This is a genomic window from Flammeovirga pacifica (genome assembly GCF_000807855.2).
In the GTDB taxonomy this organism is placed as follows: Bacteria; Bacteroidota; Bacteroidia; order Cytophagales; family Flammeovirgaceae; genus Flammeovirga; species Flammeovirga pacifica.
Genome location: NZ_JRYR02000001.1, coordinates 580462 through 695804 on the forward strand (window position 1 = coordinate 580462; position 115343 = coordinate 695804).

Consider the following 115343-nt stretch of genomic DNA (forward strand, 5'->3'; position numbering starts at 1 on the left):
GACCAGGGGGGGTTCGAATCCTGCCATCCCGACACGAAGAACCTTAAAGGATGGTCCGATAGCTCAACTGGATAGAGCAACTGCCTTCTAAGCAGTAGGTTCCAGGTTCGAGTCCTGGTCGGATCACAGTGATCTGATTAAACCGATAGCATTTATTTGTTATCGGTTTTTTTTATCTAAATATATTTTCATTGTAGTATTTATTTGGTTCAGTTTTTTCTATTGATGTGTTGAATATCAATTACAATTATGAAAAAGCTTAACTTTATTTTATTTTTATTATTTATCTCTTCAGTACTTCATGCACAGGATAAGAAATTTTCTTTTGGTTTAGGGCCTGGAGTTTCTATGACTAATTTTAAAAGTGGGTCTGATAAATCTTATGGGACTGGTTTTGATTATTTTGTCAACTTTTTTTATCATCTAACTCCTAATATTTCTGGTGGAATAGAATATCAAAAAGTTAATGTGGGTTTAAAGTTTGATTATGCCCCATATAACTTAGCTGATATAGAAAATACAGGTATAACCAATATATCCTTAAAGGGATTGTATCACTTTGGAAATAATGCTTTTAGACCTTATGTAGGTATTGGAGGTGGTTATTACCATGTTAATCCTGGATCTGCTTCCATAGATAACCCCTTACCGATTGGCCCTGAAAAGATAGTATTTGATTTTGAACCAAAGTCAGCAGGTGGATTTGCTCCAGAAGTTGGGGCTTCTTATAAAGGGTTTCAATTGTCAGCTTTATATCATGTTGTAGCTGGTGTCGATACAGAGTTTTCTTCTGATCCTATTGTATATACAAACTTAGAATTTAGAGCCTCTTACAATATTTATTTTGGCAATAGATAGTGGTTCATTCATTTATAAAAAAGGCCTGTTTATTAAAAGTAACAGGCCTTTTTTTTGTGATTTAACAAATATTTATGTGCTATTTTGATAGTGTGAGGGTATTTTATATAAATGTTAAAATTCATTAAACAACTCAGCGGGGATACTTTTTCGTTTTTAAAAAATACTTAACAACAAATTTTATTATCTCACAAAAATCATATCATGAAAAAGTTAATATTCATCTTATTTCTATCCTTGATGGGAATTACAACTTACGCTCAAGATAAATTATTTACAATTGGATTTGGTGGAGGTATCTCCAATGTTTCTGAAAAAGGTACAGATTTAGATATGTACGGGTTAGGTGGTAATTATCATGCACTAGCATTATTTAATATTACTCCAAAATTATCAATTGGAGCAGAATATAGTGGAACATATGCGGTATTAGCTCCTGAAAGTTTAGATAAATCAAATTTTGAAGCCACAAAATTCAAACACTTTTCTGGTAAGGTATTGTACAACTTTGGTGAAAGTAGATTAAGACCATATATTGGTTTTGGAGTTGGTTCTTACAGTGTAACACCTGGTAAAATGAATATCGAAGATAGCAATAACCCTGTAGTATTGACTTTTAATAAATCAACCACGGTGGGTTATGCACCAGAATTTGGTGTTAATTTTGGTTGGTTTAGTCTAGCTGCTATTTATCATATTGTTCCAGATGTTGAAGTATACAATGCTGATTATAAAGCAGTAAATGTTAATTATAATAGCCTAGAATTTAGAACTACATTCAATATCAACTTTGCACAAAGATAACAGTAGATATATTGAGAATAAAAAGATCACTTTGTAATAACAGAGTGATCTTTTTTTTAAAAAATACCTAAAAAGGGGGATGAAATTTCACTATTAAAAATTTATTTTGCAATTGACTTTATATTAAATAATTGCTTTATAAATTTACCCAATTACCCAAACTATGATTAAGCAAATTGCTCTTTTTCTGTTATTTACATTCATTTTTATAGGTTGTGAGAATCCTATAGAAGGAGTTGATGTAAGTGTTTCTCCTGATCTGTTTCAACAGACTGCCCAAGTTCAATTTTTTGATCCATCGGGTCAAGATCAATTAGAAGGAGAAAATGTATTATCAGTTGAGATATTAGGTGATGATGCCGCAAAATTATTAAATGATGGAGGAGAACCGAATCATTTAATTACTGATGGTATATTATCTTTAGCTGTACGACCTGGTTTGTCACAAGAAGAACCAATCAGTGTAGTTATAAAAGTAACTGGTGAGAATTATTTGACAACAACTTTGCCTCTTACTATTTATGCAGAAGACACAACAGTATTAATTACGGCTAATTTAGTCAATCTCAATAATGCTCCTGAAGGTGTGAATGTAGAGAAAATAACAGCACCACTCACAGGAAATACTTTAACAAGCAACTTAGAAGTGATCACTAACCCTTCATCTGAAGGAGGAGTATCTTCTAAAGTAATCATTCCTGCAGGAACAACATTTATGGATGCTGATGGTAATCCTATCACGGGAACTAACCTGTCTGCCACTTTAGTTAATTTTGATGCTTCTTCCCAATCAGCTTTGTCGTCTTTTCCAGGTGGATTTTCTCCTGTAGGTGTTTTAAATGAAAATGGAGAAATGGAAGGAGATATAAGTTTTATTACGGCAGGTTTTGCTTCAATAGATATGTATATTGATGGGACAGAAATAAAAGAGTTTTCTCAACCCATCCAAATTACTACACAAATTAATCAGGATGTTTTGAATCCCGATACTGAAGAAAATATAAAAGTGGGGGATGAGGTTCCTATTTGGTCTTATAGTAGAGATGATGGTACTTGGGAGTATCATAGTACAGAAACAGTGAGCAGTTCTAATGGATCATTAGAAGTGAATTATACTACTGATCATTTAAGTTGGTATAATTTGGATTATTATGGACGTCGTTGTAGTAAGTATATTAGAGTTTATACTCCTCAGCGAGGAAGATGGTGGTGGCCATATACTTGGACACAAAACCCCTCTTATCAACCGACAACAATTTCCTTTAGTGCTAATAACATTACTCAAAGTAATTCTAGAAGAGTATTGATGTCATTTGTTTGGGCAGGCACAAATCAACCTATATCATATTCAGCTACAAAGCAACATAATATTTACGATGGAAAGAATTTGAATTTATTAAATGCTCCATTGGGAAGACCTTTAGAATTAGTAATATACTCAGGGTTAAGTAGGTACCGACCAGGTGAGATTATCTATAGATCACCTTCTTTTACTAGCTGTTCAAATGCTTTTGTAAATGTTGATGTAAATTCAATAATTAGTAAGTTTCCTGAAAAGGTTAATGTAACTGTGAATTATAAAGGTTTTTGCGGAGAAAGGGAAGTAAGAAGATCACAGTATCTTTATATGTACGATGATGATTATGGATATTATAGATATGTAGGTTACGTTTATAGAGGTAGAATAACCATAAGAAATATTGAATTAAATAAATCGTATACATTTAGAATGTATTATAAAGGAAGAAGATATGAATACCCTATGAGCTTTACGTCTACTTCTGTAAGTGGAGAAGTTCAAGTGCCACAAGAAATTTGTGAAAGATTTTTCTAAGACGAACTAAATATTTTTAAAATCATTGATTAAAAAAAGCTTTTGGGTTTTATATGACCCAAAAGCTTTTTATATAAATTGTGTTTTGTTACATTTTTTAAAACGCATACCCAACCTGAATCACAAACCGGAGACCACCAGACCAGGTACCAAAATCTCCATTGGTCGATATCTCTTTGCCTTCTAAAGCTCCATCTAAAACCGGAAATTTAGCAACAAGGCTGTCTCTTATTTTGGATAGTACTTCGTCTTCATCATCAATTTCTACATTGGAATCTATTTTTAGTTTTCCTCCATAAAATCCATAACCAGGGCCAATCATGATTAAATCAACCGCAATTCTCTTTTTAATAATAAATTGATAGCCTAATTCTACACCTATATTTATGATGTTGACTGAGCCGTTGAATTCAGCATAGGAGCTAGTAACTGGAGCACCTAAAGAATCAATGAAATTTAAACTGTTTTTAAAGTTATAGCGGTAATAAGCAACATAAGGTCCCCAATACAACCCATCAGGGGCAAATCCTCTATTTCTTTTTTTGAAATAGCGTCTATAATCGGCCGCAATAGAGAATCCTGAATTATTATGGTCGCGAGCTACAAGAGAGTCAGCAATAGCCAAATCACCTAATTTGGGAAAGGTTAATAATCCAACATTAAGAGAGACAGATTCGAAATCACTTATTCTTCGCTCATATCCTAAAACAAAATTATTACTACCCCATAATAATTGAGGTGTTAGATTATATCGAATAATGTTCTTCCTCATCATTGTAATAGATGAATCATAAGAAAACATTAATTCTTTGGAGTTATTTTGACTGAATAGAGGTATTGAAAAATAAAGTAATACGATCGTCAGGCATAATAGTATTTTTTTCATATAGAGAGAATTAAAGAGAACAATTGTAGATAAGGTAATCACTTTTCTATTCTAAGTTAGTCACTTAATAGAAAATTTACCAATTGAATTAGCCCAAAATCTAACATAGCTCCAATCGGTAATCCTAGAAAAAATCCATAAATAATTAAGCGATTAAAATAGACCCCAGCAAAGCCGTAAAAGAGCTCTTCAATTTTTTGAGGATCCATCATATTAATTTCATTGACAACAATTCCTTTAAAATCAATTTTTCGAATTAATTTACTTGAATGAGGGATGGCTGACTTCATTAACCCTTCAAGCATCTTATCGAGTAAATAATCTTTTGTTTCTCTTTTTAAAGAATGATTGAAGTTATCTAAGATGATATGTGATAATCCTCCGCTGATATCTCTAATTTGTTCTTGAACTTTATGATTTTCAATAGAGCGATATATTCCTCTTTCTAAATCATGTAGCATTTGTTGCTTATCAAATAAATGGTGTAATCCTTTGTTTCCAATCTCTTTTGATAGAGAAGAAGCAAGGTGTTTGATCAACTTTTGGAATGACCTCGATCCTAATAATATAGAAAAAGTATTCTGTATACCTTTTTCTAATTCTTTATCGTCTACACCCTCAAATATATCTTTTACCTTCTTAGAGAGTATGATTTTATTGAAAATGTCAATAATCATTACAAGCAGATCATTTACAATTAAGGCAGATTTTTGCTTGTCATTTAACTGAATGTCGATATGTGATCGAATAATTTCTATTTCAGGAGCTAAGTTTCGACTTAGAGAATCGTATAACTCTCCTTCTGTGACGTCTCCTACGTTTAATATATCTTCAATTTTAGTATTGAAGACTTCATCAACAATCCGATTTAGAACAAATTGAATAGATTTTGTGAGTCTTTGATTTGTTAATAGACTTTTTACAGTGTCTCTTAAAACATCATTTTGTATACTTATTTCCAATTCTTTTACCTTTGTTTCTTTAGCGATAATGGAAATTTTATGCTGAATTTTCTGAGTGATTTCTGGTAACCCCCTCAACAATAAATCAGGTACTTTGTTGTTGACCAGGTCTTTGGTTGTTTTTTTGATAATACCCTCATAAAGTACAGATAAACGGTTTTTGGATTTAGCCGTTTCATAAATTCTCTGAGCAAATTCTTCATCACTCTGATTCATTCTTTTGATGATCATATGCATTAATTGCTCGATCATCCCAATACTCTGTTCTTGAAGTAGCTGATAAGGTCTTCCGCCAAATAAATCTCTGATAGGTAAATCTTTTTCAGAATATTTTAATATCTGACGTTCAATTACCTTAAATATCTTGTCTTGGAAATTAGAATCATTCATCGATTCATCGATGAAACCCCATACTTTTTCTTTTATCTTATTTTTATTGTCATGAAAAAGGGGAACTTCATTTAATGTTTTTGATCGATATTGAATTAATTTATCTCTAAAGATCATCTTTAATTCATCAAATAAAGTGTCATCCTGAATCCAATTATTAGTTTTGGTAATTTGTCTCTTCAGTATTTCTCTTACTCCTTCAAATATTTGCTCTACAAATTTTTCAGGTAGTGCATCTTCAAGCATTAGATCATCTTGCAATAATAAAATGACTCTTTTTGTGAAATATGCCGAGAGTGTTGTATAAACAATTTCTTTTTGAGAAAGATTAGCAAAAGTATTTTCAAGGGTTTGAGCATCAATATCAGTGAGTTGATCTAACTCACTTTCCAATGCTTTAATGCTTTTTGATGCATAATCATATCTATGTGTGAATAAATCATTTGCAATTACCTTACTTACTTTTTTACTGATGTTCTTCTTCTCAGTATCGAGTAACGTATCGATAGTTTTATAATCGCTTTCTACAAAAGTGTTGAAAATTGTAGATTTTAAAGATCCAAGTTTATCTTCAATGTCAGAGCCAATTGATTCCTCATTAAGTAGTTGTTGTCCAACGAAATCGCCCATGTTTTGTGCGAAATTGGATTGATTACTTGAGATAACACTAGGAGTAAAAGGTAATTTTAAGCCAAATAAATATTTAGGTCTATAAGGTCTAAATATCATTTTAATAGCAATCCAATTGGTTCCTAATCCGGTTACACCATAAACACAAGCAATAGTAATAAGTAGGGCAGTGGTACTATCGCCAAAATGTATAAAAGATGTTATTCCTCCTGCAATTGCTCCCAAAATAGCACCAAAATAAGTAATTGGCTTCATGTTGTTGCCCATAAAACCTTTCACCATTTCAGGTAATTGCTGATGCTTATTATGTAGATTTTGTTCTACAATCCTACTCACTTGCCCTTGCATCAATCGATTTATATTTCTATCGATATACCCAATGATAGCATTAGTGAGTTTAAGAGGTAATGATGATATTTTTTCTACCACACCAATTAGATCGTGGATCGGCCTTTGCTTGGTATCATCACTAATTTTTCTAATTAATTTTGAAGCTAACTTTTTTAATTTTGGCGTTATCTTTTGAATGGATGAAGGACCAAAATAGTTTGCAAAGTGTTTATTTTTGATCTCCTTCCAAATAGATTTCTCTAAATTAGGAAGAAGAGTTTTCTTTTCGTCGTGAAGCGTTTTATAGGAATATAATTGGACTTTTTTTCCAAATTTCTCAATGGTTTGATCATTGAATATAGAGTATAGTGGTTGATTCTTGATTCTGTTGATTCTTTCAACTACTATTTCTTTTCCTTTATCAGTTGATTTTCTTTGATATAAAAAATCTCTTACTAATTTTTCATCAATTAGATAATGAGTCAGCTGTAGGAGGTCATTTTTTTGACGTTCAGCTGGCCATAGTTGACCTACTTTTCTTTCTAAAACCACAGACATAGAGTCTGCTCCTTTTCCTAAAAGTTTTTCATCCACTAAAGAAATCACTAACTGATGTAAAACCTCAGTTAATTTATCTTGATTAAATTTTTGAAGAAGACTACCTAAACTATGTTCTTTTAGATAGTTAATGATAAAGTCGGTAGCTTCTTGTGCTAGTTCTTGAGTTTTTTCATCTGTTTTCTGGTTATTGGCAATTTCTATTATTTTATCTACTACCCCGAATTGTTCAGAGACAGAACTATATAAAATATTGACAAGCCATTTACCTATGGTTGATGAATTTTCTTCAAAAGATTGGTTGACAAGAGCATTAATTTCAATTCTATTCTCTTGAATCCATTCAATAACAGCGTCTAGAAGAATAGGAATATTTTTACGAATGAATTTTTCGAAGTTATCACCTATTGCAGGAGGTAAGATTTGAAAAATACTTGTTTCTTCCTGTTTTAGAACATCAATAAAAATATAAATCAATCTTCTAAACGGAGCATTTTCACTTGTATTACTTAGCTCTTTAGAAAGCACTTGATGTACTTCGTTAGCAATCTTTTGATGATCACCACTACCTAAAATCTCCGAAATCTTCTTTTTAGAAATACTTTCGCTTAACTGAAATATTAATTTCGAGGCTTCTATGTTTTCTAAAAAGCGATGAATAAATGCATCAATAGGTAACTCTCCATCTTTTAAGGTCTCATGTAACTCATCAAAAAAATGAGTAGTATACGAACTAACACTATCAAAAATAATAGGAGAGAAGACATCCGATACTTTTTCTCTTTTGAATTCATGCCAAATATCATTGGATAGAATTTCTAGAAAGTGCTCATCTTTTAGTGTTTCAACAGATAAATCATATATAGACTCACTAATGACACTTACTTGCTGTTGAGAAGTGAAATCAGCTATTCTTAATTCTGAAAGTGTGCCGTTAAGTGTTTTTCGAATAATATCATCTAGCTTATCTTCGATGATTAAAATCAAACGTTCAATTGATTCATCAATTCCGGGTATATCACTAAGTTTTTCGTCTTTAGCAAATTCTGTTCGTAATTGATTTTCGATAAATTCAGTTAGCATAATTAAAAATGCTTCTCTAAATTTTTCTTTTTTTACTTCTTCACTGATATTATCATGACGGATAATTTCTGATTCTACCAGCTGAGAAATATTTTTTATAAAAGTATCTTTTGTTTGTTCAACAATACTAGGTATGCCTAATACTTTTTCAAATAGCATTCGTAATGCTAAATCGTTGGTTGTGTATCCTACTACAGCACCTGAGATAATTTTCAGAAATAATTCACTGATCATAGTATAAATTTGCAATAATCGTTGAAAGAAGCAAAATAATAATCCTTAGAATGAAGAATAATGTACTTCAAATTTTATTTATTAACATAATTCCCTTATTCAATTGATACATACCGTCTTTATTTTCAATTTTAAAATCATTGTGTCTTTTTAATAATGAAATGGTTAAAAATACGACCTCTGAAAATATGTTAAATGTGTATTTGGCAAACATTCATTTGCACAAAACTGATAAGTGTCATTACTACTATCATTATTTCTTTTCTATATTGCAACCGGTTTATGCTAAATGTGACTTAGAAATTTTAATTTATTCGTTCTACTAAATTTTTTAACTATCATAATTAGCAGGGTTTTAGCAATCGCTAAAAAAGTATACAAACAATGAGTGAAACACTAGATAAAAACGTTTTGGAAAATTCGACAAAGCAAAAGAACCATACAGGTCCTTTCCTTATAATGGTAGGCCTTATGTTTATCGTTGGTTTTTTAACTGTAGTTAACCAACAATTCCAAGCACCACTTCAAGAAGCATTATTGTCTGAAGCAGGTGGAATTAAAAACACCCTAGCGACTTTTATTACTTTCGCATTTTTTATGGGGTATCCAACAATGGGTAATATTGCCTCAAGTTGGGTAGATAAAAAAGGACATAAAACTACCTTGATTTATGGTTTGATTATGTTAGTCGTTGCCTTAGGTATCGAAGCATTATCTGCTAAATTTGCACATCTTCCTAGTATTGAAGTTACAGGAGGAAGCCATGTACCTCAAGCATTCTTTATCTTTATTTTAGGATCATATGCTTTGGGTTGTGCTTTAGCGGTATTACAAACAGTAATTAACCCGTTTTTAGCAGTATGTCAAGTTCCAGGAACGTCATCTGTTACACGTTTAAGTATTGCTGGTGCTGCTAACTCTATTGGTACTACAATAGCACCAATCTTTGTAGCAAGTATCATTTTTGGTGGTATGGCCCCAAAAGTTGCTCAAATTTTATTGCCTCTTGCAATTTTGATGGTTGTAGTAGGATCAGTAGCTGTAGTACTAGGTAAGTTAGAATTACCTAACCCAATGGCATCAGACGATGAAGAAGAGTCTAATGTAACAACAGATTTAACTAAATCTGTGTGGAGCTTCAAACACTTAACACTAGGTGTTGTTGCCATTTTTGTTTACGTTGGTGCTGAGGTAGCAGTAGGTTCAAATATTGTACTTCACGCAAAACAAATTGGTATTGAGAAAGAAACATATGCTTTAATGGCAATGTTATACTGGGGATCAATGTTAGTGGGTCGTTTATTCGGTTCAGTTTTAGCAAAAGTTCCAGGTCAAACTCAATTATTGGTAACTTCAGTGGTTGCTTTAGTACTTACTATTGCAGGTATGGCAACTGAACAATTATGGTTATTAGTAGGAATTGGTTTAATGCACTCTATTATGTGGGGAGCCATTTTTGCTTTAGCTATCGATAAGTTAGGTCCATATACAGCAAAAGGTTCAGGAGCACTAATGATTGGTGTTGCTGGTGGTGCTATTCTTCCTTGGGTACAAGGTGTTAGTGCAGATGCTTTAGGATCATGGCAAGAAACTTGGTTTATTGTAGTTCTTTGTGAAGCATACTTAATCTATTATGCTTTAATTGGTTACAAACCACAAGAGTCTGCTGAATAGTACATTCTTGTTAGAAATATTGAAAACCACATTTATTTTTAAGTAAATGTGGTTTTTTTTGCTCAAAAAAAAAGTCTACGCCATTAGCTTAGACTTTTCCCTCATTCTGTAACTGTTGAACTATTGTGCTATCTATCTTTTAACTTTATCTTACTGTACTTGTAATCTAGGTTTAACAGGAAAACTATTTCCTTTACTGATATTACAAATTTAGAGATAAGTAAATGATTGTAAATGAGTATTATGCCTATTTCATATGGGTGAAATACCTATTTATGTAATCAATCAACAGTTTACACATTAATATCATCAAATAATTTGTGCTTGATGGCATACATTACTAATCCTGCTACATTACGCTGACCAGTCTTTTCTAACAGATTACGTTTATGTGCATCGACAGTTCTGAGGGAAATAAATAATTTTTCTGAAATCTCTTTATTGGATTGTTGATCTATTATTAATCTTAAAACTTCTTTTTCTCTTGGTGTTAAAATGAAGTGTGGATCATTGATACTAGCTTCATTTGATTGATGATCTTTGTAACTTTTGATAATATTCTTGGTTGCAGAGGAACAATAATAGCTGTCTCCATCCATCACGGCTCTAGCAGCTTTTAGTATTTCTTCTTCTTTGCAATCCTTGAATAAATAGCCATCAGCACCAGCATCTATCATATTTCTAATATAACTGCTATCCATCATCATACTTAAAGCAATCACTTTTATATGAGGAAATAGCTCTTTTATTTTTTTTGTAGCAGAGATACCGTCCATACCCTTCATACTTATATCCATAAATATTAAATCAACATCCATGGCATTTAATGCATTGAAAGCTCTTTCACCACAATCTGCTTCTGCAATTACATTAAAATCATCAAGGTTTTTAAAATAAGATCTAATGCCATGTCGAATGACACTATGGTCGTCTACTAATAATACTCTATGTTTTTCCATCGTCAAATAAATAGTTAGCTTGTAAAGATGGGGATCTCTACAATAATACATGTACCGAAAGTGGGAGAGGACTCCCATAAAATAGAGCCACCAATAGAGTTTACTCTATTTTTCATACTGACAAGTCCTAAGCCTTTAGCATTACTTTTTGATAATGCTTCATCTACATCAAACCCTTTTCCATTATCCTCAATCGTTAACTGTAATAAATCAATATCCTGAATCATTGAGATATTAATGGTTTTGGCCTGTCCATGTTTAAAGGCATTAGTAACTGCTTCTTGAACTACTCTTAATAATAATAGTTGTTTTGATACAGATAAAGCATTTTCATCGTACTTGTGGAAAAAGTGCAAACTTTTATCACTTATATCCTTGTAATAATTGACCATTTTATCAACCGAACCACTAAATCCCCTTTCCTCAATGGAAGTGGGCATAATGTTATGTGCTATATTCCGACCTTCTTTGATGGCCTCTCTAACTTTTTCCCTTATACTACATAATTGTTCATTTTCTTGATTATTGATGGTTTTAGAATTTTTAATGAACTCATCTAAAAGATATAAGGAGGCAGTTAAAGTTTGACCCAAACCATCATGAATCTCTTCTGCGAATCGTTCTCTTTCTTTATCTTCTGTTTCTATTACAGCTTTTTGTAAACTTTCTGATTGAATTTTGAAATCTGTAATATCTGCATGTTTACCGATTACCCTTGTTACTTTTCCGTTAATATCTTTTTGAACGGCTGTTTTTAATAGAGTCCAAATAGTATCACCATTTTTATGAAGCATTCTGAAAGTGATCTGAAATCCATCTTTGATAAGAATATCCCTTTGTAAGGCTTTCATTACAGTAATCCTATCTTTTTGATGAATCATGGAGAGAAGAGTAGTAATGTCTTTTTCTTCAGCAGGCTGATCATAACCCATCATTTTGAAGAAATCAATAGAATAAAAGACTTTACGAGTTAAATGATTCCAATCCCATAAACCCTCTCTAGAAGCTTCAATAGACAACCTTTGTCTTTCTTCATTGTCATAAATTGCTTGAGTGTCTTGATTGGAAAAATCCTGTTCTAAAGGTAAATCAGAAAGAAGAGAAGTGTCATTAATCAACTCACTAGGTAGTGATTTAGCTTGGATTAGGGCCAGTAGTTTTTTTTCTTTTATAGAATGTTTAATGATTTGAGAACGTAAAGCTAAGATTTCTTTATGGTAATTTATTTCTTTTTTACTTTTGGTTGGGAAAGAAATCCAAACAAAGATATTGTCAATTTTAGTAATTAATACAGCGTGTTTCTTATGAGTGATCTTACAAGTGATTTGTCCCACCCAGTCCTCTTTATTCTTTAATAAAGCATTGGGTGTTTTGTTACTTTCCTTACTGAAATCAAAAAATGAGTGAATACTATTTTTATTTTTTTTGATATCGAAATGTAAATTATAATCCAATAAAGTTCCAATACCATCGATGATCGCAAAATGAAGTAGATTATCTAAAATTAGCTTTTCTAAAGCAGGGTTTTTTAAGGATAATGTGATAGTATTTTTATTATTTGAAGTAGTCATAATGAGAATTGAGTATACAGTAGGTTTATACTCAATTTACTACATTTTTTAAAGAAAGGGGTAAAGATGTAGGCTATTTTAATTTATTGAAAATTTTGGTTGTAAAGTAAATTCTGGGATTTCTACTTCGAAAATACTGTTTTCATTAATTTTTTCCATTACATAGCTTCCACTCATTTTACCAACGGGGGAAATAAAGTGACAGCCTGAAACATATTCAAAACTGTTTCCAGGTGTTATTGTTGGTGTTTTTCCAATGACACCTTCACCATTTACGACTTCTCTTTTATCACCTGCAATATCAGTGATGATCCAGTTTCGTCTTAAAAGTTTTACTGTATTAGCACTTAGATTAACGATTTTGATTTTATAACCAAAAACATAATGCCTTTTATCAGGCACAGAATACTCAGGCAAGTAATAATTATCGACTATTACTTTTATACCTTCTGTGATAGCAATTTCCATAATTTACATTTATTACAATAAATGAATTTTTTTTCGCTAAATAAAGTAATCCGATCAATAATTTTGTAGTAAGATCGAGTAGCTCCTGTATCATTATCACTATTTGAGTAAATATTAATACTATAATTATATAAGCGCTTATATAAAATATCATCAAAATGTTGTAAATGTATAAGTACTTATATATTTTTGTTCTATCATCAACACATAAGTTATGGATTATTATCAATCTGCAGGAAGTTTAGTATTAGGTAGTCGCTTGAAAAGAATTAGTGATAAATTTTTACTCGAAGTTGGTAAAGTATACCAACAAAGAAATATTGACTTTGATCCGTCGTGGTTTCCATTTTTTTTCTTACTAGATCAAAATAAGACTCTTTCATTAAGGGAAATTTCTAATCAATTAAATGTAAGTCATTCAGCAGTATCTCAACTTGCAACGGCACTTATTAAGAAAGAACTTTTAGAAATGAATCGCTGTGAAACGGACGGGAGAAGAAGAATTATTCAACTTACAGAAAAAGGAGAAGCATTACTAAGTCAATCTAAGCCAATTTGGAAAGCACTGCAAGACACCATGATTGAAATGACAAATAAAGGCGATAGCCAATTGTTGAAAGAGCTTTCAGATTTAGAAAATTATTTAAAGGAAGAAAAGTTATCTGATCGAGTTTTAAAAAAAATAGAACTCTAATTCATCCTGATTTATAGGAGACATTTATCCTAACAGAGAAATACTACATACTAAGCATATAAACACTATCATGAAAAAATTTAATTACGGTATTGATCGTCTGACGGTAAATATTGCTTTGGATATTGCAAGAGGTAATATTCAGGGTGTATTAAATACAAAAGCAAAAGAGTCAGTTTTAAAGTCACAAGCTTATGTACAAGAAATTGTAGCCAAAGGTGATGTGGTTTATGGTGTAAACACAGGGTTTGGTCCATTGTGTACTACAACAATTTCTGAAGAAGATACTTCAACATTACAACATAAAATACTTCAATCTCATAGTGTTGGTGTTGGCGAAGTTATTCCCAAAGAGGTTTCTAAGTTAATGTTAATTACTAAAGCCCATGCTTTAGCACAAGGCTTTTCTGGTATAGCATTAACCACTTTGGAAAGAATAATATGGCATATCGATAAAGATATTATTCCTACTGTACCTGAAAAAGGTTCTGTAGGAGCATCTGGAGATTTAGCACCATTATCTCATTTATTTTTACCATTAATTGGTTTAGGGGAAGTATATCAAGAAGATGGATCGAAGGCATTAGCTTTGGATGCTTTAAAGAGATTAGGTGTTCAATCACTTACTCTAGGACCAAAAGAGGGCTTAGCATTAATCAATGGTACTCAATTTATCCTTTCACATGCGGTAAAAGTAATCGAGAAATTAGCGAATGCGCTTGATACTGCTGATGTTATTGGAGCCATGTCTTTAGAAGGTTTAATGGGATCTTCAAGACCTTTTGAGCCAGAATTACATGCGATTAGAGCTTATAAAGGAACACAATTGGTAGCCTCTCGATTAAGAGAAATGTTAGCGGGTTCTGAGATTTTGACATCTCATTTAGATTGTGATCGTGTACAAGATCCTTATTCATTAAGATGTATGCCTCAGGTACATGGAGCTTCTAGAAATGCATGGTTACATCTCAAGGAAATAGTAGAAGTTGAATTGAACTCTGTAACTGATAATCCAATTATTTTAGATGCGGATAATGCTATATCAGGTGGTAATTTTCATGGTCAACCATTAGCTATTCCTTTGGATTATGCAGGTGTAGCCGCTTCTGAATTGGGTAATATTGCCGATAGGAGATGTTATATGATGATAGAAGGGAGGTTTGGTTTGCCTAAGCTATTGATGAAAGATGTAGGTCTTAATTCTGGTTTTATGATCCCTCAATATACATCAGCAGCATTAGTTACAGAGAATAAAACGCTTTGTTTCCCTGCTTCAGCAGATAGTGTGCCTACTTCTTTAGGGCAGGAAGATCACGTTTCAATGGGATCAATTTCAGGAAGAAAGACCTTAAAAATAATAGAAAACTTAGAGCAGATTTTGGCAGTAGAATTACTTTATGCGGCACAAGCTCTAGATTTCCGTCGTCCTTTAAAATCATCTCCAATTATAGAAGCTACACATTCATTTGTAAGAGAAAGAGTGTCTCATGCGGATCAGGATAGAGTTTTAGCTTATGATATAGCTGCAATGCACAGTATCGTAAAAAGTGGTGCTTTAGTAGAGATTGCGAATAAAGTAGCAAAAGACCACAAGATCAATTTGAATGGAGAATTTAAAGAAGAATTTAACTATTAATCTTCTTAAATTCATTTATCCATAATTGAAAATTAAATTTTAAAACACATAGATAAATACATATAAACATGGAAGCGTCACAATCAGCACAAAAGAAATTTGAAGCATTTTTAGAAAAATATGCTAAACATCCACACTACATTCCACCCACAGGATCTGAATTGAATGCCAAATCATGGCAAACAGAAGCTCCTCTACGTATGTTTTTAAATAACCTTACGGATGAAGTAGCAGAAGATCCAAATAATTTAGTGGTTTATGGAGGTACAGGGCAAGCAGCTAGAAACAGAGAATCACTAGAGAAAATTATCAAAATATTATTAGAACTTGATAATGAACATTCTTTATTAGTACAATCTGGGAAACCTGTTGGCGTGGTTAGAACTCATGCTGAAGCTCCAAGAGTATTAATTGCTAACTCTAACTTAGTACCTGCTTGGGCTTCTTGGGAGCACTTTCAAGAATTAAAAGAAAGAGGTTTAATGATGTATGGACAAATGACGGCAGGGTCATGGATTTACATCGGAACTCAAGGTATTTTACAAGGAACTTACGAAACGTTTGCTTCATGTGCTCGCCAACATTTTGGAGGAGATCTAAAAGGTCGTCTACTTGTTACAGGTGGTATGGGCGGTATGGGTGGAGCTCAACCTCTTGCAGCAACAATGTGTGGTGCAGCAATGCTCGGAGTTGATATCGATCCAGCTCGTATTCAAAAACGTATCGATACAAAATATATAGATAAAATGACTCATTCTTATGAAGAAGCGATTGAATGGGTAACGGAAGCAAAAGAAAAAGGAGAGGCTTTATCTGTAGGTTTGGTTGGTGATATAGGTGATGTACTAGAACGTTTAATTAAAGATGGAATTACTCCAGACGTTCTTACTGATCAAACATCAGCACATGATCCTGTATATGGTTATATTCCAAATGGTTTATCTCTTGATGAGGCGGCAGATCTTCGTGAGAATAACCCTGAATTATATAAAGAAAAATCTTTGAAATCTATGGCTAGACATGTACAATTCATGCTAGATTTAGAAGAGAAAGGTGCAATTACATTCGATTACGGTAATAATCTTAGAGAATTTGCCAAACAAGGTGGTTGTGAAAATGCGTACAATTTCCCTGGTTTTACTCCAGCTTATATTAGACCTTTATTCTGTGAAGGAAAAGGCCCTTTCCGTTGGGCAGCTTTATCGGGTGATCCACAAGATATTAAAGTAACTGATCAAGCATTAAAAGAAGCTTTTCCTGAAAATACTCATTTGATTAAATGGTTAGAAGAGGCAGATGAAAAAGTAGCTTTCCAAGGACTTCCTTCAAGAATTTGCTGGTTAGGTATGGGGGAAAGAGAAAAAGCAGGAGTTATTTTCAACAACCTAGTGAAAGAAGGTAAGCTAAAAGCGCCTATCGTGATTGGTAGAGATCACCTAGATTGTGGTTCTGTAGCTTCACCAAATAGAGAGACAGAAGCAATGAAAGACGGATCTGATGCAGTTTCTGATTGGCCGTTATTGAATTTAATGTCTAATGCTACAGGTGGAGCAACTTGGATCTCATTCCACCATGGTGGAGGTGTAGGTATTGGTTATTCTCAACATGCTGGTATGGTAGTATTAGCAGATGGAACGGAGAGAGCAGAGAACTGTATCAAAAGAGTTCTTCATAACGATCCAGCAATGGGTATTTTCCGTCATCATGATGCAGGATATGATATTGCCACTAAAGTGGGAGAAGATCATAATTTGATCATTAAGTAAATAATCAAAAAATAATAGAGGTTACTTCAAACCTATTTTCCAAATAATAATATAAAATTGGGAGATAGTGTTTAAATGAAATGACCTCTATTTTTAATTCATAGATATGAAAAAATTAATTGGGCCATTTTCTCAAGTACTAACTCTTTCTGGACTTTCTCTTAAAGGAAGTATTGAAGACGAAGAGCTTGAAATTATTGAAAATGCAGGGGTTAGTATTGATAAAGAGGGGTTCATTGTTGCCATTGATCTTTTTAATAATTTTAATCAAAGTGATTTTGATGAAGTTGAAGAAGTGACTCAAGCAGCAGTATTAATACCTGGATTTGTAGATTGCCATACTCATATTTGTTGGGGAGGAAATCGATCTAGAGATTATGCTATGAGAGTGGCAGGTAAGCCCTATTTGGAAATAGCAAAAGCTGGCGGCGGTATTCAAGATTCGATGAGAAAAACTCGAGGAGCTTCTGAAGAAGAATTGATTGAGGTTACTGTCGCACGTGCAAATCGTCATTTTTCTAGAGGAGTAACAACAATCGAAGTAAAAAGCGGTTATGCTTTAGATATTGAGAATGAATTGAAAATGCTTCGTGCTATAAAAAAAGCAGATCAAAAGACTTCACCTCAATTAATATCAACATGTTTGGCAGCTCATATGAAGCCCAAGGATTTTGATGGAAGTGCGATAGAATATCTCGATAGAATATTAGAAGAGTTACTACCTAAAATAAAAAAGGAAAACTTAAGTAACAGAGTAGATATCTTTACAGAAGAAACTGCATTTAATGTAGAGGAATCCACATATTATCTTCAGAGAGCAAAAGAAATGGGCTTTGATATTACGGTACATGCGGATCAATTTTCTACTGGAGGAGCTGAAATGGCTGTAAAGTTAGACGCATTATCTGCGGAACATTTAGAATCGAGTACAGATAAAGAAGTAGCATTGTTGGCTAATTCAGAAACCGTAGCTACTGTATTGCCAGGAGCTTCGCTTGGCTTAGGAATGCAATATCCACCGACAAGAAAATTATTAGATGCAGGCGCTTGTGTAGCCATTGCATCTGATTGGAACCCAGGTTCTGCTCCAATGGGAGATATGTTAACTCAAGGTGCGTTATTAGGTGCAATGGAAAAATTGTCGACTGCAGAAGTTTTTGCAGGTATGACTTTCAGATCTGCAAAAGCGTTGGGGTTAGAAGATAGAGGTAAATTAGAGGCAGGGAAATTGGCTGATATGCAAGCTTATCCATGTGATGATTATCGTGAAATTCTTTATAACCAAGGAATGTTACCTGCTTTTAAAGTTTGGAAATTGGGTAAGTAAAATAGTTTATTCTTAATTGAAATACCTATCACCTGAGTTGGTTGAAAACACATTTTTGACGAACTCAGGTGATTTTTGATTAAGAGAAATGTTCATTTTATTTGAAAACTTTTTTAATTAATGTAATTCTATAACAATCTGCGAATTATGTGATTTGAAATTCAATTTGTAATTTTATTTCAGTTATCTTGTCATTAATTTTGATGCTATTTCTTAATTTATATTCAGACATAATCACTATTTTTTTGCTATAACTATGAATTACTCGTCAACTTTCAAAGATTTAAAGGGCCCTAAGGGGAAACTATTGGTTGGAAACGTCTTAGATTTAGATAAAGATCGATTGCATCTTCAATACGAAGATTGGGGCAATGAATTTGGAAAACTCTATAGATTGAAATTTCTGACCACTCCAGTTACGGTTTCAACTGACCCTGATTTTAATGCTTATATATTAAAAAATCGCCCAAAAAAATTTAGAAGGTTATCTAAATTAGCCGAAGTTATTAATGATGTTGGAGTAGAAGGAGTATTCTCTGCTGAAGGGGATGATTGGAAAAAACAAAGAAGAGTGACACAAAAAGCTTTAGACAAAAGGCATGTGGAAGCATTTTTTCCTAAAATAATTCAAGTGGCTAATAGGTTAGATAATTATTGGTCTAATTCACTAAAATCAGATCCAAATCACCCACATTTAACACAAGATTTTATTCGTGCAACCATTGATGTGACAACTAATTTGGCTTTTGGTTATGATATGAATACCGTAGAGAATAGTGAAAATACCACTCAGCAACATGTAGAGAAGATTTTCCCGAAAATAAATCAGCGAATTAATAGTCCATTTCCATTTCATAAATATTTTAAATCTAAAAGCGATAAAGATTTTGAAGTTTCAATGTCTTATCTAAAAGAGGTATTAGGAGAAATTATTAGTGAGACTCAAAAATTATTGGACGAAAATCCTGAATTAAAAGAGAAGCCAACTAATTTCTTAGAAGCGATGCTAGCTTCCCAAGAAAAGGATAATCCATTTACTTGGGATGAAATTTTTGGAAACCTTTATACAATGCTTTTAGCGGGAGAGGATACTACTTCAAATACTTTGACTTGGACTACTTATTTCTTAGCAAAGTACCCTGAAGTTCAAGATAAAATTAGAGCGGAGTTAAAGGATGTCATAGGTGAGGATGGATTTCAATCTTTAGATCAGCTAAAAGAGCTGAAATACATTAATGCAGTAATGAAAGAAGTGTCAAGGTTAAAGCCTGTAACACCTAATTTATATATGCAAGCTAATGAAGACGTTGTGATCAATGATATATTCTTTCCAAAAGATCATTTCTTTATATTACAATTAAGTGCTGCAGCACGATCTGAAGAATTTTTTGAAGAAGCCTTAGATTTTATTCCTGAAAGGTGGATTACTGAACCTTCTGTTAACAATACTTGTCCTTACAGTGGACACATTAAAAAAGAAGATGCAGCCAAACCATTTGGAGGAGGTCCGAGATTATGCCCAGGAAAGTATTTAGCTGAAGTGGAATTTGCAGTGTTTTTATCAACTTTAGTCAATAAATACCAAATAAGGTTTAGCTCAGAAAAAGATGAAGTTGAAGAATTATTTGCATTTACAATGCAAGCCAAAAACTTAAACGTTATTATGAGTGTATTACCCATAAATGATAAACAGGAAGTAGATAATTATAATTTATCTAATGCGTAATATAACTATAATTATTTTTTCTACATTAATACAAGAAACTTGTTAATGACTGAAATTAAGGTCAATATAAAAATCAGTAAGAATTGTTAATACTTCTTCTCATTTTTTTTTGATTTTTATTAGAAAGATTGTAGTTTGAATTGTTAATATTGCGGTCGGATAGTTTAATCGACCATTGAAGATCAGTCTTCATTATAAAAATTTATGAGCAAAATAAAATCGTTCGACTTGTCAAATGTCAAGTTATCTCAATTAGTAATTCACAAGGTTGGGAATAAGACACAAGAAGAACCAATAGAACTTTCGGAATTTGAAATAGAACTTGAGAATTTTACGCCTCTGTATAAATCAGTGATGGATTATTTTTTAAGATCTTTCAAACCAGGTCCAATGTATCATTTTGCAGTACCTGAAGGAAAACAGGCAATTTCTGAAAATGAAATGTTTAATGCTGCTGATGCTTTATTTGTAAATCCTTTCGAACAATTTATGGTTCGTTCTAGAGAAATGTCTGAACTTCTTTATGAAGCTTCAACTCATCCTAGAATTAAAGGAGGAGAATTATTCGTTGCTTATTTGAAAGACTGTGTTGTAGATGGAGATTTAGTCGATGCTATCGGATTGTTCAAAGCAGAGCATAAAGAATTGTTTTTACAAGTAGGAGATAAAACAGATGTCGGTAATTTTGAACTACAACAAAATGAAGGCGTAAGTGTTAAGAAACTTGATAAGGGCTGTTTGATATTCCAAACAGAACAAGAGAAAGGTTTTAAAGTAATGCTTAAAGATAGTCCTACGAAATCTGTTGAAGCCCTGTATTGGAAAGAAACTTTTCTACAGTTAAAACCTAGAGAAGATAATTATTTCCATACTCAAAACTATATGGAGTTAACAAAAGGATTTGTGGAAGAAATTTTTAACGAAGAACACGCCGTTGAAAAGCCTGCACAAATCGACTTGTTAAACAGAAGTGTCAAGTTTTTCTCAGAAAAAGAAGATTTTAATGTTGTTGATTTTGAAAACAATGTTATTGAAGAGCCAGAGGTAATCGAAGCTTTTCAAGAATATAAAGTCGACTTTCAAGAGAAGAAAGAGGTGCCAATTTTTGATGAATTCAAAGTTTCTAAAGAAGCAGTGAAAAAATCTAAGAAGGAATTTAAAAGCCTTATAAAATTGGATAAGAAAATTACGATCACAGTATCAGGGAATGAGCAAAACATCGAAAAAGGTTTTGATACTGAAAGAAATATGAATTATTATATGGTATATTTTAACGAAGAAGAATAACCCTCTTTCTTTTAATAAAATCGCATTTAATAATATTAAGAGGATTAACTAATGTTATACTTCATTATATAAAACCCTTAAATTTTAATTGCGTATATCATATAGGTAATACAAAGTACATCATTTAATAACACAAAAAATCATTAAAAATAATACTATGGATGCAGTAAAGATTCTTCTTGTTGAGGATGATAGAATTATCGCCTCACTTGTTAAAAAATATTTAGACATCAGAGGATATGCCGTAAACCACGCTGAAGATGGAGTGGAAGGTATGAAAGAATACGACAAAGCTGATTATGATTTAATCATCATGGACGTAATGATGCCTCATAAAGATGGGTATACTTTAGCAGAAGAAATCAGAGCGAAAGATCCTTATATTCCGATTTTATTTATGTCTTCAAATAATCTTCCAAAAGATAAAATTAAGGCATTTAGAATTGGAGCCGATGACTACGTTACAAAACCTGTAAATGTAGAAGAACTTTTATTACGTATTGAAGTAATTTTAAAACGTCAAAAGTCGGAGCCTAAAGTAGAAGTTGGAACTGATGATGATCCACATGAGATCAAAATTGGTAACTATATTTTAGATTTCCCTTATCAAAAGCTTTCAATCGGAGACGATACACGTAAGTTAACTACTCGTGAAGCTGAACTTTTAAGATTCTTACATCGTCACAGAAATTCATTAATCAAACGTGAGTATATCTTACAAGAAGTTTGGGGTGATGACGACTACTATAAAGGTCGTTCACTAGATGTATTTATGTCTCGTCTAAGAAAATATTTAAAAGACGATTCAACAATCGAAATCTTGAACGTTCACGGTATCGGATTTAAATTCTTAGTTCAAGACTAATAATTTAAAATAAAAAAATTTTAAGCCTGATTACTTAAAAGTAGTCAGGCTTTTTTATTTTGCATTATGAAATTAATTGAACTTATTATTTCTGGGATTCAGTTAGAATTAATCATGATTGAGGAACGTTCTAAAATTGCTACTGAGCGATTTGAGGCTTTGGTTAATTCTAATATTTTTGATAATTGGCAGGTGAAATATATCATTGAAGATAGATTGATAAAAATTACACCAAATCAAAGTGATGTACCATATAATGAACGACCGGTGACAAGAGTAGATTATGATGCACCTGAACATAAAAGTGGCATGTTGTCATTTATTGGTCAATCTTCTAATCATGTGTCTGATCATTTAATGTTTGTATTGAATAATAATGATGCAGTAAATTATAATGGTATTTGTGCACCAATCGCTGCACTGACAATAGATCATCAAAAAAAAGTGAGTTTATTAAAAGAAGGGATGTTTATTGAAGAAATAAGAATAAAAGAGATAGAAAAAAGCGAATTATTAGGACGAATCCCCACTTTTATTTGAAATCTCATTTTATATCGACCATATTTGTTAATTGAAACAAGACAAACTTTATGGTTACTTTTTTACATTATATGTTAGCCTCCGCTTTTTTATTTAGTATCGGTTTGGCTATTGCACTAACTAAGAGAAGTGCCATTGTAGCTTTAATGGGAGTAGAGTTAATGTTGAATGCCGCAAATATCAATTTAGTAGCATTTAATCTTAAAAACCCAGCTTTAGCAGATGGTCATGCTTTTGCTATTTTTGTAATTGTTATAGCTGCTGCTGAAGTCTGTGTAGCTCTAGCACTTATCATAAAGCTGTTTCAATATTTTAAGTCAGTGGATTTACATCAACTTAATCAGTTGAAAGAAAAATAAAATTATAAAACTGAGCTAACTGAATATCGAATTGAATAGTATAGTTTTCATATCTTTATTGGCTGTTATCTCTCCATTAATAGGAGTGTTTCTCATTCAGCTAATTGGAAAATCAGCTTTAGTGGATAAAATAGGTACTACTTCTATAGGGATTAGTATTCTTTGTAACCTCTTTATGTTTTCGCATGTGTGGGGAGGGTCACCTATTTCATTAACTTTTGATTGGCTACAATTAGGTGAACACCAATTTGAATTGACTTTTCAGTGGAATGTACTTTCGGCGGTTATACTTACTATGGTAAGTATCATATCTATGTTTGTACATATTTTTTCTTCTGCATATATGCAAGGAGACCCTGACTTAAAAAGGTATTACTCTTTATTAGGGTTGTTTACTTTTGCCATGTTTGGAGTCCTCATCTCAGATCACTTAATTTTTCTTTATCTTTTTTGGGAATTAGTAGGGTTCTGTTCTTATATGCTGATTGGATTTTGGCGAAAGAAAGAAGCTGCAGTTTCTGCTGCTAAGAAAGCGTTTGTAATCAATAGAATTGGAGATGCGGGTTTTATGGTCGCATTAATGGCGTTATACTTACAATTTAATACTTTAAGCCTTTCTGAAATACAAGTTTCATTTCAAAGTATAGATCTTGATTCCAGCCTTTTAGTATTGGCAGGTATTGGAGTAATGTTGGCCGCTATGGGTAAATCAGCTCAGATACCATTTGCAGTATGGTTACCAGATGCAATGCAAGGTCCAACGCCAGTCTCAGCTTTAATACATGCTGCAACAATGGTTGCTGCTGGTATATATTTATTAGTGAAATGCTATTTCTTTTTACCAGATTCTGTTTTGCTATGCATAGCATTAGTGGGAGGAATAACAGCATTTATTGGTGCTTTTTCAGCACTAACACAATATGATATTAAAAGAATACTAGCGTTTTCTACTATTTCTCAATTAGGCTATATGATGTTGTCAATTGGAGTAAGTGATCCTTCTTCATCCATTTATCACCTTATCACACATGCATTTTTTAAAGCAGGTTTATTTTTAGGAGCAGGTGCTGTTATACATAGTATGCATCAAGTTTCTTGTGATATATGTAAAGGATTTGACCCTCAAGATATACGTTGGATGGGTAACTTAAGGAAACACATGCCTAAGACATTAATAGGTTTTTCTTTATGTCTAGCTGGTTTAGCAGGTGTACCATTTACTACAGGTTTTTTATCAAAAGATGCTATTCTGACATCAGTTTTGGCTAAAGGGTTAAACGATGGAGGTATATGGATTTTTATTATGATTTTAGGTTTTCTAGCAGCAGCATTAACCGCGTTCTATTGTTTGAGAATGTTCTATCATATCTTTTTGAAAGACCTAGGAATAGCAAACCATAAAGTATGTCAAGAGTGTTTGGTATTACCAAAAGAGGTCGGGACTAGAATGTACCTTCCTGTAATGATTCTTGGTTTTTGTTCATTATGGATTTCTATGACATTGAATCCATTCAATACTTCAGGTTCTTGGTTGCAACAGGGAATAGGTATTCCAACTTTAGATCATCATGAATATCATATTTTAGCCATTGTTTTATCAGTGGGTATGCTTCTTTTAGGGCTTTTTATCGGATATATGATATTTATTCAGAATAAAGCTCAGGCATTAAAAAAGTCATTAAAAGTATCTTTTTTATATAAATTATCTTTCCATTTTTTCTACTTAGACCATCTTTATAAGTTTGGTGCTAAAGCAATAATTACTACAGGTGAACGATTAGATAAAATACCTCATGCAGATGAGTATTTTGTAAAAGCTGCTGTAGTTACTTCTGAGTTTATCAGAGGTTTTGATGATAAAGTAATTGACTTTTTTGTCAAATGTTTTGCCGTAGGAAATGTAGTTATTGGTCATGTTTTAGCCTGGTTTGATAAAGAAATTATTGATGGTTTTGTAAAATTATTCACTCGTTTTATGAAACTACTCGGTGACATTTTTAGAAAACCACAAGGAGAAAGATCACAAAGCATGATTGCATGGTCGATGGTATTGATCGCTATTGTAATAGGTATTTTGATATAGTTATAAACGAACTAAACGTTTTTTTTTGAATAGATTATGAGTCAACTTTTGCTCACTTTATTAGTTTTTGTTCCCATTTTAGGGACATTCGTAATTCTTCTTCTACCAGACAGTATGAAAAACATGTTTGGGAAGATTACCATAGGCATAAACAGTTTTCAATTGATAATTGCCACTTATATTATATCAAAGTATGAAGGACTTCATGAGACAATGAATGGAGTGCTTTCTTTGGATAATTATCAGTTTCTAGAAAAGTATGATTGGATACAATTGAATCTAGGAAGTTTCGGAAAACTAACAGCAGAATATTTACTTGGAGTTGATGGTTTAAGTAATTCAATGATTTTGTTGGCTGCAATTGTTTTATTGATAGGAGCCATATCATCATTAGAAATAAAAAGAAAAAGAAGAGGGTTTTATGCACTTTATCTCTTATTAAGTGGTACAATCATGGGCTGTTTCTTAGCCTTAGACTTCTTCTTATTTTACTTATTCTTTGAATTTATGCTTTTACCAATGTATTTCTTAATTGGTATTTGGGGAGGAAAGAATAGTGAATATGCTTCTATAAAATTCTTTATTTATACGTTAGTAGGATCAATTTTTATCTTAGTGATCATGATTGCTCTTGCTGCTTCTGTTATTGATCCTTCTGCAACAGCGGTTCAGTTAGGATTAGTTAATCATCTTGATCAGATAACTCCTGATATCATCAGTAAGGTACAAACTATGTTGATTTCTGGAGAAATTGGTCAGTCTGATTATGTGAGAACATTTACTTTGGTCCATATGATGGACGCAAAAAATTATATACCAGATTCAATTTTATCTTTAGATTATGGTGCTACACTTTTTGGGACGAATGTTCGTTTCGTAGCCTTCTTGATGGTATTTATTGGATTTGCAATTAAGTTACCAGTGGTTCCTTTACATACTTGGTTACCGGATGCCCATGTTGAAGCACCTACTTCAATCTCTGTAGTATTAGCAGGTATTTTATTGAAAATTGGTGGGTATGGTATGTTGAGAATTGCCTATTCAGTTTTCCCTGATGGAGCACAGCATTTTGCTTGGTGGATTGCTTTTGGGGGAGTAGTGTCTATTCTATATGGTGCTTTTGTAGCTTTAGGAACGCACAATTTGAAGAGGCTTATCGCTTATTCTTCTGTTTCTCATATGGGATTTGTAATGTTAGGTATTGCTTCTCTAACAGCTGAGGGTGTTTCTGGTGCTATATTTCAAATGTTCTCACATGGAGTTATCTCCTCTGCTTTATTCTTAATAGCAGGTGTGTTATACTACAGAACAGGCGATTTAGAAATAGAAAGTTATAGTGGGTTATCTTCAAAGATGCCTAAATATACTATGCTTGCTACCATTGCCTTTTTTGCGTCACTAGGTCTGCCAGGATTCTCTGGTTTTATGGCTGAATTATTTGTATTCCTTGGTGCATTCAATTCTTCTGCTGTAAATCATTTAATACCTAGATGGATGACTGTTACTGCAGTGTTAGGTTTAGTATTAAGTGCAGCTTATTATTTATGGGCTATGCAAAGAATATTCTTAGGAAAATACTTCTTGAAAAAAGAATCTTGGGAGTCATTACTAAAAGACTTAACACCAAGAGAACTCTTAATGCTAGCACCATTAGCAATCATGACATTAGCATTAGGTATATATCCGAAATTATTAATTAATTTAATAGAAGGATCAGTAACTGAATTAGTAGAGTTTGCCAACTATGTTGGTGCTGATTATATCAAAACAATTATTGGGGGGTAAGGTAATGAAGGAGTTAGATATAGCAAGTAAACTAGACATAATTACAAGTAGTCTTCCATTTCTTAAATCAGAAATATGGATTACTGTTCTTCTACTAATGGTAATCATCATTGATTTGTTACCATTAAAAATGAATAGGAGACATTTATACCTTATTGCTCTTTTGGGGGTTGTATTGGATATTTTTGTCTTACAATTTCTTGTTGAAGCTAATCATCAAACTTTTACCTCTTTTACTATTGTTAATACGGAGTGGACAGTTAAATCAAGAATTTTACTTGATGTTTGTGCTCTTTTATTTTATTACTTTTTATGGAGTAATAAAACAAGATATGGTGACAATGATAAAAAACTATCAGGGGAGTCAGAGTGGATTACACTTAGTTTAGGGATGTTATTGGGAGGACATACTTTGGTTATTTCTAATGATTTTATTTTTGCCATTTTATCCCTAGAGTTAATATCACTTCCGTCTTATATTCTTACTGCATTTAAGCATAATAAAGTAAGTACTGAAGCTGCAATAAAATACTTTCTATTTGGTGCTGTTTCTACAGCAATTACCATTTATGGGGTGTCATTAATCTATGGTATAACATCAGGAATCGATTTACCTTCTTTACAAACACCTCCACAAACACATTCTTCACTATATGTAATAGGTTTAATATTTATTACAATTGGATTCTTATTTAAATTATCAGGTTTTCCAATGCATATTTGGGTACCTGATGTATATGAATCTGCCCCTATAGAAGCTGTCGCTTATTTTTCTACTTTACCTAAAGTAGCAGCAGCAGTTTTTTTATTTCATTTTTTCGAAAATGTAGATATTATCAATAACCATTATTTAGGTCTTTTTATATTAATTGCCGCAGTGGCTTCAATGTTTATCGGTAATCTTTCTGCTTTGTATCAGAAAAGTTTAAGAAGACTGATGGGTTATAGTTCTATTGCACATGCCGGTTTCATATTAATAGCGTGTTTAAATACCGCAGAGATATCAGCTAATGCGTTATTCTATTATTTATGCACATATGTGATTGCTAATTTTGCTTTCTTTATTTTTATTAGTGAAGTAGAAAAAGAGAAAGGGAATGATTTATTGGAATCAATTAAAGGTACTGGTTGGAATAATGCTTCTTTGGTTTGGGGACCGGCTATTGTATTGGTAGTAATTTCTTTAATAGGTTTACCTCCAGTGGCTGGTTTTACAGCAAAAGTGTTGATATTTACCTCTTTATGGGATGTTTATCAAATTAATAATGATCAGTTCTACATGTTAGCAATGATCTTAGGATTATTAAACACAGCTATATCAATAGCCTATTATATTAAAATTCCATTTCAAATTTACGATCGTAATACCAAAGCAGGATTACAAATATCTGCTCTAAATAAGTCAATAATTTTTATTTTAGGATTAGGTTTATTTATATTGTTCCTAGTTCCAGCTATTCTGTTATAAAAGGAACATTTGAGCTCATTGGCTTTATTTGTTTAAAAATTATTTATTATGAATACTGATATATGGCTTTCCATATTTTTAGTTGTTTCTTTTTTATTTCTAGCTATTCTTATATTCAAACAATATAAGGTGGTAAGAAAGATCAAGTTTGAATCTGATAAATCTAGTATTAGAGATTTTAAGATGCTACGATTACTTATGGAGCATTCTCCTGATGTAATTTATTCTGTAGATCAAAACTATAATTATCTGACTTTCAATAATGCCCATTCCAAAGCCATGAAATCAAATTATGGCTGTAATATTAAAATTGGTGGAAATATTTTAGAATATATGAATATCAAGGATGATAATACATATACTAAAATTGATCTAAAAAGAGCATTAGAAGGTGAGTCATTTACTACAATAAGAGCTTTCGGAGGGAATGATAAATATAAGCAGAATCATTATGAATCAACTTATTCTCCTATTCATGTAGATGATGAAATTAATGGTGCAGCAGTCTTTGTAAGAGATATCACAGAACAGTATAATGCCAATCTAAATTTAATCCGATCGGAGAGAAAATATAAATTACTTTTCCATTATAACTTTTTGGGCACTCTTATCATGATAGATGGAGTGATAAATGATGCTAATGATACAGCTGTAAGTTTTCTAGGACTCGAAACTCATGAATTAGTAGGATCTACTCTAAATGATTTATTTAAAGTTGAGGAAAGCTTGAATTTAGATGAGCAAATTAAAGAGTTTTTCACGACTTATGAACATCCTAATGGAGATAAATTGTATTTTATTATCCGTGAGCAAACAGTTTCGGATTTAAAAGAAAATCATCAGACAGTATTTATCGAAGATGTTTCCTCAAAATATAAAGCAGAACAACAATTAATCAAGGTCAATACTCAAAGACAAGTATTGTTAGAAAGTGCCAAGAGTTATATTTTCTCGATCAATAAAAACTATGAAATAGAAACCTTCAACACAAAGTTTAAAGATCTATTTGAAGATAAAATTGATTTTGAGTTACAGCCTAATCTAAGTATTAAATCACCAAAGTTAAAAAGGGAGTTGTCCTTTTTTATTCCTCATATAGAACAAGTGATGCGATCAAAAGAATTGGTCGAAGTTGAATTTGAAATTTCACAAGATATTATTTTTCAATCTACAATTTCACCATTGTTAGATGAGAATAATAACTTATTTGGTGTGGCAGTTTATAGTATTGATATCACCAAAGAAAAACAAAGAGGAAGAGAGATTGAGCAATTAAATGCATCTTTAGAACAAAAAGTAGAGGAGAGGACATCAGAATTGGGGCAACAGAAATTAAAGCTAAATTTAGCCATGGATGCAGCACAAATTGGTGCATGGTCTTATATTAAAAATGATGGATTTGAGTGGGATCAAAAATTCAGTGAGATTTTCGGAATTAAGTATGATCAAAATATTGAAGCTGTTAAAAAGATAAGGTCTTTGATAAAAGACTCTGATCTTGAAAAAGTAATTGATTTAATCCAGAAAATTAAAGCGGAAGAATTAGATGAAATTGATTTATTAGTTAAAATTAATCACAAGAAATTAGGCTTACAGTATATACAAGTTTATGGAAGGTCTTTGAGAGACAATGGCCGTTATGAAATGTATGGAATGATTTGGAATATAACCAATCAAAAAAATATTGAACATGAACTTGAACAAGCAAAAGAACTAGCGGAGAAATCGAATAGAGCAAAATCGATGTTTTTGGCCAATATTTCTCATGAAATACGATCACCCCTTAATGCAATTATTGGTTTTAGTAATATTTTATCTAAAAAATCTGAAGCACTTAATTTACCAGAAGAATATATCGATCAGTTAAAGTATATCTATTTAAATGGGGAATACTTATCTGAACTTATCAATAACTTATTAGACATGTCAAAAATTGATGCAGGTAAATTAAGTGTCTTTTGGGAAGAGATTGATATTCGAGATTTGATCAATATGGTGGTGAAAATTCATGAGGTAATCTCTTCTGAAAGATCTATTCAAATCAAATTATTTATTGATGATGCTATCCCTAATAGGGTAGTTTTAGATGCCACTAAATTAAGACAAATACTTACTAATTTATTGTCAAATGCCATCAAGTTTTCTCAAAAGGGAACATCAATTATGGTCGAATTACAAAAAGTAAATGAGGAAATTATTATCAGCGTTAAAGATAAAGGTATTGGTATTCCTCAATCTAAATTAGATGTAATTTTTGATTCTTTTGAACAAGCAGATAAATCAGTAACTAGAAAATTTGGAGGTACCGGCTTAGGTTTAGCAATTACTAAAAAATTAGTCAAATTATTAAAAGGAGATGTTCGAGTTTTTAGTGAAGAAAATGTTGGGACCACATTTACCGTTTCCCTTCCTTTAAAGGTAAACCCATCTAAAGGTGAAGAGGTTGTTAACCAGGAGGTTATTGAAAGAGATTTTAATTTTGAATACCACGTTTTAGTAGTTGAAGATAATAAAATGAATCAGATCATGATGTCAGCTTTATTAAAACAACTAAAAATTAATATCGAAATAGCCAATAATGGGGAAGAAGCAATTGATAAAATTGAGGGAAACCATTTTGATCTGATTTTAATGGATTTACATATGCCTATTATGGGTGGGATTGATGCCACTAAAATCATCAGATTCGAAAAGAAAATATTGGATATTCCTATTGTAGCTTTAACAGCAGACACATATTGGGATAAACGATTTGAAGCATTTTCTGTAGGAATGAATAATTATCTTACTAAACCTCTAAGTCGACATTCGTTATTACAGGTTTTAGAACAGTATCTCATCAATTTTGATCAGACAAGAATTAATTATTTAGACCCTATAAAGCATAAAGCCATTATCGAAGAATTGAAAGAAATTCCGAATTCTACGATAATGACTGATCATGATAAATTGGATCGCCTAAAATCTTTAAGACATGTTCTTCAAGATTATGATACAGGCTTTATTGAATATATTGATTTTCTAACGAACGCAATCGCTAATAAGAAAGAAATTGAAATCTTTTAGACTAACTAAAAAAGATGGAATTAGTAGTCACTTTGGCTTCCAATTGATGTAATATAGAATATAAACCAAAATAGGTTCTGTTTAAATATAATCCATCACGTATTCCTCTTGGCTTCTTTGAATTTCTTAATATTTTTTGATTTTCTTCGTTTTCAGCCAAAGCGGTAATTTCTTCAAAGTAGCTAGGATCACCAAAGTCAAAAGTTTCTGTATGAAATGGTCTCGCTAGTATACTAATCATAGATTTGAACAATTGATCTAGGAATATTTTGTCCTGATCAGAGTCTTCATCATAGATAAAGCGCATGCTTTTGAATACATCTTTTCGCTTCTCCTCATTTTCCATATTTTCAGGTATCATCAAATCAAAATAGTTTTGATAGAAATCTTGAGGAATTACCTTTACACAGCCAAAATCTATAATACCCAATAGACCATCTTCAGAAATAATGAAATTCCCTGGGTGTGGATCAGCATGTACTTCTTTTAACTGATGAACTTGAAAATCATAAAACTCCCATAAAGCCTGACCAACCTTATTTCTTATTTCTTGACTTGGATTCTTCGCTAAAAATTCATTAAGGTGATCACCATCCAACCAATCCATTGTAAGGATTTTCTTTGATGATAAATCTTTATAGTAATTGGGGAAATAAATATTATTGATATGAGCACAAGCTTCAGTAATCTTTTGAGAGCGCTCTAATTCTAATTCATAATCTGTTTCTGATAAGAGCATGACTTCAACTTCCTGCATGTAATGATTTACATCCTGTTCGTTGAGTCCCATCATTCTTACAGCAATAGGCTTTACTAGTTTTAAATCTGAGCTTACACTTTCAGCAACCCCTGGATATTGAACTTTTACCGCGTACTTCTTTCCATCTTTCTCCGCTAAATGTACTTGACCAATACTTGCAGCATTTACTGCTTCTTTAGAAAAAGTATCAAAAAGTTGATAAGGAGCTTTGCCGAATGATTTAATGAAAGTCTTGTTCACAAGAGGCAAAGATAGAGGAGGAGCAGAATATTGTGACATCTGGAACTTCTCTATGTAAGCTTGTGGAAGCATGTTTTTATCCATACTCATCATTTGAGCCACTTTAAGTGCACTACCTTTTAATTCACTTAACGCTTCGTATACATCAGAAGCATTTTCTTTATGCAATTCTTCTTTACCTGTATATTCATTATCTAAAACTGATTTAGCATAATGTTTAATGTAATTGGTACTAACTTTTGCACCTACCTTAACAAAACGAGATACTCTCTGTACTTTGGAAGATGGAATTGTTTTTTGGGATTTATTATCTATCGTAGCCATAATTATTTTTGGAATATAAATTTCGCAAATGAAAACGCAGAATCTGTAAAATTAGGTCCAATGAGATCCATTATAAGATGAACACTTTTTTCAACTGCTTCATCCGTATTCTCTTTCTCATTTGAAGTGTCTTCTGCCCAATATTTTATGATTAAAAATAATTGAGTCAACATCACATTGATGTAATAGTCTTGAATAAACATTCGTTCCTCTACTTCACCAGTAGAAATACCTTCTTGAATTAACTGAGTTAAAAAAGGAGTGATTGTTTCTACAATTTTTTCTCTTCTATCGTTCACCTCTTTTAACTCAAACGGGGAATGAATGTTTGAGGAATAGGTAAAGAAATCTTGATGTTGTTGTAAACCGACAGATAAATTGAAAAAAAATGAAAGCAGTTTTTCCCTTACACTATATTCTTGAAAATTAGGATCACTACTAGCATTTTTTATTGAGGTTAAAATCGTATTCGACCAAATATTATTTTCAATAGTATTATTTGTTAAGGATGATATTGTGTTGGGGTCAATGTCATCAGAATCATCATTGATAAATATCTCTTTTAATGTATTCGGCCTCTTATTATTAGACGAAATATAGTTGATATAAGATATTTCAATTTTTTTTTCAAATTTCTTCATAAGAGTTTAGGTATTTTAATTAATAGATGTTAATTTCATTCTTGAAGTTTGTTTGTTAGTTTAGTTTATTAAAGTGGAAGGAACCTCTGATTTTCGGGGGTTTCTTTTTTTTTGCTATCAGAGCGATACTTTATGTATCAAATGTATATATATGAGAACTTTAAAGTATTAGAAAAGTTGCAGATATTTCATCGATTATAATTAACTATCAGAAAAACAAAAGTTTATAGTTGTTGATAAATACTACATAGATTACAACTACAATTATATCAACTTCATTCTTAATAGAATTTTATTTTTAATAATACCTTTTAGATTGATGTACTAATACAATTTCCTCCTTTTATTATCCAATCAAGTTACCATTCTATAACACATGTTTGTTTTTTATTTCTTCCTATTATTTAACTTTGTGAGTTATATTTGATGAAGTATAAAAATCTCAATTTCAAAATTCAATAAATCGTGAATAACAAGCAAAGTGTCGCTTTATTCGATAAGGCTCAGCATACTATTCCAGGAGGTGTGAATTCACCAGTTAGAGCATTCAAATCAGTAGGAGGAACACCACTTTTTATTAAAAGTGCAAAAGGTGCCTATATCATTGATGAAGATGACAATGAATATGTAGAATTAATTAATTCTTGGGGTCCAATGATTTTAGGTCATGCACACCCAGTAATTACATCAGCTGTACAAGAAGCTGTAAATAATTCATTATCATTTGGTGCTCCAACTTCTAAGGAAATTGATATCGCTGAGTTGATCTGTGATATGGTACCTTCTATTGAAAAAGTGAGAATGGTAAACTCAGGTACAGAGGCAACAATGTCTGCTGTTAGAGTAGCAAGAGGGTATACTGGTAGAAATAAAATGATAAAAATAGAAGGTTGTTACCATGGACATGGTGATTCTTTCTTAATCGCTGCAGGTAGTGGTGCTGTGACTATGGGTGTTCCAAATAGCCCAGGAGTGACTGAAGGTACTGCAAAAGATACTTTACTTGCACCTTATAATGATATTGAGAAAATTCAGCAATTAGTAAAAGAAAATAAGAACGAAATTGCTGCATTAATAATAGAGCCTGTTCCGGGTAATATGGGATTGGTGCTACCAAAAGATAATTACTTACAACAGTTAAGAGATATTTGTACTGAAGAAGGTATCGTCTTAATATTTGATGAGGTAATGACTGGCTTCCGTTTAGCTAAAGGCGGTGCTCAGGAAGTGTTTGGTGTTACTCCAGATATGACTACTCTTGGTAAAATTATTGGAGGAGGAATGCCTGTAGGTGCTTATGGTGGAAAGAAAGAAATCATGGATTTTGTAGCTCCAGCAGGGCCGGTATATCAAGCAGGAACCTTATCAGGAAACCCTGTAGCAATGGCAGCCGGAATGAATATGCTACTTCATTTAAATGAAAACCCTGATGTTTATACTGAGCTAGCAGCTAAAGGCGAAAAGCTTGCAAAAGGAATTCAATCTGTTTTAGATAAGCATAATTTACCATATAAAGTAACTTTATTAGGTTCTATGATTTGTATTTTCTTTACTGATCAAGAAGTGAATAATTTTGCTGATGCTCAAACAACTGATACAGAAAAATTCGGTAAATTCTTTCATCAAATGCTAGCAAATGGAGTGTACTTACCTCCATCACAATATGAAAGTTGGTTCTTATCAAACGCTTTGACTGAAGCTAATTTGGATCATATTATTGAAGCTGTTGATAAATCATTAGAAGCAATTAAATAAGCCTATGTCTCAGAGAAGAAAAGGTTTTCAAGATAAAAAGAAAAATGTTGTCACTTGTTCTAAATTCAAGTGGCAGCATTTAGTGCTTTATGGCTTTAGGTTAGAGAAATCTAAATGTCCACAATGTAAAAAACAACCCGAATATTCCGATCGAGAAAGGATGTTTATCGATTTAGGATTGGGTTTTATTTTCGCTAGCATTTTTGTTACCTTGCCAATTATATTTGAACGATTTGATCTAATATTAGGTAATTTGGGGTCCTTTCTCATTATTCTAGTATTAGTATTAGGCATTAGATCATATTTTATAAACTCCTTCCCTAAGACTAAGAAGTAGGGATTAATACACACATATGAAAAATACAATTTCAAAAATCTTATTGGGTGCTGCTATTTTTACCCATATAGGTTTTACTGCAAACGCACAAGAAGAACCTCGTAAAGAAGCTCCAAAGAATTGGTTTAACCTTAGCTATGAACAAGATGGTGTTTATGGAGTTGGAACCGAAAGAGCATACGACGAGATTTTAAAAAATAAAAAATCAAAAAAAGTTGTGGTTGCAGTGATTGATAGCGGAATCGATATCGATCATGAAGATCTTAAGGACGTTATCTGGAAAAATAAAAAGGAAGTTGCAGGTAACGGTAAAGATGATGATAACAACGGTTATGTTGATGACGTAAACGGTTGGAACTTTATTGGTGGTGCTGATGGATCAATGGTGAATGAAGAAAACCTTGAGGTAGCTCGTCTTTATGGAAAACTTAGTAAGAAGTTTGAAGGAGTAGCTGAAGGTGATGTAGCAAAAGCGGATAAAAAAGAATACACTTTGTGGTTAGAAGTGAAAAAAGCTTTCGAAGAAGGCTACACTAAAGCAGAAGAAAACTATACACGTTACTCTACATATTTACACCAATTTCAAAGAGGAAAAGCATTATTTATGGCTTATTTCGATTTAGAAGATGAAGGTGAAATTGTTGGTGCGTTAGAATCATTTGATTCTAGTGATGAAGTACTGATGGGAATGAAGGAGATGACATTAGGTCTTCTTTCACAAGGTGTTACAGATGATCAGCTTCAAGAAGGTGTTGACTACTTTGAAGGTCAGGTGAAATCCAATTATAATTATGAGTTAAATACTCGTGAAATTGTTGGTGATGATATCGACAATAAGTCTCAAAGAGATTATGGTAATAATAAAGTAACAGGTCCTGATGCTCTTCATGGTACTCATGTTGCTGGAATTATTGCTGCCTCAAGAGGAAATGAAATTGGTATGGATGGTGTTGCCGACAATGTAGAAATTATGGTTGTCAGAACTGTACCTAACGGTGATGAACGTGATAAAGATGTTGCAAATTCAATTATTTATGCTGTTGATAATGGTGCACAAATCATTAATATGAGCTTTGGTAAACCTTATTCGCCATACAAAGGAACAGTAGATAAAGCTGTTAAGTATGCTGAATCAAAAGGAGTACTTCTAGTACATGCCGCTGGTAATGACCATAAGAATACAGATAAAGGAAATAATTTCCCAAGAGATAAATATGATTCTGGCAAAACTGCAAAGAATTGGATAGAGGTTGGAGCATCAACTTGGATGACTGATGAGAAACTCCCTGCAACGTTTTCTAACTATGCTAAGAAAAGTGTAGACTTATTTGCTCCAGGTTTTGATATTTACTCAACAATTCCAGGTTCAGAATATACTAATTTAAATGGTACAAGTATGGCATGTCCTGTTGTTGCAGGTTGTGCAGCTGTATTAATGTCATATTATCCGAACTTGTCAGCAGTACAAGTGAAGAAGATTTTAATGAAAACAGTAACTCCATTGAAGAGTAAGGAAGTATTGTTACCTGGTTATAATAGTTTAGAAGAAGGTGAAGAGCCTCAAAAAGTTAAATTTGGATCATTATCAGTAAGTGGTGGTGTAGTTAACTTATATGAAGCTGTAAAATACGCTGAAAAGATCTCAAAATAGATTTGAGAATCCATAAAAAAACCTTGAAGAGAAATCTTCAAGGTTTTTTTTTATTCTATTAATAAGTTATCAATTAATCTAACTTTACCTAAATGAGAGGCTATGACGATAGCATAACTCTTAGGTAAATGCTGATCATCCACTCTTTCTAAAGTATCTGTTTTCACAATATCTAAATACTCTAGGTGGAATGATGGGTTTTTATTTATCTCATCAATACCCCATTCTAAGACATCTTTCGGAGAGTGATTACTTGAAAGCATATTTTTCATCTCCGTTATTGTTTGATATATATATGGGGCTATTGATAACTCTTCTTCAGTAAGTCTTTGATTTCGTGATGACATCGCCAACCCACTTTTTTCTCTTACTGTAGGGATGCCCTTAATATCAATTGGGAAAGAAAGGTCGTTGACCATTTTCCTGATAATTAAAAACTGTTGTAAGTCTTTAAGTCCAAAGTAGGCCTTGTTGGGTTCCACCATGTGAAAAAGTTTACTGACAACAATACCTACACCATTAAAGTGGCCTGGTCTAAAGGCACCTTCCAATCTTGTCTCTAAGGTTCCAAAATTAAAAGCAAGCATACTCTTTTGCGACACACCATTAGGGTACATTTCTTCTACACTAGGTAGGAAAACTGCAGAACAACCAGCATCCTTTAATAATTTAAAGTCTTGTTCATGTTGTATGGGGTAATGCTTTAAATCTATGGCATTATTAAATTGGGTAGGATTAACAAAAATACTACAAATAGTTACCTCATTTTCTTTAGTTGAATTTTTAATTAAAGTGAGGTGACCTTCGTGCAAAGCACCCATTGTAGGAACAAAACCGACTGATTTATTTGTTTTTCTACAATTATTTAAAAATTTTTTTAAAGTGCTAACTTGGTCAAAAACGTCCATTTTAAGGCTTGATTTTTAGGAAATAATTTATTAAGTAAAAAGACTATTTTATGTTAGTTTACTCGTAAAGGTTGAATTTAAGTAAGTTCTTCCGTACTTTTGCGTAGAAAAGGTGTAAATACGGTAAAATATGTCGAAATTAAAAATTCTTTACGTTTCAAGTGAGATAAATCCATTTTTGAAAACTTCTGAAGTTGCAGACTATGTTAGAAAGCTACCTCAACATATGCAAGAAAGAGGGATGGAAATCAGAATTATGGTTCCTAGATTTGGATTAATCAATGAGCGTAAGAACAGATTACATGAAGTGGTAAGACTTTCGGGGATGAATATCGCTGTTGGTGAAGACGAAAAACCACTTACCATTAAAGTTGCTTCGATACAAAGTGCTAAACTACAAGTATACTTTATAGATAACGAGGATTATTTCCACAGAAAATCAGTTTTCAGAGATAAGAAAAGCGATGAGTTTTTCTCTGATAATGATGATAGATCTGTATTCTTCTGTAAAGGCGTAATCGAAACTGTGAAGAAACTTGGTTGGGCTCCAGATGTTGTACACTGTAATGACTGGTTTACTAGTTTTATTCCATTGTACTTAAAAACTTCTTATAAAAATGATCCTATGTTCAAAAATGCTAAAACAGTATTTACTGTTTATGATACGCATTTTGATCATAAATTTGATCATGAGGAGTTAGCCAAAAAAGTAAAAATGTTAGACATTGATGACTCAATGCTTTCAGAACTTTCTACAGCTGATTACAATAGCTTCATTAAAATTGGATCTGAATATGCTGATAAAGTTACTAAAGGATCTAATTCTATTAATGGTGAAGTAGAAGAAGTACTTTCTACGTACGGTGAAAAGGTAACGGAAACGGAGCCAGAAGGAGAGGAATATGCTGATTCTTATTATGACATTTACACAGGCTTAACTGAATAGTTGGACTGTAAATCATATTTTCACAAAAAAAAAGGTTATTGAAAGTGTCAATAACCTTTTTTTATTTGTGATCGTCTTAATTATTTACAATTTTTGTCCCACCGTATTTATACTTTGCTTTCAACCTTTTTTAAAATACCATTGTCAACAATGTAGAGTAGGAAGCAATATATTTTGAGTAAAAAAATCAAATGAGCAATAAATTTTTATTAAGAGCATTTTCTCTATTATTAATCACTTTTTCATTTTCTTGTACAAGAACTGATTTACAGACAATCATAATTGGAGGAGACTTAATTGATGATCAAACGAAAATGTGTTATGTCGATACTTTAGAGATCGAAATTCTTAACATGCATATCGATTCTATCGCAACAAAAAATTCAAACTATTTATTAGCGGGTTATGTTGACGAAGGGACACAAATTGGTAAAACATCAACTTCATCATATACACAATTAAGTATAGGATCTGAAGAAGGTTTGAACTTTGAGGATAGAACATTAGATTCTATTTCATTTTCTATAGCTTTAGAAAAAGAATCTATATATGGAGATACTTCAAAATATATTACTTTAGAAGTTTACGAAATCACAGAAGATATTATCGGTGATTCTACATTGTATTTTGCAGAGGATACTGTTAAAACTGATGCAGTGGTATTGGGTTCAAGAACTTTTAAACCTTCTGATGTTACATCAGATACTGTAAAGATTCAACTTGATAATAAATTCGGTCAGAAAATTATTGAAAATGCAGAGTATGCAGATCAAGAAGATTTTGCTAGTAAGATTAAAGGTTTAGCTCTAAAAGTAAAAAGAGGAAATGAGTCTGCTTGGTGTGGTAAATATTCTCTTGAAAACTTTGGTACAGTAGTGACTATGAATATGCACTACCTTACTGATGATAGTGATCAAGATACTGTTAGAACGCAATATTACCTAGGTTTTTCTCAAAGATTTAACAACATCACTTATGAGCCAGGTACACTTACATCTGGTATTAATGTTGGTGATGTGATAGATTCTGAGCAAACGAATAATAAAGGATTTGTTTTTGAGGGAACAGGTTTAGTTGCAAGTTTGAAATTTCCGGAAGTTAGAAATCTATTTGTAAAAGCACCGGGTACATTTAGCGGAGATGATAGTTTAAGAGAAGTACATATTAATAAAGCAGATTTAATTATTACTCCAATTGGTGTTGAAGATGCAGAGGGTAAAATTTTCCCTGCTGATAATACACCACCGCCAGCACTTCTGAATTTTGGTTTTAAAGATGAGAATGGAGAAATAATCCGTCTGTCTGAGACCAATAGAAATTATAGATATTTACAATCACAATACCCTTCTTCTGGTGATCATAGTATCTCGTATAGTGGAAACACTCAAACATATACGAGTGCGAAATTAGCAACTTATTTGCAAGAACGATCAATAAATCAATATTATGGCTTACCTTTGCAAGATGACGGTTTAGTTATATTACCTTCACAGCAGAATCAAAATGTTCGTAAATTGATTTTTGCTGACGATAAAAGTCAAATGTTGCATCCGTTAAATGGACAAACTATGAGAATGCGTCTCGTAGTATATTATGCAGTATTTAATGACCCATTTTTTGATTGCAAATAATTATTATTCATCTTAAAATTTTTTAACTATGTGCGGAATTGTCGGATATGTCGGGCAAAGAGATGCCTTAAATATTCTGATCAAGGGTCTTGAGCGCTTGGAATACAGAGGTTATGATAGTGCTGGAATCTCTCTCATTGATGAAAATGAAGTAAAAGTATTTAAGTGCAAAGGGAAAGTTGCTGATTTGAAAAAACAAATTGATAATCAGGATACAAAAGGCTCTACAGGTATAGGTCATACCCGTTGGGCAACCCATGGTGCTCCTAACGATGTGAACGCACACCCTCATTATTCATCAGATAGTAATTTAGCAATGGTACATAATGGTATTATTGAGAATTATGAAGCTTTAAAAAGCCAACTGATTGAAAAGGGACATATTTTTCATAGTGACACAGATACAGAAGTATTTATTCATTTTATTGAACAAGTACAAAAAGATAACAATTGTAGTTTAGACGAAGCAGTAAGAATTGCACTGAAAGAAGTAATTGGTGCTTATGCTATCGTTATAACACAAAAGGACAACCCAGGTCAATTAGTAGCAGCAAGAAAAGGATCACCATTAGTGATTGGTGTAGGTGAAGGAGAATTTTTCCTTGCATCAGATGCTACTCCTATAATTGAATATACTAAAGATGTAGTTTATATTAAGGATGAGGAAGTGGTTTTACTTAAGGATGGAAATATGACCATTACTGATGTAAAGAACCAGGTTCAGACTCCTTACTTACAAACATTAGAGCTAGAGCTTGAAGCTATTGAAAAAGGAGGCTATGATCATTTTATGATGAAAGAGATCATGGAACAGCCAAAATCTGTAGCAGATTGTTTAAGAGGTAGAGTCATTGCTAAAAAGAATCATGTTAAACTTGGTGGTGTTTTTAACCACTTTGATGATTTATTAAGTGCTAAGCGTATTATTATTGTTGCATGTGGTACATCATGGCATGCTGGCTTAGTGGCGGAATATATTTTTGAAGAGTTAGTAAGAGTACCTGTTGAAGTTGAATATGCTTCTGAATTCAGATATAGAAATCCAATTATTGGTAAAGGCGATGTTCTAATTGCTATTTCTCAATCTGGTGAAACAGCAGATACTTTAGCTGCGATGAGTCTAGCTGAGTCTAAGGGGGCAATAGTATTAGGTGTTTGTAATGTGGTAGGTTCTTCAATTGCGAGAAACTCACATGAAGGTGCTTATACTCACGCTGGACCTGAGATTGGTGTAGCAAGTACTAAAGCATTTACTGCTCAGCTTACTGTATTAACTACAATGGCTTTGATGTTAGCCAAAGAAAAAGGCTCTTTAACAGAAGCTCAATTAAGTGATTTATTGACTGAAATAGAGAGTATTCCTTCTAAGATAGAGAAAGTATTAAAATCTAATGACTCGGTGAGAGAAATTTCATCTCTTTATAAAGATGCTAAGAACTTTTTATATTTAGGTCGTGGTTTTAACTTCCCAGTTGCATTAGAAGGCGCTTTAAAATTAAAAGAAATTTCTTATATTCATGCAGAGGGTTACCCTGCTGCTGAAATGAAACATGGACCTATTGCTTTAATCGATGAAGAAATGCCTGTAGTTGTTATTGCAACAAGAGATAGTTCTTATGATAAAGTAGTGTCTAATTTACAAGAAGTAAAAGCAAGAAGCGGTCGTGTGATTGCTGTAGTGACAGAAGGTGATGTGTTGATACCAGGTATGGTGGATCATGTTATTGAAGTTCCTGATACTCACGAGGTATTAATGCCAATGATTTCTTGTATCCCATTACAATTATTATCGTATCATATAGCTGTAATGAGGGGTTGTAATGTAGATCAGCCAAGAAACTTGGCCAAATCTGTTACAGTAGAATAAAAAATAATAGTAACCTTTCACAATGAAAGGTTACTTCTTACTATAATAATATGGAAGACGAATTTAGCTATAACACTGGACGGTCAGATATTGTCCTAAAGGAGTATGGTAGAAATATCGAAAAGTTAGTAAAGTACATCTCTTCATTAGACGATAAAGCTTTAAGAACACAATACTCTTACACTTTAATTGCTTTGATGAAACAATTACATCCAATACAAAAGCAATTAAGTGATAGCCAACAACGTATATGGGATCACCTTCAGGTGATGTCTGAGTTTAACTTAGACATTGATGCACCTTATCCGCTACCAACGGAAAATCAAATGCGTAAAAAGCCTAGAACTGTTCCTTATACTCAAAAAAGAATTCGTTTTAAGCATTTTGGTAAAAACTTAGAATCAATGGTTGAAAGCGCCTTACTTCAAGAAGGTGAGGAGAACCTTGAGGACGCTTTCGTTAAAATCATTAAGTTGATGAAGTCTTTTTATTCAATGCAAGTGAATGATAACATTGAAGATGAAGTAGTCATCAATACATTAAATACCTTATGTAAAGGAAGGTATGATGTTAGACCTTTGAAGAAAAAATTCCCTGATGCTTTTAGAAATATAAAACTTCCAGCATCAAATGTATTAACGCAAGGGAATTCTACTAATCCAGTACAAGGTGGAGGAGGAGCATCAAATAAAAAGAAAAGAAGAAGGAAAAGAAAATAATTATCCTCTTAGGTAAGTAGTGATATAATATAAAATACCTAGTGATAATAAAAACATAGAAGTTACTTTTGTTAGTTTTAAATATCGACTAGAAAGACTTAACATAGCACATAGCAAACATGCTAAAACAGAAAATGTTAGGTCATAATTAAGGGTGTAATCGTAATGGATTGGACCCTTTATTGTTAATATGGAAGAGGCTACTAGATAGTTTATAATATAAGAACCCATAATATTCCCAAAAGCAATATCTTGTCTCTTTCTTCTCATTACAGAAATTGTAGTGATAATTTCAGGCAAAGAAGTACAAATAGCCATAATACTGACACCAATAAAGCGAGCACTTAAAGAAGTATATTCACTCAATAATAATGCTTCTATAACAGATATATAGGCTCCAGCTCCAATGATTAGAAGACCTACAATAATATCTCTAGCAACATAATGATGATGTATTAAACCTTTTGGGATTTTTTTAATCAGATAGATTTCTTTTTTATTCTTACTACTCGCAAAAATAATGATGTAATATGTGATTAAATAACCTATCAGGTAGAAAGAGTCAAAAGGAGTGAGGTAGTTATCTTCAGTATTTAGAAACAGCTTCTTGTTTAATAAGAAAAACAATAAGCATCCACTTCCAAGTGCGAATATAGTATCTCTCCAAATATTTTTTGATAGAACTCTTACCTTGATGATAAATGCGGAAATACCTAAACCAAAAACGATGTTGAACGTATTACTCCCGATAATTGTCCCAAAGGCTAATTCTTCTGCATTCTTATATACTGAAATAGTTGAAACACAGATTTCAGGGATAGATGTACCTAATGCAACAATAGTAAGACCAATATGAACACCAGAGAAATTTGATTTGGAACTTAATGCTGTAGCACCCTTTGTTAGCATTAGTGCACCATATCGCATTAATGCAATGCCTGAGAGGCTGAGAAATATATGAAATAAGACAGAATCCAATGGAGAATTATAATTGTATAGTAAAATGATCTGCGTCTAAATGAGAAGGAAATTTCTCTCTTATATTTTGTACCTCTTTATAATTAAGGGTAATAATTTGAATTTCATCTGTATCAGATAAAGTATTGGCTACACGCCCTTTTGGTGAGTATACAGCAGATTGACCATTATAAGGTACCCCGTTGGCATCTTCTCCAATACGATTAACACCAATGGTATAAGATAGGTTTTCTATTGCTCTAGCCTTTAATAAAGTATTAAACGCATCAATTCTAGGTTGCGGCCAATTGGCAACACAAACTAAAATATCATAATCATTATTGGTATTTCTACACCACAGTGGAAACCTTAAGTCGTAACAGATGATTGGATTAATTCTCCAACCTCTAAATTCTTCGATCACCTGAAAATTTCCTGGAGTAAATGCCATATGTTCAGAAGCCATTCTAAAAAGATGCCTTTTATCATAATGAGAGATGTCTCCATTAGGTCTTGTAAATAATAAGCGGTTATAGACATTTCTATCTTGACGAACAGGAAAACTACCAATGATAGCAGCATTCATCCTTTTAGCTTGTTGCTTTAGCCATTTACTAGTTGTTAAACCAATGGGTTCAGCTTTTTTAGCTGCCTCATTATGAAAACCTGTTGTAAAGAGTTCTGGCAGTACCACAAGGTCAACTTCTTCAGTAATTTCCCAAAGTTTTTCTTCTAAAGTGGCTAAATTAGCTGTTGGACTCATCCATTCTGGAGAATACTGAATTAGTGCAACTTTGAAATTTTCTTGATGGTGTGACATATAACTATCTATTTATCTAATCTACCGACAAAAACCACATAAAAATAATCACCAGTATTTGAATTTTGAAATACTGCCCCACCAAATGTGTTGGCATTTCTATTTTCTAAAGTACTTCTGCAAGAATTGGCCATTACTTTCACAATATCAGGTATAGGATCTAAGATATTGTAAGCAGCATATGCAGTACAACCTCTCATATCAGTACTACCAGTTACACTTTGTATTCTTTTTTTGTGATAACCGTTTTCTTCTTCTTCTTTAGTAAGTTGTTCCCTGTTCATAGGGTTATTTGCTAATTCAGCGGCAAAACGTTTAGCTTCTTCAAAATAAGCATTGTTTTCCTCTAGAGTACTTAAATTATTCTTTTCTCGGTGTTTATTTATTTCAGTCATGAAATAACTATCCAGTGTGGTTGGTGTATTCCAGCTTACTTCATCGTTTTTGCATCCAAAGAATAATGATGCGATTAAAAGCAGTGTAAAAAGTCTCATTTATAAAATAAAGTCAATAAAAAAGCTCCTAATATTAGGAGCTTAAAGTTAATTATTTTTTCGGAAACCTCATTCTATATCCGTGAGGGACTTTCCCTTTTGTGATATTATTCAATTTTCCTTTAATTAATCTCTTTTTAATGGCTGATAAATGATCGGTGAAAAGAATACCTTCAATATGATCATATTCATGTTGAATAACACGAGCAGTCATGCCTGTAAATTCCTCTTCTCTTTCTTTCAATTCATCATCAAGATATTTAATGATGATACCTTCAGGTCTGATTACTTCACCATTTACACCTGGTATACTTAAGCAGCCTTCATCAAAACCAACATCTTCACCAAATTCTTCGATAATTTCAGCATTGATAAAAGCACCTTTGTAACCTTTTTCATCACTTTCTTCATCAATCATTAGGTTGGAGTCAATAACAAAAATTCTTTTATTGAAACCAATTTGAGGACCAGCTAGACCAACACCAGAAGCTCCTTCCATTGTTTCAAACATGCTATCAACAAGTTCCCCGACGTTTTCTAATTCCTCTTTTGTATAATCCTTTGCAACTCTTTTTAGAATTGGATCACCATAAGCGACAACTGGATAAATCATTTATATATTACTTTAATGGATTAATAACTATTTTGGTCTAAAAAAGATTGCAAGATAATTGCAGCACTTATTTTATCCACATTTCCTTTAACTTTTCTGTCTTTTTTCTTCATGCCACCTGCAATCATAGATTGTTCGGCCATTTTAGAAGTAAAACGTTCGTCAATATATGTTATCGGAATAGAAGGGAATTCAATAGCCAATTTTTTTCCAAAATTTTGAGTTGGTTTAGTATTGTCTGTCGCTTTTCCGTCTAACCCTTTAGGAAGTCCAATGACAAAATGCTCGACCTCTTCTTTTTGAAGATATTCTTTAATAAACTTCATGATGACATTTGTTTGAACAGTTTCTAAAGATGAGGCTATCATTTTTAAAGGGTCTGTTACAGCAAAACCAGTTCTTTTGGTCCCATAGTCAATGGCTAATATTCTTCCCATAATTTTTTAAAGAGCAGCTTTTGCTTTCTCTACTTCTTTTTTAGAGTTTCCGATAAATATTTGATCTTCTGCAATAATAACAGGTCTTTTTAAAAAACTATACTCTTGAAGTATTAACGATTTATAATCTTCTTCAGTTAATTCCTTTTCATGCAATCCCATAGGCCTAAATTGCCTAGATCTTCTGCTAAAAAGAGATTCGTAACTACCAGAAAGAGATTTCATTTCTTCAATTTGAACTTCTGTGATAGCTTCGTTTTTAATGTCCTGAAAAGTATCAAATTTATCTTCTCCAATTTCTTTGATAATTCTTTTACAAGTGGAGCAAGTAGATAGGTGAATTATTTTTATCATTATTTTGTAATGATTTCTTGTATATTTTTATAGATATTATTTGCGATATTATCCACAGGAAGATCATTAGGATCAAGACCAAATGGATCTTCAATTTCTTCAGAAATAGTAACAATACTCATGGCAACATAATAAATGATGATTACCGCAGGAATCGTCCACCACTCAAGATTTTCAATTAAACCCAAAGGCATAATGATAGCATAGATATAAATATACGCTCTCAAAAGGTAAGTATGTGATTGTGGCATTGGAGTTTTGTGAATACGCTCACATTTCCCCATAATATCTATTAATTCATCAGAATTCTCAATCAATTTTAATAATTGAAAGTCTGTGATCTCACCTCTGTCATATACTGATTTTAAGCGTACCTGAATTAATTGGTTGACAGCATTAGGAACATGGTCCCAATTTTTTAATTCTTTTATTATCTCTTCATCTAAGAAATCTAATTCTTGATAAATTACTCCAGATCTTAAATGTTCTTTTAATACAAAAGGGAAAGCAGATATTAAACCAAATAGTTCTGTCTTTTCTTTACTATCAGGTAAAAGTTGTTTTACCTGAAGTGCATAATTTCTAGAGGTGTTCACTAAACCTCCAAGTACTTTTCTTGCTTCCCACCAACGGTCGTAAGCTGTGTTGTTACGAAAAACCAATAAAATACCTAAAATAGCACCCATCAGGCCAGGTAAAGTAAAGTTAGTTTCGATGTCAACATGTCCTAGTTCATGAATAGCACATAAAATAGTAGTCGGGATTGCAATCCATAGAAGGTCTACAGCCAATCTCTTAACTAAATATCCTTTATAAGAGAATATCAAAAAGAAAGTAGATTGAGCGAAGTTCTTTTTAGGCATAAAAAATAAAGTTAAACCGTACAAAATAGACTAACTTAATAATATATTTTGTACTTGAGATTCTTAATCACTTTGTCAAAAATACAAATGTAAACAAATGTGACTAATCAATTAAAGTTTTGTGCATAATTTTGGCTTCACCTTTAACAGTTATCTTATTTTGTTCCGATTTTATAGTCGTTTTAATAATCGCGGTCTTTCTTCTAGAATCAATTTCAGTAATTTCAAATTCCGCTGAATAATTTTCATCAACAAACATAGGTCTTAAGAAATCCATATTTTGAGATAAATATACAGAGCCATTTCCAGGGAATTCTGTACCTAATACTCTTGAAAATATAGAAGCGGATAAAAAACCATGCATGATAGGTTTTTTAAATGGAGTATTTGCAGCAAATTCCTCATCAATATGGATAGGATTAGTATCTCCTGTTAGACGAGCAAATGCGTTTACGTCTTCCTGTGAAAACTTGAAATCTACTTGGTAGGATTGTCCAATCTGAAGCATTTTTATTATTTTTAGTGATAATCGACATCAAATAATATTCAAAAAGGTGATTAAAGTCTCCTTTTTTCAAATAATATTATTAGTTTTACATTGTGAATTCAAAACTTGTATAAAAAAATTAATTTATCAAGTAGTGTTTACACATTATTTTAGAGTTATCTTTTTTCATTTTCATATTTACTGAACTAAAGGTGTTGTCAATGACGAGACCTTTTTTTATGAAAAAAAGTAACAATTAGGAAACTATTAGTTGACAAAATAGTTCCTATTTAAAAAAATTCTAAATAACTTTGCAGACCGTAGTAATAGTATCTTAATGATACCGTACTTTTTGTAGTGTTACTAAGATTTTTTAATACGAATTTCTAACAATTAATCATAAAAAAAATGCTGAAGATCAACGATCTAAAAGCTTCAATTGAAGACAAAGAGATACTTAAAGGAATCAACCTTGACATTAAAGAGGGAGAAGTTCACGCTATTATGGGACCAAACGGTTCTGGTAAAAGTACTTTAGCTTCTGTATTAGCAGGTAGAGAAGACTACGAAGTAGATGGCGGGGATGTTGATTTCGATGGAGAAGACTTGTTAGAAATGTCACCAGAGGAAAGAGCACAAAAAGGTTTATTCCTTGCTTTCCAATATCCTGTTGAAATCCCAGGTGTTAGTAATACTAACTTCCTAAGAACAGCGGTAAACGAAGTTAGAAAAGCAAGAGGTGAGGAGCCTTATAATGCAGCTAATTTCATGAAAGAGATGAAAGAAAAAATGAAAATTGTTTCTATCGACAAATCTCTAATGAGCCGTTCTTTAAATGAAGGATTCTCAGGTGGTGAGAAAAAAAGAAACGAGATTTTCCACATGGCTATGTTGGATCCAAAGTTAGCTATTCTTGATGAGACAGATTCAGGTCTAGATATCGATGCTCTTCGTATCGTAGCAAATGGAGTTAACACATTGAGAGATGGTAATAGATCATTTGTAGTAGTTACTCACTACCAAAGATTATTGGATTACATCGTTCCTGATTTTGTTCACGTTTTATACAAAGGTAAAATCGTTAAATCTGGTACTAAGGAATTAGCTTTAGAATTAGAAGAAAAAGGTTACGACTGGATTATCCAAGAAGTAGAAGGTAACAACTAAAATACCATCTTACATGAGTACAGTAATTGAAAACGCAGCACTTAAAAATAGTGCTTTAGAATATATAGAGGAAACGATTGAAGCTGTTCCAGAATTAGTAGAAGTGAGAACTTCTGCTGCTGAAGGGTTTGCTGAAAATAATTTCCCTTCTATCAAAGACGAGGAGTGGAAGTATACTAACGTTAAACAACTTGTCTCTTCAAATTATGCATTTGATGTTAAAGAAGCAGCTATTTCTTCTGATGATATCAAAGGTTATTTAATTGAAGGTGTTGAAACATTGGTATTTGTTAATGGAAAATACAATGCAGGCCTTTCTAACTTTAATTCTTCAGAAAAAGTTTATATCAATACTTTTGCTGAAGCTTTAAACTCTGATAAAAAAGAACTTTTATTAGAGAATTTTGGCAAGCATGCTGATAATAATTTACCATTTGTTGGTTTAAATACAGCTTCAACTACTGAAGGTGTTTTTATTCACGCAAAGCGTAATGCAATTAAAGAAGAGTCAGTAATGATTTTAAATGTGGTTTCACAATCAAATTTAGTCATTCAACCTCGTCTTTTAGTGATTGCAGAAGAAGGTACACAAATTTCATATGTTGAAAGAAATGCTATCTTAAATAACGCTGAAGGTACTTTAGTAAATGCAGTTTCAGAAGTAACTATTGGTGAAAGAGCCAATGTAAATCATATTAAAATTCAGGATGAGGACCAATCTACTCAACTTGTAACAGTAACAGAGGCAAAACAAGCAGATAATTCTGTTTATGATAATGTGACTATTACAACAGGTGGTAAATTAGTTCGTAATAACCTGAATATTTCTTTAGGAGAGCACTGTGAAGGTCATATGACTGGTCTATATCTATTGGATGAGAAATCTTTCGTAGATAACCATACAATGGTAGATCATAAAATGCCTAACTCTTACAGTAACGAGCTTTACAAAGGTATTTTAAGTGGGAAATCTAAAGCGATTTTCAACGGTAAAATCTTTGTTCGTGAAGATGCACAAAAAACAAATGCATTCCAGTCTAACAAAAACATTTTATTATCTCCAGATGCAGTGGTAGATACTAAGCCTCAATTAGAAATTTGGGCTGATGATGTTTCTTGTTCACATGGTTGTACAGTAGGTGCATTAGACGAGGAGCCAATGTTCTACTTAAGAGCAAGAGGTATTCCTGAAGACCAAGCAAGAGCACTATTAACTTATGCATTTGCTGGTGATGTTATTGAAAAAATTAAGAACGAAGCAATTAGAAATGTCGTTCAAAGAATGGTAGCAAATGCAATGGGTTATCCATTAGATTAAACTACTTAAGATCAAAAAAAGGAGACAGAAATGTCTCCTTTTTTTATGCACTTTTTGGTTTGTGTGAGGATATGACCATTGTTATCTCTCTTGTGATTTTATCTAAATCATCTGCACTTGACTTTAAATGATTTACAATTTCTTTCGCCATGCTGTCATCAGATGAGTTAAAAAGTTCAATTAATCCCATGATTCTGCATAATGGTCCTCTAACTTTATGTGAATTAAGGTAACAGTACTTCTCTATTGCTTTATTTTGTGAATTGAGTAAAGCTTTTAGTGTGTCTAATTCTTTTGTGGTTTCAGATATCTCGTGAGAATTAATATTACTGCTATTTAAATTATGCTGAATATTTTTCATGAACATCATAATCTCCGTTTTGAGAACTTCAATACGGCTGATACGTGCTTTGATACTGTCTAATAATTCCTTTTGGGTAAAAGGCTTTGTGATATAATCATCAGCCATTAGGTTCATACCTTTTCTAATATCATTTCTATCACTCTTAGCAGACAGGAATATAAACGGCACACCAACGGCCAAAGGATTCTTTCTTAATTCTTTTAAAAAAAGGTAACCATTCATAGCAGGCATCATAATATCACACAGAATAATATCAGGCATTTCTTTCTTTAGCAGATCTAATGCTTCATGACCACTTTGAGCAGATAAAACATTAAAATCGTTAATTTCTAATAGGTCAACAATACTGTCAAGTAAGTTTTTTTCATCATCGATAACAAGAACAGTTGTATCGTTCATGATAGGGTAAATTTTGGGTTCATATAACACTAACATACACCTAACATAATTCACCTTCTAGAAAGTTTCCTCAACTACCAATTAATGAAAAAGCAGCCCAATAATATGGGGAATTGTAAACTCTTCCTTGAAATAGTTTAATTTTTGCTTTCTGTAAAGCGAGAGAAATGTCTTTGTTTTTGGTAAGCTCTTGATAGAAATATTGCATGAAAAGTGCAGAGGAAATATCATTAATTGTCCATAAGGAAACTACCGAATTTTCAACACCTGCATACTTTAATGATCTTGATAGCCCGATAAGTCCTTCTCCCTTAGAGATCTTGCCTAAACCTGTCTCACATGCTGATAATGTAACTAAACGTGCGTTTAAATCTAAATTATATATGTCAGATGCGAATAGTAATCCATCACTTTTCTCATCTACTAGATAAATAAAAGATTGATTTGGATTTTCTTCATTTACCACTCCATGAGTAGCAAAATGAATGTAACCACTATTTGAAACATCTTGATCTTTTAATAATGATATTTTCGCTTTTTCATAGATGTAATTATTTGTAGACCATCCTGCATTTTCAGTTATTGATTTTATCTCGTTAACTTCACTCAAAGTACCTGGTAATGGATCAAATTCATCTATACCATTACTATCTTTAAACTGTATAGGGGCGAAGCAAGTTAATGTGGTATTAAAGTTATCAGCATTCGATTCTTGAAGTGCAATTGTTGCTGAAAAATTATATGATGTAGCATATTTCTTTACTAAAAAAGGAAGGTCTTTCGGATCCGTATTTTCTGATACAGATGTATAATAGAGTATATCAAGAGGTATGCTATTGATTTTACCATCAGGTATGAAGATTATTTTTTCGATATTCTTATTAAAAGTAAATGGCAATAGTCTATCAGTTAAATATTCTGTAGACATTGATATGATTTCTTCAAAATTAAATTTCAAACCACTTTTTAAACTTACGATTTCATCTTTAAAGTCTTCATCAAAGTCTTGAGTGAATATGTATAATTGTTTATTTGCAATTAAAAAGATGTACAAAAGTTCTTCTTTATCAGCAATAAAATAACTCACAAGGGCAGTATTTTTGGGAAGTTTCTCCTTTATTTCTTTTGCAGTAATGGTTTTGGTACTGTACTTTAATTGAAAATACTTAGGATAATCCGTTTCTAATTGATTGATAAACCGATCTAGATCTGTTTCTTTTTCAAAGAGTTGTACAATTAACTGTTCTCTCTCATCAACAGAGGAAGCATTAATAATACCTTTTTCTAATCCATTTATTTCATCTCTAAAGTTGTTTTCTTTTTCAATGAGTGTCTTTGGAATTCCGGCAAAAGATTTTGCATGTGTGTCTTGAATTGCTTGTTGTAAGGTGGCTGATTTACTCCATTCCATAAAGTCAAATGCCTTATTATTCCATTTTTCTTTAGCGATGGAAGCTTCACCTAAAGCGATCGATAAACGTATTGCATCAGCGTAAATGTTATTGGTTATTTCAGATAATTTGATTTTATCTTGTTCACTTTTTTGATTTCCTCTTATCTTATTGATTAATTGATGTGCTAATTCGAGAGACTGAATACCTAAGTTTAAGTCATTGCGTTTGAGGGATTTACCGTAGTGAATTTGTTCAAGTACTTCAGCTTTCTTTTGTAATGCAACAAGATTAATAAAAGGGTTAAGGTAGTTACTAATAGAGGGGAAGTCTTTGATGTTTGTAGAATTGAATTCATGATTATTAGCGATCAATGCTTTCTGAAATAAAGCTAAACTATTTTTATAATCTCCTTTGTCAAGGGCAATATCACCTTGTTTGATATAAATATTAGCAATTTCAGGGTGCTTGTTTCCAAATACATTTTGATACAATTCTAAAGAGAAATTATAGTATTCATTGGCTAATTCAACTTGACCACTTTTTAGATAAGCATCGGCAATAAAAATGTAGGTAAAAGCTACGTTGGGGTGCTCATCACCATAAAACTTTGACCAAATATTAGAAGCTTTTTCAAATGAATTGATCGCTTTATCCACAAAGAAATTTTTCTCAAATAGAATACCCAAGTTAATATAAATAGATGCAATGCTTGGGTGATCTTCATTAGGGTACACTTTACGGTATTCTTCTAGTGCTTTTTCATAATTAATTTGGGCTTTAAATGTATCATTTTTAGAGTGAACAAGTCCAATGTTTATAAAGCAATTGGCTTCTAGGATGGGATCATTTAATTTTTTCGCCAGATTTAAAGATTGATTTAAGTATTCTGTAGCCTCATTATTTTCACCAAGTTGCCAGTAAGCAGTGCCTTGTAAAGAATAATTCTCTACAAAGAAGAGTCTATACTGATCATCATTTTGAAATTCTTTGAAAGTTGTAATTCCTTGTGTTAATACATTAAGTGCATCGTTAGGAAATCCTTCATTTTCTAATAGAAATGCTTTTGTATTTATGATACTTAGATAAGTAGGGTTTGTCGCATCTAAATTTTCATCATCAAGAATTTTATAGGCTTTTGTATAGAGGTTCTTCTGACCTAAAATTTTTGCCTTTAATGCATGAGTTTCATTTAGATATTGAGTATTGGATATTGTATTTAATATGGAATAAGATTGATCTATTTTTCCATCAACATAAAGTATTTTTGCAGAGTCAAGTAGATCTTGTGCAAAAGTTTGATTAATAATTAAGAGAAATAATATAAATAACTTTTTCATGTTGATTAGATCTGATGTTTAATTGTTAGGTTAAGAACAAAATCCCTATTCAAAGCATCAGGATTCTTGGGTCTTTGTTGAGCTGCGTATGCACCAAGTAAGTTCATCGAGAAATGAGTAGTAAAGTTATAACTCATTTCGATAATAGAATTGATAGTTAAACCTTCACTACCATCTACCAAAAAATTACCGTCCTCAATAGATTCTACATATCCTTTTTCAGGCTTATATATACCTAAAACACTTGGAGATATAGACCATTTTGAAGTTTTTAAAGTATATTTTATCCTACCACTAATATCCATTTTTCTATCTAAATGTCTGGTAGAAGCATAATTATTAGCCATCCATTCTCCTTTAGGGTCATCTTTCCAATAGAAGGGGTCATATTCATGATTTTCTAATGTGGTCAATGGCTGTTGGTAGCCTAATGAAAAATGAAAAGATTTAGTGTAGAAAGATACACCAATTAGACCATCGTAAGTACCTAATGAAGTTTGATAAAACATAGGGAGAGGTTTTCCATCTAGCTCTAAATTTGCATCGTTAGTGGGTATTTTTCCCCCAATTACAAAACTACCTGACCATGTTTCATTTTGTAAGAATTGATAGGAGTAAGATAAAGTGACATCTCCTAAACCTTGAGTGGTAGTTAGAACAGACTCTTTAACAGAATATAGTCCCTTTAACTGTATCATACTTCTTTTTGATAAATAATAATCAAAAGATAGTCCAGCGCCATAGTCAAAGTCTCTTTCTTTATATATTTGATAATAGGCTAAGTACCCAATAGAGAAATTACTATTCACACTTGATTTTGTTACTTTATCATTGATAGGGTTTAAAGCTCCTGTAGAACAAACGCCTGCGTCACTGCATCCTTGTGAAAAGGAAGCAAATGAAAAGATAAAAATAGCAATAGTAGTTAGTAGGTATTTTGATAACATATTAGAAAAATAACGAGTTTAAAGAGTTTATTTGAAGAGCGTTAATTAATTTAGAGACTAAACTAATAATAATTGAACTAAATTCTAAGATATGTCCTATCAAAAAGCATTAATTTTAATACTTTTTTTGTGCTTTTCTAAAGTTCATTCTCAATCAAAATATCCTCAATTTTATCAAGCTTCATGGGAAGATATCGTATGGGTAGATTCTGTTTGGAAGTCTTTAAACGATGAAGAAAAAATTGCTCAACTTTTTATTGTACCTCATTATACCAAAGGAAGTTACAAAGAAGTAAAGATGTTGGTGCAGAAATATAATGTAGGTGGAGTAATATATTTTAAAGGTGATGTAGATGATCAAATCAATGCTATCAATAACTTAAATAGTTTTTCAAAAACACCGCTTGTACATACGTTAGATGCTGAATGGGGTTTGGGTATGAGATTGCCTAAATCGGGTATTTCTTATCCGTATGCGATGACTCTAGGTGCAATTGAAAATGACGAACTTATATATCAAATGACATCTCAAATAGCGAAACAACTGAAGCAAGTAGGAGTAGGTATAAGTTATGGACCTGTAGTAGATATTAATAATAACCCAGAAAACCCTGTTATCAGTTATAGATCATTTGGAGAGGATAAAATGAAGGTCACCTCAAAAGGTTGGATGTATGCTAAAGGGTTGGAAGATCAAAAAGTTTTATCTGTAATAAAACACTTCCCTGGGCACGGAGATACCAATGTTGATTCTCATAAGGACTTACCAGTAATACCATATTCTAGATCTCGTTTGGATAGTCTTGAGCTATATCCATTTAATCAACTTGTACAAAAAGGTGTAGGAGGTGTAATGACTGCACATTTGTCTGTACCAGAATTAGACCCTAAATACCCTTCATCATTATCTGAGAAAATGATCAAAGGGATTTTAAGAGAAGACATGAACTTTAGAGGAATTGTTTTTACTGATGGTATTCTAATGGATGCAATCACAAAACAATATCATTCTTATGGTAAGGCAGATGCTCAAGCATTAAAAGCAGGGAATGATGTCGTTGAGTTTACGAATCATATTGGTGTAGCGATAAAAGAGGTGAAAACCTTGATAGATAATGGGGAATTGTCTTGGGAAGAAATTGATAAAAAGGGATGGAAAATGTTATTGCTAAAACGTTGGTTGATGGTAGACGAAAAAACTATTGTGAAGAATCACCCAACATTTGATCAAAAAGCCGCAGAAGTTTTAATTCAGAATATTGCTGATGAAGCAATGACCTTGTTATTAAAAAAAGAAGACAAACCCACTTTTACAGGTACATCCATTGGAGTGGTTAATATTGGAAAAAAAAGTGATCAATATTTAATAGGTCAGCTTCAATCACAAGGGTTTAAGGTTGAAAGTTTTTATTTATCCAAATATGCTAATTTAACACAAATCAATAGTCTGATAAATAAGCTTCATAGTTTTGATAATGTAATTACACAATTTGGTTCTTTTTATATGAGTCCAAGAACTAAAAATATTGCGGTAGAATTAGGGCAAGGAGATCATATTAATCCTAATCAAAAGTATCCGTACGGAGTAACTTACAGCATGTTAAAATACATGGAGGTTTCCTCAAAAATTAAGAATCACCATGCTGTGTTTTTTGGAAACGCTTATGTATTGAGATCATTTAGAAATTTAGATCATTTAAGTTCTTTGACTATTGCCTATCAAGATCTACCACAGTTAAGGAAATCTTTTTCAAAGGTGATTATTGGTGATATTAAATATAAAGGTATCCTTCCTGTTAGTATTGACGATCGCTTTAAAGCCGGAATGGGAATAAAAAAATAGATTATGAAAAACTTTATTACAGTAGTACTTACATTAATTATTTTTTCTTGTTCAGCATCAAAGCAAGACAATACTGCAGAAGCACAGAAAGAGTCTACACCTCCAATAATTGTTGGTGCAGAGCAAACTGAAAAGTATGTTCCTTATATCAAAGGTAAGAAGATTGGTCTTTTGGTGAATCAGACTTCAACCATAAAAGGGATTCATATAGTGGATTCTTTACATAATAGAGGCTTAGATATTCAAATGATATTTGCTCCAGAACATGGTTTTAGAGGTAATGAGGATGCAGGTGCACATGTAAAAGATGGTATTGATCCGTCTACAGGAGTAAAGATTTATTCTATTTACGGGAAAAATAAAAGACCAAGTCCAGATCTATTAAAAGAAGTAGATATCATCATTTTTGATATCCAAGATGTTGGATGTAGATTTTATACTTATATATCTTCAATGCATTATATGATGGAAGCTTGCCAAGAAGCAGGGGTTCCTTTGTTGATATTGGATCGACCAAATCCAAATGGAATGTATATAGATGGTCCTGTTTTAAAGAAAGAGTTTACCTCATTCGTAGGTATGCATCCTATTCCAATTCTACACGGGCTTACAGTTGGCGAATTAGCTAGAATGATTAATGGAGAAAAATGGTTAAGAACAAAAAAAGAATGTGAATTGACAATTATTCCAGTATTGAACTATAATCATGCAATGGAATATTCTCTACCCATTAAACCATCACCGAATTTACCGAATGATCAGTCAATTAAACTTTATCCATCCCTTTGTTTTTTTGAGGCGACTCCAGTTAGTATTGGTAGAGGGACTGATTTCCCATTCCAGGTAATTGGCTATAATAATAAAACGATGGGCGAATTTAATTTTAGTCCAAGATCAATAAAAGGGGCTGCATCGAATCCGGTATTGAAAGATCAAAAATGTTATGGAGAAGATTTGCGTAATGTACAACAGGGTGGGTTAGACCTGAGCTATATTATTGGTTGGAACGAAAAATTTAGTGAGAATGAAAAGAAATCCGTTATATCTAAAAATAAATGGATGGATTTATTGTCAGGAACTGATTCTTTAAGAATAATGATTGATCAAAAGAAGTCTCAAAAGGAAATCAAGGATTCATGGCAAAAAGACTTAAAAACTTATAAACAGATAAGAAAGAACTACCTTATTTATACTGATTCTAAATATTAAAATACCTTAAAAAGATTAAACCACGTTAACATTTATCTTCATCCATAATAAGTGAATAACCGTTCATAATAAAGAAGTTAAAAAAATAAAAATATTTCAATATTATGAACTACACATCAGAAATACAGGGAATGTGTCCTTTGGCACAAATGGGTGGAAATGCACATAGAAACGCTCCAATTCCAGTGGAAGGAAATATGGTTCACGCAAAAGATGTTACGGATATTTCTGGATTATCGCATGGTGTAGGTGCATGTGCTCCTCAACAAGGTGCATCAAAATTAACTATTAACGTTAAAAATGGTATTATAGAAGAATGTTTAATTGAAACAGTAGGTTGTACAGGTATGACTCACTCAGCTGCTATGGCTTCAGAGATATTACCTGGTAAAACTATTTTAGAAGCATTAAATACAGACCTTGTATGTGACGCAATTAACGTGGCAATGAAGGAAATTTTCTTACAATTTGTATATGGTAGAACACAATCTGCTTTCTCTGAAGGTGGTCTTCCAATTGGTGCTGGTCTTGAAGATCTTGGTAAAGGATTAAGATCTCAAGTAGGCACTACATATGGTACAAAAGCAAAAGGGGTGAGATACCTAGAAGTTGCTGAGGGTTATGTTACTCAATTAGCAATTGATGAAAACGATGAGGTAATAGGTTATCAATTCGTTCACTTAGGTAAAATGATGGAAATGATTCAAGATGGTCAAGATGCCAATGATGCAATGGAAAAAGCAAAAGGGACCTATGGCCGTTATGATGAGGCAGTTAAATACATTGATCCTCGTCATAATTAATCCCAATTCCATTAAAATTAAAATATTAATCACCTTAAAGAAATTTCAATCATGGCATTATTTGAAGGATACGATAGAAGAGAAAATAGCATAAAAACAGTTTTAGATCAATATGGATTTGAGACTATTGAAGATGCGAGAAAATTAGTAGAAGAAAAGGGTGTTGATGTATACAACATTGTAACAGAAACTCAACCAATTGCATTTGAGAATGCAAAATGGGCATATATATTAGGTGCAGCAATTGCCATTAAAAAAGGTCAAACTAAAGCGTTTGATATAGCAGCTACATTAGGAGAAGGTATTCAAGCTTTTTGTATTCCTGGTTCTGTAGCAGATCAACGTAAAGTAGGTCTTGGACACGGTAATTTAGCAGCTCGTTTGTTAAATGAAGAGACAGAATGTTTTGCTTTCTTAGCAGGTCATGAATCTTTTGCAGCAGCAGAAGGAGCAATTAAAATTGCATTGTCAGCAAATAAAGTGAGAACAAATCCTTTACGAGTTATTTTAAATGGTCTAGGTAAGGATGCTGCTTACTTGATTTCAAGAATTAATGGATTTACTTATGTGAAAACTCAATTTGATTACACAACAGGTGAATTAAATGTTCTTGAAGAGCGTAGATTCTCAAAAGGTCCTAGAGGTGAAGTAAAATGTTACGGAGCAGATGATGTAAGAGAAGGTGTTGCAATTATGCATAAAGAAGGAGTGGATGTATCTATTACAGGTAACTCTACTAACCCAACTCGTTTCCAACATCCAGTGGCTGGTACCTACAAAAAAGAACGTTTTGAGTTAGGTCAAAGATATTTCTCAGTGGCATCAGGCGGTGGTACAGGTAGAACACTTCATCCAGATAATATGGGTGCTGGTCCTGCTTCATACGGTATGACTGATACTATGGGTAGAATGCACTCTGACGCTCAATTTGCAGGTTCTTCTTCAGTTCCTGCTCACGTTGAAATGATGGGCTTAATTGGTATGGGTAATAACCCTATGGTTGGGGCATCAGTAGCCGTAGCTGTAGCATTACAAGAAGCATTTACAGCACAGACTGTATAATAATATAGAAAATGAAAAAGGGTAGCTATTAGTTTAGCTACCCTTTTTTTGTGCCTGATTGTAACGAGAAACATCACTTCATTTTTAAAGATATCAAATTTGATCATCAAGTTATCATAGATGATTTCACCTTTTGTAACAACATAACTAACATTCCATTCTTTGTCAAAGAAAGGCGTTCCTTTATAATTAGTGTTACCTTCCTTAAAGATTAAACCTGTATTTAAATGATCAGTATCTACTAACTCATATAGGTTCGAATTAGTTGTGACTTGTCCATATGTAACGTTTGTTACAGATATAAATAAAGAAATAAGGATTGAATAATAGAGTTTCATGATAATTAGTTTAATTTGAAATGGAGTTGAAAAGAAAATAGTATTTCAATAATCTCCAGTATAAAAGTTTAATTAAATTGGTTAAAAAATTAGAAGCCTTAGTGCTACTAAAAGAGTATTTTCTAATTGTAACAACCTGATTTATAACTATCAAATATTGTATTTATGACACCAACAATAGTCATTATTGTCATTTTTTTATATTTCCTCTTATTATTCGGAATATCTATACTGACTTCGGAAAAGGGAGAGAAACAAAGCCAAACATTTTTTACAGCTAATAAATCATCAAAATGGTATTTAGTAGCCTACGGAATGGTAGGGGCAACTTTATCTGGGGTTACATTTATTTCTGTACCAGGAATGGTAGCAAAAGGTGGATGGGGATATTTACAGTTTATGATGGGAAATATGCTCGGGTATTTAGTAATAGCTTATGTGTTAATTCCTCTTTTTTACAGTAAGCAATTTGTAAGTATCTATGAGTATTTAAAAGATAGATTTGGTGTCAAAGCATCAAAAACCGGAGCTTTGTTTTTTATGCTATCTCAAACTATTGGAGCTGCTTTTAGACTTTATTTAGCAGCTTTAGTTTTACAAATTGCTTTTTTTGAAGCTTTTAATATTCCATTTGCAGTTTCAGTATTTGTGATCATTTTATTGATTTGGCTATATACATTTCAAGGTGGTATTAAAACAATTGTTTGGACTGATACTTTACAAACAACTTTTTTATTATTAGCTGCTGTTTGGACCATTTATACGATAGGTTCAGACTTAGGATTAACACCATCAAGTATGGTTCAAACGATCTCTGAAAGTGAAATGTCTACTATATTTAATTGGGATTGGAAATCTCCAACTTTCTTTTGGAAGCAATTGTTGGCAGGAATGTTCATTACGATATCAATGAATGGCTTAGATCAAAATATCATGCAAAAGAACCTTACTTGCAAAAGTAAAGGAGAAGCACAGAAAAATGTGTTGTCATTTGCTGTAGTCTTCTTTTTATCCACTGTTGTTTTCTTATCACTAGGGGTTTTACTATATGAATATGCTGGATACAATGATATTCTTATTCCAGCCAAGGCAGATGAATTATATCCTACATTGGCACTTAATTACTTTGGGACATTTACGGCTATTGTCTTTCTCTTGGGTATTATAGCTGCGGCATTTTCAAGTGCTGATTCTGCTTTAACTGCTTTAACCACTTCTTTTTGTGTTGATTTTTTGAGATTAAAGAATGGGATAGAATCAAATAAAAAAAGGAAATTAGTACATATAGGTTTTAGTCTCTTATTATTTGTAGTGATTGTTGTATTTAGAGCTGTCAATAATGATAGTGTTGTATCTGATGTATTTAAAGCCGCAGGCTATACCTATGGACCGTTATTAGGACTTTTTGCTTACGGTATTTTTTCAACCAATCAAATTGATGATAAAAAAGTATTAGTAGTATGTTTATTAGCTCCAATACTATCATTTGTTTTGAATACTTTTTCAAAAGAATTGTTCTTTGGGTATCAATTTGGATTTGAGATTTTATTAATCAATGCTGGTTTAACTATTTTAGGGTTATGGTTCATAAGTAAAAAATAAATGTAATTGATATTACAATTTTGGTTGTTGGTCGAAATTATCATGAGAATTCATATAATTAAATAGTTTTGTTTTTGTAATGAAATGAAAAACAAATGATGGCTTCCAAACGAATTTTATCTCTTGATATTTTTAGAGGACTAACTGTAATCTTAATGATTTTGGTGAACAACCCCGGTAGTTGGTCTCATATTTATCCTCCTTTACAGCATGCAAATTGGCATGGTTGTACACCTACAGATTTAGTTTTTCCATTCTTTTTATTTATTGTAGGTGTATCTATTTCCTTTTCGATGTATAATGCAAAGAAAGAGGAGAGTAAAAGACCTCAATTACTAAAGAAAGCAGTTTGGAGAGGTCTAAAATTAATAGGAATCGGATTGTTTATTTCTCTATTTCCATTCTTTGATTTTTCAAGTTTAAGAATACCTGGAGTACTTCAAAGAATAGGATTAGTTTTTATTTTTGCTACCACAATATTTTTATACAGTGATATAAAAAACATAATTGGTATTCTAGTATTAATACTGATTTCATATTGGGGAATGATGACATTAATTCCAATACCCGGTATAGGTACACCAGATTTAGATGATCCCAATAAAGTGTTGTCAGCATATATAGATTTTAAGCTGATGGGGAATTATTTGTGGTCAGGTTCTAAAACATGGGACCCTGAAGGGCTTTTAACAACTTTACCAGCCATCGCTACTACTTTATTAGGTATTATAGCTGGTGTCTTAGTGAAAACATTGGATAAATCGATCATTGTTAAACGGTTAATTATCATTGGGGCGTGTTTAACAATTGCAGGAGCAATTTGGGGTGTGGTATTTCCTATAAATAAAAGTTTGTGGACCTCTACTTATGTATTGTATACTGGAGGCTGGGCATACATCACATTAGGTTTATGTTACTATATTTTTGATGTCAAAAATTTTAATCCTAAAATAACATTAGTACCTCATGCATTTGGACTCAATCCTATGATCGCCTATGTTGTCGCAGAATTAGGGGCTAAATTGATGTACATTATCCCAATAAATGGGACTTCATTAAAGGAGTATATATATCAAATTATGATGAATATAGGTTGGAGTAATGAATTAGGTTCATTCGTTTTTGCAATAAGTTATGTTGTGATTTTATACATTTTTGTACTTATTCTTTATCGAAAAAAGATAGTAGTTAAAGTATAAAAAAAGCCGCTTGAATTAGTTTCAAGCGGCTTTTTTTGAAGAATATTTACGATTAAGATACAATATCAAAAGTATCTCTAGCAATCATAACTTCCTCATTCGTAGGAATGACGCATACTCTTACTCCATTATTATCTGGAGAGATATCAGCCTCAATACCCATTACTTTATCATTTTTTTCATCATCGACGACGATGCCTAACCCTTCAAGACCTTTAAGGATTTCTCTTCTTGCCTGAGCAGAATTTTCACCAATACCACCAGTAAAAATAATAGTATCTACACCACCAAGAGAAGCCATGTAAGTACCGATATATTTTTTCACATCATAATGGAACATTTCTAATGCTAATTTGGCATCATTATTACCTTTATCAGCAGCAGATGATACGTCTCTATAATCAGATGAAATACCTGAGATACCTTGTAAACCAGACTTTTTATTGATCAATTCAGAGATTCCTGCCATATCAAGATGTTCGTGCTCCGCAATGAAAGGTATTGCACCTGGATCAATAGAACCACAACGAGTACCCATCATAAGTCCATCAGTAGGAGAGAATCCCATTGAAGTTTCTATAGATTTACCATCTTGTATAGCACTTAAAGAACCACCATTACCTAAATGACACGTAATGATTTTTGATGTTTTATCATCGCCATAAATTTCTTTGGCTCTTAAAGAAACATATTGATGAGAAGTACCATGGAAACCATACTTTCTTAATCCATACTTTTTATATAGATCAATCGGTAAAGCATATATAGCTCTATGTTCTGGTATACTATGGTGAAATGCTGTATCAAAAACAGCTACTTGAGAAATACCAGGAATAGCTAGTTCCATTGCCTGTACACCTTTGATGTTAGCGGGGTTGTGTAGAGGAGCTAATTCAATGCAAGATTCGATGCCATGCATTACATCTTCATTTATTAACACACTCTTTGCGAAGGCTTGTCCACCATGAACAATACGGTGACCTACAGCAGATAATTCATCTAAAGAAGAAATGATCTCCATATTTACATCCGTAAGAATGCTTAAAAGGAATTCAATACCTTTAGCATGGTTAGGAATATTTAATTGGAGTGAACTTTTTTTGCCTTTAGCATTTTTGACTGTAATTGACGCGTCTTTCAGTCCTATTTTTTCAATCAAACCTTTACCGATTACCTCTTCCGAAGGCATATCAATAAGCTGGAATTTGATTGATGAACTTCCAGAGTTAAGTATGAGAATTTTCACTATTTAAATGAATTTACTTTAGATATAATTTTTCGTATTGACAATATCTACTTATGATTATTAAAATTTGGGGATAAATATCATCTTTTAAAAATATTAGCCATTTCTTAGTTAAAACTATACATTGTCATTATTATACTTACAAATTTTATATTTTAAGATTGAAAAAAAGAGATTGAAACGTTTTAGTGAATCAATCTCTCTTTTGTTTAAAACCTAAGGGTATTAAATATTAAATCATTCCTTTGGGCTCTACTTTAACTCCTAATAATAATACATCATCCGTCTGTTTTTCTGGCTTATTGATGTCATTATTTTTCCAGTTATGGAAATAAGTATTGAATGCGTCTTTTTGTTCTTCCATTGGCTTGTTGGATAGTTCTAAAATCAGCTCTCTAAGTTTTTTACTTGAGATTTTACGATTATGTTCACCACCAAACTGATCCTGATAACCATCAGAGAAAAGGTAGAAACTAGTTGGAGTAGATAGGGAAATACTATGTTCGTTGATTACCAATTTTTCAATTTTGGTACCTAAACTTAATCTTTCTCCTTTAATGCTATATATTTTGCCTTTTTGAACAAATACTAGTGGAGTGTGTGCACCTGCAAATATTACTTTATTGTTGTTTCTATCCCAAACTATAATTCCAAGGTCCATACCATCTTTAGAGTCTTTTCCTTTTAATATATTTGTGAGGTTTTGTTGCATCTCGATAATAATTCGAGCAGGAGAGGTGATACCTCTTAAGTTGACTATTTTATCTAAAAATCCGCCTCCCATTACAGACATCATAGCACCAGGTACGCCATGACCAGTACAATCGGCTGCAACTAAAATAACTTTATTCTCTTTGGTATTTTCTGAAACCCAATAAAAATCACCAGAAACAGTGTTTTTAGGTTGATACATAATGAAAAAGTCTTTAAATAATCTTTGAAATTCTTCTATAGGAGGAAGAATATTACTTTGGATTCTTTTAGCATAATTAATACTGTCTTGAAGATTTTTCGTGACAGTTTCAAGCTGTTTGTTTTTAACCTCCATCATGTCTCTTTGGGCAGCAATCTCTTCATTGATTTGTTCCAATTCGACATTTGTCTCAGTCATTTTATCATTCATCGATTGAAGTTCTTCTGACTGAGATGTTATTTCTTCATTCTTTAATAAAAGCTGGCTTGCTTGAGTTTCTAGCTCTTCTTTTCTTTCTTCTAGTTCAACAGTGGCTTCTTGCAACTCAGCAGTTCTTTCAACTACTTTATACTCTAGTTCTTCTTTGGCTTTAGCTTCCATTTCAAGCATTTGTTGAATTGCTTCATTTTTTTGCTCTCTATAAACAGCATACTTTTTACTTAAAGCCACAAATAACAGTGGAGCAAGGAATAAGTCACCAAAATCTAATGCGTGTTCAGTGAAGAAATTGTCAGGTAAATGTCCTGTGGCAAATCCAACAAAAACAAATAAGCCAATGCAGTAGATACCCCATGCAGAAATATAATATCTCGCAATTCTTTGCCCTTTACTGTAGGCAATAAAACCTAGTGCTAAAGACATTAAACTAAAAGGAATTGAGATAGCTGTCACTAATTTAATAGCGGCATAATATGAAAGGAATATACTAGTTACGATAGTTGCAAAAGCAAAAACAAAACCGACGATATTTATTCCAAATGCAACATTAGATAATTTCCTTGTTTTGAGGAAGTACAAATTGAATAATGATTCCCCAAGCATCCATAAAGCAATAGATAAAGGTGTTATAATATTTGCCATTTGGGGCAGAGAAGGGAATAAATATTGGAAAGTATGTCCAGTTAATGAAAATGTAAATAATATTTTTGCAATTAATGGAAGAGGATAGAGTAAATAAGAGAAATCTTTTGTAGGTAAGTAGGTGGTTACACTAAGAATGCAAAGCATAGTTAAGATACCTAATATAATACCATAAGATACTTCATACTTCGAGTTAACTTCTGCATATTTCCAAGGTTTGTAAAAGAACATTGGTAATTTTACAATACCATCAGTTTTTACTCTAAAATATACTGTTGCAGCTTCTTTTGATTCTAGTGTAATTGGAAATAAATAATTGTGATGATCGATAGGTCTTTCATCAAAATTAACGTGATCTCCTGTTACGAAATGATTTTTAAGTTTATTGTTCTTTACGATAAAAAATTCTACTTCATCTAAAGGTGCGTAAGGTACTTCAATAAGCCAATCACTTACATTTTCATCCATATTTTGGATGTCAATTTTAGCCCATAAAGATCCTTGTCCATACTCAAAGTTCACATTTGAATTACTATTCCAAGGGGTAAATTTGCTAAACGATTTCACAGAAACATCATCAAATTCTAAAGTGTTTTCCATGTCCATGTAGAAATAGACAAATGGTGCTCCATTTGAAGATTCTTGTTCTTCGCTTAAATACAGGACCTCCTCCAATGACGATCCAAATGAAAATATTGGCATTAAAATGCTCAATATTATGAGTTTAATAAATAATTTCATTGTGTTATTTCGATGCAGTTTAATAAGTGAAGTAAGTTGTAGATTATTATAGTACTTAATACAGAAAATAATATAGAGTCGTATATTGTATTTTTAGTTGATCAACATTATCATTGATATCTTTACAATAACATATTTTTACGTAGAATAATACAAAATTAATGCCTAAGTATTTTTTATTTAATCCCTATTGTGAGCTATCAGTAGCTAAAAATGCTAGAAATTATACTCCAAATAAACAATTTAAGGTGTTGTCTAACGACTTAAGTACACTTCCAGTTTGGTTATTTGGTGATAAAGTCTTCATTATCAATGAGTATGGGGTTAAAAATAGATGGTCCAATCAACTCAAAAAGTTATTTAATAAGGATGTAAGTTTTTTATCATTAAAGCAATTACAAAATAAGGTAATTGAGAAAAAAAGCTTTTTAGTATGGGGTAATTCAATTGATTTTGTGGAGTATTTTTCAAAAAAACCTTATGAAATTAGAGGAATAAATGAATGGACTCTTTCGGATAGAGCCTTGTATCATAGGGAAATAGGGTATAAAATATTGGATTATATCATTAACCTTAAAAGAGAATTTTATATCTCAAAAAGTTTAAAAGGGTCATTTTATTCCTCAGAAATAGAGGTACTTGAAGCTTTCGAAAAGACGTTTGATAAGTTCTCTAATGGAGTTGTTTTTAAGTTGCCCTTCAGTGCATCTGGCCGTGGATTGTTATTATTGAAGAAGAAGGAAATGAATCAAGCAATAGAATCTTGGATTGAAAGTGGGATTTCTGTGCATAATTCTATACTTGTTGAACCTTGGTTAGATAAATTGATGGACTTTTCCCTATTATATGATTTTAATGAAAAAGGGATAGAGTTTTTAGGAGTAACTGTTTTTGATGCTTCGTCTACTGGTCAATATGGAGGAAGCCTGTTAGGAGATTACAAGAAAATAATGCCTGAAGAAATTTCTGATGTTATTTCTGTTCTTGCTAACGATCTTATGCAAGCATTTAAAAGAACTAATGAATACAATTATCATAAAGGAAAACTAGGAGTAGATGCAATGATAATTAGGAGTGATGATGGGACTTTAAAGGTTCACCCTTGTGTAGAGGTGAATGCAAGACACACTATGGGACATATCACATTGGGGTTAAGAAAAGCAGTACACGACCCAAATAGATCTAGGTGGGTGATCACTACTAAAAATCAAATAGAAGATTTTCATCAATTTGAAAAGGAAATGTCTGAAAAGTATCCTTGTAAAATGAAAAACTATAAATTAGAATCAGGTTTTTTTCCGTTAGTTGATGTAAATTTGGTGTCTCAATATTATGCTTACCTTATAGCAGACAAAGAATAACGTCTTATCATAAATGAAGAAATATAGACTTAAATTAAACGAAATAAACTTTCGATTTTTACAGAGTATACTTTTTAAACTTGCAGAAGCATATAAAGATAAAATGCCTGAAGATATCAGTCATCAATTACTTTTAGAATTGTATGATGCTAAATTTAATATATCACTTTTTGATACTAACAAAGAAAAAGTAATGCAATTGAATCGTTCTCAAGTGATGGCATTTCATATATTTTTGTCTGAAATTCCTTTAAAAGGGGAGATAGATTTAATCAGAAATCAATTATTTAATGATTTTGATGTTTTTCTAACATAAGATCAATCTAAATTATGTTGCAGTAACTCTTTCCCAAATTTGATGATACTTTCCATCATATTGGGATGAGATAAAGAATGACCACTTTTATCAATGATATTTAGCTGACTATTTGGTAATAATTCGTGAAGCTGTAATGCAGAAATTGAAGGGGTAACAAGGTCATTTCTGCCATGGGTAATATATACAGGGCAGATAATTGTACTCCTAGCTATAAGTTCCTCAAGACTTTTATTATTAATGATATTGGGTGATTGAATGAAATAATGATTTTCTATTCTTGCACAAGCAATAGCATAATCAGAAGGGCTCCATTGGTAAAGTTCTTCGTAATTAGTGTGTGGATGTTCTGAAGCGAAAGATTCCCATAATAACCAATTCGTACAAAATTGCTTAAAATCAGGTCCGTCCATTGCTTCTTGATAAGATTTTAGGAATACATTTAAGTTGGCTTTATTAATACCTTGATGAAGGATAGAAGCAACATCCGCATACATAGTAGGTGCTGCGGAATAAAATAACCATTCCAACTCTTTTTGATTGCAAAAGAAAATACCCCATAAGTTTAAACCTTTTACATATTGAGGATAATAGCAAGTATAAGCCAATGCCAAGGTAGAACCCCAACTTCCTCCATAAATAAACCAATCTTTAATATGTAACCTTTTTCGTAACTCATCAAGATCGTTAATTAAGTACTCTAGGGTATTGTTATGTAGACTTCCTAATGGTCTGCTATTTCCTGCACCTCTTTGGTCTAACGCAATTAATCGAATTGCAGGTGTATCTTTAAAAATTTCAGAATAGCCCTCACTTAGTCCTGCACCAGGACCGCCGTGTAGATAAAGCACAGGAACACCCAAAGGATGGCCAGATTGCTCATAATAGAGTTCATGTCCATCTTCTGTTATGTAATATCCCTGATCGTAGGCGTTCATGTTAAGGTTATTCTGGTTTTAATTCTTCAAGTTCATCAACTTGCATTGTCCACTCTTCCCAATTCTCAGTGGCTTCATCAAGTTGATCTTTAATTTCTTGGTATGTTTTATTTACTTCTGCTAATTTATCAGTATTTCCGAATATTTCCGGATCCCCCAAAGAACCTTCAACTTCTTCTTTCTTTTCTTCAAGTTCCATGACCAATTCTTCAAATTTTTCCATTTCTGATTTGGCCTTTTTCATTTTCTTTTGCCATTCTTTAAGCCCAATATTTACATGTTTTTTCTTTTCTTTCTTAGGCTTGTCTGTTGTATTTCCTTCTTCTTGATCAAGTTTTTCTAGTAATTCCTTTTCTTGGTCTTGACGTGTTTTCCATTCAACCCACTCTAAATAAGTTCCTGGGTATTCTTTCAGTAACTCATCTTCAATGTACCATATTTTGTTGGCTACATGTGAGATAAAGTGACGGTCGTGAGAAACAATAAGGTAAGTGCCTAAATATTGTTGAAGCGCTTGAATTAGAATATTTACAGAAGGAATGTCTAAGTGGTTGGTGGGTTCGTCAAGCATTAAAAAGTTAGCTTCAGAAATAAGCGTCTTGGCTAATGCAACACGTGATTTTTCTCCACCTGATAATACCTTGATCTTCTTGAATATTTCATCTCCTCCGAATAAGAAACAACCTAAAATGCCTCTTAATTCTTGCTCTGTTTTATCAGATCCCGCTTGCTTTAGTTCATCAAGAATCTCATTTTCGACATGTAAATCTTCTAATTGATGTTGTGCATAGAAGGCTGTAATTACATTATGACCACCTTTTCTTTCCCCTTTGTCAAATTCTTCGCGTCCAGAAATAAGACGAAGTAAAGTTGATTTACCCTTACCATTAGCGCCAATTAAAGCGACTTTGTCTCCTCTCATCAACTGTAAGTTGGCATTCTTAAAGATGACTTTTTCATCATAACCTTTGTCAAAATCATTAAGTTCTGATATAACTTTTCCTGGTTGTTGATTGAATTGGAAGTCCATATTGATTTCTGGATTGTCATTTCTAACATCCTCAATCATGTCCATTCTATCGAGCATTTTAACTCTAGATTGAACTTGTTTTGCTTTAGTCGCTTTTGAACGGAATCTTTCTATGAAACGTTCTGTTTCTTTGATTTTTTGTTGTTGATTCTCATAAGCGTTTTTCTGTAATTCAGCTCTAAGCTTTCTTTCTTCAAGGTAGAAAGAGTAATTTCCTGAGTACGAAGTTAAACGACCTTGAGAAACTTCTACCGTTTGGTTGATGGCTCTATCTAAAAATTCTCTATCGTGAGAAACGATTAATACCGCTCCCTCATAAGTAGAAAGGTAGTTTTCAATCCATTGAATAGAAGGGAGGTCCAAGTGGTTGGTAGGCTCATCAAGCATGAGAACATCAGGTTTCATCAAAAGAAGTTTACCTAACATTACACGCATTCTCCATCCTCCAGAAAAACTATGTAAAGGTCTTTCTAATTCGTGATTTTTAAAACCTAGTCCAGCTAAGATGGCTTCTGCTTTTGATTTGATCGTATACCCTTCCATTGCCTCAAATTTTTCTTGAAGCGTAGCAAGTTTTTCGACTAATTCTTCTTTATAATTTGTCTCCATTTCATGAAGCACTTTATCAATTTGTGCCTGAATTTGTAGAACAGGACCAAATGCTTCCATGGCAACACTTAGAATAGAATCGTCGGTTTGATAGGATAGGAGGTCTTGATTTAGGAAACCAATTGTACATCCTTTAGGCATTGTGATAGAGCCTTCATCTGGAGTTAGATCACCATGAACTAGTTTTAACAATGTGGTTTTACCGGCACCATTATGCCCAACAATACCAATACGGTTTTTAGGGTAAACAGTTAAAGAAGCATTTTGATACATTGTTCTGCTTCCAAAGTGAAATGATACATTGCTAATAGCTAACATAGTGATATATAATTAATCAAAAAGTGGAATTACGAATTAGAAAAAAAGACCTACAACACGAATGTTATAGGTCTTTTGCATATTGAGGAGGTTAATTACTTAACTTTCTCGATAACTGCTTTGAATGCTTCAGGGTGATTCATAGCAAGGTCAGCAAGAACCTTGCGGTTCAATTCAACACCTGCTTTATGTAAGTTACCCATGAATACAGAATAAGACATATCACCGTACATACGAGTAGCAGCGTTGATACGTTGGATCCATAAGCTACGGAAGTTTCTCTTCTTATGTTTACGACCGATGTAAGCATATTGCCAGCCTTTTTCAACTGTATTTTTTGCTACTGTCCAAACATTTTTACGAGCACCGTAATAACCTTTTGAGAACTTAAGGATTTTTTTTCTTCTAGCGCGAGACGCGACGTGGTTGACCGATCTAGGCATTTTTTTCTAAATTTAATAAGTTTTGTAAATCAATTTGTTTGATAAAGTAATTGTGAATGTTTGACTTATAGCCAAAGCATTTTTTTCACGTTAACTGTATCAGCCTTGTCTACCTCACCCATCAAAGTTAGGTTACGCTTTTGTTTAGTCGTTTTCTTAGTTAAGATGTGCGACTTGTAAGCGTGCTTTCTTCTGATTTTGCCAGTACCTGACAACTTGAAACGTTTTTTCGCTCCAGATTTAGTTTTAACCTTTGGCATTTTACCTTTCAGTTATTAAGAGCCTAAACTCTTAAGGTGAAACATTTATTAAGATGCGATTACCTACGGCAGCCAATAGCCTCGGTATTTCGCTTGCATTGATTGTGAAATTCATCACAAAAAATGCACACCTGTATAAAACAAGCGTGCAAATTTAATCAATATTATCGTTAAGTCAATAACCAATAAGGATTATTTACTTAATTTATTTCTTAGGTTGATTAGGAGAGATGAACATGATCATTCTACGACCTTCAATACGCATCTGACCTTCAATTTTACCGTGTTCCTGAATTTTTTCAGAAAAACGTTGTAAAAGTTCTCTACCTCTGTCTTTGTAAATGATTGTACGACCATGGAAATGGACATACGCCTTTACTTTATTACCTTCATTCAAGAATTTTACGGCATGCTTTGTTTTAAAGTCTAAATCGTGTTGATCGGTGTTTGGACCAAAACGAATTTCCTTTACAACTGTTTTAGATGCTTTAGCCTTTAACTCTTTTTCGCGTTTTTTCTGCTCGTACTTGAATTTCGAGTAGTCAATAATCTTACAAACAGGAGGTTTAGCGTTAGGTGATATTTCTACTAGATCTAAATCTAGGTTTTCAGCCATTCTTAAAGCTTCATCTCTTGAAAATACACCGTTTTCTACATTTTCACCAACTAATCGAACTTCTCTGACTCTGATTTGGTGGTTGGTTCTATGAGAATCTTTTGCCATCTAGGAACTTAATTTCGTTTAAAAACTTTTTAAAATTTACTAAAATTTCAATTCTATTTAACTACTTTTGATAATAGTTAGTAGAAACATAAAATTCACTGCTAAGGTACTAACTTATTTTTTTCTTTAACTATAAACTTCTTAGAAAAATGTGAAAAAATTCAATTTTTAATAAAACAAAGAAACATTAACAATCAATTCAAGATTAAACAACCATGAAAAAGCTCTTATTTTTAGTAATAACAATTCAATTATTTATCTCTTGTAATAAAGAGGAAGATCCAATCGCACCAACAATTACTTCAGGAATCAATAAGGTTTACCTTAACAATCTAATGAAGCAATGGTATTTATGGAACGATGAATTACCTGAGACAATTGACATTGACAAATACGACACTCAAAACACAATGCTCGAAGCATTAAAGAATGACCAAGATAGATGGTCATTAATACAAGATAAAGCTGAATATGAAGCATATTATCAATCAGGTACTGTAACAGATGAAAATACAGGGGCTCATGGTCTTTATTTATCTGTTTTTGAAAATGGAGATTTGTATATAAGGTTTACTTATCCAGGGTCTCAAGCATTTTCAAATGATTTGGATAGAGGATCAAAAATCAATAAAATTAATGATGTTGATGTCAGTACTGTAACCACAGAAGAAATCAATAATTTATTAGGAGCAAACGTAAAAGGAGTAACTAATAAATTTGAAATTACTACTCCAGATATTTATGTATACAACGATGAAGGAGCTTTAGAGAAGCAAGATGGAGTAACTAAAACAATTGAAATTTCTAAGGAAGCTGTAGTTGTTGCACCTATTGTACATAAAAATGTGATTACCGTTAACAGAAATGGTCAAAAGGTAAAAGTAGGACATCTTGTTTTTATGTCGTTTATAGAAACTGCTGAACAAGCATTAAATACAGCCTTTGCAGAATTTAAAGCTGAAGGAGTTTCTGAAGTGATTCTTGATTTACGCTATAACGGTGGAGGTAGAGTGAATATTGCTGCTCAGTTATCTGGGTTATTAGCACCTACAGAGGCGAATGGAAAAGATCTTTTTAGATACAGACACAACAATAGACAAGCTGAAGAAAATAGTGATTATCAATTGGAAATAGAAGATGCTAATCTAAATTTAGATAGAGTGTTTATGTTGACAACAGGTAACACTGCCTCAGCTAGTGAACTAATGATTAATGCATTAAGACCTTTTATGGATGTGCAAGTTATTGGTGAAAGAACACATGGTAAGCCAGTAGGTAGTTATGGTTTCGAGAACAATAACTTCATTTATTCTATTATTTCTCTTAGAATTCTAAATGCCAATAATGAAGGAAATTATTTTGATGGTTTAGCTGTTGATCAGGTTGCAGGTGATGACCCTTCTTATAACTGGGCTGACACAAGAGAACCGATGCTTTACCAAGCACTACAAATGATACAAAATGGTGCTTATGACGGAGGGTCTGCTGCTAGAAAAGGACATTTTGATCTTGATAACTTCAAAGATCATGATGATAAGTATAAAAATGTATTTATTATCGATAAGAAAGAATTGAAAAATTAAATTCTATAAATAATTTTTTTTAAAGTAAAAATGACTTTATCAGTTATTTGGTTTTAAAAAGTGATAAGAACCCTTTGTGATAACGTTTTATTGCAAAGGGTTCTTTATCTTTGTAAAAAAGTGGCTGTATTACACTTTTATCGATTTGGAAAATCTTTTTTCTAAGTAGGATAACAGGTAGACTAGTCAAGCTTTGAACATTCAAATACAAAGTTTTATCCATATAAAAGGCAATAAATGCAAACTGTAGGCAAAGTTGGGGTGCTCATTATCGCAGCAGGTGGTTCTAAGAGGTTAGGAAAACCAAAACAATTATTAGAGTACAAAGGGAGTACTTTATTACAACATAGTATTGATAAAGCAAAAAATCTTCATAATGCTGAAATAGCAGTTGTATTAGGAGCGTATTATGATGAATTATATCCTGTAATTGAAAATGAAGGGGTTCACATCATAAAAAATGAAAATTGGTCGAATGGACAGGGAGGTAGTATTGCCACTGGTGTTTCTTATTTTGCCAATCATCAAGATAGATTTTCTAAAGTATTAATCATGTTATCTGATATGCCTTTGGTTAAGGTTTCTCATTTAGGTAATTTGATAGAAAAATCAAAAGACACGAAAATTGTCATGTCAAAATATGATGGTTTCACAGGTGTACCTGCTGTTTTTGATCAAATGGTATTTCCTGAATTGACGCTTTTAGAAGGAAATTTTGGAGCTAAATCTATTGTAAGAAAGAATAAACACTCTTTTGGTTCAGTAGAATCTAGAGTTCCATTTTTAGATGTTGATACAGAAAGTGATTATCTTAAGCTATTAAAGCTAAGTAAAGAAGATGATATTTAATTTAACTTCTATAAATCAAAAAAGGCTGTCAATTTATTTTGACAGCCTTTTTTGTAAATCAATTTTTTTGATGATTATTTCTGGAATTGACTTTTTAAACGAATTTGCGTCAATTTACTTTTTGTATCTAAGGCAAAATCGTTATTAATGATCCAATCATAATAATGAGGGTCTCTTTTTAATGTTTCAGCAACTGATTTTCCTTTGTATTTACCAAAGTTAAAAATAGCCTCCCCTTCATTATTTAAAACCATACGGCCGGCAAAATCAACTAGGTTTTTAGCAGTAAGATCATGCAAGGCATTCATATCATTCTTAACAGGCTCATATTCTTTCCCGTTTTTATCTTTAATACTTACCCCTTCATAATGTTTCACTTGAGCATCAATCACGTCTAAAGTGGCAATAGTATCGGCTTCAGCAGAGTGGGCATCTTCTAATTCTCTACCGCAATAGAACTTTAGAGCAGCACCTAATGTACGAGGCTCCATCATGAAGAAAATCTTCTGGGCATCGACAATTTTTCTTTGGCTAAAATCAAATTCTATTCCTGCTCTAAGAAACTCTTCAGTAATTACAGGTAAATCAAATCTTAAAACATTGTATCCACCAATATCACTTCCTTTCATAAAGGCAGCAACATCTTTGGCTATTTGTTTAAATGTTGGTTTATCCTTGATGTCTTCATCATATATACCATGTATCTTACTAGAAGTACTTGGTATATGCATTTCAGGATTACATCTGTATGTTTTTATTGTTCTTTCCCCATTGATATCAGCCTTAACCATAGAAATTTCGATGATTCTATCTTTAGTGACATTGGTTCCCGTGGTTTCCAAATCAAATACAACCAATGGGTTTTTTAGATTCAAATTCATTGTTGGTAGTAGGATTATTTACTATTCTTCATCAGTAGTTTTACCTAACCATAGTTCTCTTAAACGAAGTTCTTCCTTGGAACAATTGTCGTTTAATTCGAATATATTTTCTTCTATCTGATGATTGATTATTGTTTTCGTTTTCAATTTAACAATTTTACCTTGTCTTCTTACAGTAACTTTAATTTTTGTGTTTTTTTTAGGAGAGTTAATCACACTATCTAAAATGTCGGTGATGTTTTCCACTGTAAGATCAGTATCATTATATTTTAATAATACGTCTCCAACTTGAAATCCCATTTTTAAACCGAAGACGTCCATATCACTTATATCTTCAATAAAAAGTTCTTCTTGATCGTTCATAGAAATACCTATATTTCCAAATGTGCCTGTAGGAGTAACTCTTTTTTCAGCATAGTCAATTCCCACTTTCTGGAATATTTCTTCCAAAGGAAGTCTATTATTATCTCCGACATATTTATTTAAATATGCTGTTGTTTCTGGTATACCACTCACTTTGCCTATAATATCAAAAAGGTCTTTATCTTTAAAAGACTTATCACTGCCAAATTTTTCTGAAAGTGTAATCATTAAATCTCTTAAGTCTTGTTGTCCATTGCTATTTTCAAGTAAGACAATATCCAAACCTAAGGCTATTAATGCTCCTTTCTCATAAACATTAGGGTATTGATCGCCGTGTTCATCCAAACAACCTTTACTCATTTCGGTAAAGGAAAGATCTCTGTCGTAAAGTTTAATTGTACTTAATATTTTCTTATTTAAGGCATTCAAATAAGTTTCCCTTTCAATTACATTTTGTTGTACTAATGCTAAGCCAGCAAAATATTCAGTCACCCCTTCATACAACCATAAATGCTCAGACATTTTAGGTTCCATGTAATCAAAATTGGCAATCTCTTCTGAATGAATGCTTAGAGGTGTAATAATATGAAAAAACTCATGGGCCGCTATATCTTGAATAATTCTGAGGATACGGTTAGGTGAGCCATAAGGGAGAAAATAAAATGAGCTATTCCAGTGTTCCAAAGCACCCATCGCTCCAGAAATTCCTGGTTCATCCGTAAGGTAAATAATGAAAGTATAACGGTCAGTTGGTAATTTACCTTTTAAAAAGGCTTCCTGTGCTATAAGGACATCTTCTAGTTTTTCAATTACTAATGAAGCATTAATTTTTTTATTTGGAGAATGTAAGCCTATAAAGACCTGAGTGTCGCCCACTTGAATACTTGCAGTGTCAGGTTGTGCATACATTATAGGGTTATCTACCAACCTGTGATAATTGGGTACAATATAATGATCCAAAGTATCAGAAGTGAATTCTTTTTTAAGGGAAGTAGAACCGTAAAGCGTTTTATTCTTTTTTATTTTAATTTGAAATGGGTAATCTATTTTCTGATCAAAAAAACCGAAAAAACCATGATTATTAAGAACAAAATTATTGTCTTTTTCAATGTTGGTACCTGCGGGTTCAAACACTTTTTGTGGGAGTCTAGTATCCCAAGTATCATCTACAGAATAAGAAATTTTGTGTAATGATGTTGCATTAGAGATTTCCCATCTATTTTTATCGATTTTTTTGACGGGCAATTCATCACCTGATTTTGTTTGTGCAGAAAACTGATCTATAAACCGACCAAAATCATAAATTTTGTATGTTCCTGGTACAATTGCAGGAAATTGAAATATCACTTTATCTTCCTTTAAAGAAGTAGTTAGATTTAGTTCTACTTTAATTTGATCGTCTGTGACGTTATTTAAATCTAGATGATATAAATACGAAAAGTGATCTTGACCAAATACATTAATTTGAATTGATAAAAATAAGTAGAGACAAAAAAATTGATAATATTTCATTTCAGTAAAAAACATAAAAAAATATCATCTCCGATAGGAGAATAGGAACTTTTGCAAGTTAGGAAAATTGAATCATTTCTATATGTTAGAATAGTATTTAAAATAAATTTATTTTGGCATTATAGGTAGGACTCCTTAAGTGATATGATGTTTTTACTAAGTATTTATAAATGAAAACTCAGCTTAAAAAACCACTGATTTCATTTCTTATATTACTCATAACATATTGTGTGTGAGGATGATTTTGATATTTAAGACTTTTAAATTAGATTGTTTTTCTCTCGATGACTTAATTGATATTTTTTGATAACTAAACTCTTCATTACAGCAATTATGCAAACTTTAAAAATAACAGTTTTTTTATGTTTTATTGGAACAATGATTTCCTGTAGTAAACCATCCCTTTCATTAGAATGGAAACAGCCTGTTACTGAAGAAGGATCTATAGCAAAAGAAAATTTCAAGATATTAAAACCAAAGGATATAAAGTTAGATACAACTATTTCTAGGTTTTTGTCACCTGTTTTTGATAGTTTGTTGTCTGAAGCCGAATTAGATAAATTCAATCCTACTACTCACGAGTTTCAATGTTCTGATTTATGTTGTCTGGAAATCAAAGAAGATATCAATGAAAGTTGGAGAGTGATTGAAAGTACAAGGAATTGTGGTTTGGAAGGAGTCGAGATTTCGAAATGGATTTATAAGAACAAAAAACTAATTTTCTATCAAGATGTTTGGGTAACTGATTATTCTGATACTAAATCTGACCATTACATATTAGATGAACTTTACATAAGAAATGCATCAGATATAAAAAGTTTAGAACGAGAAATAACGATAGAAGAATTTGATAATCATTTTTTTAATAAAAAATATACATCAAATAATCGAACCACAACACAAATAGAAGCAGCGTCTCGAAAAAAGATTGAAGAAATATTTACTCCTCACGAATTCTAAATTTCGTTATTTAAAATTAACATACGTTGCAACAAATATTTTCAATTCAGTAACATTCTCCTTACTTTTGTATTCCTTTTGAATTTTCGAAAGTGATTAATAATCAATCAGTAATGAGAAAAGTAGCCTTTTATACACTTGGTTGTAAATTAAATTTCTCTGAGACGAGTACTATTGGTCGTCAATTTGAGGAAAAAGGATATAAAAAAGTGGAGTTTGCAGATACTCCAGATATATATATAATCAACACTTGTTCTGTAACGGATAATGCCGACAAAAAGTGTCAGAAAATTGTACGTGAAGCAAAGAAAATTTCTCCAAATTCTTACGTTGCTATCATTGGCTGTTATGCACAGTTAAAACCAAAAGAAATATCTGAATTAGAAGGAGTGGATGCGGTACTAGGTGCAGCAGAAAAATTCCGTTTATTAGATCTTTTAGATGGTTTTGTGAAAACTGAAGAACCTCAGGTATTAGCAAAAGAAATTAAGGAGACGAAAGAATTTGTTTCAGGTTACTCCATGAACGATCGTACAAGAACATTCTTGAAGGTGCAAGATGGATGTAATTACAAGTGTTCTTTCTGTACAATCCCTCTAGCAAGAGGGAAGTCGAGGAGTGCTAGTATTGATGATATCATTAAAAATGCGAAGGAAATTGCAGCTTCTGATGTGAAAGAAGTTGTATTAACTGGTGTAAACATCGGTGATTTCGGTATTATTGATGGGAAACGTCAAGAGAGACTCATTGATCTATTAAAAGAATTAGATAAAGTAGAAGGTATAGAGCGTTATCGTATCTCTTCTATTGAACCTAATTTATTGGACGAAGAAATTATTCAATTCTGTACACAATCCGATAAATTTGTTCCTCATTTCCATATTCCTCTTCAGTCTGGTTCAGACAAGATGTTAGAGCTAATGAGGAGACGTTACAGAACGGATCTGTATCAATCTAGAATTACTGAAATTAGAAGTCAAATGCCAGACGCATGTATTGGTGTTGATGTAATTATTGGTTTTCCTGGAGAAACAGAAGAAGATTTCTTAGATACCTACAATTTCTTAAATGAATTAGATGTAGCTTATCTTCACGTCTTCACTTACTCTGAACGTCCAAATACTGATGCCGTGCATATGGATGGCGTTGTACCAAAGGCTGAAAGAGCAAAGAGATCTAAAATGCTTCGTATTCTGTCTGATAAAAAGAAAAGAGCTTTTTATGAGACTCAATTAGGAACCACTAGAACAGTTCTTTTTGAACATGATATTGAAGAGGGAAAAATGTTTGGTTTTACAGAGAACTATGTGAGAGTAGAAGCCAAATACGATCCTGCTTTAGTAAATGAGCTAAAAACAATTGAATTAGTTCAAGTCAACGACGAAAATATTGTTGAAATTAAAGAACCAGAAATCATTTACGAAAAACACTAATAAATTAGTGGAGTAATTTGATTTTAATTGGATTCTAAAGAAATAAAAGTAGGCTGTCTCTATTTATTACGAGACAGCCTTTTTTAGTAAATAAAATCTGAAGGGGGGAATGAAAATGCTTTTATGAGTGTTCATCACCAAATACTTCTTAAATTCCTATCATTTGCTATAGTTATCTCGCAGAACAAGTTAACTTTGCACAAAATATTGTTTAGAATTTATGCATCAACCAAAGAGAATATACCTTGTTCGTCACGGACAAACCGCTTATAATACCAAACGCATCGTTCAAGGAAGAAAGATAAATGCTGATTTAAATGAGAATGGTCAGAAACAAGCATCATTATTATTTGATGCTTATAAAGACTTTCCGTTTGATAAGCTTTATGTTACTTCATTAAAAAGAACACATCAAACTGCTCAAGGGTTTATTGAAAAGGGGATTCCCCATGAAATAATGCCAGAGTTTGATGAGATGGATTATGGAGATTATGAGGGGAATTCTATTGATGACTGTGTTATTGATGGATTAACTGTACAAGGGATTTCCGATGAATGGGAAAAGGGTAATTTTGATGCATTTCCTAAAGGAGGTGAACAATTAATGGACGTTCTTCGTCGTGAAGCTGAAGGTTTGGAGAAAATCATGGTGAACGAAAACGAGAGAAACGTCATGATTTGTATGCACTCTAGATCTATCAGAATATTCTTATGTCTTCTATTAGACATGGATTTTGATAAGATGAAAAACTATGCTCCCAAAAATACGGGTGTTACAACATTAGAGTTTAACGAGTATACTGGAGAATTTAAATTAGTTGAATTCAACAATATTGATCACCTTGGTGATGATCCTCAATTAACTTTCTTACCAAGAAAAAAGGGAGATACACCAGAAACAGTTGCTCAAGAGGCAAAGGTGGAGGAAACCTCTGAAGGATTTAGAAAGTTTAAATTAAACAAACAATTATATCAAGTTTGTGAAGAACTTGGATATGAAAATCCAACACCAATTCAAGAGAAAGCGATTCCGTTAGTATTAGCGGGTCATGATTTATTTGGTATTGCTCAAACAGGTACTGGTAAAACAGCAGCTTATCTTTTGCCACTATTGTACAAGGTAAAATATGCTCAAGGGAACGATCCAAGAGTATTAATATTAGTACCTACAAGAGAGTTGGCAATACAAGTTGGTAAGGAAGTAGATATATTAGGTAAATACACCGGTTTGAGACATGCAGTGGCTTATGGTGGAATTGGTCCTAAAACTCAAATTGAGCAAATTGAAAACGGTATTGATATTTTAGTAGGCACGCCAGGTAGAGTAATGGATATTTACTCTAGAGGTAAGCTGAAAACAAAATCAATCAAATATATGGTCTTGGATGAGGCAGATAGAATTATGGATATGGGATTCATGCCTCAAATTCGTCAAATGCTAGAAATCATTCCAAGAAAACGTCAAAATTTACTTTTCTCAGCTACAATGCCTGATATTGTAGTGAAATTAAGTGAGGAGTTTTTGGAGTATCCTCAAAGAGTAGAAATTACTCCTCAGGCAACAACAGCTGAAATGGTTGATCAGTTTTTATACTATCTACCGAACTTCAGAACGAAGCTTAACTTCCTTGAATATTTATTGAATGAAGAGGATAATGAATTATCTCGTGTGATTGTTTTCGTGAAAAAGAAGGATCATGCTAATGGTATTTTTAGTTACCTAGAAAGAAAAATTAAAGGGGAAGTAAAAGTGATCCATGCAAATAAAGGTCAGAATGCTAGAATTAATAGTATTCAAGCCTTTAAAGATGGAGGAGTAAGAGTTTTAGTTGCTACAGATGTAGCAGCAAGAGGTATTGATGTGAGTATGGTTTCTCATGTGATTAACTTTGATGTGCCTGTAATGTATGATGATTACGTTCACCGTGTTGGTAGAACGGGGCGTGCAAATAATACAGGAGTTGCCTTCACTTTCTGTAATGATGCTGAAAAATATCATTTAAAGAAAGTAGAAAAAAGAATCAATAAAGAAATTCCAGTACTAGAATTGCCACTTGACTTAGAATATGGTGAAGCACCAAAAGATGAGAGACAAGAGATGGCAATGGAAATCGATAGACAAAAGAAAATCGAGGATCCTAATTATAAAGGAGCCTTCCACGAGAAGAAAAAGAATAAAGATAAAGTCGATAAAAATCGAAGACTTAAAAATAAATCTTCCATGGAAAAACAAAGAGCAAGTGGTAAAATATCTGCTTACTTAGGTTCTGGAAAGAAGAAGAAATAATAGACTACAAAGGCTGTCTTACATATTGTGAGGCAGCCTTTTTTATGATTACAACATATTACAAGTAATCATTATGTATTAGGTGAAATTATTAATAACCATTAATTATCCTAGAAATTTAAAAAACAACAATAAAAGTGTTCAATTACAGTAGGATAAGTTGACTTTTATCGATCTTAATAAAAGATTATGATTATTCTCTTTCTCATTCCTTAAAATAGTTTAATTTTGCAATTATGTTGCAAAAGACTTTTTTCGCTTGTGTATTGATTTTAATGTTCATACACAATCCCTTATATGCTCAAGAACCAAACTTCAAAGGTTCCATTTTAGACGAATCTTCCGAACAACCATTAGAAGGTGTTGAAGTGTTTTTTAATGGTAAGATGGTTGTATCCGATAAACGCGGACGCTTCAACTTCTATTATAATTCCTCTGTAGTAGAGATAAGATGTCATTTTCTTGGTTTTAAGGATTATACAGTCCAATTAAAAGAGAATAGATCTAAAAGAATCTTTATGGAAGAAGCCTTCCAAGAATTGGAAGAGATTGAAATTCATGAACACGGTCATGATGATATGTCTTTGGCAGGGATGAATTTGTCGTCCATAAATGCTTATACTTTGGATGCAGAAAAAGGGACTACTATTGCAGAAACTTTATCAAAAACTCCGGGTGTTTCTTTCATATCAACTGGTGTTGGTATTTCTAAACCAACTGTAAGAGGAATGGCAGGTTCCAGAGTTGTTGTAAGTGTAGATGGAGTAAAATTGGAAGATCAACAGTGGGGAATGGATCATGGTCTTTCTGTTGGCCAACCCAATGTAGATGAGGTCGAAATTGCCAAAGGAGCAGCTACTTTGAAATACGGATCTGACGGTCTTGGTGGTGTAATCAAAATGAAATCTCCTCAACCCCTTGGTAGAGATGGAGTAGAAGGGAAAATTGGATTAAACTATAAGAATAACAATAAATACTTTAGTGGTGACGCTAAAGTAAATGGACAAAAAGGAAAAATATTCTACCAAGTTTCTGGAGGATATGAAGACTTTGGTAATTATAGAGTTCCAGCAGAAGAGTTTTCTTATTTAGGAGGCATTTTCAAATTAAAGGATGGAATATTAGTCAATACAGGAGGAAGCATTGGTTCATTTAAAACAACCGTAGGTTATGAAGGAAACCATTGGGTACATAGTGTTTCTTACAGTTTGTTTTCTGAGTCTGTGGGCTTGTTTCCTGGTGCAACAGGTATACCTACCAATAATTGGCTACAAAGCTTTGAAGATAAAAGAAGACCTGAAGTTCCCAAACAAGAAATAGATCATCAAATGTTGACTTACAACTCTCATGTAGATGTTTGGGGTGGTAATATTTGGTTTGATTTGGGGTATCAATACAACGATCGAAAAGAATTATCTGACCCTGTTAGACATGGAAGGCCTTTAAATGAATATGGTTTTGTTGCTAACCAATTGGATTTAAGAACAACATCTGCTAATGTTCACTTCGATAAAGAAGGAAGAGTTATGCATTGGGAGGTAGGTGTCAATTTTGAAAATCAACAAAACAGAAGAAGTGGGTTTGACTTTTTAATTCCTGATTATGATCAAAATACTTTTGGTGGTTATGCCATGTTTGGATTGCCATTAAATGAGAAAGTGAAAATGATTGGTGGTGTGAGGTTTGATTATATCACATTTGCTTCAAAGGCTTATTATGATTCTTATTTTCAAGATCCACCCAACTCTGGGAATCCATGGCAAAGAGTAGATGATATCGACAATCAATATGAAAATCTGTCAGCTTCATTAGGAGTACAATTCAAAATGTTTAATCAGATTGATGCTAATACCAATATTGCAAGGACTTTTAGAGCACCAAGAGCGAATGAGTTAGCTTCCAATGGTGTTCATCATGGTACATTTAGACATGAACAAGGTACTCCCGATTTGAATCCCGAACAAGGTTATCAATGGGATTTTAATATGTCTTATTCAAAGAAGAAAATCAATGTAGCGTTAAACCCGTATTTTAATTATTACACTAATTATATTTATTTATCAGCACAACCAGAACCTTCTCCTTTGCCAGATGCTGGTCAAATTTATAAATATATAGAAGCGAGTGGTTATTTTGTAGGCTATGAGTTTGCTTTAGATTGGGAGGTGAGAAGAGATATCAAATTACATAATTCAGTAGAATACGTGTATTCTCAAAATACAGAACGCAATAGATCATTTTCATTTGTTCCTCCCTTATCATCTATGACAGAACTAACTTACACACATACTGTTATCAGTAACTTTCTATCAAAACCCTTCGCAAGTGTCAATCTACAACTGACAGGGGATCAGAATAGGGTAGACATTAATGAATTAGAAACTCCTGGCTATGGTATTGTCGGGTTAAAATTTGGTACAGCATTTAATATGCAAAGAGTATATGGTAATTTAATTTTTAGGGTTGATAACCTTTTTGATAATAACTATATGCGTCATTTATCAAGGTATAGAATTTTGAATTTACCAGAACCAGGAAGAAACTTTTCTATAAACCTCACAGCTTGGTTCTAGGAGAAATATTATATCAACTCTTTAGTTTAAAATAAAGAAGTTTGAGGAAGCTGATGGTCTTTCAGAAATAATTCTGCAGAGGTCATCAGTTTTTCTTTTTTAGCAATATCCATCTTATCATAATTATTGATGAGCATGCTTAGTCTAGGATTTTTCTTAAGTATATCCCTATGTTTATCCATGAATCTCCAGAATAAACCATCCCAAGTAAATTGCCAATCTCCTTTTTTATAATTACTCATTTTAAGGATATAATTACTGCTAGAAATATATGGTTTAGAGGCCATAAGCCCTCCATCAGAAAACTGACTCATTCCATATATGTTGGTTACCATTACCCAATCGTATGCATCAATAAAGTACTCCATAAACCATTGATAAACTTCATCAGGATGAATTTCACAAAGGAGCATAAAGTTACCAAGAACCATTAATCGTTCTATATGATGACAATAGGCAGTTTCATTAAGTTTTTTGATAGTTTGATCAATAGGAGGAATCCCAGTCGAACCATTATATAAACTGTCAGGCATTTTTTTAGTAAACTTCCAAAAGTTCTTTGTTCGTTCTTGTCTGCCATTGGCCTCATATATTCCTCTAATAAATTCTCTCCAACCAATTATCTGTCTTAAAAACCCTTCATGAGAATTTATAGGTACATTTTTATTTTCATAGAATTCATTAGCATGGTTAATCACTTGATAGGGAGTAAGCAAGCCAATATTGAGCATTGGTGAAATGACACTATGGTTTAAAAATGATTCAGTAGAAACAATCGCGTCTTCATAAACCCCAAACTCTTCATACCTTTCATTTAAAAACAGTAATAACCATTCTTCTGCCTCTTTGAAGGTAGTAGGATATAAAGGAAGTTCTTCTAAAGTACCCAAATGATCACTGTAACGATTATTGACATAAGATACCGCTTCTTTGTAATAGTCGTTTTGAGGTAATTTTTTTAATGATGGAGGAGTTTTTTTAGCAGGATATTTTTTTCTATTATCAGTGTCAAAAGACCATTTACCACCTACAGGCTCATTGTCTTTATCCATTAATAACCCTAATTTCTGTCGTTGTTTTTTATAGAACTGTGAATGATGGTATTTCTTTTTCTCATTTTTAAAATAGTCATCATTGTCTTTTTTTGAATTGATGAATAATGGAGAAGAAAGCCAATTCAGATGAAATTGTTGTAATTGACATTGTTCTATGATTTTTTTAGAAAGCCAATCATCTACAACATCAATACAATATATTTGATGATAACCTTCTGAGTAAATCCTCTCAAATAAATTAGTCAAATGTTTTTCCTCAATGTATTCAACATGATATTTCAAATGGATTAAAAAGTCAGCATACCATTTCATAGTGGCTCTGTGATAAGCTAATTTTTGTTTATGAAATTTATATTGACTAAAAAATAAGGGGTCTTCTATTATAAAAAAGCAATCCACTTCTTGCTTAAAAAGTGGAGATTGCTCAAATAACTGATGAGGGTAAATAAGGGCGGCTGTTTTAGACATCTATATTGCTTTTGAAGTATTATTTCGGGTGTGTAAAACTAAAATACGATTTTTTTCTTTTTGTACCTCCTCTGTTTTACGGTGTGAATAGATTTTTAAACGAGCGGCTTTCCCTCTTTCTTTTAAATTGATAATTGGGTCAGGATAATTAATTGATTCAATCCCATTAAAAGCCAAATCTAAACGGGTCATAGTCCAAGGTTCGTGGATATAACGTTTAGGAATGTCATTTAATTCAGGAACCCACTTTTTAATGAATTCCCCTTCGGGATCGTGATCTATAGATTGTTTAACAGGATTGTAGATTCTAACAGTATTGACTCCTGTGGTTCCCGCTTGCATCTGGAATTGAGTATAATGAATACCCGGTTCATAATCTAAGAAAAGGTTGGCTAAATGAAATACGCCTCTTCTCCAATCTTGATCCAAATGATGACAAAGGAAACTCACTAACATAGCTCTCATTCTGAAATTAATCCATCCTGTAGCTATTAAACAACGCATGCTAGCATCTATGAGTGGGAAACCAGTTTGACCTGTTTTCCATGCTTCAAGAAATTTATTATTATTACTGTAATGTAAGCCTTCGAAACCTTGATTAACACATTGGTATTCGTACTCACTTTCTGATTCAAATTTTTGTATAAAATGACAATGCCATTTTAATCTTGTCAAAATACCGCTAAATGCTCGACCATAAATTGCTTTATTAGGGTGATTATTAACGAATTGATAAGTTTGTTTAATACTTATATTCCCCCAAGATAAATAGGGAGAGATTCTCCCACAGCTTTTTCTGCTTGCTAAAGGTTTAGAAATGAACTTATGATAATTCTTGCCTCTATCCTGAGCAAATGATTTTAAATACTTCCAAGCATTATCTTCTCCTGCAGGCTGTAAATTTCTATTATACTTTTCTAAAGAATGTTTTATTGAGGATGGTAAAAGAAAAGGGTGTTGTAAATTTGAGGTATTTGATGGTGAAAAGACGTTTTTGATGATAGGGGAGTTCATTGTTATTTTCCATGCTTCATCCCAGCCCATTCTATTGTTTATTCCTCTTATAACTCCATCTCTTTGGTATTCTTTCCATTCAATATTTCTCTCATGAAATAACTTTTTTATTTTCTTATCTCTAGTATAAGTAATATCAATTCCACTTTCTTGATAAGAAAATACAGTATTAATATCGTATTGTTCTGTGAAATACGAAAAGGCTTCGTAGGCCTCGGCGTATAAAATTTCTACTTTTCTATTATAAATTGATAAGCAATCATTCATTTTTAAAATAGAATGATATACGAATTGTAAATGTCTCTGTGATGTATCTTTGTAGGATGTAATGGAAGGTTCGATTAGATAAATAATGATATAGGGCAAATCGGATTTTTCAGCTTCAAATAAAGCCTTGTGATCTTGGGTTCTTAAATCTCTTTTAATCCATACAATATTTAGTTTTTCATTATTCATAATTGAGAAGAGTTAGCGTTTACTTAATTTATTGAATGTAATGAGCCTTTGATGGTTCGATTTAAATTTTTTCATTTCACTTGAACGTTTTTTCAAGTGTTTACTGCTTTTACCTGAATTCACTCTTTTCCTCCACAAAATGTAGCTTCTTCTCTTGAGTGTTTTCATCATTATGTCTTTGACCTCTGATTCTGATAGACCAAATTGGTACTTGATTGCGGAAAAAGGAGTTTTGTCTTCCCATGCCATTTGAATGATTCTATCAGTATCTTCAGAGTTCAATATTTTTTCCATAATAACTAAACTTAAAATCTTATATTTTGTTTAACGTTTTAATAAAAAAATTAAACAAAAAAAGAGCAAGTAATTTTACTTGCTCTTTCTGATATATATAATAGGAATTGATTAGTTCAAAACTGCCAATGTTTGTTGTGCAATTTCTAACTCTTCGTTAGTTGGAACAATCAATACTTTTACTTTAGAAGTTGGAGTTGAAATTTCTTCAATATCAGATGCTCTTAAGTTGTTATTCTTTTCTGCATCTAATTCAATTCCTAAACCTTCAAGCTCAATAGAAGCATAATGGCGAATACCATGATCATTTTCACCAACACCAGCAGTGAAACAAATAGCATCAGCACCATTAAGAGCAGCCATGTAAGCTCCAATATATTTTTTAATACGGTAAGTGTACATATGAGTAGCAAGAATGGCTACTTCATCACCTTTGGCAAAACGATCTTCAATATCTCTCATATCAGAATCGCCAGTTACACCTAACATACCTGATTTTTTATTTAATAGATCATATACCTCATCAGATTTCATATTTAATTTATCCATTAAATAGAAAACAACAGCAGGATCAATATCACCAGAACGAGTACCCATCATCAATCCATCAAGAGGAGAGAAGCCCATAGATGTATCGATACATTCGCCATTTCTAACTGCAGACATTGAACATCCGTTACCTAAATGAACAGTAATGATTTTAGAATCTTTGTCTTGAAGTCCTAAATGATCAATAGCTGCTTTTGAAACATATTTATGTGACGTACCATGCATACCATAAACACGTACACCATGTTGTTCATATAACTCTGTTGGTACAGCATAACGGAATGCTTTACCAGGCATAGTTTGATGAAAAGCAGTATCAAATACAGCAACTTGAGTAGCTTTTGTGAAAATTGCTTTACAATCTTCAATTCCTTGTAAATTGGCAGGGTTGTGAAGCGGAGCTAATTGAAAACATTCTTTAATTTTAGCTTCAACTTCTTCAGTAATTACCATAGTATCACTAAAGAATTCACCACCATGAACAACACGGTGTCCTACAGCTTGAATGTCATCAGTATTCTGGATTACTCCGTTGTCTGCATCTGTTAATAAAGCAACTACCTCAGTTAAACCAATGTTGTGGTTAGGAATAGGTAATTCTTTTTTTGTTTTAGTAGCATTACCTTCTTTATCGAAAGTTTTATGAGTAATGATTCCATTTTCAAGACCGATTCTTTCAACGATACCTGAACACAATACTTGCGTACCATCCATCTCAAACAATTGATATTTCAGAGATGAACTACCTGCATTAATTACAAGGATTTTCATTTTTATATGAATATTTATAAATGATATTTCAGCAAAAATAAGAAAGATTACCCCTTACTACGTAAGAGGTAATCTTAATATATTTGAAGTAAATCTAAGATTTACTATAAATTCAACCAACAATTAAGCTTGATTTCCTTGAATTGCAGTAATAATAACTGTATTCAAGATGTCCTCAACTAAACAACCTCTAGAAAGATCATTTACAGGTTTATTTAAACCTTGAAGAACTGGGCCAATTGCAATTGCACCTGTTTCTCTTTGAACGGCTTTGTAAGTGTTGTTACCTGTATTCAAATCAGGGAACACAAGAACATTAGCTTGACCTGCTACCTCAGAACCTGGCATTTTTTGAGCACCTACTGTTGGATCTACAGCCGCATCGTATTGGATAGGGCCTTCGATTTTAAGATCAGGACGCTTTTCTTTTGCAATTTCTGTTGCTTTTCTTACTTTTTCAACTTGCTCACCCGATCCTGATGAACCAGAAGAGTAAGATAACATGGCGATTTTTGGTTCAATACCAAAAGCAATTGCAGTCTCTGCTGAAGAAATTGCAATTTCTGCCAATTGTTCAGAATTAGGGTTAGGGTTTACAGCACAGTCACCATAAACTAAAACACGATCAGGTAAACTCATAAAGAATACTGATGATACTACTGAAGTACCTGGTTTAGTTTTGATCACCTGAAGTGCAGGACGGATAGTAGCTGCAGTAGTGTGAACTGCTCCAGATACCATACCATTAGCATCACCCATTTGTACCATCATAGTACCGAAGTAAGAAACATCAGACATTGCATCAGTTGCCATATCTAAGTTCATTCCTTTATGTTTTCTTAATTCATATAAAGTATTTACATACTCACTGAACTTAACATATTCAACAGGATTGATAATCTCAATTTTATCAAAATCGATAGTGATAGCATTTTTTCTAGCTACATCTATGATTTCTTCTTTATTACCTAAAAGGATAATATCAACAATATCTTGAGAAGCTAAAATAGCTGATGCCTCAAGTACTCTGTGATCATTACCTTCTGGTAAAACAATTCTAGCCTTTTTCTGACGTGCTCTTTCTGTAAGAGTGTATTGGAACATCTTAGGAGTCATTCCCTTCACTTTTACTTGAGCAAGTAATTCAGAAAGGATTTTCGAGTCAACGTGTTTATCAAATAATTCTTTTGCATAAGAAATTCTTGATAAATCATTTGCTCTCATAGAAGCATGTACTTCGTTGGCAAAATTTGCAGTCAAGTAAGTGTTCTCTGGTACAGATAGGATAGGGAACATATCTTGCATACCTTCAATCAAGTGCTTAATAGAATCATCAGGTTCTAAACCTGTTGTTAAAAGCATACCTGAAATGTTAGGGTAAGACTGTGCTTTGTGTGCTGAGATAGTACCTAAAACAACATCACCTCTATCACCAGGAGTAATTACCAAAGAGTTTTCTTTGATTTTAGGTAAGAAGTTTTGCATTTGCATTGCTGCAATTGTGATATTATCCACAAGTACATCTAGGTTTTTCTCACCATAAAGTACTTTTGCATTCGTATGTTCTACAATATCTCTTACTGTAGGGCTAGACATTCTATCATCAGCAGGGATTGTTGTAAGTAACATTTTATTCCCTTTGAACTGTTTCGCCAATTCTGTGTCAAGATCAGTAATGATATCAGTATTGACACGGTTAACAATTGATCCAATGACGTCACAATCGTTAGAAGCAAAATCATCAATTGCAACTCTTAATGCATCAATACAATCATCAATTGATTTATTGTGTGCATTAGTAAGAATAAGTACAGGAGATGCTAAGTTTTTAGCAAATTCAATATTTAAACTATGCTCTAATGTGATACTGTTTTTGTAATCAGAACTTTCGATAAGGATAAAATCGAAACGCTCTTCAAGACGTTTATATTTAGAGATCACAATCTCTAACATTTCATCTTTTTTACCTTGAGAAATTAATTCGTTAGCTTTTTTTAATGTAAGCCCGTAAGCTTCATCATAATTAAGGTCTAATCCGAAATGATCAATAACTAATGAAATATGTTCATCTTCTTTTCCAGAATTATAATCTCCAATCACAGGTTTGAAAAAACCTACTTTTGAACTTTTACGAAGGGAATTTTCTAAAATTCCTAACGCAACTAATGCTTTGCCACTATTTGGCTCTGCAGTACTGATGTAAATCGAATTCGTCATCTTATTTATTACGAGATTGTTGTTTGTATATGTGGTTAGTATGCGGTTAATATTACTTAACAGCAATACATGAGATTTCTATGCCTACATCTTTTGGCAAACGTGCTACCTGAACAGTTTCTCTTGCAGGAGCAGTTGCTTCCTCAAAATAGGTAGCATATACGTTGTTAATACTTACGAAATCGTTCATATCTCGTACGAAAATGCTGCATTTAACAACGTTACTGTAGTCCATTCCTGCTGCTTCAAGAACATAGCCTAGGTTTTTCATTACCTGATGTGTTTCATTTTCGATACCATCAGACACAAAATTACCTGTAGATTGATCAATTGCAATTTGACCAGAAACGTAAAGAGTATCGTTGTTTAGGATTGCTTGTGAGTAAGGGCCCAATGGTGATGGAGCTAACTTACTAAAGATTACTTTTTTCATGAGAGTTTGATAATATTCAGATATAATTTTGTTACAAAAATATATACTAAAATCAGCTCTCATAGTGACACATGTCAGTTTTCACATTAATTATGTAAAAATTGTTGAATTTGGTCTTTAAGAATACTACTACTTGTCAAAAACGTATTAATAATTTCGATATAACCCTTTTCATCGAAATCGTCCAATAGATAATCTTTTTCAAGATGTAAGATTACATCAGATAAAGAACTAACTCCTAATATTTGAAATGATGGTTTTAATCTATGTGCCACTTTTGCTATTGTAGACCAATCATTATAACTTTTTGCTTCGTTGATCTCCTCCATGCCCTCATTGAGATTTGTAAGGAAAGAATCTATCATTTTTGTTACAAAACTATCGTCACCTCTAGAAAGTGCCTGTAATTGTGTTAAATCGTACATTTTTGGGTTCTGAACAGTACTCATGGGCTATATTATAAATTTAAATTATCTGCTAATCTTGCCATCTTTGATCAATTGGTAAATCTTTGACTTACTAATGTTCAGGATGTCTTTTACATAATTTACTCTACCTTTGTATTTTTTCAAAAAATATTCAATTATTTCGATGTTATATTCTTCAAGAGTTCGTTCTTTTTCAAGAAGGTCTTTCTTAAATTCAACTTTTTCTAACAATATGTCTACTCCTCTAATTTCATTTTCATCTGCTAAAGTGATAGCTAATTCAATCAAAGCTCTTAATTGTCTAATATTCCCAGGAAAAGAATAATCTTCCAATTTTTGTTTGGCTTCATTGGTTAATGATTTCTGAGGTATATTTGAATTTTTTGATATGTAGTTCTCAATAAAGAATTGACTAAGAGGAATGATATCCTCTTTTCTTTCTCGTAATGGGGGTAATTCAATGGGTAGGCCTAATAAACGATAATATAAATCTTCTCTAAATTTACCTTCACTGACCTCATTTAATAGATTTTTATGAGTAGCTGTAATCAAACGTACATTAATTGGAATAACTTCATTGCTACCAATTCGAGTTATTTCTCTTTCTTGTAATACTCTTAATAATTTTGATTGTAAGTCAAGAGGAAGTTCACCGATTTCGTCTAAAAATAAAGTACCCCCTTCAGCTTCTTCAAATTTTCCTTCTCTTCTTTTTGTAGCACCCGTGAAAGCTCCTTCTTCATAACCAAATAATTCAGACTCTATAAGTTCATTAGGTATAGAAGCAACGTTAATAGCCACAAACTTCCTGAGTTTTCTCGGTGAATTTTGATGTACTGCTTGTGCAATCAGTTCTTTACCAGTACCTGTTTCACCAACAATATTTACATTGATGATGGTTTTAATTGCTTTCTCCATTACATCAAATACCTTTTTCATCGCTTCAGATTTCCCTTTGATAAGGTATGAATAATCGGTGGGTAGTGAAGACGTAGAAGTAGCTTGATATTTTACTAGAGATTTTAAAATATTGATTTCTAACTGATCATCATTTAATAAAAAGGAAGAAAAACCAAAAGCCTTTGTTTTCTTAAAGTAGGAATAGCTATCTATTGATGATATTAAGTAGGAGTCAATGGTATTGATATCAATAGATGAATAATTAATTAATTCGTCATCTACGAAGATAACATCAAGATGTTGATCATTTTTTTGAAATTTTTCTTCAGAATCAAAATGAATCAAGTGATGATGATCCATGATTTGAGGCTGAATAAAACAACTTAATACAGTGTCGTTACTAGTAATTATACCGATTCTCATATTGAAAAAAAAAGGAGTACTTCAAAAGTACTCCTTTCTTTACTGTATTAAAAACAGTTTATAATTTTTTAGCCGTAACCATCAAATCTTCTTTTTCGACATGACGACCTTTTAAAGCTTGGATATGTCTAGCATTGTTTCCTTCAATTTTATTCAACAACTGAATTTGTTCTTCAGAAGCTTCAAAAATGATTTGATTAATATGCCAAGAAACTGTTTCAGTGTATGGAGCAGTAGTTAATGATCCACTATAGTGATAATAATGTTTCATTTCTTCACAACCATATTTACCAAATAGATCTTCTAAGTTAACCTCATAATCAGCAACTGTTGCAATACCATGCTTATCTCCAGGAATCTTATTTAAAAATTCATTGATGAATGGGTTTTCTTTACCCATTTTAAATAGGATACCTATTACTAAGTAATGAGGTTTATCAGAATGCTCATTGGCTAAAACATTTACCATGTGCATTTCCATAGGATAAGTAATGCCATCAATTTGGTGTTCTGATGGTGTATGAAAGTGCAACTGATTAAAATTGTACTTTACTTCATCAAAAACAAGTTGTGATGTAGAATCAAAATCAAGTTGAACTGTATGCCCTTTATTTTCTACAGCATTACAGTGTGCCTCAATATTTAATTTAGAATTTACAACTCCATCTACCTTATCAGTTAAGATATTAATTGGAGATTGAATGTCGCCAAATTCTGAATCAGGAACAGCATACTCATGTAGTATTTCATTAGATGCTACATGGTCGTTGTTTATGTTTTTAGTTTCAGGACTACACGCACAAAATAGTAATCCAATTATGCAAAGTTTGAAATAAGAAAGTTTCATCATAACGAGCGGATAATTGTACCTTGTTATTAATAAGAAATTTGAATACTCTTAACAAGGTGCAAGTATATAATTTATTAAATAGTCATCAAGTGATTGTTAATGGTCAAATTTAATAATTTTCATCATCAAATATCAAAAAATGGGGAAAGTTATTAGTTAATTGTTTTAAATATAACACCATGTGTTATTTAGGTATTTATTGTTTGAATTTTTCTTAACAAAAGCATCGATATCCATCTTTGTAACGTATTAAATTAAACACAAATTAAGTTTATCAAAAAATAGTGCGATGTTAGTATATAAGTTTGGAGGAACTTCAGTGGGTTCAGCAGAGAGAATGATGCAAGTGAGCGATATTATCGTTGGCGGCGATCAAAAAATTGTAGTTTTATCAGCAGTTTCTGGTACTACAAATTCTTTGGTGACTATTTGCGACGCTTACTATGCCAATGATAAAACATTAGCAGACAAGTTAGTAGAAGACTTTCGTCCGAAATATGACAAACATATTTTTGAATTATTACATGAGGAAGCTTCAAGAAAAGAAGCTAATGCATTAATGGAAGAGAAATATGCTCTATTAAAATCTTACAATGTAGATAGTTTCTCTGAATTAGAAGAAAGAGAAATTCATGCTCAAGGAGAGTTGATTTCTACTAAGTTAATGCAGTTATATCTTCAGGAAAAAGGAGTGAATTCCGCTTTAATCCCTGCCTTAGATTTTATGCGTACAGAAAATGGTGAGCCATTGTACCCTGAAATCGAAAACAGATTGACTAAAATTCTACAAGAAAATTCGGATATAGATCTATTCATTACTCAAGGTTACATTTGTACAAATGAATTTGAACAAGTAGATAACCTGAAAAGAGGTGGTAGTGATTATACAGCATCAATTATTGGCGCTTGTGCAGGAGCAAAAGAAGTTCAGATTTGGACTGATATTGATGGTATGCACAACAATGATCCTAGATTTGTTGAAAATACCAAAGCAGTAGAATGTTTAACATATGATGAAGCAGCAGAGTTAGCTTACTTTGGAGCTAAAATTCTTCATCCTCTAACTGTTTTACCTGCAAAGAGAAAATCAATTCCGGTCCGTTTGAAAAATACAATGGTACCAGAAGCTTTTGGTACAGTAATAGGACCGCAATGTGATCATACATTACCAGTGAAATCTATTGCTGCGAAAAATGATATTGTGGCTATTAAAATTAAATCATCTAGAATGTTGATGGCTTATGGTTTCTTGAAAAATGTTTTCCAAATTTTTGAAGATCACCAAACGCCAATTGATATGATTACTACTTCAGAAGTAGCCGTATCTTTAACAGTTGATAAAACGGATGCATTGCCACAGATCATTAAAGATTTAGAGAAATTTGGTAAAGTAGAAGTAGACCATGATCACTCAATTGTATGTGTTGTTGGTCAATCATTAATTGAAGATACAACGGTTGTTTCTCGTGTTGTAAATGCAATTGAAAACCTTTCTGTAAGAATGATTTCTTATGGAGGAAGTGCTAATAATATATCAATCTTAGTACCTACAAAAAATAAAAATGAAGCATTGAATCTTTTACATAATGCGCTCTACAATGAGACTTTAGTATAGATTTAGTGATTATTACAACTTATATATTTAAAATACTCTTACTTTTTGTAAGAGTATTTTTTTGTTTTAATTTTTATAATCATATTCAATTGTAAAAAAATCTTGATTAATACAACTGACAGATGTTTTTGAAGTATAGTTATTGACTTAATCAAGTAAAAGATTCTTTGTTAAGTTTAGATAGGTTTTTCGTAAATTTGTTGAAATTTAATTGCACCCCCGAATAAAAAATGTCTCGCTTTACTTTTAAATATGGTCTTTGTTTCTTGATCACATTGTTTTTGTCAATGTTGATTACAGATTCTCATGCCCAGATAAATGCAAAGCTTGCAGAGTATTACAAAAGGAGAGCCAATAAATACTTGGTTAAAAGTCCTCAATTGCATGAGTATTTTTCAATTAATGAAGCAGGTATAACATTATATCCATCTCCACTTCATAGAAAACAAAGAAAACCCGAATTTTTTGTTAGTTGGGATGAACTATCTGTCTTAAAAGACGTTTTTGAATTTTCTGATAGAGAATATCAATATCAAGTTTACTGTACAAAAGGAGTGAGACCATTTACTTCTGATACCCGAATGTCTATCAATATATTGAAAGGCATTACGAATATTACACCCACTACAATTATGAAGCCCTTATCGGGTATAAGAGTAGCCATAGACCCAGGACATATTGCTGCAGACATGAAGATGGCAAAAGTAGAGGGGAGGTTTATTGATATGAAGTTAGAGGATGGAACTAAGATTCAATTAAGAGAAGGAGATCTTACATTAACCACTGCTTATGTTTTAAAAGATAGCTTAGAAAAATATGGAGCAGAAGTATATATGACCCGTCAAGGTGCTGTTAATGCAGGAGCCTCAAAAAAAACATACAATGTATGGAAGAAAAAACATTTGCAGAGTAAGTTATATGGTCAGAAACTTACCAAAAAACAAATGATGCATATCTTATATCATTCTCCAGAATCAAGGATATATCGTCAATATTATTTGCAGGATGATTTAGAGATGAGAGCAGATTCTATCAATTATTTTAAACCTGATGTAACTGTTGTATTGCATTACAATGCAGATGAGTTAAACTCAGGATGGAAAAAGCCCTCGAGAAGAAATTTCAGTATGGTCTTTGTTCCAGGCTCTTTTATGGCTAAAGAATTAAAATCAAAACGTGATCGCTACGATTTTTTAAGGATCCTCATTAGTGATTATACAAAAGACTCCTACTATTTGAGTAAATTTATTATGAGAGAATTTGAAGAAACATTAAATGTACCTGCAGTCGGACCTCATAATGAACCTAGGTATTTAAAAACAGTGGGAATGTCTCTAGGTAATGGGATTTATGCTAGAAATTTAAGGTTATGTCGTCTTTTAAATAGTCCCATTTGTTATGGAGAACCATTATTACAAGACAATGAATATGAATTGAGAGCCCTTAACGGAAATGATTTTAAAACCAATAAAATATCTCCTAGAGTAATAGAGGTTGCCGACAGTTATTTGAAAGGGATAATGAACTACATTCAATATCAAAAAAATCAAAACACTCCTTAAATAGTAATATTGTAAATTGATCAAAATTTAAATTGGTCAAATTGGTATATGACGAAATATTATTATAAATTGCTTTTCGGTAATTTTTAGAGATTTACTTCTATTTTTTTCTAACAATTACGATTTATAGTTTGGGTAATAAATTTTTGTTTTCACCTATTTATAATGTCAAATTATAACACATATAATTTAAACTTCGAATTATTACTTGCCAAACATATTGACAACTACTTTTATACCGTATTAAATGAAAAAGGCTGTACTTAGATTAGACCATACTGACAGGAGGATCTTAGATATTCTTCAAAAGCAGGCAAAAATAACCAACGCCCAATTATCAAAAGAAATTGATTTATCTCCAGCTCCAACGTTGGAAAGGGTAAAAAAATTAGAAAATTCTGGTATCATTGAAAGTTACCATGCCAAATTAAATACTAAAGCTTTAGGATTAGGTGTAACTACTTTCGTGAATGTGAAAATTGAAAAACACAATCAAGAAAATCATACATCTTTCTTAAAACAAGTAGATCAAATACCAGAGGTTATCGAGTGTCATCACGTTACAGGTAATAGTCATTATTTGTTGAAAGTAATTACAACTGATATAGAAGAATACCAAAGAGTATTGTTGAACAAATTAAGTGAAATCAAGGAAGTGGATGATTTGCAATCCATGATTGTGTTGTCTTCACCAAAAGATGCACACACTATTCCAGTTCCTTAACCGATTTACTCTTCCGAACTTTAAATACACAATTCAATTATTTTAACTGATCATTTTTTAATGAAAAAAATTACACTAATTGGTGCTGCTTTCTCATTGTTTTTTGGGACTGTAAGTGCTCAGGAATTAGAACTAGAATCTGATGCTACGCTTTTAAAAAAGTATATGTCTACCATTACTGAAGCAGAGCTAAAAGATCACCTATCTATTATTGCATCAGATGAATATGAAGGTAGAGAGACAGGGGAAAGAGGTCAAAAAATGGCTGCTGATTATATAGCAAAGTATTTTTTGTCACAAGGCCTAGTTGGTCCTGTAAAAGACAATCCTAATCCATATTTTCAACAATTTGATCTTTATTCTTCAAAATACAGTCGTTTTGATATCACTGCAAATAATAAAAAAGTAGAGTTATTTGACGATTTATTTCCTTATGGTAACTTCTCTTTAAATAAAGATACTGAAGTTGTATTTGTTGGTTATGGTGATTCAACTTCTAAAATGGATGACTATGCTAATGCTGATATTAAAGGAAAAGGTGTAGTTTTTTATCAAAACTCTCCTGAAGAGTATCTTGAAGAAGATGATAAAGCAAAAGGCTTAAGACAAAAAGCTAGATTAGCAGCTGAAAAAGGTGCCGCTTTTGCAATCATTCTTTCTGATTCAGATGAGGAATATTTGACTCAGACAAAACGATATGCAAGTTTCTTGAAAAAAGGAAAACTATCTTTTAAAAAGCCTGATAGCAGTAAAGAAGAAAAAAGCTTTGGTGTAATTCTAGCAAAGCCATCTACATTCATAGCAATGTTAAATAAAGATGAGGCGAAGTGGAATAAAATGATTCAGAAAAACCTTAAGAAAGGAAATAGACCTGCTCATGAAAGTTTCAATATCAGTATTAATGCTGAATATTCAACTCGTCGAGTTCCTACAGAAAATGTTTTAGGTTTTATGGAAGGAACAGACCTTAAAGATGAAGTTCTTGTTATATCTGCACATTACGATCATGTGGGAATTATTAATGGAGAAATTCATAATGGAGCAGATGATGATGGTTCTGGTACAACAGGTCTTTTAGAATTGGTAAATGCTTTTTCTCAAGCGAAGAAAGAAGGGCATGGCCCGAGAAGATCTATCTTATTTATGACCGTAACTGGAGAAGAAAAAGGTTTGTTAGGTTCTGAATACTATTCTGAAAACCCTATTTATTCAATGGAACAGACTATTGCAGATCTAAATATTGATATGATAGGTAGAGGAGATGCTGATCATAAAGACAATCCAAACTTTGTATATACAATTGGTTCGGATATGTTATCGACAGATTTACATAATATACACTTAGAAGTGTCTAAGACTTTTAAGCCAGACTTAACCATCGATTATACTTATAACGATAAGAATGATCCTAATAGATATTATTACCGTTCTGATCATTATAATTTCGCAAAACATAATGTACCAGTTATATTCTATTTCAATGGTACTCATGAAGATTATCACCAACCAACTGATACGGTAGATAAAATTCAGTTTAAAGAAATGGCAAATAGAGCACAGTTAGTTTTTGCTACTGCTTGGGAGCTGTCAAATAGAGAGAAAGCACCAGTAGTAGATAAAACAGATACTAATCAAAAGTAGTAGTCTACAACGAAAAAACACATCTTGATTTAATTGAGATGTGTTTTTTTTATGCTTGAATTTTAGTTTGTTGATCAACTTTTATTCCTTCTTTGATAGCAGTACTTACTAGCTCTTAAACAACAAAGGCTACCTCAATACAATGAGATAGCCTTTATTGTTTAATAATATATTGAGATGATTAATTATCATCATTTGTATTTTCTTCTTCAAGAGCTTTTTTCTTCCTCATTTGTTTTAAACGTTCAATGTATAAGGGTTCTCCATTATAATTTTTATTTAAAACTTGAGTGCCATTCCAAAGAATTTTTATTTCGTCTTTACTTACCGAAGGATCTCTAGGCATACTATCTGTAAGGTCATCACGGGTTCTTACTCTTTGGAGTAATTCTTCTTTTTCAGGTTTTTCATCAAATCTATTCTTAAAGCCAGGTAAGAATTTATCTGGTCCTTGAATCTTACTTGGTGGTAATACAGTACTATTTGATCTAGCATTGTATTTAATGTTTTTCACCTCATTACCCTCTTCAAAGTATAAGGTCATTAAAGGGCAACTAGATTTATTTAATGCATAAATGTTCTTTTTATCATCAGTAAGCTGGAAGAACCTTGTCATACCATTTCCTTTAACATCTACTTTATCAAGTTGATTATTTTCAAAATGGGCAATAATCTTTTTGCCTTTTACCTGGTTGAAGTTTTTGATGGTGTCTTCTGATATAATAAATCCATTACGATTCAGATACAATCTTTCAACCCCTTTAGAGGTAATGTCAGTACGTATTACATCACCAGTCATTTGAGATTTTTGAGCCCAAATTCTAGGATCATTATAAAAATAGATCATTGAGTCGTTGTAGAAATAAATTAATGAGTCACATCTAGACTGCATATCTTTATTCCACATCGATACTTTATAATGAGCATAAAGAGTATTCTCTTTTGTAGTGGTATCATTAATAGAATGTAAAGTATCGGCAGCTAGATAATACATGTCCATCCAATTACCTTTGATTGGTTTACTCATTAAAGCGTTTCCATACGCAAAAGTAGAGCTATCCTCTCTTACAACTACATCTGCATAAATAAGGGCAGTGTCTTGTTTTGAGAAAAAGATAACATTACCTTCTGCTTCAGAATTACCAGTATTTTTATTAGTGTCAATTTTATCACCAATAAGAATGTATTTTTCATTTTCTACTACAGCAGAACCTTCAAAATGTACATTGCCAGATTCGGTATTGTATGTACCGGCATTGGCTTCAACATCACCGTCTTTACTTTCAATTTTTGTTCTAGATTCAAAAACGGCATCTTTTGTTTGTCTGTCATAGATTAATTTTTCTGTTTCAAGATGTTGTTCTTTCACAGAATCGTCCATGACTACATTTTTCACGAAGATGAGTTCTTTCTTCTTCAAGTAACCTTCAATAGAAGTCAACACCATTGTTTCTTGTAAAACTTTACCTCCTGTGAGATATTTGGCGTCTTTGGTACTTGTGTAATAATAAAGTTTATCAGTGATCAGTGTAACATCATCATCAATAAGTTTTACAACCTTACCTGTGATAATTACTACACCTTTATTTTTATCATAATCTAATTGATCTCCGGTAATTGTGGTTTTTTTATCCACCACTTTTACTCTTCCAGTTGCGATTACCTTTTCAGTTTTTGTTTCCTGACGAGCTTCATCACAATAGATTGTGGTTGATTTTTGAACCATTTTTACTCTTTGTTGTGGAGAGCCGTAAAAAATCCTCCAACCAGAGATACCTTTGGATCTTGGAGCAGAAATTTGAACTCTATCACCTTTTGAAGATTGTGAAAACACATTCAACGAAAGTAAAATGGATATAATTAGAGATATGTTGAAAAAGATTTTTTTCTTCATAATAAAGTTTCTTCTTTAATAGATCGAGCAAATTTTTAATTTTGCAAGCCTGCAAATTTATCCTTGTTTTATCAAAAAACCATAGATATTGTATTATTTGTAGTTAAGCTTTTTGATTTAATATGAGAATCAAGGGGTAATATTCTTAAATTATTAACCTGACACATATGTTAGACATTCAAAACCATTTTATTGACCAATTTTTAACTTTTATTAATCATAAAGGTATTACTAAAAAGCATTCAATTTTGTTAGCATTTAGTGGAGGAGTAGATTCTGTAGCACTTGCTTTACTATTAAAAGAGGCCGGTTTTACCTTTGCTTTAGCGCATATGAATTTTCATTTAAGAGGGGAGGAAAGTAATGAAGACGAATCATTTGTTCGCAAGTTTGCTAAAGAACATGAAATACCTCTTTATGTTGAAGAAGTAGATACATTAGGAATCAAAAATATCACAGGACAATCGACACAAGTTTTAGCAAGGGAATTAAGATATAATTGGTTTAATGGGTTGATAAAACAATACAAGTTTGATTTTGTAGCTACTGCTCATCATCAATCGGATAGTGTAGAAACCGTTTTGTATAATTTGATTAAAGGTGCAGGTCTAGAAGGTTTGCATGGCATACGTTTTAAGAGAGATAATATCATTCGTCCATTATTATTTACTGATAAAGAAAGTATCAGGAAATATGTTCAATCAAATAATCAAGATTGGAGGGAGGATTCTTCGAATGAAAGTAATAAATATGCTCGTAATAAAATTAGAAACGAGTTGATTCCTTTGATGAAAGAAATCAATCCTAAAGTACAGGATTCGATTGCTACAACATCAAAAAAAATTAGAAAAGTAGAAGCAGCATTTTTTCATGAAGTAGAAAATTTCAAAAAAGAATGTTGGAGAAGAATCGACAAAGGATATCATGTGAAAAGTAAGGCCTATATCGATGAATCTCACCATATGATTTATCTCTACTACCATTTAAAACAATTTAAATTCGATTATGTAACAGTGGAGAAGTTATATGATCATTTAGATCAAACAGCATTGACTTTCTATTCCACTGATCATAAATATGTTGTTTATACTTTACCAGATAATTCTTTCCATTTGCTTGAAAATGAAATGAACGATCAATCTTCTGAAAAATTATTTATTGAAGAGGAAGGTGAATATCAATTGAATGATACTTTTATTAAAGTCGAAAAGGTTAAAATTAATGATTTGAAAGCGATGGATAAAACGCTGACTTATCTGCAAGATAAACACTTTCCTTTCTGGATTAGAAATGTTGAAAAAGGAGATAAGATAAAGCCTTTTGGAATGAAAGGTAAATCGAAAAAAGTGTTTGATTTACTACAAGATGAGGGTATACCTTTTTATTTAAGAAGTAATGCTCTTATTATTGAAGATACAAAACAGAAAATTTTATCTGTAATTGCTGTGAGAAACTCAGAATTATTGAGAATTGATAAATTTCCTGCAACCCTATTTCAAATTACTGTAAAATAAATTGTAGTTTTGGTTATGATCAATATTTTCAAAAAGACATATACTGCAGAAGAAAGATCTTTATTTGATTTTATGAGAAGAGGGATCCTTTTTTCTAAACTATCGGATGAAGAACTATCCAAATTTGCTCCTCATTTACACCTTAGACATTATACTAAAGGCGAAGTGATCTTTTTTAGAGAAGATCCTAGTCAGGCTTTATACTTAATCAATAGTGGTATCGTAACTCTTAATATTGATATTGAAGACAAGTTTGAAGATTTAGTGCACTTAAAAGCAACGGAAACTTTTGGAGATAATGCAATATTAGAGGGGACAAATAGACCGTATAATGCTGTATGTTTCTCAGATCATGCAGATGTATATGTTATACCGAGTACCGTAATACATGATATTTTTGCTGAGAATATAAAGATTCAGGCAAAAATGATGATGAGTATGGCCGAGATTTACGATCGTTTTACCGGACATTTATTTAGAGCATATAAAGAATCCTTCGGATTTTTTGACCTAGGAAGAGCATTTATGCCATTTTAATTAAATAAAACATGACGAATGTCATGTAATGTAGATGTTTTTTGTATTTTTGCTGATAACAAACCAGTTTGATATTTGTTGCATTAATAAATAATAGTTAACAAACTGGTTGAAGTAGTAAACATATGAAAAGTAACGATACGACAAACAAAGGTATTTTTTACAGACGATTCGGCGTAGTGACCGTGTTTGCGGTCTTTTTTTTAATATTGGTAGGGGGAATTGTTAGAACTACTGGTTCTGGTATGGGATGCCCTGATTGGCCTTTATGTTTTGATCAATACATTCCTCCAACGGATGTAAGTCAATTACCAGCAGATTATAAAACTAGATATGCCATACAAGGTAAAGAGATTGCAGACTTTTCTGCATTTAAAACTTGGGTAGAATATATTAATCGATTAGTAGGAGTATTAATCGGGTTATTTGTGTTCTTTACTTTAGTTTTTTCATTTAGTTATTTCAAAAAAGATCCTATAGTTACTTATTTTTCTTTTCTAGCTTTTGTTTTGGTTGGAGTAGAAGGGTGGTTAGGATCTAAGGTAGTTGCCACAGACCTTAATCCATTTATGATTACGCTACACATGTTGTTAGCTTTAGTAATTGTAGGGATTTTAATTTATGCCGTTGCTAGGTCTAAGAAACAAGAATTAAGTTACAAAGATCCCGAAAATATAAAACTGGTAAATAAGTGGATATTAATCATCTTATCCATGTCAGTTGTTCAAATAGTAATGGGAACTCAAGTTCGTGAACATATTGATGAAGTTGCTTTATCTATGGGAGATAACCAAAGAGATTTATGGATAGATCAGTTAGGTTTTACTTTTTATTTTCATAGATCATTCTCAATAATTGTAGGAATTTTAAACATCATCTTTATAAAAAATGTTTTTAAAGGTACAGAAGCAAAACACCCTGCTAGATTTTGGTCCATTGTATTATTTGGATTATTGACTACAGTAGTTTTATCTGGAGCTATTATGGGACATTTTGGAATACCAGCATTTTTACAACCAATTCATTTATTATTAGGTTCATTAATTGTTGGTGTACAATTTTACATCGCATTATTAGTCAACCATTCTAGAGTTTTAGGAAACGTAAAGAAGGTTGAAGAAACACACTCAAAAAACGAATTAGCATAAAATGATTGTCGCAGAAACAGGATCCGCTACTTCCACTCAAACTACAAAAAGTACTCGAGTTAAAGACTTCTATGATCTTTTAAAAGTAAGATTAACAGGAGTAGTTGTTTTCTCAGGAGTATTTGGATATTTATTAGGGATGGAAACCTTCTCTATCAGTGCAGTTATTGCGCTTGCTGTAGGGAGCTTTATGATAACAGGTTCAGCAAATACTATTAATCAAATTATCGAGAAAGATTATGATAAGATGATGAAGAGAACGCAGAACCGTCCTTTACCCTTAGGGATAATATCAAGAATGGAAGCAGGAATTTATGCTTTTATTTTAGCTCTAGTAGGAACAATTTTGATGGTAGTATTTGTAAATACTTATTCTGCGATATTGTCTTTAGCTTCTTTAGTGCTTTATGCATTTATTTATACTCCTCTTAAAAGAATAACGCCACTTTCTGTATTAGTAGGAGCTTTCCCTGGTGCATTTCCACCAATGATTGGTTGGGTTGCTGCAACAGGGTTCGTAGGCATGGAAGGAGCAGCTTTATTTGCTTTGCAATTTATGTGGCAATTTCCACATTTTTGGGCAATTGCTTGGGTTGCTGATAATGATTACAAAAAAGCAGGATTTAAGATGTTACCATTTAATGGTAATAAAGATGTAAATACAGCGATACAAATTTCAATGTATACCATGTTCTTATTACCGATTGGTTTTTTGCCAACACAGTTGGGAATGACAGGTTTTGCATCAGGTATCATTGCATCATTAGCAGGAGCCGCATTTCTTTATCAAACTTTCGGGTTGATTAAGGAGAAAACAGACAAAGCAGCATTGAAAATCATGTTTACTTCCTTTGTTTATTTACCTATTGTACAAATCGTTTACCTTATCGATAAGATTTAATGAAAACTCAAATTTCAGCAGAAAACGCACCTAATCAACCAGTAAAAATTCACCCTAAGAAATTTGCCATGTGGCTTTTCATTGTGAGTGTAGTCATGATATTTGCCGCTCTAACAAGTGCCTATATCGTAAGACAAGCAGAAGGGAACTGGGATTCGTTTGATTTACCTAACATCATGTACGTAAGTACAGCAGTAATATTACTAAGTAGTGCTACAATGCATTGGGCCTTTATTAGTACTAAAAAAGATGATTTTAAAAGTCTAAAGATAGCTATATCGATTACAGCATTATTGGGTTCTGTCTTTTTAGTGCTTCAATTTATAGGGTGGGGACATCTTGTAGACATGGAAGTGTTCTTTGGTGGTAAAGATTCTAATCCATCAGGATCATTTGTATATGTTCTTACAGGTCTTCACGGGCTTCATATCATCAGTGCTATTATCTATTTATTTATAATATTAATAGAATCATTCCTAGGTAAAATTCATAAAGGAACCATTGTCAGAATGGAGATGTGTGCTAATTATTGGCACTTCTTAGACGCTTTATGGCTTTACTTATTGATATTCATGTTGTTGAATAGATAATAGTGATAAATGTCATTAAAAAATATCACAAATGTCATCAAATAGTTGTTTTTATAAAGAAACTCATATTTATTTGTAAACAGATAATTTTTTAAAAAGACATTATAAAATTTAACATCCAATCTTTATGTCGTCATCTACATCTTTGACACCACTCGAAATTTCTAAATGGGATGGAGGGGAAAGACCAATGAATGCAAGCTATGGAAAGCTAATGATGTGGTTTTTCTTAGTTTCAGATGCATTTACTTTTGCATCATTACTTATCGCCTATGGAGTAGTGCGTTATATGCATCCAGCTTATGAAGGTGCTTATTCTAAATTTGAATTTGCAACAAGTTCAGATGACTTTTATTGGCCAATCCCGGAAAAAGTCTTTAATGCTTTTCCAGGTTTGCACGGTATGGATATACCTTTAGGTTTTGTAGGGTTGATGACGTTTATTCTGATTTTATCTTCAGTGACAATGGTATTAGCTGTTGAAGCAGGAGAGAGAAAATCTCAAAAAGAAGTTGAGAAATGGATGTTATGGACCGTTGTTGGTGGTATCACATTCTTAGGATGTCAAGCTTGGGAATGGTCTCACTTTATTCACGGTTCTGCAGAAGGTGTTGTTAGAGATGGAGTACGTATTTTCGGTGCGAACTTGCACGTGAATGAATACGGTCCTCAGTTATTTGCTAACTTCTTCTTCTTCATTACTGGTTTCCACGGTGTTCACGTAACTTCTGGTGTAATCATTAACATTGTGATTTTTTACAATGTAGTAATGGGTACTTATGAAAAGAGAGGTTCATACGAAATGATTGAAAAAGGAGGACTTTATTGGCACTTTGTCGATTTAGTTTGGGTATTTGTATTTACCTTCTTCTACTTAATCTGATCTAACTTATTTTTTCATTTCAAAAAACATTACACTTATGGCACACTTTGATGCATCAATGACTCCTGAGGAGATCAAAAAAGCTAAAATGAAAACTGTTATGAAAGTAACAGCTATATTAGCGGCGGTAACTATCGTAGAATTTATTTTTGCATTTGCATGGCCTGACGGGTCTTCTAGAACAATTCTTAATATCTTGTTCTTAGGTCTAACATTCTTAAAGGCTGGCTATATTATCATGGAATTTATGCACTTAGGACACGAAACGTTCTTACTTAAATTTGTGATATTATTCCCATTGTTATTTTTAGTTTGGCTATGCGTTGCTTTATTTGTTGAAGGTCAAGCCATTCTAGATGCTTTCCTTAATTGGTAGCTAATAGACATTGAATACAAAAGAGTATATCTTTATATGGTTTGATTTCTTCAATTTATTGAAATCAAACCATATTTTTTACATAACATAATGAGTAAACCTAATCAAAAAAAGTGGGTGTTTTTATTTTTACTAATAGGGATCCCATTGGTAATATTAGTTTTTCTAAAGAGTTTTGGAAAAAACGAATACCGTCTTGAACCAGCTGAAAGCCTACAAGTTTATAATTTAAAATCAGTGAATTGTCCTCCCAATGAGGTTGAAGGTACTCATAGAATACCTGATTTTGAATTTATAGATCAAAACAATCAAACTTATTCAAATAATAATCTTGAAGGTCATATTTATGTGGCTGATTTCTTTTTCACATCTTGCCCTGATATTTGTAAAGCAATGACTTCAAGTATGCTTAGAGTGCAAGAACGTTTCAAAAATGATAAGAACCTTAAATTAGTTTCTTTTAGTATAGATCCATCATATGATACACCTGAAGTATTAAATTCTTATGCGGATAGAAATGGCATTAATACTTCAATGTGGTCATTACTTACTGGAGATAAAGAAACCATTATGAATTTAGGTCAATGTGGTTTTTATATTACCGCAAAAGAATCAATGACAGGAAATTCAGCATCATTATCTCACAGCGACAAATTGATTTTGGTCGATAAACAAAAACGTATTAGAGGTTTTTATAGTGGAACAGATCAAGACGATGTAAAAAGATTACTTACAGAGATATCATTATTAATGTTAGAAGAGGATGGAACAAATTAATCAAAAACTAAATAAAGGACCATTAATTACAATAGCAGTGTTATCAATTGCTATACCGTTAGTAGTGGCGATATTGTTGTTTATACCACAGACAGGTAAACTTGGAGATTTAGACGTTTCTTTTTTACCTCACTTGAATGCGGTGATTAATGGTAGTTGTGCTATTACTTTATTCTTAGGGTTTTACTTTATTAAAAAGGGTAATACAGAATTACATCGACTAATGATGTTGATATCATTTGTTTTAGGAGCTATATTTTTAGTCTCTTATGTAATTTATCATTTTCAAGGAGGGCATACCGTTTTTGGTGATTTAAATGCTGATGGTATACTATCTACTACTGAAAAACAAGAAGCGGGTTCTTTGAGAGTAATTTATCTTATCTTATTACTGGCGCATATAGTTTTATCTGCAGCAGTTGTTCCCTTAGTACTATTGTCTATTTATTTTGCCATCACAAACCGTTTGGTTCTTCATAAGAAAATTGTGAAATGGGCTTATCCAATTTGGGAGTTTGTAGCAGTAAGTGGTGTAATCGTTTATTTTATGATCAGTCCTTATTATGTCTAGAATTATGAAAAAACATATAATTTTATCTATTGCTCTACTTCTTGTCAATTTTTATGATGTATATGCACAATGTGCTATGTGTAGAGCTACAGTAGAAAATAATATATCAGATGGTGCTTCTCAAGTGGGTGCAGGTTTAAATACGGGTATTTTATACTTGATGGCCATGCCTTATATTTTGATCGCATCAATTGCTTATATTTGGTATAAAAAATCACAACAAAATAAAGTGAAAACTACATTAGCGTAGCTATTAGACAATTTCATCTTTACTTTGGTATTAACTCTCTTATGTTTCGTACATATGAGAGTTTTTTTGTAATTTCATTTTTGATTGATGTCTTCATAAGAACTTCTCAAAACTTCCACTCTAATCCTGTTAATGTATTGCCTATATGCAAGCAAAAGTATTTTTTAAACAACTTGTCAACAGTAAAAGTAAAGCTCTACTAGGTCTTTTCTTTTCATTTTTATCTATTATAATATTTTTAGTAAATGTGGAATATTATAATGATGAAAAATACGATGTTTTCGTAGAAAATAGAATACAGCAATTATCTAAAGTTGCTGATGATGTGATATTTGACATCAAGAACAATATTAAAGAGGTAAGTGAGGATGAACCCGATTTTAAAACACTATTATCATTAAGTTCATTGCCGGTATATATTTATGAAAAAGGTGTTCTTCAATATTGGTCAAATGATAAGCTCAAACTTAAATACATAGAAGATAAATTATTTACCTACTTCGTAGAGGATGTGGTTAAAAAGGGGAACTCCTTTTACTACGTACGTAAATCTAATATCATGTTGTACAATCAAGATTACGAAATTTTCGTGATTGTACCATTATTAGAACTGAGGGATTATCCAACAACTATTATGTCCCATTATGTGGATGAATTTGTCTTTGGTACAAATGAAATTCCAAGAATAGATAAGTATAAAGTCAACGAAAACTATAAGCCAGTATACTCTAAGCATAAAAATTATTTGTTCTCTATTGATGTTTCTAAACAGGTGTCTATAGAATTATTTCCGTGGCATATTTTTATATTTAGTGTGCTTGTTGCTACATTCTTTTTATTATCCGCTCTAAGTTCTTTTATCACAGAGTCTATACATAAAGGAGCATCAATATATATAATGCTTTCTGTTTTTGTTATTGGTGTGTTGGCGTTACATGAAGTTGTATTCTCCATTGTCAATAATCCAATCATAAAAAATGAGTATGAAATATTGTCTACTTTAGGTAGCCCTCTTATTCCTGCTTGGGATTCTATGGGAGTAATCTTTATAGATTTAATTTTTATACTGTTAGTCTATCGATGGGTCACTAAAAATTTCAAAGATTTGTTTTCTGTGCAATCCATGAAAACATTGAATGTTAAGGTGAAGGTAGCTTTATCATCTTCTTTAATCATTTTATTATTCGTTATTCTAAACCTTTTAGAAGCGGTTTACTTAAATGTTTTACAATATGCCCTAGACTTAAATGCTCAGTTTAGTGTTTTTGATATCAGTATATCATATATCCTTGCTCATTTAATTATGCTCCTTGGCTTTCTTTTAGCGGGAGTCTATTCTCATGTGGCATTCAGAATAATAGGGTGGTGGTTAGATTTCTATGGTAAAGCACTCGCCATGTTATTTAGTTTACTAGTGATCTTCTGTATTCAATTTATTATTGAACCATTTGACTTAATAGTAATCAACGTTTTATCAATATTTACAGGGGTAACATTAATTTTCGATACAACTAAATATCTAAGGACAGGTAAGTTCAAAGCTATCATGTATTTGATGTCTCATATTATGTTGTTTTCTGTTTTAGCTGCAGCTGTAATTGAGAAAAATGATACACAGAAAGATGAGGAGTTTAAGCAAAAATTTGCCTACAAGTTAATCACCAATGATGCAACACTTAAAGCATTTCTTAAGGAAACTATTAATGATGTACAAGATGATGATAGGGTAATAGATGCCGTTGCTTTTTTAAATAAACCACATGCTATAGAAGTTACCAAGTTAATTAAAACTGATATCATGGATCTTTTTGGTCATCGTTATGATATCAGAGTGAATATGGCTTTCGATAATGGACAAGTGGTAAATAGTGAGTATACCTATCAGCAACTTATTGATAATTTTTATGATGGACCAAAGAATGTTCCTTCTGATATTATAGGTTTAAATAATAAAATGGATTTACAAAAGGGTACTTATAGTTATCTATGTAATATTCCAATTATTGATAAATTCGAAGTAACAGATACTATTGGTTATTGTTTGATTGAATTAAACACTAAATCTTTAGAAGGGAATTATTTACAGTCTTCCATCCTTGATGAAAACTATAATATCAACTATAAACAAGAAGATTATTCTTATGCTATTTTCTTTAAAAAAGAATTAATATTTAGTTCTGGAGATTATACTTATACCAACGATTTTCTTCAAGAATTTGAAATTGATGAAGGTTCTACACTAGTTTCTAACTTTGAATACAATGGTTTTGAGCATTTATTACTTCCAAATGCGAATAATCGAATTGTGGTTATTTCATCAAAGGAGTTTAATATTTTTGATTTTATACGTACTTTTTCTACCTACTTCACTATTATAGTCTTTTTTGTTTTTTCTTACTATAGTGTAAAAAATTACGTTGCAGATCCTAAAGAATATAACCGATCATTTTCTTCAAAAGTACAAGCTTATTTAAATGTATCTATTTTCTTTCCCATCTTCACTTTAGCCATAGTGATGGGTTTGGTAATGGTGAAATCATCAAGAAATGATATTCAAAGACAATATATAGAGAAGGCGCAAACAGTGGCCATCAACTTGTTTCAAAGTACAGATATGGATGTAGTTTGGACGCAAGAAAAAGAACTAAAACTCGATAATTTTATTAGTGAACTATCTAATATTATGCAAGCTGATATTAGGTTTTACGATAAGAAGGGATTCTTAAAAGCTACTTCTGATGATGAATTATTTGAAGCAGGAATCCTTAGTGAACAACTAAATCCTATGGCCTATGTCGGTATAATGCAGGATAAGAAAACACGTCTAGTCTTAAAAGAGAGAATTGGTAATCTAGAATACAATACTTCTTATATTGGTCTAAAAGCTTTTAATACAGGAGATGTGATGGGAGTGGTTAGTATTCCGTTTTTTAAATCATTGAATAGGTTTGATGATAGAACAGTGGAAGTAGTTACTACAATTATGATCATTTTCACAGTGCTATTTATTACTTTATTACCAATAGTCCATTATGCTGCCTTGTCATTATTGAACCCAATAAAATTGATTATTCCTGAACTAAATCGAATCACTTTAAGTAAAAAGAATGAACCGATTAAGTATAATTCTAATGATGAGTTTGGGCTTTTAGTAGGGGAATACAATAAAATGCTTTCTAAATTAGAAGAAAGTAAGAAAGAATTAGAAAGGAGTCAACTTGAAAGTGCCTGGAAAGATGTGGCTAAACAAGTAGCACATGAAATTAAGAATCCGCTTACACCAATGAAATTGTATCTACAACAATTGGAACGTGTAGCAACAACAGATGAAAACCCTAAATTGATAAAAGCAACAAAGATGCTAATAAGTCAGGTAGATACACTTAGTGGAATTGTAACATCTTTCTCTTCATTTGCTCAGATGCCAGTACCTAAAAAGGAAGTATTTAATCTTTCTAAGGTTATTTTAGAGTGTATTATGCTTCATTCGAGTAAAGGGAAAATTCAATTCTCAAATACTCAGGTGGGCCATGATGTTTTTGTAGAGGGCGATGAGAAGTTGACTGCGAGAATCTTAGCTAATTTGATATTAAATGGTATTCAAGCAGCTAAAGATGATGTCCCTTCAAATATAATTATTGACTTATATGAAAATGGAGAGAAAGCGATTATCACTGTAATTGATAATGGAAAAGGTATACCAGAAGAGTATCAAAGTAAGGTGTTCATTCCCAATTTTACTACTAAAGAAACAGGGTCAGGAATTGGTTTGGCTGTTGCAAAAAGAGGAGTAGAGCAAATGGGAGGAAGTATTTGGTATGAAACCAAAGAAAATGAAGGTTCATCTTTCTTTGTTGAATTCTTGATGTCTTCAAAAGAACAATAATCTTAAGTATATAGATAAAAAAGAAAGGCTACCATATTTTAAAAATAGGTAGCCTTTCTTTTTATGTAAGAATGTTAAGATTACACACCTGTATAATTATACGGAGTAATTACTTTTAATTCTTCTTTTATCTGATCTGAAACAGCTAGTCCATCAATAAATGTTTGGATTGATTGTTCAGTGATTTTTTCATTTTTACGAGTTAAATCTTTCAACATCTCGTAAGGATTAGGAATACCTTCTCTTCTCAAAACAGTTTGAATAGCTTCTGCAACTACTGCCCAGTTATCTTCTAAGTCAGCTTTTAATTGATTAGAATTTAATTCTAATTTATTCAAACCTTTCTTCAATGATTGAAGAGCAATAACGATATGTCCTAATGGAACTCCTACATTTCTTAATACAGTAGAGTCAGTTAAGTCTCTTTGTAATCTTGAAATAGGAAGTTTAGCTGCTAAGTGCTCAAGAATTGCATTAGCAATACCTAAGTTACCTTCAGCGTTTTCGAAATCAATAGGATTTACTTTATGAGGCATTGCAGAAGATCCAACTTCATTTTTGTTGATCTTTTGTTTGAAGTACTTCATAGAAACATATTGCCAGATATCTCTAGACATATCGATTAAGATAGTATCAATACGTTTGTAAGCATCAAACATTGCTGCTAGGTTGTCATAGTTTTCAATTTGTGTAGTGAATTGAGAACGATTTAAACCAAGACCATTGTTCACGAAATCGTTACCAAATTCTACCCAATTAATTTCTGGATAAGCAACGTTGTGAGCA

The 115343-nt window shown here is 32.3% G+C and carries 94 protein-coding genes and 1 tRNA gene (1 of these 95 running past the window's edge); 55 read left to right on the plus strand and 40 right to left on the minus strand.

The features are described 5' to 3' along the window. The first annotated feature begins 52 nt into the window (after positions 1-52). The 4 genes from NH26_RS02340 (at position 53) to NH26_RS02355 (ending at position 3496) form a co-directional block, all read left to right on the plus strand. Positions 53-126 (plus strand) — tRNA-Arg (locus tag NH26_RS02340). A gap of 123 nt (positions 127-249) precedes the next feature. Then, complete coding sequence (locus tag NH26_RS02345) at positions 250-858, plus strand: outer membrane beta-barrel protein (RefSeq protein ID WP_044223791.1); 609 nt, start codon at positions 250-252, stop codon at positions 856-858. Positions 859-1062: 204 nt separating this feature from the next. Beyond that, the gene (locus NH26_RS02350; RefSeq protein ID WP_139262820.1) at positions 1063-1662 is read left to right on the plus strand and encodes an outer membrane beta-barrel protein; all 600 of its coding nucleotides are present in this window, start codon (positions 1063-1065) and stop codon (positions 1660-1662) included. 163 nt (positions 1663-1825) lie between these two features. Then, a complete protein-coding gene (locus NH26_RS02355; protein WP_044223794.1) occupies positions 1826-3496 on the plus strand; it encodes a hypothetical protein in 1671 nt (556 codons plus the stop codon). Between the two features lie 97 nt (positions 3497-3593). On the opposite strand, the gene NH26_RS02360 is transcribed toward NH26_RS02355, so the two are convergent. Both NH26_RS02360 and NH26_RS02365 read right to left on the minus strand, forming a co-directional pair. Next, positions 3594-4382 carry a DUF3575 domain-containing protein gene (locus NH26_RS02360; RefSeq protein WP_084812035.1) on the minus strand — a complete coding sequence of 263 codons (789 nt, stop codon included), beginning with the start codon at positions 4380-4382 and terminating at the stop codon, positions 3594-3596. A 56-nt stretch (positions 4383-4438) separates the two neighbouring features. After that, positions 4439-8569 (minus strand): DUF445 family protein, encoded by a 4131-nt coding sequence (locus NH26_RS02365; RefSeq protein ID WP_044223798.1) that lies wholly within the window; start codon positions 8567-8569, stop codon positions 4439-4441. A gap of 384 nt (positions 8570-8953) precedes the next feature. Between NH26_RS02365 and NH26_RS02370 the strand changes: the two genes are divergently transcribed. Next, positions 8954-10243 carry an MFS transporter gene (locus tag NH26_RS02370; RefSeq protein WP_044223800.1) on the plus strand — a complete coding sequence of 430 codons (1290 nt, stop codon included), beginning with the start codon at positions 8954-8956 and terminating at the stop codon, positions 10241-10243. 293 nt (positions 10244-10536) lie between these two features. Here the strand turns inward: NH26_RS02370 and NH26_RS02375 are convergent, their stop codons facing one another. The 3 genes from NH26_RS02375 to apaG form a co-directional block, all read right to left on the minus strand. Then, positions 10537-11202, minus strand: coding sequence for a response regulator (locus NH26_RS02375; protein WP_044223802.1), 666 nt, complete (start codon positions 11200-11202; stop codon positions 10537-10539). Positions 11203-11216: 14 nt separating this feature from the next. Next, complete coding sequence (locus NH26_RS02380) at positions 11217-12773, minus strand: sensor histidine kinase (protein ID WP_044223804.1); 1557 nt, start codon at positions 12771-12773, stop codon at positions 11217-11219. A gap of 78 nt (positions 12774-12851) precedes the next feature. After that, positions 12852-13241, minus strand: a complete 390-nt coding sequence (gene apaG, locus NH26_RS02385) for a Co2+/Mg2+ efflux protein ApaG (protein WP_044223806.1) — start codon at positions 13239-13241, stop codon at positions 12852-12854. 214 nt (positions 13242-13455) lie between these two features. Between apaG and NH26_RS02390 the strand changes: the two genes are divergently transcribed. The 13 genes from NH26_RS02390 to NH26_RS02450 all read left to right on the plus strand — a co-directional run bounded on the left by NH26_RS02390 (position 13456) and on the right by NH26_RS02450 (position 31843). After that, positions 13456-13935 carry a MarR family winged helix-turn-helix transcriptional regulator gene (locus NH26_RS02390; protein WP_044223808.1) on the plus strand — a complete coding sequence of 160 codons (480 nt, stop codon included), beginning with the start codon at positions 13456-13458 and terminating at the stop codon, positions 13933-13935. 70 nt (positions 13936-14005) lie between these two features. After that, the gene (hutH, locus tag NH26_RS02395) at positions 14006-15571 is read left to right on the plus strand and encodes a histidine ammonia-lyase (RefSeq protein WP_044223810.1); all 1566 of its coding nucleotides are present in this window, start codon (positions 14006-14008) and stop codon (positions 15569-15571) included. Positions 15572-15639: 68 nt separating this feature from the next. Further along, the gene (hutU, locus tag NH26_RS02400; protein WP_044223811.1) at positions 15640-17337 is read left to right on the plus strand and encodes a urocanate hydratase; all 1698 of its coding nucleotides are present in this window, start codon (positions 15640-15642) and stop codon (positions 17335-17337) included. A 106-nt stretch (positions 17338-17443) separates the two neighbouring features. Continuing rightward, entirely contained in the window at positions 17444-18664 is a 1221-nt protein-coding gene (gene hutI / locus NH26_RS02405) for an imidazolonepropionase (protein WP_044223814.1), read from the plus strand. Between the two features lie 256 nt (positions 18665-18920). Continuing rightward, a complete protein-coding gene (locus NH26_RS02410) occupies positions 18921-20390 on the plus strand; it encodes a cytochrome P450 (RefSeq protein WP_044223816.1) in 1470 nt (489 codons plus the stop codon). Positions 20391-20594: 204 nt separating this feature from the next. Next, positions 20595-21677 carry a nucleoid-associated protein gene (locus NH26_RS02415; protein ID WP_044223817.1) on the plus strand — a complete coding sequence of 361 codons (1083 nt, stop codon included), beginning with the start codon at positions 20595-20597 and terminating at the stop codon, positions 21675-21677. 157 nt (positions 21678-21834) lie between these two features. Continuing rightward, positions 21835-22542, plus strand: a complete 708-nt coding sequence (locus NH26_RS02420) for a response regulator transcription factor (protein WP_044223819.1) — start codon at positions 21835-21837, stop codon at positions 22540-22542. Positions 22543-22608: 66 nt separating this feature from the next. Further along, the gene (locus tag NH26_RS02425; RefSeq protein ID WP_044223821.1) at positions 22609-23082 is read left to right on the plus strand and encodes a hypothetical protein; all 474 of its coding nucleotides are present in this window, start codon (positions 22609-22611) and stop codon (positions 23080-23082) included. Between the two features lie 50 nt (positions 23083-23132). After that, entirely contained in the window at positions 23133-23441 is a 309-nt protein-coding gene (gene nuoK, locus NH26_RS02430; RefSeq protein ID WP_044223823.1) for an NADH-quinone oxidoreductase subunit NuoK, read from the plus strand. A 31-nt stretch (positions 23442-23472) separates the two neighbouring features. Further along, the gene (locus NH26_RS02435) at positions 23473-25524 is read left to right on the plus strand and encodes an NADH-quinone oxidoreductase subunit 5 family protein (protein ID WP_158021867.1); all 2052 of its coding nucleotides are present in this window, start codon (positions 23473-23475) and stop codon (positions 25522-25524) included. Positions 25525-25560: 36 nt separating this feature from the next. After that, positions 25561-27309, plus strand: a complete 1749-nt coding sequence (locus NH26_RS02440) for a complex I subunit 4 family protein (protein WP_044223825.1) — start codon at positions 25561-25563, stop codon at positions 27307-27309. 4 nt (positions 27310-27313) lie between these two features. Continuing rightward, positions 27314-28777 carry an NADH-quinone oxidoreductase subunit N gene (locus tag NH26_RS02445; protein WP_071397060.1) on the plus strand — a complete coding sequence of 488 codons (1464 nt, stop codon included), beginning with the start codon at positions 27314-27316 and terminating at the stop codon, positions 28775-28777. Positions 28778-28825: 48 nt separating this feature from the next. Next, positions 28826-31843 carry a PAS domain-containing hybrid sensor histidine kinase/response regulator gene (locus tag NH26_RS02450; RefSeq protein WP_052432018.1) on the plus strand — a complete coding sequence of 1006 codons (3018 nt, stop codon included), beginning with the start codon at positions 28826-28828 and terminating at the stop codon, positions 31841-31843. Between the two features lies 1 nt (position 31844). Here NH26_RS02450 and NH26_RS02455 read toward each other — a convergent pair whose 3' ends face one another. Together NH26_RS02455 and NH26_RS02460 are read right to left on the minus strand one after the other, a co-directional pair. Beyond that, the gene (locus NH26_RS02455) at positions 31845-33167 is read right to left on the minus strand and encodes an ABC1 kinase family protein (RefSeq protein ID WP_044223829.1); all 1323 of its coding nucleotides are present in this window, start codon (positions 33165-33167) and stop codon (positions 31845-31847) included. Positions 33168-33169: 2 nt separating this feature from the next. Next, complete coding sequence (locus NH26_RS02460) at positions 33170-33808, minus strand: TetR/AcrR family transcriptional regulator (RefSeq protein WP_052432019.1); 639 nt, start codon at positions 33806-33808, stop codon at positions 33170-33172. 465 nt (positions 33809-34273) lie between these two features. Here NH26_RS02460 and hemL point away from each other — a divergent pair, with 465 nt between their 5' ends. Next, positions 34274-35563 carry a glutamate-1-semialdehyde 2,1-aminomutase gene (gene hemL, locus NH26_RS02465; protein ID WP_044223831.1) on the plus strand — a complete coding sequence of 430 codons (1290 nt, stop codon included), beginning with the start codon at positions 34274-34276 and terminating at the stop codon, positions 35561-35563. A 353-nt stretch (positions 35564-35916) separates the two neighbouring features. Next, the gene (locus NH26_RS02475) at positions 35917-37551 is read left to right on the plus strand and encodes a S8 family peptidase (RefSeq protein WP_044223835.1); all 1635 of its coding nucleotides are present in this window, start codon (positions 35917-35919) and stop codon (positions 37549-37551) included. Between the two features lie 50 nt (positions 37552-37601). Here the strand turns inward: NH26_RS02475 and panC are convergent, their stop codons facing one another. After that, positions 37602-38459: a pantoate--beta-alanine ligase gene (panC, locus tag NH26_RS02480; RefSeq protein ID WP_044223837.1), complete on the minus strand. Its 858-nt coding sequence runs from the start codon at positions 38457-38459 to the stop codon at positions 37602-37604. Positions 38460-38589: 130 nt separating this feature from the next. Here panC and NH26_RS02485 point away from each other — a divergent pair, with 130 nt between their 5' ends. The 4 genes from NH26_RS02485 (at position 38590) to NH26_RS02500 (ending at position 43622) form a co-directional block, all read left to right on the plus strand. Beyond that, positions 38590-39405 carry a glycogen/starch synthase gene (locus NH26_RS02485; protein ID WP_044223839.1) on the plus strand — a complete coding sequence of 272 codons (816 nt, stop codon included), beginning with the start codon at positions 38590-38592 and terminating at the stop codon, positions 39403-39405. 191 nt (positions 39406-39596) lie between these two features. Next, a complete protein-coding gene (locus NH26_RS02490) occupies positions 39597-41036 on the plus strand; it encodes a DUF4270 family protein (protein WP_044223841.1) in 1440 nt (479 codons plus the stop codon). Positions 41037-41064: 28 nt separating this feature from the next. Continuing rightward, a complete protein-coding gene (gene glmS, locus NH26_RS02495) occupies positions 41065-42903 on the plus strand; it encodes a glutamine--fructose-6-phosphate transaminase (isomerizing) (RefSeq protein ID WP_044223842.1) in 1839 nt (612 codons plus the stop codon). Positions 42904-42953: 50 nt separating this feature from the next. Beyond that, positions 42954-43622: a DUF4290 domain-containing protein gene (locus NH26_RS02500; RefSeq protein WP_052432020.1), complete on the plus strand. Its 669-nt coding sequence runs from the start codon at positions 42954-42956 to the stop codon at positions 43620-43622. On the opposite strand, the gene NH26_RS02505 is transcribed toward NH26_RS02500, so the two are convergent. The 8 genes from NH26_RS02505 to NH26_RS02540 all read right to left on the minus strand — a co-directional run bounded on the left by NH26_RS02505 (position 43623) and on the right by NH26_RS02540 (position 48668). Continuing rightward, a complete protein-coding gene (locus NH26_RS02505; protein WP_262494259.1) occupies positions 43623-44600 on the minus strand; it encodes a sodium:calcium antiporter in 978 nt (325 codons plus the stop codon). Positions 44601-44607: 7 nt separating this feature from the next. Further along, a complete protein-coding gene (locus NH26_RS02510) occupies positions 44608-45399 on the minus strand; it encodes an amidohydrolase (protein ID WP_044223845.1) in 792 nt (263 codons plus the stop codon). An 8-nt stretch (positions 45400-45407) separates the two neighbouring features. After that, positions 45408-45893 (minus strand): CAP domain-containing protein, encoded by a 486-nt coding sequence (locus NH26_RS02515; RefSeq protein ID WP_044223847.1) that lies wholly within the window; start codon positions 45891-45893, stop codon positions 45408-45410. Between the two features lie 52 nt (positions 45894-45945). After that, positions 45946-46506, minus strand: coding sequence for a peptide deformylase (def, locus tag NH26_RS02520; protein WP_044223849.1), 561 nt, complete (start codon positions 46504-46506; stop codon positions 45946-45948). 20 nt (positions 46507-46526) lie between these two features. After that, complete coding sequence (gene ruvX / locus NH26_RS02525; RefSeq protein ID WP_044223851.1) at positions 46527-46943, minus strand: Holliday junction resolvase RuvX; 417 nt, start codon at positions 46941-46943, stop codon at positions 46527-46529. A 6-nt stretch (positions 46944-46949) separates the two neighbouring features. After that, positions 46950-47297, minus strand: a complete 348-nt coding sequence (locus tag NH26_RS02530; RefSeq protein WP_044223853.1) for an arsenate reductase family protein — start codon at positions 47295-47297, stop codon at positions 46950-46952. Next, complete coding sequence (locus NH26_RS02535) at positions 47297-48160, minus strand: bestrophin family protein (RefSeq protein ID WP_044223854.1); 864 nt, start codon at positions 48158-48160, stop codon at positions 47297-47299. The genes NH26_RS02530 and NH26_RS02535 overlap by 1 nt, the downstream gene beginning before the upstream one ends. A gap of 103 nt (positions 48161-48263) precedes the next feature. Beyond that, positions 48264-48668 (minus strand): MaoC family dehydratase, encoded by a 405-nt coding sequence (locus tag NH26_RS02540; protein WP_044223856.1) that lies wholly within the window; start codon positions 48666-48668, stop codon positions 48264-48266. 387 nt (positions 48669-49055) lie between these two features. Between NH26_RS02540 and sufC the strand changes: the two genes are divergently transcribed. Together sufC and sufD are read left to right on the plus strand one after the other, a co-directional pair. Continuing rightward, the gene (gene sufC, locus NH26_RS02545; RefSeq protein ID WP_044223858.1) at positions 49056-49814 is read left to right on the plus strand and encodes a Fe-S cluster assembly ATPase SufC; all 759 of its coding nucleotides are present in this window, start codon (positions 49056-49058) and stop codon (positions 49812-49814) included. Positions 49815-49827: 13 nt separating this feature from the next. Next, positions 49828-51132: a Fe-S cluster assembly protein SufD gene (sufD, locus tag NH26_RS02550; protein ID WP_044223860.1), complete on the plus strand. Its 1305-nt coding sequence runs from the start codon at positions 49828-49830 to the stop codon at positions 51130-51132. Positions 51133-51175: 43 nt separating this feature from the next. Here the strand turns inward: sufD and NH26_RS02555 are convergent, their stop codons facing one another. From NH26_RS02555 to NH26_RS02565, 3 genes are all read right to left on the minus strand, one after another. Further along, positions 51176-51895, minus strand: coding sequence for a response regulator transcription factor (locus tag NH26_RS02555; protein ID WP_158021869.1), 720 nt, complete (start codon positions 51893-51895; stop codon positions 51176-51178). A gap of 70 nt (positions 51896-51965) precedes the next feature. Next, entirely contained in the window at positions 51966-54626 is a 2661-nt protein-coding gene (locus NH26_RS02560) for a CHAT domain-containing protein (RefSeq protein WP_044223861.1), read from the minus strand. A gap of 5 nt (positions 54627-54631) precedes the next feature. Further along, the gene (locus NH26_RS02565; protein ID WP_044223864.1) at positions 54632-55573 is read right to left on the minus strand and encodes a hypothetical protein; all 942 of its coding nucleotides are present in this window, start codon (positions 55571-55573) and stop codon (positions 54632-54634) included. A gap of 91 nt (positions 55574-55664) precedes the next feature. Between NH26_RS02565 and NH26_RS02570 the strand changes: the two genes are divergently transcribed. The 4 genes from NH26_RS02570 (at position 55665) to NH26_RS02585 (ending at position 60490) form a co-directional block, all read left to right on the plus strand. Then, positions 55665-57416: a glycoside hydrolase family 3 protein gene (locus tag NH26_RS02570; protein ID WP_052432022.1), complete on the plus strand. Its 1752-nt coding sequence runs from the start codon at positions 55665-55667 to the stop codon at positions 57414-57416. A 3-nt stretch (positions 57417-57419) separates the two neighbouring features. Then, a complete protein-coding gene (locus NH26_RS02575; RefSeq protein WP_052432023.1) occupies positions 57420-58625 on the plus strand; it encodes an exo-beta-N-acetylmuramidase NamZ family protein in 1206 nt (401 codons plus the stop codon). A gap of 104 nt (positions 58626-58729) precedes the next feature. Further along, positions 58730-59428 carry an iron-sulfur cluster assembly scaffold protein gene (locus NH26_RS02580; protein WP_044223866.1) on the plus strand — a complete coding sequence of 233 codons (699 nt, stop codon included), beginning with the start codon at positions 58730-58732 and terminating at the stop codon, positions 59426-59428. 51 nt (positions 59429-59479) lie between these two features. Beyond that, a complete protein-coding gene (locus tag NH26_RS02585; protein WP_044223868.1) occupies positions 59480-60490 on the plus strand; it encodes a GGGtGRT protein in 1011 nt (336 codons plus the stop codon). Here NH26_RS02585 and NH26_RS25215 read toward each other — a convergent pair. Next, positions 60382-60828, minus strand: a complete 447-nt coding sequence (locus NH26_RS25215; RefSeq protein WP_139262823.1) for a hypothetical protein — start codon at positions 60826-60828, stop codon at positions 60382-60384. The two genes, NH26_RS02585 and NH26_RS25215, sit on opposite strands and share 109 nt — an antisense overlap. Positions 60829-60993: 165 nt before the next feature. On the opposite strand from NH26_RS25215, the gene NH26_RS02590 reads away from it, so the two are divergent. Both NH26_RS02590 and NH26_RS02595 read left to right on the plus strand, forming a co-directional pair. Continuing rightward, the gene (locus tag NH26_RS02590; RefSeq protein WP_044223870.1) at positions 60994-62430 is read left to right on the plus strand and encodes a sodium:solute symporter; all 1437 of its coding nucleotides are present in this window, start codon (positions 60994-60996) and stop codon (positions 62428-62430) included. 98 nt (positions 62431-62528) lie between these two features. Next, the gene (locus NH26_RS02595) at positions 62529-63629 is read left to right on the plus strand and encodes an acyltransferase family protein (RefSeq protein ID WP_044223872.1); all 1101 of its coding nucleotides are present in this window, start codon (positions 62529-62531) and stop codon (positions 63627-63629) included. A 52-nt stretch (positions 63630-63681) separates the two neighbouring features. On the opposite strand, the gene NH26_RS02600 is transcribed toward NH26_RS02595, so the two are convergent. Together NH26_RS02600 and NH26_RS02605 are read right to left on the minus strand one after the other, a co-directional pair. Beyond that, a complete protein-coding gene (locus NH26_RS02600) occupies positions 63682-64875 on the minus strand; it encodes an acetate/propionate family kinase (RefSeq protein ID WP_044223874.1) in 1194 nt (397 codons plus the stop codon). A 232-nt stretch (positions 64876-65107) separates the two neighbouring features. Beyond that, positions 65108-67351 (minus strand): 7TM diverse intracellular signaling domain-containing protein, encoded by a 2244-nt coding sequence (locus tag NH26_RS02605; RefSeq protein ID WP_044223876.1) that lies wholly within the window; start codon positions 67349-67351, stop codon positions 65108-65110. A gap of 200 nt (positions 67352-67551) precedes the next feature. On the opposite strand from NH26_RS02605, the gene NH26_RS02610 reads away from it, so the two are divergent. Together NH26_RS02610 and NH26_RS02615 are read left to right on the plus strand one after the other, a co-directional pair. Further along, complete coding sequence (locus NH26_RS02610) at positions 67552-68751, plus strand: hypothetical protein (RefSeq protein ID WP_044223878.1); 1200 nt, start codon at positions 67552-67554, stop codon at positions 68749-68751. 13 nt (positions 68752-68764) lie between these two features. After that, complete coding sequence (locus tag NH26_RS02615; RefSeq protein ID WP_044223880.1) at positions 68765-69067, plus strand: hypothetical protein; 303 nt, start codon at positions 68765-68767, stop codon at positions 69065-69067. A gap of 2 nt (positions 69068-69069) precedes the next feature. On the opposite strand, the gene NH26_RS02620 is transcribed toward NH26_RS02615, so the two are convergent. The 5 genes from NH26_RS02620 to infC form a co-directional block, all read right to left on the minus strand. Then, complete coding sequence (locus NH26_RS02620; protein WP_044223882.1) at positions 69070-70005, minus strand: alpha/beta fold hydrolase; 936 nt, start codon at positions 70003-70005, stop codon at positions 69070-69072. Positions 70006-70012: 7 nt separating this feature from the next. Further along, positions 70013-71962 (minus strand): ribosomal protection-like ABC-F family protein, encoded by a 1950-nt coding sequence (gene abc-f / locus NH26_RS02625; protein ID WP_044223884.1) that lies wholly within the window; start codon positions 71960-71962, stop codon positions 70013-70015. Between the two features lie 95 nt (positions 71963-72057). Next, positions 72058-72405 carry a 50S ribosomal protein L20 gene (rplT, locus tag NH26_RS02630; protein WP_044223887.1) on the minus strand — a complete coding sequence of 116 codons (348 nt, stop codon included), beginning with the start codon at positions 72403-72405 and terminating at the stop codon, positions 72058-72060. Positions 72406-72470: 65 nt separating this feature from the next. After that, a complete protein-coding gene (gene rpmI, locus NH26_RS02635; RefSeq protein WP_044200946.1) occupies positions 72471-72665 on the minus strand; it encodes a 50S ribosomal protein L35 in 195 nt (64 codons plus the stop codon). A 205-nt stretch (positions 72666-72870) separates the two neighbouring features. Then, complete coding sequence (gene infC / locus NH26_RS02640; protein WP_044223889.1) at positions 72871-73389, minus strand: translation initiation factor IF-3; 519 nt, start codon at positions 73387-73389, stop codon at positions 72871-72873. A 215-nt stretch (positions 73390-73604) separates the two neighbouring features. Here infC and NH26_RS02645 point away from each other — a divergent pair, with 215 nt between their 5' ends. Together NH26_RS02645 and NH26_RS02655 are read left to right on the plus strand one after the other, a co-directional pair. Continuing rightward, a complete protein-coding gene (locus tag NH26_RS02645; protein ID WP_044223891.1) occupies positions 73605-74972 on the plus strand; it encodes a S41 family peptidase in 1368 nt (455 codons plus the stop codon). A gap of 237 nt (positions 74973-75209) precedes the next feature. After that, positions 75210-75821, plus strand: a complete 612-nt coding sequence (locus NH26_RS02655; protein ID WP_044223896.1) for a nucleotidyltransferase family protein — start codon at positions 75210-75212, stop codon at positions 75819-75821. Positions 75822-75895: 74 nt separating this feature from the next. Here the strand turns inward: NH26_RS02655 and NH26_RS02660 are convergent, their stop codons facing one another. Together NH26_RS02660 and NH26_RS02665 are read right to left on the minus strand one after the other, a co-directional pair. Beyond that, positions 75896-76702, minus strand: coding sequence for a 3'-5' exonuclease (locus tag NH26_RS02660; RefSeq protein ID WP_044223899.1), 807 nt, complete (start codon positions 76700-76702; stop codon positions 75896-75898). A 21-nt stretch (positions 76703-76723) separates the two neighbouring features. Continuing rightward, positions 76724-78577 carry a M61 family metallopeptidase gene (locus NH26_RS02665; RefSeq protein WP_158021870.1) on the minus strand — a complete coding sequence of 618 codons (1854 nt, stop codon included), beginning with the start codon at positions 78575-78577 and terminating at the stop codon, positions 76724-76726. Positions 78578-78910: 333 nt separating this feature from the next. On the opposite strand from NH26_RS02665, the gene NH26_RS02670 reads away from it, so the two are divergent. From NH26_RS02670 to NH26_RS02685, 4 genes are all read left to right on the plus strand, one after another. Next, positions 78911-79537, plus strand: a complete 627-nt coding sequence (locus tag NH26_RS02670) for a hypothetical protein (protein ID WP_044223901.1) — start codon at positions 78911-78913, stop codon at positions 79535-79537. 113 nt (positions 79538-79650) lie between these two features. Beyond that, positions 79651-80970, plus strand: a complete 1320-nt coding sequence (gene mtaB, locus NH26_RS02675; protein ID WP_044223903.1) for a tRNA (N(6)-L-threonylcarbamoyladenosine(37)-C(2))-methylthiotransferase MtaB — start codon at positions 79651-79653, stop codon at positions 80968-80970. Positions 80971-81190: 220 nt separating this feature from the next. Beyond that, on the plus strand, positions 81191-83257 hold the full coding sequence (locus NH26_RS02680) for a DEAD/DEAH box helicase (RefSeq protein ID WP_084812039.1): 2067 nt from the start codon (positions 81191-81193) through the stop codon (positions 83255-83257). 275 nt (positions 83258-83532) lie between these two features. Further along, complete coding sequence (locus NH26_RS02685) at positions 83533-85830, plus strand: TonB-dependent receptor (RefSeq protein ID WP_044223905.1); 2298 nt, start codon at positions 83533-83535, stop codon at positions 85828-85830. Between the two features lie 26 nt (positions 85831-85856). Here NH26_RS02685 and NH26_RS02690 read toward each other — a convergent pair whose 3' ends face one another. The 9 genes from NH26_RS02690 to NH26_RS02730 all read right to left on the minus strand — a co-directional run bounded on the left by NH26_RS02690 (position 85857) and on the right by NH26_RS02730 (position 95685). After that, a complete protein-coding gene (locus tag NH26_RS02690; protein ID WP_044223907.1) occupies positions 85857-87353 on the minus strand; it encodes a cryptochrome/photolyase family protein in 1497 nt (498 codons plus the stop codon). Then, entirely contained in the window at positions 87354-88823 is a 1470-nt protein-coding gene (locus NH26_RS02695) for a cryptochrome/deoxyribodipyrimidine photo-lyase family protein (RefSeq protein WP_044223909.1), read from the minus strand. A gap of 12 nt (positions 88824-88835) precedes the next feature. Further along, complete coding sequence (locus NH26_RS02700; RefSeq protein WP_044223911.1) at positions 88836-89117, minus strand: TIGR03643 family protein; 282 nt, start codon at positions 89115-89117, stop codon at positions 88836-88838. Positions 89118-89228: 111 nt separating this feature from the next. Further along, positions 89229-90437: an acetate/propionate family kinase gene (locus NH26_RS02705; protein WP_044223913.1), complete on the minus strand. Its 1209-nt coding sequence runs from the start codon at positions 90435-90437 to the stop codon at positions 89229-89231. Positions 90438-90560: 123 nt separating this feature from the next. Further along, a complete protein-coding gene (gene pta, locus NH26_RS02710; protein ID WP_044223916.1) occupies positions 90561-92654 on the minus strand; it encodes a phosphate acetyltransferase in 2094 nt (697 codons plus the stop codon). 52 nt (positions 92655-92706) lie between these two features. Then, positions 92707-93087: a RidA family protein gene (locus NH26_RS02715; RefSeq protein WP_044223918.1), complete on the minus strand. Its 381-nt coding sequence runs from the start codon at positions 93085-93087 to the stop codon at positions 92707-92709. 86 nt (positions 93088-93173) lie between these two features. Further along, positions 93174-93536 carry an Hpt domain-containing protein gene (locus NH26_RS02720; protein ID WP_044223921.1) on the minus strand — a complete coding sequence of 121 codons (363 nt, stop codon included), beginning with the start codon at positions 93534-93536 and terminating at the stop codon, positions 93174-93176. A gap of 21 nt (positions 93537-93557) precedes the next feature. Continuing rightward, positions 93558-94838, minus strand: coding sequence for a sigma-54 interaction domain-containing protein (locus tag NH26_RS02725; protein ID WP_044223924.1), 1281 nt, complete (start codon positions 94836-94838; stop codon positions 93558-93560). Between the two features lie 58 nt (positions 94839-94896). After that, complete coding sequence (locus NH26_RS02730) at positions 94897-95685, minus strand: carbonic anhydrase family protein (RefSeq protein ID WP_044223988.1); 789 nt, start codon at positions 95683-95685, stop codon at positions 94897-94899. A gap of 292 nt (positions 95686-95977) precedes the next feature. Here NH26_RS02730 and NH26_RS02735 point away from each other — a divergent pair, with 292 nt between their 5' ends. The 4 genes from NH26_RS02735 (at position 95978) to NH26_RS02750 (ending at position 101230) form a co-directional block, all read left to right on the plus strand. Next, complete coding sequence (locus NH26_RS02735) at positions 95978-97303, plus strand: aspartate kinase (RefSeq protein ID WP_044223925.1); 1326 nt, start codon at positions 95978-95980, stop codon at positions 97301-97303. Positions 97304-97533: 230 nt separating this feature from the next. Next, a complete protein-coding gene (locus NH26_RS02740; RefSeq protein ID WP_084812041.1) occupies positions 97534-98865 on the plus strand; it encodes an N-acetylmuramoyl-L-alanine amidase in 1332 nt (443 codons plus the stop codon). Between the two features lie 247 nt (positions 98866-99112). Further along, positions 99113-99589, plus strand: a complete 477-nt coding sequence (locus tag NH26_RS02745; RefSeq protein WP_044223927.1) for an Lrp/AsnC family transcriptional regulator — start codon at positions 99113-99115, stop codon at positions 99587-99589. 60 nt (positions 99590-99649) lie between these two features. After that, positions 99650-101230 carry a M28 family peptidase gene (locus NH26_RS02750; RefSeq protein WP_044223928.1) on the plus strand — a complete coding sequence of 527 codons (1581 nt, stop codon included), beginning with the start codon at positions 99650-99652 and terminating at the stop codon, positions 101228-101230. Positions 101231-101411: 181 nt separating this feature from the next. Here the strand turns inward: NH26_RS02750 and NH26_RS02755 are convergent, their stop codons facing one another. Beyond that, positions 101412-103124 (minus strand): OstA-like protein, encoded by a 1713-nt coding sequence (locus NH26_RS02755; RefSeq protein ID WP_084812042.1) that lies wholly within the window; start codon positions 103122-103124, stop codon positions 101412-101414. A gap of 167 nt (positions 103125-103291) precedes the next feature. On the opposite strand from NH26_RS02755, the gene tilS reads away from it, so the two are divergent. The 11 genes from tilS to NH26_RS02810 all read left to right on the plus strand — a co-directional run bounded on the left by tilS (position 103292) and on the right by NH26_RS02810 (position 114557). After that, positions 103292-104638: a tRNA lysidine(34) synthetase TilS gene (gene tilS / locus NH26_RS02760; RefSeq protein WP_052432026.1), complete on the plus strand. Its 1347-nt coding sequence runs from the start codon at positions 103292-103294 to the stop codon at positions 104636-104638. 15 nt (positions 104639-104653) lie between these two features. Next, a complete protein-coding gene (locus NH26_RS02765) occupies positions 104654-105175 on the plus strand; it encodes a Crp/Fnr family transcriptional regulator (protein WP_044223930.1) in 522 nt (173 codons plus the stop codon). 125 nt (positions 105176-105300) lie between these two features. Continuing rightward, positions 105301-106323 carry a COX15/CtaA family protein gene (locus NH26_RS02770; protein WP_044223931.1) on the plus strand — a complete coding sequence of 341 codons (1023 nt, stop codon included), beginning with the start codon at positions 105301-105303 and terminating at the stop codon, positions 106321-106323. A 1-nt stretch (position 106324) separates the two neighbouring features. After that, positions 106325-107224, plus strand: a complete 900-nt coding sequence (gene cyoE / locus NH26_RS02775; RefSeq protein ID WP_044223932.1) for a heme o synthase — start codon at positions 106325-106327, stop codon at positions 107222-107224. Then, a complete protein-coding gene (locus NH26_RS02780; protein ID WP_044223933.1) occupies positions 107224-107814 on the plus strand; it encodes a cytochrome c oxidase subunit 3 in 591 nt (196 codons plus the stop codon). Before cyoE ends, NH26_RS02780 begins: the two co-directional genes overlap by 1 nt. A 127-nt stretch (positions 107815-107941) precedes the next feature. Next, positions 107942-108697 (plus strand): cytochrome c oxidase subunit 3, encoded by a 756-nt coding sequence (locus tag NH26_RS02785; protein WP_044223934.1) that lies wholly within the window; start codon positions 107942-107944, stop codon positions 108695-108697. Between the two features lie 37 nt (positions 108698-108734). Next, positions 108735-109073 (plus strand): cytochrome C oxidase subunit IV family protein, encoded by a 339-nt coding sequence (locus tag NH26_RS02790; protein ID WP_044223935.1) that lies wholly within the window; start codon positions 108735-108737, stop codon positions 109071-109073. 90 nt (positions 109074-109163) lie between these two features. Next, positions 109164-109850, plus strand: a complete 687-nt coding sequence (locus NH26_RS02795) for an SCO family protein (RefSeq protein WP_044223936.1) — start codon at positions 109164-109166, stop codon at positions 109848-109850. Beyond that, positions 109837-110421, plus strand: a complete 585-nt coding sequence (locus NH26_RS02800; protein WP_044223938.1) for a DUF420 domain-containing protein — start codon at positions 109837-109839, stop codon at positions 110419-110421. The genes NH26_RS02795 and NH26_RS02800 overlap by 14 nt, the downstream gene beginning before the upstream one ends. 4 nt (positions 110422-110425) lie before the next feature. Next, positions 110426-110671: a hypothetical protein gene (locus tag NH26_RS02805; RefSeq protein ID WP_242427293.1), complete on the plus strand. Its 246-nt coding sequence runs from the start codon at positions 110426-110428 to the stop codon at positions 110669-110671. Positions 110672-110816: 145 nt separating this feature from the next. After that, complete coding sequence (locus NH26_RS02810) at positions 110817-114557, plus strand: sensor histidine kinase (RefSeq protein ID WP_044223941.1); 3741 nt, start codon at positions 110817-110819, stop codon at positions 114555-114557. 80 nt (positions 114558-114637) lie between these two features. On the opposite strand, the gene purB is transcribed toward NH26_RS02810, so the two are convergent. Further along, positions 114638-115343, minus strand: the 3' portion of a protein-coding gene (gene purB, locus NH26_RS02815) for an adenylosuccinate lyase (RefSeq protein ID WP_044223942.1). It continues 638 nt past the right edge of the window; the window shows 706 of its 1344 coding nt (coding positions 639-1344); the start codon falls outside the window, past its right edge — the gene reads right to left on this strand; the stop codon is at positions 114638-114640.

What these genes read in the sequence shown, in the direction of transcription:
- NH26_RS02530 (WP_044223853.1), bottom strand. Translation starts at nt 47,297, where the DNA reads ATGATAAAAATAATTCACCTATCTACTTGCTCCACTTGTAAAAGAATT.
- NH26_RS02795 (WP_044223936.1), top strand. Translation starts at nt 109,164, where the DNA reads ATGAGTAAACCTAATCAAAAAAAGTGGGTGTTTTTATTTTTACTAATA.
- NH26_RS02515 (WP_044223847.1), bottom strand. Translation starts at nt 45,893, where the DNA reads ATGAGACTTTTTACACTGCTTTTAATCGCATCATTATTCTTTGGATGC.
- NH26_RS02610 (WP_044223878.1), top strand. Translation starts at nt 67,552, where the DNA reads ATGCCTAAGTATTTTTTATTTAATCCCTATTGTGAGCTATCAGTAGCT.
- rplT (WP_044223887.1), bottom strand. Translation starts at nt 72,405, where the DNA reads ATGCCTAGATCGGTCAACCACGTCGCGTCTCGCGCTAGAAGAAAAAAA.
- NH26_RS02490 (WP_044223841.1), top strand. Translation starts at nt 39,597, where the DNA reads ATGAGCAATAAATTTTTATTAAGAGCATTTTCTCTATTATTAATCACT.
- NH26_RS02565 (WP_044223864.1), bottom strand. Translation starts at nt 55,573, where the DNA reads ATGTTATCAAAATACCTACTAACTACTATTGCTATTTTTATCTTTTCA.
- rpmI (WP_044200946.1), bottom strand. Translation starts at nt 72,665, where the DNA reads ATGCCAAAGGTTAAAACTAAATCTGGAGCGAAAAAACGTTTCAAGTTG.
- NH26_RS02720 (WP_044223921.1), bottom strand. Translation starts at nt 93,536, where the DNA reads ATGAGTACTGTTCAGAACCCAAAAATGTACGATTTAACACAATTACAG.
- NH26_RS02690 (WP_044223907.1), bottom strand. Translation starts at nt 87,353, where the DNA reads ATGTCTAAAACAGCCGCCCTTATTTACCCTCATCAGTTATTTGAGCAA.
- NH26_RS02555 (WP_158021869.1), bottom strand. Translation starts at nt 51,895, where the DNA reads ATGAACGATACAACTGTTCTTGTTATCGATGATGAAAAAAACTTACTT.
- panC (WP_044223837.1), bottom strand. Translation starts at nt 38,459, where the DNA reads ATGGACGTTTTTGACCAAGTTAGCACTTTAAAAAAATTTTTAAATAAT.
- NH26_RS02500 (WP_052432020.1), top strand. Translation starts at nt 42,954, where the DNA reads ATGGAAGACGAATTTAGCTATAACACTGGACGGTCAGATATTGTCCTA.
- infC (WP_044223889.1), bottom strand. Translation starts at nt 73,389, where the DNA reads ATGGCAAAAGATTCTCATAGAACCAACCACCAAATCAGAGTCAGAGAA.
- NH26_RS02660 (WP_044223899.1), bottom strand. Translation starts at nt 76,702, where the DNA reads ATGAATTTGAATCTAAAAAACCCATTGGTTGTATTTGATTTGGAAACC.
- NH26_RS02590 (WP_044223870.1), top strand. Translation starts at nt 60,994, where the DNA reads ATGACACCAACAATAGTCATTATTGTCATTTTTTTATATTTCCTCTTA.
- NH26_RS02595 (WP_044223872.1), top strand. Translation starts at nt 62,529, where the DNA reads ATGGCTTCCAAACGAATTTTATCTCTTGATATTTTTAGAGGACTAACT.
- NH26_RS02375 (WP_044223802.1), bottom strand. Translation starts at nt 11,202, where the DNA reads ATGGAAAAACATAGAGTATTATTAGTAGACGACCATAGTGTCATTCGA.
- NH26_RS02390 (WP_044223808.1), top strand. Translation starts at nt 13,456, where the DNA reads ATGGATTATTATCAATCTGCAGGAAGTTTAGTATTAGGTAGTCGCTTG.
- NH26_RS02700 (WP_044223911.1), bottom strand. Translation starts at nt 89,117, where the DNA reads ATGGAAAAAATATTGAACTCTGAAGATACTGATAGAATCATTCAAATG.
- NH26_RS02420 (WP_044223819.1), top strand. Translation starts at nt 21,835, where the DNA reads ATGGATGCAGTAAAGATTCTTCTTGTTGAGGATGATAGAATTATCGCC.
- hutI (WP_044223814.1), top strand. Translation starts at nt 17,444, where the DNA reads ATGAAAAAATTAATTGGGCCATTTTCTCAAGTACTAACTCTTTCTGGA.
- NH26_RS02365 (WP_044223798.1), bottom strand. Translation starts at nt 8,569, where the DNA reads ATGATCAGTGAATTATTTCTGAAAATTATCTCAGGTGCTGTAGTAGGA.
- NH26_RS02805 (WP_242427293.1), top strand. Translation starts at nt 110,426, where the DNA reads ATGAAAAAACATATAATTTTATCTATTGCTCTACTTCTTGTCAATTTT.
- NH26_RS02735 (WP_044223925.1), top strand. Translation starts at nt 95,978, where the DNA reads ATGTTAGTATATAAGTTTGGAGGAACTTCAGTGGGTTCAGCAGAGAGA.
- pta (WP_044223916.1), bottom strand. Translation starts at nt 92,654, where the DNA reads ATGACGAATTCGATTTACATCAGTACTGCAGAGCCAAATAGTGGCAAA.
- hutU (WP_044223811.1), top strand. Translation starts at nt 15,640, where the DNA reads ATGGAAGCGTCACAATCAGCACAAAAGAAATTTGAAGCATTTTTAGAA.
- NH26_RS02665 (WP_158021870.1), bottom strand. Translation starts at nt 78,577, where the DNA reads ATGAAATATTATCAATTTTTTTGTCTCTACTTATTTTTATCAATTCAA.
- NH26_RS02620 (WP_044223882.1), bottom strand. Translation starts at nt 70,005, where the DNA reads ATGAACGCCTACGATCAGGGATATTACATAACAGAAGATGGACATGAA.
- NH26_RS02740 (WP_084812041.1), top strand. Translation starts at nt 97,534, where the DNA reads ATGTCTCGCTTTACTTTTAAATATGGTCTTTGTTTCTTGATCACATTG.
- NH26_RS02670 (WP_044223901.1), top strand. Translation starts at nt 78,911, where the DNA reads ATGCAAACTTTAAAAATAACAGTTTTTTTATGTTTTATTGGAACAATG.
- NH26_RS02540 (WP_044223856.1), bottom strand. Translation starts at nt 48,668, where the DNA reads ATGCTTCAGATTGGACAATCCTACCAAGTAGATTTCAAGTTTTCACAG.
- def (WP_044223849.1), bottom strand. Translation starts at nt 46,506, where the DNA reads ATGATTTATCCAGTTGTCGCTTATGGTGATCCAATTCTAAAAAGAGTT.
- hutH (WP_044223810.1), top strand. Translation starts at nt 14,006, where the DNA reads ATGAAAAAATTTAATTACGGTATTGATCGTCTGACGGTAAATATTGCT.
- NH26_RS02780 (WP_044223933.1), top strand. Translation starts at nt 107,224, where the DNA reads ATGAAAACTCAAATTTCAGCAGAAAACGCACCTAATCAACCAGTAAAA.
- NH26_RS02535 (WP_044223854.1), bottom strand. Translation starts at nt 48,160, where the DNA reads ATGCCTAAAAAGAACTTCGCTCAATCTACTTTCTTTTTGATATTCTCT.
- NH26_RS02715 (WP_044223918.1), bottom strand. Translation starts at nt 93,087, where the DNA reads ATGAAAAAAGTAATCTTTAGTAAGTTAGCTCCATCACCATTGGGCCCT.
- NH26_RS02695 (WP_044223909.1), bottom strand. Translation starts at nt 88,823, where the DNA reads ATGAATAATGAAAAACTAAATATTGTATGGATTAAAAGAGATTTAAGA.
- NH26_RS02785 (WP_044223934.1), top strand. Translation starts at nt 107,942, where the DNA reads ATGTCGTCATCTACATCTTTGACACCACTCGAAATTTCTAAATGGGAT.
- NH26_RS02510 (WP_044223845.1), bottom strand. Translation starts at nt 45,399, where the DNA reads ATGTCACACCATCAAGAAAATTTCAAAGTTGCACTAATTCAGTATTCT.
- NH26_RS02345 (WP_044223791.1), top strand. Translation starts at nt 250, where the DNA reads ATGAAAAAGCTTAACTTTATTTTATTTTTATTATTTATCTCTTCAGTA.
- apaG (WP_044223806.1), bottom strand. Translation starts at nt 13,241, where the DNA reads ATGGAAATTGCTATCACAGAAGGTATAAAAGTAATAGTCGATAATTAT.
- NH26_RS02750 (WP_044223928.1), top strand. Translation starts at nt 99,650, where the DNA reads ATGAAAAAAATTACACTAATTGGTGCTGCTTTCTCATTGTTTTTTGGG.
- NH26_RS02425 (WP_044223821.1), top strand. Translation starts at nt 22,609, where the DNA reads ATGAAATTAATTGAACTTATTATTTCTGGGATTCAGTTAGAATTAATC.
- NH26_RS02765 (WP_044223930.1), top strand. Translation starts at nt 104,654, where the DNA reads ATGATCAATATTTTCAAAAAGACATATACTGCAGAAGAAAGATCTTTA.
- NH26_RS02645 (WP_044223891.1), top strand. Translation starts at nt 73,605, where the DNA reads ATGAAAAAGCTCTTATTTTTAGTAATAACAATTCAATTATTTATCTCT.
- NH26_RS02800 (WP_044223938.1), top strand. Translation starts at nt 109,837, where the DNA reads ATGGAACAAATTAATCAAAAACTAAATAAAGGACCATTAATTACAATA.
- NH26_RS02615 (WP_044223880.1), top strand. Translation starts at nt 68,765, where the DNA reads ATGAAGAAATATAGACTTAAATTAAACGAAATAAACTTTCGATTTTTA.
- NH26_RS02410 (WP_044223816.1), top strand. Translation starts at nt 18,921, where the DNA reads ATGAATTACTCGTCAACTTTCAAAGATTTAAAGGGCCCTAAGGGGAAA.
- abc-f (WP_044223884.1), bottom strand. Translation starts at nt 71,962, where the DNA reads ATGTTAGCTATTAGCAATGTATCATTTCACTTTGGAAGCAGAACAATG.
- NH26_RS25215 (WP_139262823.1), bottom strand. Translation starts at nt 60,828, where the DNA reads ATGAAACTCTATTATTCAATCCTTATTTCTTTATTTATATCTGTAACA.
- NH26_RS02705 (WP_044223913.1), bottom strand. Translation starts at nt 90,437, where the DNA reads ATGAAAATCCTTGTAATTAATGCAGGTAGTTCATCTCTGAAATATCAA.
- NH26_RS02605 (WP_044223876.1), bottom strand. Translation starts at nt 67,351, where the DNA reads ATGCCAATATTTTCATTTGGATCGTCATTGGAGGAGGTCCTGTATTTA.
- NH26_RS02770 (WP_044223931.1), top strand. Translation starts at nt 105,301, where the DNA reads ATGAAAAGTAACGATACGACAAACAAAGGTATTTTTTACAGACGATTC.
- ruvX (WP_044223851.1), bottom strand. Translation starts at nt 46,943, where the DNA reads ATGGGAAGAATATTAGCCATTGACTATGGGACCAAAAGAACTGGTTTT.
- NH26_RS02370 (WP_044223800.1), top strand. Translation starts at nt 8,954, where the DNA reads ATGAGTGAAACACTAGATAAAAACGTTTTGGAAAATTCGACAAAGCAA.
- NH26_RS02455 (WP_044223829.1), bottom strand. Translation starts at nt 33,167, where the DNA reads ATGGCTACGATAGATAATAAATCCCAAAAAACAATTCCATCTTCCAAA.
- NH26_RS02440 (WP_044223825.1), top strand. Translation starts at nt 25,561, where the DNA reads ATGAGTCAACTTTTGCTCACTTTATTAGTTTTTGTTCCCATTTTAGGG.
- NH26_RS02415 (WP_044223817.1), top strand. Translation starts at nt 20,595, where the DNA reads ATGAGCAAAATAAAATCGTTCGACTTGTCAAATGTCAAGTTATCTCAA.
- NH26_RS02450 (WP_052432018.1), top strand. Translation starts at nt 28,826, where the DNA reads ATGAATACTGATATATGGCTTTCCATATTTTTAGTTGTTTCTTTTTTA.
- NH26_RS02560 (WP_044223861.1), bottom strand. Translation starts at nt 54,626, where the DNA reads ATGAAAAAGTTATTTATATTATTTCTCTTAATTATTAATCAAACTTTT.
- NH26_RS02655 (WP_044223896.1), top strand. Translation starts at nt 75,210, where the DNA reads ATGCAAACTGTAGGCAAAGTTGGGGTGCTCATTATCGCAGCAGGTGGT.
- NH26_RS02745 (WP_044223927.1), top strand. Translation starts at nt 99,113, where the DNA reads ATGAAAAAGGCTGTACTTAGATTAGACCATACTGACAGGAGGATCTTA.
- NH26_RS02725 (WP_044223924.1), bottom strand. Translation starts at nt 94,838, where the DNA reads ATGAGAATCGGTATAATTACTAGTAACGACACTGTATTAAGTTGTTTT.
- NH26_RS02575 (WP_052432023.1), top strand. Translation starts at nt 57,420, where the DNA reads ATGAAAAACTTTATTACAGTAGTACTTACATTAATTATTTTTTCTTGT.
- glmS (WP_044223842.1), top strand. Translation starts at nt 41,065, where the DNA reads ATGTGCGGAATTGTCGGATATGTCGGGCAAAGAGATGCCTTAAATATT.
- NH26_RS02485 (WP_044223839.1), top strand. Translation starts at nt 38,590, where the DNA reads ATGTCGAAATTAAAAATTCTTTACGTTTCAAGTGAGATAAATCCATTT.
- NH26_RS02580 (WP_044223866.1), top strand. Translation starts at nt 58,730, where the DNA reads ATGAACTACACATCAGAAATACAGGGAATGTGTCCTTTGGCACAAATG.
- NH26_RS02585 (WP_044223868.1), top strand. Translation starts at nt 59,480, where the DNA reads ATGGCATTATTTGAAGGATACGATAGAAGAGAAAATAGCATAAAAACA.
- NH26_RS02570 (WP_052432022.1), top strand. Translation starts at nt 55,665, where the DNA reads ATGTCCTATCAAAAAGCATTAATTTTAATACTTTTTTTGTGCTTTTCT.
- NH26_RS02680 (WP_084812039.1), top strand. Translation starts at nt 81,191, where the DNA reads ATGCATCAACCAAAGAGAATATACCTTGTTCGTCACGGACAAACCGCT.
- NH26_RS02460 (WP_052432019.1), bottom strand. Translation starts at nt 33,808, where the DNA reads ATGAAGAAATTTGAAAAAAAAATTGAAATATCTTATATCAACTATATT.
- NH26_RS02810 (WP_044223941.1), top strand. Translation starts at nt 110,817, where the DNA reads ATGCAAGCAAAAGTATTTTTTAAACAACTTGTCAACAGTAAAAGTAAA.
- cyoE (WP_044223932.1), top strand. Translation starts at nt 106,325, where the DNA reads ATGATTGTCGCAGAAACAGGATCCGCTACTTCCACTCAAACTACAAAA.
- NH26_RS02755 (WP_084812042.1), bottom strand. Translation starts at nt 103,124, where the DNA reads ATGAAGAAAAAAATCTTTTTCAACATATCTCTAATTATATCCATTTTA.
- NH26_RS02355 (WP_044223794.1), top strand. Translation starts at nt 1,826, where the DNA reads ATGATTAAGCAAATTGCTCTTTTTCTGTTATTTACATTCATTTTTATA.
- NH26_RS02350 (WP_139262820.1), top strand. Translation starts at nt 1,063, where the DNA reads ATGAAAAAGTTAATATTCATCTTATTTCTATCCTTGATGGGAATTACA.
- sufD (WP_044223860.1), top strand. Translation starts at nt 49,828, where the DNA reads ATGAGTACAGTAATTGAAAACGCAGCACTTAAAAATAGTGCTTTAGAA.
- NH26_RS02380 (WP_044223804.1), bottom strand. Translation starts at nt 12,773, where the DNA reads ATGACTACTTCAAATAATAAAAATACTATCACATTATCCTTAAAAAAC.
- sufC (WP_044223858.1), top strand. Translation starts at nt 49,056, where the DNA reads ATGCTGAAGATCAACGATCTAAAAGCTTCAATTGAAGACAAAGAGATA.
- NH26_RS02475 (WP_044223835.1), top strand. Translation starts at nt 35,917, where the DNA reads ATGAAAAATACAATTTCAAAAATCTTATTGGGTGCTGCTATTTTTACC.
- NH26_RS02730 (WP_044223988.1), bottom strand. Translation starts at nt 95,685, where the DNA reads ATGAAACTTTCTTATTTCAAACTTTGCATAATTGGATTACTATTTTGT.
- nuoK (WP_044223823.1), top strand. Translation starts at nt 23,133, where the DNA reads ATGGTTACTTTTTTACATTATATGTTAGCCTCCGCTTTTTTATTTAGT.
- tilS (WP_052432026.1), top strand. Translation starts at nt 103,292, where the DNA reads ATGTTAGACATTCAAAACCATTTTATTGACCAATTTTTAACTTTTATT.
- mtaB (WP_044223903.1), top strand. Translation starts at nt 79,651, where the DNA reads ATGAGAAAAGTAGCCTTTTATACACTTGGTTGTAAATTAAATTTCTCT.
- NH26_RS02445 (WP_071397060.1), top strand. Translation starts at nt 27,314, where the DNA reads ATGAAGGAGTTAGATATAGCAAGTAAACTAGACATAATTACAAGTAGT.
- NH26_RS02790 (WP_044223935.1), top strand. Translation starts at nt 108,735, where the DNA reads ATGGCACACTTTGATGCATCAATGACTCCTGAGGAGATCAAAAAAGCT.
- NH26_RS02685 (WP_044223905.1), top strand. Translation starts at nt 83,533, where the DNA reads ATGTTCATACACAATCCCTTATATGCTCAAGAACCAAACTTCAAAGGT.
- NH26_RS02360 (WP_084812035.1), bottom strand. Translation starts at nt 4,382, where the DNA reads ATGAAAAAAATACTATTATGCCTGACGATCGTATTACTTTATTTTTCA.